This is a genomic window from Pseudomonas sp. BLCC-B112, assembly GCF_028550695.1.
Classification (GTDB): domain Bacteria; phylum Pseudomonadota; class Gammaproteobacteria; order Pseudomonadales; family Pseudomonadaceae; genus Aquipseudomonas; species Aquipseudomonas danubii.
Map to the genome: position 1 here is coordinate 113,187 of NZ_JAQQGK010000003.1, position 111,944 is coordinate 225,130.

104 protein-coding genes and 1 pseudogene (2 of these 105 cut by a window edge) are annotated in these 111,944 nt (G+C 61.8%); 45 read left to right on the forward strand and 60 right to left on the reverse strand.

The annotated features are described in order from the left end of the window. On the forward strand, nt 1-1,161 hold the final stretch of the coding sequence (locus PQT43_RS09465; protein WP_267268605.1) for a fimbria/pilus outer membrane usher protein. 1,197 nt of this gene lie to the left of the window's left edge; 1,161 of the gene's 2,358 nt are visible here — the last part of the coding sequence; its start codon lies off the left edge, out of view; the stop codon is at nt 1,159-1,161. A gap of 32 nt (nt 1,162-1,193) precedes the next feature. Beyond that, nucleotides 1,194-2,183, forward strand: a complete 990-nt coding sequence (locus tag PQT43_RS09470; RefSeq protein WP_267268604.1) for a Csu type fimbrial protein — start codon at nt 1,194-1,196, stop codon at nt 2,181-2,183. A 4-nt stretch (nt 2,184-2,187) separates the two neighbouring features. Here the strand turns inward: PQT43_RS09470 and PQT43_RS09475 are convergent, their stop codons facing one another. Then, complete coding sequence (locus tag PQT43_RS09475) at nt 2,188-2,913, reverse strand: anti-sigma factor family protein (RefSeq protein ID WP_267268603.1); 726 nt, start codon at nt 2,911-2,913, stop codon at nt 2,188-2,190. Further along, on the reverse strand, nt 2,910-3,416 hold the full coding sequence (locus PQT43_RS09480; protein WP_267268602.1) for a sigma-70 family RNA polymerase sigma factor: 507 nt from the start codon (nt 3,414-3,416) through the stop codon (nt 2,910-2,912). Before PQT43_RS09480 ends, PQT43_RS09475 begins: the two co-directional genes overlap by 4 nt. 167 nt (nt 3,417-3,583) lie before the next feature. On the opposite strand from PQT43_RS09480, the gene PQT43_RS09485 reads away from it, so the two are divergent. Both PQT43_RS09485 and PQT43_RS09490 read left to right on the forward strand, forming a co-directional pair. Continuing rightward, complete coding sequence (locus PQT43_RS09485; RefSeq protein ID WP_272753760.1) at nt 3,584-4,669, forward strand: catalase family peroxidase; 1,086 nt, start codon at nt 3,584-3,586, stop codon at nt 4,667-4,669. Next, the gene (locus tag PQT43_RS09490; RefSeq protein WP_102881811.1) at nt 4,666-5,205 is read left to right on the forward strand and encodes a cytochrome b; all 540 of its coding nucleotides are present in this window, start codon (nt 4,666-4,668) and stop codon (nt 5,203-5,205) included. Before PQT43_RS09485 ends, PQT43_RS09490 begins: the two co-directional genes overlap by 4 nt. Before the next feature lie 29 nt (nt 5,206-5,234). Here PQT43_RS09490 and PQT43_RS09495 read toward each other — a convergent pair whose 3' ends face one another. Further along, the gene (locus PQT43_RS09495; protein ID WP_272753761.1) at nt 5,235-6,455 is read right to left on the reverse strand and encodes an MFS transporter; all 1,221 of its coding nucleotides are present in this window, start codon (nt 6,453-6,455) and stop codon (nt 5,235-5,237) included. 103 nt (nt 6,456-6,558) lie between these two features. Between PQT43_RS09495 and PQT43_RS09500 the strand changes: the two genes are divergently transcribed. Beyond that, the gene (locus PQT43_RS09500) at nt 6,559-7,014 is read left to right on the forward strand and encodes a winged helix-turn-helix transcriptional regulator (RefSeq protein WP_102864686.1); all 456 of its coding nucleotides are present in this window, start codon (nt 6,559-6,561) and stop codon (nt 7,012-7,014) included. Between the two features lie 36 nt (nt 7,015-7,050). Here PQT43_RS09500 and PQT43_RS09505 read toward each other — a convergent pair whose 3' ends face one another. Further along, nucleotides 7,051-8,205 (reverse strand): M14 family metallopeptidase, encoded by a 1,155-nt coding sequence (locus PQT43_RS09505; protein ID WP_110596137.1) that lies wholly within the window; start codon nt 8,203-8,205, stop codon nt 7,051-7,053. Nucleotides 8,206-8,678: 473 nt separating this feature from the next. Beyond that, nucleotides 8,679-9,026 (reverse strand): DUF6124 family protein, encoded by a 348-nt coding sequence (locus tag PQT43_RS09510; RefSeq protein WP_102864688.1) that lies wholly within the window; start codon nt 9,024-9,026, stop codon nt 8,679-8,681. Nucleotides 9,027-9,159: 133 nt separating this feature from the next. Between PQT43_RS09510 and PQT43_RS09515 the strand changes: the two genes are divergently transcribed. Further along, a complete protein-coding gene (locus tag PQT43_RS09515; protein ID WP_102881807.1) occupies nt 9,160-9,825 on the forward strand; it encodes a LexA family protein in 666 nt (221 codons plus the stop codon). A gap of 54 nt (nt 9,826-9,879) precedes the next feature. On the opposite strand, the gene PQT43_RS09520 is transcribed toward PQT43_RS09515, so the two are convergent. The 4 genes from PQT43_RS09520 to PQT43_RS09535 form a co-directional block, all read right to left on the reverse strand. Further along, the gene (locus PQT43_RS09520; protein WP_272753763.1) at nt 9,880-11,826 is read right to left on the reverse strand and encodes an acetyl/propionyl/methylcrotonyl-CoA carboxylase subunit alpha; all 1,947 of its coding nucleotides are present in this window, start codon (nt 11,824-11,826) and stop codon (nt 9,880-9,882) included. Continuing rightward, nucleotides 11,826-12,641 carry a gamma-carboxygeranoyl-CoA hydratase gene (locus PQT43_RS09525; protein ID WP_253085166.1) on the reverse strand — a complete coding sequence of 272 codons (816 nt, stop codon included), beginning with the start codon at nt 12,639-12,641 and terminating at the stop codon, nt 11,826-11,828. The genes PQT43_RS09520 and PQT43_RS09525 overlap by 1 nt, the downstream gene beginning before the upstream one ends. A 17-nt stretch (nt 12,642-12,658) precedes the next feature. After that, a complete protein-coding gene (locus PQT43_RS09530) occupies nt 12,659-14,263 on the reverse strand; it encodes a carboxyl transferase domain-containing protein (RefSeq protein ID WP_110596134.1) in 1,605 nt (534 codons plus the stop codon). Between the two features lie 106 nt (nt 14,264-14,369). After that, nucleotides 14,370-15,533, reverse strand: coding sequence for an isovaleryl-CoA dehydrogenase (locus tag PQT43_RS09535; protein ID WP_102864693.1), 1,164 nt, complete (start codon nt 15,531-15,533; stop codon nt 14,370-14,372). 228 nt (nt 15,534-15,761) lie between these two features. On the opposite strand from PQT43_RS09535, the gene PQT43_RS09540 reads away from it, so the two are divergent. Further along, nucleotides 15,762-17,465 carry an AMP-binding protein gene (locus PQT43_RS09540; protein WP_170003891.1) on the forward strand — a complete coding sequence of 568 codons (1,704 nt, stop codon included), beginning with the start codon at nt 15,762-15,764 and terminating at the stop codon, nt 17,463-17,465. A gap of 620 nt (nt 17,466-18,085) precedes the next feature. Here PQT43_RS09540 and PQT43_RS09545 read toward each other — a convergent pair. The 3 genes from PQT43_RS09545 to PQT43_RS09555 form a co-directional block, all read right to left on the reverse strand. Then, the gene (locus PQT43_RS09545; RefSeq protein ID WP_267268599.1) at nt 18,086-18,985 is read right to left on the reverse strand and encodes a hydroxymethylglutaryl-CoA lyase; all 900 of its coding nucleotides are present in this window, start codon (nt 18,983-18,985) and stop codon (nt 18,086-18,088) included. A gap of 62 nt (nt 18,986-19,047) precedes the next feature. After that, a complete protein-coding gene (locus tag PQT43_RS09550) occupies nt 19,048-19,452 on the reverse strand; it encodes a MerR family transcriptional regulator (protein WP_102864696.1) in 405 nt (134 codons plus the stop codon). Between the two features lie 124 nt (nt 19,453-19,576). Next, complete coding sequence (locus PQT43_RS09555; RefSeq protein ID WP_102864697.1) at nt 19,577-20,512, reverse strand: LysR family transcriptional regulator; 936 nt, start codon at nt 20,510-20,512, stop codon at nt 19,577-19,579. A gap of 180 nt (nt 20,513-20,692) precedes the next feature. Here PQT43_RS09555 and PQT43_RS09560 point away from each other — a divergent pair, with 180 nt between their 5' ends. After that, the gene (locus PQT43_RS09560; protein ID WP_102881801.1) at nt 20,693-21,922 is read left to right on the forward strand and encodes an acyl-CoA dehydrogenase; all 1,230 of its coding nucleotides are present in this window, start codon (nt 20,693-20,695) and stop codon (nt 21,920-21,922) included. Between the two features lie 55 nt (nt 21,923-21,977). Here PQT43_RS09560 and PQT43_RS09565 read toward each other — a convergent pair whose 3' ends face one another. After that, complete coding sequence (locus PQT43_RS09565) at nt 21,978-23,360, reverse strand: phosphate ABC transporter substrate-binding/OmpA family protein (protein WP_272753764.1); 1,383 nt, start codon at nt 23,358-23,360, stop codon at nt 21,978-21,980. Between the two features lie 292 nt (nt 23,361-23,652). Between PQT43_RS09565 and PQT43_RS09570 the strand changes: the two genes are divergently transcribed. Then, complete coding sequence (locus tag PQT43_RS09570) at nt 23,653-23,985, forward strand: DUF1508 domain-containing protein (protein ID WP_102881799.1); 333 nt, start codon at nt 23,653-23,655, stop codon at nt 23,983-23,985. Between the two features lie 48 nt (nt 23,986-24,033). Here the strand turns inward: PQT43_RS09570 and xthA are convergent, their stop codons facing one another. Further along, complete coding sequence (gene xthA, locus PQT43_RS09575) at nt 24,034-24,846, reverse strand: exodeoxyribonuclease III (protein WP_102881798.1); 813 nt, start codon at nt 24,844-24,846, stop codon at nt 24,034-24,036. 175 nt (nt 24,847-25,021) lie between these two features. Here xthA and PQT43_RS09580 point away from each other — a divergent pair, with 175 nt between their 5' ends. The 7 genes from PQT43_RS09580 (at nt 25,022) to PQT43_RS09610 (ending at nt 36,098) form a co-directional block, all read left to right on the forward strand. Beyond that, entirely contained in the window at nt 25,022-25,672 is a 651-nt protein-coding gene (locus tag PQT43_RS09580) for a GNAT family N-acetyltransferase (protein WP_213665656.1), read from the forward strand. Nucleotides 25,673-25,737: 65 nt separating this feature from the next. Next, entirely contained in the window at nt 25,738-27,465 is a 1,728-nt protein-coding gene (locus PQT43_RS09585) for an autotransporter assembly complex protein TamA (RefSeq protein ID WP_123394613.1), read from the forward strand. Continuing rightward, nucleotides 27,462-31,139, forward strand: coding sequence for a translocation/assembly module TamB domain-containing protein (locus PQT43_RS09590; RefSeq protein WP_272753765.1), 3,678 nt, complete (start codon nt 27,462-27,464; stop codon nt 31,137-31,139). Before PQT43_RS09585 ends, PQT43_RS09590 begins: the two co-directional genes overlap by 4 nt. Before the next feature lie 206 nt (nt 31,140-31,345). Continuing rightward, on the forward strand, nt 31,346-31,819 hold the full coding sequence (locus PQT43_RS09595; protein WP_102864704.1) for a MarR family winged helix-turn-helix transcriptional regulator: 474 nt from the start codon (nt 31,346-31,348) through the stop codon (nt 31,817-31,819). After that, nucleotides 31,816-33,285, forward strand: coding sequence for an efflux transporter outer membrane subunit (locus PQT43_RS09600; protein ID WP_170003881.1), 1,470 nt, complete (start codon nt 31,816-31,818; stop codon nt 33,283-33,285). Before PQT43_RS09595 ends, PQT43_RS09600 begins: the two co-directional genes overlap by 4 nt. 15 nt (nt 33,286-33,300) lie before the next feature. Beyond that, a complete protein-coding gene (locus PQT43_RS09605; RefSeq protein ID WP_102881794.1) occupies nt 33,301-34,500 on the forward strand; it encodes an HlyD family efflux transporter periplasmic adaptor subunit in 1,200 nt (399 codons plus the stop codon). Between the two features lie 68 nt (nt 34,501-34,568). Further along, complete coding sequence (locus tag PQT43_RS09610; protein WP_102864707.1) at nt 34,569-36,098, forward strand: DHA2 family efflux MFS transporter permease subunit; 1,530 nt, start codon at nt 34,569-34,571, stop codon at nt 36,096-36,098. Nucleotides 36,099-36,333: 235 nt separating this feature from the next. On the opposite strand, the gene lpxH is transcribed toward PQT43_RS09610, so the two are convergent. Together lpxH and PQT43_RS09620 are read right to left on the reverse strand one after the other, a co-directional pair. Further along, complete coding sequence (gene lpxH / locus PQT43_RS09615) at nt 36,334-37,086, reverse strand: UDP-2,3-diacylglucosamine diphosphatase (RefSeq protein ID WP_170003879.1); 753 nt, start codon at nt 37,084-37,086, stop codon at nt 36,334-36,336. After that, nucleotides 37,083-37,586 (reverse strand): peptidylprolyl isomerase, encoded by a 504-nt coding sequence (locus tag PQT43_RS09620; RefSeq protein WP_016965727.1) that lies wholly within the window; start codon nt 37,584-37,586, stop codon nt 37,083-37,085. The genes lpxH and PQT43_RS09620 overlap by 4 nt, the downstream gene beginning before the upstream one ends. Before the next feature lie 270 nt (nt 37,587-37,856). Here PQT43_RS09620 and PQT43_RS09625 point away from each other — a divergent pair, with 270 nt between their 5' ends. Continuing rightward, the gene (locus PQT43_RS09625; protein ID WP_102881793.1) at nt 37,857-39,557 is read left to right on the forward strand and encodes a glutamine--tRNA ligase/YqeY domain fusion protein; all 1,701 of its coding nucleotides are present in this window, start codon (nt 37,857-37,859) and stop codon (nt 39,555-39,557) included. An 18-nt stretch (nt 39,558-39,575) separates the two neighbouring features. Next, nucleotides 39,576-40,958: a cysteine--tRNA ligase gene (gene cysS, locus PQT43_RS09630; RefSeq protein WP_102881792.1), complete on the forward strand. Its 1,383-nt coding sequence runs from the start codon at nt 39,576-39,578 to the stop codon at nt 40,956-40,958. 68 nt (nt 40,959-41,026) lie between these two features. Here the strand turns inward: cysS and PQT43_RS09635 are convergent, their stop codons facing one another. The 24 genes from PQT43_RS09635 to PQT43_RS09750 all read right to left on the reverse strand — a co-directional run bounded on the left by PQT43_RS09635 (nt 41,027) and on the right by PQT43_RS09750 (nt 68,057). Beyond that, entirely contained in the window at nt 41,027-41,341 is a 315-nt protein-coding gene (locus PQT43_RS09635; RefSeq protein WP_253085202.1) for a helix-turn-helix domain-containing protein, read from the reverse strand. Next, the gene (locus PQT43_RS09640) at nt 41,331-41,681 is read right to left on the reverse strand and encodes a type II toxin-antitoxin system RelE/ParE family toxin (protein WP_253085158.1); all 351 of its coding nucleotides are present in this window, start codon (nt 41,679-41,681) and stop codon (nt 41,331-41,333) included. The genes PQT43_RS09635 and PQT43_RS09640 overlap by 11 nt, the downstream gene beginning before the upstream one ends. Before the next feature lie 237 nt (nt 41,682-41,918). Then, a complete protein-coding gene (gene nuoN, locus PQT43_RS09645; protein ID WP_272753766.1) occupies nt 41,919-43,382 on the reverse strand; it encodes an NADH-quinone oxidoreductase subunit NuoN in 1,464 nt (487 codons plus the stop codon). 7 nt (nt 43,383-43,389) lie between these two features. Continuing rightward, nucleotides 43,390-44,922 carry an NADH-quinone oxidoreductase subunit M gene (gene nuoM / locus PQT43_RS09650; protein ID WP_011062195.1) on the reverse strand — a complete coding sequence of 511 codons (1,533 nt, stop codon included), beginning with the start codon at nt 44,920-44,922 and terminating at the stop codon, nt 43,390-43,392. A 39-nt stretch (nt 44,923-44,961) separates the two neighbouring features. Beyond that, nucleotides 44,962-46,815 (reverse strand): NADH-quinone oxidoreductase subunit L, encoded by a 1,854-nt coding sequence (gene nuoL / locus PQT43_RS09655; protein WP_115580499.1) that lies wholly within the window; start codon nt 46,813-46,815, stop codon nt 44,962-44,964. Beyond that, entirely contained in the window at nt 46,812-47,135 is a 324-nt protein-coding gene (gene nuoK / locus PQT43_RS09660; RefSeq protein ID WP_016964784.1) for an NADH-quinone oxidoreductase subunit NuoK, read from the reverse strand. The genes nuoL and nuoK overlap by 4 nt, the downstream gene beginning before the upstream one ends. Nucleotides 47,136-47,139: 4 nt before the next feature. Further along, nucleotides 47,140-47,640, reverse strand: a complete 501-nt coding sequence (nuoJ, locus tag PQT43_RS09665) for an NADH-quinone oxidoreductase subunit J (protein WP_102864715.1) — start codon at nt 47,638-47,640, stop codon at nt 47,140-47,142. A 9-nt stretch (nt 47,641-47,649) separates the two neighbouring features. Continuing rightward, entirely contained in the window at nt 47,650-48,198 is a 549-nt protein-coding gene (gene nuoI, locus PQT43_RS09670; protein ID WP_003223795.1) for an NADH-quinone oxidoreductase subunit NuoI, read from the reverse strand. Nucleotides 48,199-48,209: 11 nt separating this feature from the next. Beyond that, on the reverse strand, nt 48,210-49,217 hold the full coding sequence (gene nuoH, locus PQT43_RS09675; RefSeq protein ID WP_102864716.1) for an NADH-quinone oxidoreductase subunit NuoH: 1,008 nt from the start codon (nt 49,215-49,217) through the stop codon (nt 48,210-48,212). After that, nucleotides 49,214-51,928 carry an NADH-quinone oxidoreductase subunit NuoG gene (gene nuoG / locus PQT43_RS09680; protein WP_272753768.1) on the reverse strand — a complete coding sequence of 905 codons (2,715 nt, stop codon included), beginning with the start codon at nt 51,926-51,928 and terminating at the stop codon, nt 49,214-49,216. The genes nuoH and nuoG overlap by 4 nt, the downstream gene beginning before the upstream one ends. A gap of 137 nt (nt 51,929-52,065) precedes the next feature. Beyond that, nucleotides 52,066-53,421: an NADH-quinone oxidoreductase subunit NuoF gene (gene nuoF / locus PQT43_RS09685; RefSeq protein WP_102864718.1), complete on the reverse strand. Its 1,356-nt coding sequence runs from the start codon at nt 53,419-53,421 to the stop codon at nt 52,066-52,068. Then, complete coding sequence (gene nuoE / locus PQT43_RS09690; RefSeq protein WP_011062188.1) at nt 53,418-53,915, reverse strand: NADH-quinone oxidoreductase subunit NuoE; 498 nt, start codon at nt 53,913-53,915, stop codon at nt 53,418-53,420. The genes nuoF and nuoE overlap by 4 nt, the downstream gene beginning before the upstream one ends. Before the next feature lie 2 nt (nt 53,916-53,917). Beyond that, nucleotides 53,918-55,699 carry an NADH-quinone oxidoreductase subunit C/D gene (nuoC, locus tag PQT43_RS09695; RefSeq protein WP_102864719.1) on the reverse strand — a complete coding sequence of 594 codons (1,782 nt, stop codon included), beginning with the start codon at nt 55,697-55,699 and terminating at the stop codon, nt 53,918-53,920. Between the two features lie 70 nt (nt 55,700-55,769). Then, complete coding sequence (locus tag PQT43_RS09700; protein WP_011062186.1) at nt 55,770-56,444, reverse strand: NuoB/complex I 20 kDa subunit family protein; 675 nt, start codon at nt 56,442-56,444, stop codon at nt 55,770-55,772. A 10-nt stretch (nt 56,445-56,454) separates the two neighbouring features. Further along, on the reverse strand, nt 56,455-56,868 hold the full coding sequence (locus PQT43_RS09705) for an NADH-quinone oxidoreductase subunit A (RefSeq protein ID WP_011062185.1): 414 nt from the start codon (nt 56,866-56,868) through the stop codon (nt 56,455-56,457). A 602-nt stretch (nt 56,869-57,470) separates the two neighbouring features. Next, nucleotides 57,471-58,796 carry an isocitrate lyase gene (gene aceA / locus PQT43_RS09710; protein ID WP_025126589.1) on the reverse strand — a complete coding sequence of 442 codons (1,326 nt, stop codon included), beginning with the start codon at nt 58,794-58,796 and terminating at the stop codon, nt 57,471-57,473. A gap of 514 nt (nt 58,797-59,310) precedes the next feature. Next, nucleotides 59,311-60,066, reverse strand: coding sequence for a secretin N-terminal domain-containing protein (locus PQT43_RS09715; RefSeq protein WP_272753769.1), 756 nt, complete (start codon nt 60,064-60,066; stop codon nt 59,311-59,313). A 176-nt stretch (nt 60,067-60,242) separates the two neighbouring features. Beyond that, a complete protein-coding gene (locus PQT43_RS09720; RefSeq protein ID WP_102864721.1) occupies nt 60,243-60,665 on the reverse strand; it encodes a GNAT family N-acetyltransferase in 423 nt (140 codons plus the stop codon). Next, the gene (locus PQT43_RS09725; RefSeq protein ID WP_102864722.1) at nt 60,658-61,824 is read right to left on the reverse strand and encodes a ribosomal protein uL16 3-hydroxylase; all 1,167 of its coding nucleotides are present in this window, start codon (nt 61,822-61,824) and stop codon (nt 60,658-60,660) included. Before PQT43_RS09725 ends, PQT43_RS09720 begins: the two co-directional genes overlap by 8 nt. 83 nt (nt 61,825-61,907) lie before the next feature. Next, nucleotides 61,908-63,278: an adenylosuccinate lyase gene (gene purB / locus PQT43_RS09730; RefSeq protein WP_102881787.1), complete on the reverse strand. Its 1,371-nt coding sequence runs from the start codon at nt 63,276-63,278 to the stop codon at nt 61,908-61,910. A 119-nt stretch (nt 63,279-63,397) separates the two neighbouring features. Next, nucleotides 63,398-64,021, reverse strand: a complete 624-nt coding sequence (gene hflD / locus PQT43_RS09735) for a high frequency lysogenization protein HflD (RefSeq protein WP_025126594.1) — start codon at nt 64,019-64,021, stop codon at nt 63,398-63,400. Beyond that, the gene (gene mnmA, locus PQT43_RS09740; RefSeq protein ID WP_272753771.1) at nt 64,018-65,151 is read right to left on the reverse strand and encodes a tRNA 2-thiouridine(34) synthase MnmA; all 1,134 of its coding nucleotides are present in this window, start codon (nt 65,149-65,151) and stop codon (nt 64,018-64,020) included. Before mnmA ends, hflD begins: the two co-directional genes overlap by 4 nt. Nucleotides 65,152-65,222: 71 nt before the next feature. Beyond that, nucleotides 65,223-65,669, reverse strand: coding sequence for an NUDIX hydrolase (locus PQT43_RS09745; RefSeq protein ID WP_102881785.1), 447 nt, complete (start codon nt 65,667-65,669; stop codon nt 65,223-65,225). Nucleotides 65,670-65,831: 162 nt separating this feature from the next. Then, complete coding sequence (locus tag PQT43_RS09750; protein WP_123394604.1) at nt 65,832-68,057, reverse strand: NADP-dependent isocitrate dehydrogenase; 2,226 nt, start codon at nt 68,055-68,057, stop codon at nt 65,832-65,834. Nucleotides 68,058-68,562: 505 nt separating this feature from the next. On the opposite strand from PQT43_RS09750, the gene icd reads away from it, so the two are divergent. Continuing rightward, nucleotides 68,563-69,819 carry an NADP-dependent isocitrate dehydrogenase gene (gene icd / locus PQT43_RS09755; RefSeq protein WP_102864727.1) on the forward strand — a complete coding sequence of 419 codons (1,257 nt, stop codon included), beginning with the start codon at nt 68,563-68,565 and terminating at the stop codon, nt 69,817-69,819. 79 nt (nt 69,820-69,898) lie between these two features. Here the strand turns inward: icd and cspD are convergent, their stop codons facing one another. Then, nucleotides 69,899-70,156, reverse strand: coding sequence for a cold shock domain-containing protein CspD (gene cspD, locus PQT43_RS09760; RefSeq protein WP_102864728.1), 258 nt, complete (start codon nt 70,154-70,156; stop codon nt 69,899-69,901). 224 nt (nt 70,157-70,380) lie between these two features. On the opposite strand from cspD, the gene clpS reads away from it, so the two are divergent. Then, complete coding sequence (clpS, locus tag PQT43_RS09765; RefSeq protein ID WP_011062173.1) at nt 70,381-70,743, forward strand: ATP-dependent Clp protease adapter ClpS; 363 nt, start codon at nt 70,381-70,383, stop codon at nt 70,741-70,743. Nucleotides 70,744-70,772: 29 nt separating this feature from the next. After that, entirely contained in the window at nt 70,773-73,043 is a 2,271-nt protein-coding gene (gene clpA, locus PQT43_RS09770; protein ID WP_102864729.1) for an ATP-dependent Clp protease ATP-binding subunit ClpA, read from the forward strand. Between the two features lie 136 nt (nt 73,044-73,179). Here the strand turns inward: clpA and infA are convergent, their stop codons facing one another. From infA to trxB, 4 genes are all read right to left on the reverse strand, one after another. Beyond that, nucleotides 73,180-73,398, reverse strand: coding sequence for a translation initiation factor IF-1 (gene infA, locus PQT43_RS09775; protein WP_002553999.1), 219 nt, complete (start codon nt 73,396-73,398; stop codon nt 73,180-73,182). 100 nt (nt 73,399-73,498) lie between these two features. Next, complete coding sequence (locus PQT43_RS09780; RefSeq protein WP_102864730.1) at nt 73,499-74,206, reverse strand: arginyltransferase; 708 nt, start codon at nt 74,204-74,206, stop codon at nt 73,499-73,501. A 58-nt stretch (nt 74,207-74,264) separates the two neighbouring features. Continuing rightward, nucleotides 74,265-74,945 (reverse strand): leucyl/phenylalanyl-tRNA--protein transferase, encoded by a 681-nt coding sequence (gene aat, locus PQT43_RS09785; RefSeq protein WP_267268590.1) that lies wholly within the window; start codon nt 74,943-74,945, stop codon nt 74,265-74,267. Between the two features lie 72 nt (nt 74,946-75,017). After that, complete coding sequence (gene trxB, locus PQT43_RS09790) at nt 75,018-75,968, reverse strand: thioredoxin-disulfide reductase (RefSeq protein ID WP_267268589.1); 951 nt, start codon at nt 75,966-75,968, stop codon at nt 75,018-75,020. A gap of 295 nt (nt 75,969-76,263) precedes the next feature. On the opposite strand from trxB, the gene PQT43_RS09795 reads away from it, so the two are divergent. From PQT43_RS09795 to cysG, 6 genes are all read left to right on the forward strand, one after another. Continuing rightward, a complete protein-coding gene (locus PQT43_RS09795; protein ID WP_102881781.1) occupies nt 76,264-78,672 on the forward strand; it encodes a DNA translocase FtsK in 2,409 nt (802 codons plus the stop codon). 68 nt (nt 78,673-78,740) lie between these two features. Next, complete coding sequence (gene lolA / locus PQT43_RS09800; RefSeq protein WP_102881780.1) at nt 78,741-79,364, forward strand: outer membrane lipoprotein chaperone LolA; 624 nt, start codon at nt 78,741-78,743, stop codon at nt 79,362-79,364. Nucleotides 79,365-79,397: 33 nt separating this feature from the next. Beyond that, complete coding sequence (locus PQT43_RS09805) at nt 79,398-80,723, forward strand: replication-associated recombination protein A (protein ID WP_267268587.1); 1,326 nt, start codon at nt 79,398-79,400, stop codon at nt 80,721-80,723. Continuing rightward, nucleotides 80,720-81,094, forward strand: a complete 375-nt coding sequence (crcB, locus tag PQT43_RS09810; protein WP_041119048.1) for a fluoride efflux transporter CrcB — start codon at nt 80,720-80,722, stop codon at nt 81,092-81,094. Before PQT43_RS09805 ends, crcB begins: the two co-directional genes overlap by 4 nt. Before the next feature lie 16 nt (nt 81,095-81,110). Beyond that, nucleotides 81,111-82,391: a serine--tRNA ligase gene (gene serS, locus PQT43_RS09815; protein ID WP_102881778.1), complete on the forward strand. Its 1,281-nt coding sequence runs from the start codon at nt 81,111-81,113 to the stop codon at nt 82,389-82,391. Next, on the forward strand, nt 82,392-83,786 hold the full coding sequence (gene cysG / locus PQT43_RS09820; RefSeq protein ID WP_253164785.1) for a siroheme synthase CysG: 1,395 nt from the start codon (nt 82,392-82,394) through the stop codon (nt 83,784-83,786). A gap of 67 nt (nt 83,787-83,853) precedes the next feature. On the opposite strand, the gene PQT43_RS09825 is transcribed toward cysG, so the two are convergent. From PQT43_RS09825 to tusD, 6 genes are all read right to left on the reverse strand, one after another. After that, entirely contained in the window at nt 83,854-84,855 is a 1,002-nt protein-coding gene (locus PQT43_RS09825) for a glutathione S-transferase family protein (RefSeq protein ID WP_267268586.1), read from the reverse strand. A gap of 88 nt (nt 84,856-84,943) precedes the next feature. Beyond that, on the reverse strand, nt 84,944-85,945 hold the full coding sequence (locus PQT43_RS09830) for a glycosyl transferase family protein (RefSeq protein ID WP_272753772.1): 1,002 nt from the start codon (nt 85,943-85,945) through the stop codon (nt 84,944-84,946). Beyond that, a complete protein-coding gene (locus PQT43_RS09835; protein WP_016966956.1) occupies nt 85,942-86,277 on the reverse strand; it encodes a TusE/DsrC/DsvC family sulfur relay protein in 336 nt (111 codons plus the stop codon). Before PQT43_RS09835 ends, PQT43_RS09830 begins: the two co-directional genes overlap by 4 nt. Beyond that, on the reverse strand, nt 86,274-86,570 hold the full coding sequence (gene tusB / locus PQT43_RS09840) for a sulfurtransferase complex subunit TusB (protein ID WP_115580489.1): 297 nt from the start codon (nt 86,568-86,570) through the stop codon (nt 86,274-86,276). The genes PQT43_RS09835 and tusB overlap by 4 nt, the downstream gene beginning before the upstream one ends. Beyond that, the gene (gene tusC, locus PQT43_RS09845; protein WP_267268584.1) at nt 86,570-86,932 is read right to left on the reverse strand and encodes a sulfurtransferase complex subunit TusC; all 363 of its coding nucleotides are present in this window, start codon (nt 86,930-86,932) and stop codon (nt 86,570-86,572) included. The genes tusB and tusC overlap by 1 nt, the downstream gene beginning before the upstream one ends. A gap of 1 nt (nt 86,933) precedes the next feature. Continuing rightward, on the reverse strand, nt 86,934-87,326 hold the full coding sequence (gene tusD, locus PQT43_RS09850) for a sulfurtransferase complex subunit TusD (protein WP_272753938.1): 393 nt from the start codon (nt 87,324-87,326) through the stop codon (nt 86,934-86,936). 186 nt (nt 87,327-87,512) lie between these two features. Here tusD and PQT43_RS09855 point away from each other — a divergent pair, with 186 nt between their 5' ends. After that, nucleotides 87,513-88,262 carry an SDR family oxidoreductase gene (locus PQT43_RS09855; RefSeq protein ID WP_213665642.1) on the forward strand — a complete coding sequence of 250 codons (750 nt, stop codon included), beginning with the start codon at nt 87,513-87,515 and terminating at the stop codon, nt 88,260-88,262. A gap of 12 nt (nt 88,263-88,274) precedes the next feature. Here the strand turns inward: PQT43_RS09855 and PQT43_RS09860 are convergent, their stop codons facing one another. From PQT43_RS09860 to PQT43_RS09875, 4 genes are all read right to left on the reverse strand, one after another. Continuing rightward, complete coding sequence (locus PQT43_RS09860) at nt 88,275-88,979, reverse strand: YoaK family protein (RefSeq protein ID WP_272753774.1); 705 nt, start codon at nt 88,977-88,979, stop codon at nt 88,275-88,277. Nucleotides 88,980-89,021: 42 nt separating this feature from the next. Then, a complete protein-coding gene (locus PQT43_RS09865) occupies nt 89,022-89,357 on the reverse strand; it encodes a DUF6388 family protein (protein WP_110596116.1) in 336 nt (111 codons plus the stop codon). A gap of 36 nt (nt 89,358-89,393) precedes the next feature. Then, nucleotides 89,394-89,894, reverse strand: a complete 501-nt coding sequence (locus tag PQT43_RS09870) for an RDD family protein (RefSeq protein ID WP_102881768.1) — start codon at nt 89,892-89,894, stop codon at nt 89,394-89,396. A gap of 102 nt (nt 89,895-89,996) precedes the next feature. Continuing rightward, on the reverse strand, nt 89,997-90,905 hold the full coding sequence (locus PQT43_RS09875) for a LysR family transcriptional regulator (RefSeq protein ID WP_272753775.1): 909 nt from the start codon (nt 90,903-90,905) through the stop codon (nt 89,997-89,999). 125 nt (nt 90,906-91,030) lie between these two features. On the opposite strand from PQT43_RS09875, the gene PQT43_RS09880 reads away from it, so the two are divergent. From PQT43_RS09880 to PQT43_RS09925, 10 genes are all read left to right on the forward strand, one after another. Next, nucleotides 91,031-92,179 carry a muconate cycloisomerase family protein gene (locus PQT43_RS09880; RefSeq protein ID WP_170004545.1) on the forward strand — a complete coding sequence of 383 codons (1,149 nt, stop codon included), beginning with the start codon at nt 91,031-91,033 and terminating at the stop codon, nt 92,177-92,179. A gap of 10 nt (nt 92,180-92,189) precedes the next feature. Further along, nucleotides 92,190-92,480, forward strand: coding sequence for a muconolactone Delta-isomerase (catC, locus tag PQT43_RS09885; protein WP_016966965.1), 291 nt, complete (start codon nt 92,190-92,192; stop codon nt 92,478-92,480). Nucleotides 92,481-92,531: 51 nt separating this feature from the next. Continuing rightward, nucleotides 92,532-93,461 (forward strand): catechol 1,2-dioxygenase, encoded by a 930-nt coding sequence (gene catA / locus PQT43_RS09890; RefSeq protein WP_102881766.1) that lies wholly within the window; start codon nt 92,532-92,534, stop codon nt 93,459-93,461. Nucleotides 93,462-93,614: 153 nt separating this feature from the next. Beyond that, the gene (locus tag PQT43_RS09895; RefSeq protein WP_272753776.1) at nt 93,615-94,571 is read left to right on the forward strand and encodes an AraC family transcriptional regulator; all 957 of its coding nucleotides are present in this window, start codon (nt 93,615-93,617) and stop codon (nt 94,569-94,571) included. A gap of 371 nt (nt 94,572-94,942) precedes the next feature. Beyond that, a complete protein-coding gene (gene benA, locus PQT43_RS09900; RefSeq protein ID WP_272753777.1) occupies nt 94,943-96,307 on the forward strand; it encodes a benzoate 1,2-dioxygenase large subunit in 1,365 nt (454 codons plus the stop codon). Next, complete coding sequence (gene benB / locus PQT43_RS09905) at nt 96,304-96,792, forward strand: benzoate 1,2-dioxygenase small subunit (protein WP_267268578.1); 489 nt, start codon at nt 96,304-96,306, stop codon at nt 96,790-96,792. Before benA ends, benB begins: the two co-directional genes overlap by 4 nt. A gap of 10 nt (nt 96,793-96,802) precedes the next feature. Next, entirely contained in the window at nt 96,803-97,816 is a 1,014-nt protein-coding gene (gene benC / locus PQT43_RS09910; protein ID WP_272753778.1) for a benzoate 1,2-dioxygenase electron transfer component BenC, read from the forward strand. Between the two features lie 142 nt (nt 97,817-97,958). After that, nucleotides 97,959-98,732, forward strand: coding sequence for a 1,6-dihydroxycyclohexa-2,4-diene-1-carboxylate dehydrogenase (locus PQT43_RS09915; protein WP_272753779.1), 774 nt, complete (start codon nt 97,959-97,961; stop codon nt 98,730-98,732). A 289-nt stretch (nt 98,733-99,021) separates the two neighbouring features. Then, nucleotides 99,022-99,753 carry an alanyl-tRNA editing protein gene (locus PQT43_RS09920; RefSeq protein WP_272753780.1) on the forward strand — a complete coding sequence of 244 codons (732 nt, stop codon included), beginning with the start codon at nt 99,022-99,024 and terminating at the stop codon, nt 99,751-99,753. Then, nucleotides 99,754-100,689 (forward strand): hypothetical protein, encoded by a 936-nt coding sequence (locus PQT43_RS09925; RefSeq protein ID WP_110652816.1) that lies wholly within the window; start codon nt 99,754-99,756, stop codon nt 100,687-100,689. A gap of 66 nt (nt 100,690-100,755) precedes the next feature. Here PQT43_RS09925 and PQT43_RS09930 read toward each other — a convergent pair whose 3' ends face one another. The 3 genes from PQT43_RS09930 to PQT43_RS09940 form a co-directional block, all read right to left on the reverse strand. Beyond that, nucleotides 100,756-101,301: a hypothetical protein gene (locus PQT43_RS09930; RefSeq protein ID WP_253085140.1), complete on the reverse strand. Its 546-nt coding sequence runs from the start codon at nt 101,299-101,301 to the stop codon at nt 100,756-100,758. A 184-nt stretch (nt 101,302-101,485) separates the two neighbouring features. After that, a complete protein-coding gene (locus PQT43_RS09935) occupies nt 101,486-102,868 on the reverse strand; it encodes an ATP-binding protein (RefSeq protein ID WP_123394591.1) in 1,383 nt (460 codons plus the stop codon). Then, on the reverse strand, nt 102,865-103,527 hold the full coding sequence (locus PQT43_RS09940) for a response regulator (RefSeq protein ID WP_019092959.1): 663 nt from the start codon (nt 103,525-103,527) through the stop codon (nt 102,865-102,867). Before PQT43_RS09940 ends, PQT43_RS09935 begins: the two co-directional genes overlap by 4 nt. A gap of 172 nt (nt 103,528-103,699) precedes the next feature. Here PQT43_RS09940 and PQT43_RS09945 point away from each other — a divergent pair, with 172 nt between their 5' ends. The 6 genes from PQT43_RS09945 (at nt 103,700) to PQT43_RS09970 (ending at nt 109,751) form a co-directional block, all read left to right on the forward strand. Then, nucleotides 103,700-103,966 (forward strand): PepSY domain-containing protein, encoded by a 267-nt coding sequence (locus PQT43_RS09945; protein ID WP_110596106.1) that lies wholly within the window; start codon nt 103,700-103,702, stop codon nt 103,964-103,966. After that, nucleotides 103,966-104,511: a cytochrome b/b6 domain-containing protein gene (locus PQT43_RS09950; RefSeq protein ID WP_267268574.1), complete on the forward strand. Its 546-nt coding sequence runs from the start codon at nt 103,966-103,968 to the stop codon at nt 104,509-104,511. The genes PQT43_RS09945 and PQT43_RS09950 overlap by 1 nt, the downstream gene beginning before the upstream one ends. A 46-nt stretch (nt 104,512-104,557) precedes the next feature. After that, entirely contained in the window at nt 104,558-105,853 is a 1,296-nt protein-coding gene (locus PQT43_RS09955) for a sialidase family protein (RefSeq protein WP_272753782.1), read from the forward strand. Continuing rightward, a complete protein-coding gene (locus PQT43_RS09960; protein WP_272753783.1) occupies nt 105,853-106,464 on the forward strand; it encodes a hypothetical protein in 612 nt (203 codons plus the stop codon). The genes PQT43_RS09955 and PQT43_RS09960 overlap by 1 nt, the downstream gene beginning before the upstream one ends. 49 nt (nt 106,465-106,513) lie before the next feature. After that, nucleotides 106,514-108,547 carry an LTA synthase family protein gene (locus tag PQT43_RS09965; protein WP_272753784.1) on the forward strand — a complete coding sequence of 678 codons (2,034 nt, stop codon included), beginning with the start codon at nt 106,514-106,516 and terminating at the stop codon, nt 108,545-108,547. Between the two features lie 184 nt (nt 108,548-108,731). Then, nucleotides 108,732-109,751 carry a DUF4238 domain-containing protein gene (locus PQT43_RS09970; protein WP_272753785.1) on the forward strand — a complete coding sequence of 340 codons (1,020 nt, stop codon included), beginning with the start codon at nt 108,732-108,734 and terminating at the stop codon, nt 109,749-109,751. Nucleotides 109,752-109,871: 120 nt separating this feature from the next. On the opposite strand, the gene PQT43_RS09975 is transcribed toward PQT43_RS09970, so the two are convergent. Both PQT43_RS09975 and PQT43_RS09980 read right to left on the reverse strand, forming a co-directional pair. Further along, the gene (locus tag PQT43_RS09975; RefSeq protein ID WP_272753786.1) at nt 109,872-110,201 is read right to left on the reverse strand and encodes an HNH endonuclease; all 330 of its coding nucleotides are present in this window, start codon (nt 110,199-110,201) and stop codon (nt 109,872-109,874) included. Nucleotides 110,202-110,375: 174 nt separating this feature from the next. Next, on the reverse strand, nt 110,376-111,137 hold the full coding sequence (locus PQT43_RS09980; protein WP_272753787.1) for an SDR family NAD(P)-dependent oxidoreductase: 762 nt from the start codon (nt 111,135-111,137) through the stop codon (nt 110,376-110,378). Between the two features lie 409 nt (nt 111,138-111,546). Here PQT43_RS09980 and PQT43_RS09985 point away from each other — a divergent pair. Continuing rightward, nucleotides 111,547-111,944: pseudogene (locus PQT43_RS09985) on the forward strand (sulfatase); its annotated part runs 365 nt beyond the window's last position; the annotation flags it as partial.

The window sequence follows — 111,944 nt, forward strand, 5'->3', positions numbered from 1 at the left end:
GCGCTCAGCCAGAGCCGTTTTGACGGCAGCGGCGGTCAGCAGTTCAGCTTCGGCTACCAGTACAACAACCAGCGTTTCAGCCTGGCGTACCAGCGCATGCAACGTCGTGACCAGTATGCCGACCTGACGGTGGTCGACAGCCCCTACATCAGCCTCAGCCAGCGCAGCGAGCAACTGACCCTGAGCCTCAACCTGGATCGCTACGGCAGCCTGGGGGCCGGCTACTTCGATGTGCGGGCCGCCGACTCGAGCCGCACCCGGTTGTTGAACCTGACCTGGAGCAAGCCGCTGTGGCACAACAGCAGCTTCTACCTGTCGGCCAACCGGGAGATCGGCGACAGCCAGTGGGCGATGCAGGCGCAGCTGGTGATTCCCTTCGACTTGCACGGCAGCCTGAGCCTGAGCAACGAACGCAGCAAGACGGGGGAAAACCGCCAGCGGGTCAATTTCAGTCGTTCGGTGCCCCTGGAGGGCGGGGTTGGCTACAACCTGGGTTATGCCACGGGCAGCAGCGCCGACTATCGCCAGGCGGATGTCACCTGGCGCCTGCAGTCGGTGCGCCTGCAGGCGGGGGTCTATGGCACCCGCGATGCCGAGACCCGCTGGGCCGATGCCAGTGGCTCGCTGGTGTGGATGGACCGCCAGGTGTTCGCCGCCAACCAGATCGACGATGCCTTCGTGGTGGTCAGCACCGATGGTTACCAGGACATCCCGGTGCGCTATGAAAACCAGTTGGTGGGGCAGACCGACAAGAACGGACACTTGCTGGTGCCCTGGAGCAGTGCCTATTACCGGGGCAAGTACGAGATCGATCCGTTGAACCTGCCGGCCAACGTCCAGACGCCGAATGTGGAGCAGCGAGTGGCGGTGCGTCGTGGCAGCGGCTATTTGCTGGAGTTTCCACTGACCCGGATCATCGCCGCCAGCGTGGTGCTGGTGGACGCCCAGCAACGGGAACTGCCCCTGGGCAGCACCGTGACCCATGAGCAGAGTGGGGCTCGGGCGGTGGTCGGCTGGGATGGGCTGGTGTATCTGGAGAATCTTTCGCAACACAACAGCCTGCAAGTCAGCCTGGCTGATGGCCAGAGCTGCCGTGCGCAGTTCGACATGGATCTGCAACAGCAGCAGGTGCCGTTGATCGGCCCGCTGGTCTGCCAGTAGTTGTGGCGTCACGAGGCAAGGGAGTGCTGAGGGTGGACAGGTTCAAGGGATGGCGACAGGCAATAGTGGGGCTGCTGGCGAGTCTGCTGACGCTGCAGGCCCAGGCGCTGTGCAACACCGTCAGCACCGCACCGGCGGGGTTCGGCAGCGTCAGCTCGATCCTGGTGCGTACCACTTCGCAGCCGGCTTCCACCACCAATGCGGGCTTGAGCTGCACTGGCTCGCTGTTGAGCCTGCTGGCCAGCAACGACCACTTCTACGCCACCATCACTTCCAGCACCAGCGGTATGGTCGGCCCCACGGGCGATGTCATCGGCTACACCCTGTACGCCAACAACAGCACCAGCTATCCGATCACTCGGGGCGTGCAGTTCGACTTCGCGCGCAACTCGATCATCGACCTCCTGGGCTTGCTGGGCAGCGCCACCGTGGCCAAGACCGTGCCCATCTACATGGGGACCATCACCGGCAGCAATGTAGCGGCAGGGGTCTACACCGAGAACCTGAGCATCTTCTGGAGCTGGAACTATTGCGCCGGGATCGGCGCGCTGGGGATCTGTCTGGGACGGGACATCGGCAGCGGCACCCAGGCCCTTACGGTGAACATGACGGTGTCCAACGATTGCGTGATCACCGCGCCGAACATCAGTTTCGGCAGCGCGCCGGTGGTCAGTGCGTTCGCCACGGTCACCGGGCAGACCATCAACCTGTCCTGCACCAAGGGCAGTGCCTATACCGTGGGCTTGAGCGACGGCCAGCAACCCGTGAGCGCAGGAGGGCGACGGCGGATGATTTCCGGCAGCAACTACCTGGCCTACGACATTTTCAAAAGTGCCGGCAACACCCGTTGGGGCAGCGTTGGCAGTGCCCGACGTTCCAGCACCGATGCCGAAGTGAACCCGGGCAATGGCCTGGGTACCGGCAGCCAGATCTTCAACTACAACGCCAGGATCTACACCGACCAGAATACGCCCCCAGCCGGCACCTACATCGACAACGTGGTGCTGGACGTGGGGTTCTGAAGGCCTACAGGGGAATTTCCGCTGGGCCGACCATGGCGTAGTTGTAGCCCCCGCCGGACCAGTACTGTGCCTGCAACGGGCCGTCACGGCGGCTGCCACGGGGTAGCAGGGTGTTTTGCGGTCCTGGCGGGCGGATGTAGAAGCTGACTTTGCGCCCCTCGCGATCCTGGTACAGAACCATTGCCGCCGGCCCTTGTTCGGTACTGAGCAGGCGCCCGCTGACCGCTTTGAAGCCAGCGTCGTGCAGGTCCGGCAGCGGGCTGGCCTGGGTGAAGTAGCGATCCAGCCAGGCTTGCATGGCGCCGTTGTCCTGGACCTTGAAGTCCGCCGGCAGGATGCCTTGCTCGGCGAACAGGCGATACGCCTGGAGGGCATCGGTCATCGGCAGCACGCCGTTGCCAGCCAGGGTCAGCTCCCGGGCCTGCCAGCCGCTCAGACCGCCAACCCCGACCGCCACGAGCAGCGCCGCGGCACTGGCCAGGCGCCGCAAGCCCCGCTGCTGGTGGCGCGCACGGATCAGCGTCGGCTCCAGCGCCGGGTTGGGCGCTTGCAGCAGGGCGCCACCGAGGGCGGCCCGCAGGTGCTGGGCATCCTGCTGCCAGGCCTGGACCTGGGCCGCCGTCTGCGGATGGTTGGCCAGGTAACTGTCCAGCACCCGGCGGTCCGCTTCGCTGAGTTGGTGATCGACGTAGGCGTGCAGGTCGCTGTCGCTGGGGGGCAGGCTGATCATTTGAGTATCCGTAGAGAGGGGCTGCTGATTTCGCCGTCGCTGAGTTGGCGCAGCGCCTGGCGGGCCCTGGACAGGCGCGACATCACGGTGCCGACGGGGACCAGGAGGATCTCTGCCACTTCCTTGTAGCTCAAGCCCTCCACCGAGACCCAGAGCAGCAGGGCGCGTTGCTCGGCGTTCAGGCGCTCGAAGGCTGCCAGGGTCGACTGGGCGACTACGGTGCGCTCCACCGAAGGCTGGGCGTCGTCACGGCCGGTAAAGAATTCGAGCATGCGTGCGTAACGCCGGGAGCGTCGGTGGGCATCAAGAAACTGCCGGTAGAGGATGGAAAACAGCCAGGCTCGCAAATCGCCTTCGGGGCGTTTATGGGCCCGACTCGACAAGGCGCGCTCCAGGCAGGACTGCACCAGATCGTCGGCGCTGCTGGGCTGGCGCGTCAGGGACAGGGCAAAGCGCCTGAGGCGGGGGAGCAGCAGGCGTAGCTGTTCGTCGAAATCGTTCATGAAGTCCTGCAGGTGCTGGGCCAGTCACTAGGCTTGGGACTAGGAAGACGCGCCGTGCTGCAGGTTATTCCAGTCGCGGAAAAATAAATATCGGCGTCTGGAATAACCGGTACCGGGTTGCGTCTGACAGGTCCTTGCCCCTGTGGCCCCGCGTACTGGAGATGTCCATGGCTGCCCCATCCTCGCCACCCGATCGTCCGCCCTTGAGTGCTGTCAGCCTGACCTTGCGCCTGGGGGCCATTGCCTGGGTGGTGGCCGCCGCTGCCGCGGCGCTGGCCTACGTGCACGGCAATTTCGACCCGCAACGCCTGACCCCCAAGGCCCTGGTGGATGTGCTGGAGACCAATAACGGCGTGCATCCGGGGTTTCGCCGCAACCACGCCAAGGGCGTGTGTGTCATCGGTTACTTCCAGAGCAGTGGCGAGGCCCGGGCCTACTCCACGGCACAGGTGTTCAGTGAGGCGCAAACGCCGGTGGTGGGGCGTTTTGCCCTGCCCAGCGGCAACCCCTATGCGCCGGACAGCAGCGTACCGATCCGCAGCCTGGCGTTGCGTTTCCTCCAGGCCAACGGCCAGCAGTGGCGCACGGGAATGAACAGCATGCCGGTGTTTCCGGTGGGCACTCCCGAGGCGTTCTATCAACTGCAGCAGGCCAGCTCCCCTGATCCGGCCACGGGCAAGCCGGACCCGACCAGGGTGCCGGCGTTCTTTGCCGCTCACCCCGAGGCTGGGCCCTTCTTGCAATGGGTCAAGAGCGCCAAGCCTTCAGCCAGCTACGCCAGTGAAAGCTACAACGGGATCAATGCCTTCTACCTGGTCAATGCCAATGGCCAGCGCCAGGCGGTGCGTTGGGGCGTGGTCCCCGAGACCGGTGAGGCGCCAGCCCAGGGCAGCGCTCCGCAAGGCGCGGACTACCTGGAACAGGACCTGACGCAGCGCCTGGCTCAAGGGCCGTTGCGCTGGCGTTTGCAGATCACCCTGGCGGCGCCCGATGACCCCACCAATGACGCCAGCAAGGCCTGGCCCGCAGAGCGTCCGGTGATCAATGCCGGGACCCTGGTGCTGCAAGGCACCCAGCCGCAGAACAGTGGCCAGTGCCGGGACATCAATTACGACCCGCTGGTCCTGCCCAATGGCATCCAGGCCTCCGATGATCCCCTGCTGGCGGCACGCTCTGCCGCCTACGCCAGTTCCTACCTGCGTCGCACCAGTGAAGTCAGTCAATTGCCCTCCGCCCAGGAACCGCGTCCATGAATAGCCAACCTCAACACTTCGCCCCGCTGGCGCGTCTGCTGCACTGGCTGATGGCGCTGATGATCATTGCCATGCTGTTTATCGGTGCCGGCATGGTGACCTCGGTGTCCGCCCGTCATGAGTGGCTGATCCACCTGCACAAGCCGTTGGGCATCGCCATTCTGCTGTTGGCGGCGGTGCGCCTGTTTGTGCGTTTTTCCACTCGGCAACCGCCGCTGCCGGCAGACTTGCCGGGCTGGCAGGTGTTGGCGGCCAAAGCCTCCCATGTGCTGCTGTACGCCCTGATGCTGGGCTTGCCGGTACTGGGCTGGGCCATGATTTCGGCGGCCGGGGACCCGGTGATGCTGAGCGGTTCGTTGCAGTTGCCGGCGATCCTGCCGGCCAATGCCCAGGTGTTCGCTCTCTTGCGCAAGGCCCATGGCTACCTGGCTTATCTGCTGTTCCTGACGGTGTTGCTGCATCTGGCGGCGGCACTGTTCCATGGCTGGGTCCGCCGAGACGGGGTATTGCAGAGCATGCTGCGGGGGCGTGGTTAAGTCCCCCTTGAGCAAGCCTGCTGTGTCGTTCAAATGGCACAGCGAGCCTCGGTCCGGGCTTTCCCGGGGTTCAGGCTCCACAGCCAATAGACCAGTGCCAGGCTGTTGATAGCGGCTCCCAGCAGGCAGACACCGATCCAGCCAGCCCAGGCGTAGGTGGCGGTGGCGGCAATCGAGCCGCCGGCGCTGCCCAGGGAGTAGAACAGCATGTAACCGGCGGCCAAGCGGCTCTGGGCTTGTGGGCGCACGCTGTAGATCAGGCTCTGGCTGGTGACGTGGACGGCCTGCAAGCCCAGGTCGAAGGTGATGACTCCCAGTAGCAGTGCCCACAGGGACGATTGGGTAAAGGCGATGGGCAGCCAGGACAGCAACATCAACGCCAGAGCCAGGCCGCTGGTCCACTGCGCCAGGCCGCGATCCGCCCAGTGCCCGGCCCTTGCTGCGCCCAGGGCGCCGGCGGCCCCGGCCAGGCCAAACAGGCCGATTTCGGTGTGAGACAGCGACAGCGGCGGGGCGCTCAGAGGCAGCACCAAAGGGGTCCACAAGACGGTGCCTGCGGCGAAGATCAACATCGCCAGCACTGCACGGTCGCGCAGCACTTTTTCTTCCCTGAACAGTTGCAACAGTGAGCCGAGCAATTGCCCGTAGCGTTGCGCCGCGGGTGGCTGTTCAACTCTGGGCAGCACTCTCCACAGGGTCAGGGCCACCAGCAGGGTCAAGCCGGCCGACAACAGATAGACCGAACGCCAGCCGGCCAGATCGGCCATGGTTCCGGCCACGGTGCGGGCCAGCAGAATGCCCACCACGATGCCGCTGGTCACCATGCCGACCACCTGTCCACGCTGGGCTGTGGGTGCCAGGTTCGCGGCATAGGCCACCAGAGTTTGGGTCACCACCGCCAGCAGGCCGGTGCTGGCCATGCCCAACAGCAGCCAGGCGCTGCTGGGGGCCAGGGCCACCATTAGCAAGGCCAGCACTGACAGCAGAGTCTGGGTGACGATCAGTCGCCGGCGGTTGAGCAGGTCGCCCAAAGGCACCAGCAACAGCAGCCCCAGGCCGTAGCCCACCTGGGTCAGGGTGATGATGATGCCCACCGTGGCCGGCGGCAGGTCGAAGGTTCGGGCCATGGCGTCCAGAAGCGGCTGGGCGTAGTAGACGTTGCCCACCGCCAGGCCACAGGCGATGGCGAACAGCAGCACCACCCGTGGTGAAAGAGTCGAGGGGGCAGGAGGGGAAGGATCGCGTGACATGTCGGGCTCCGTATCTGGTTTCGTTATAAAACCAGTTGTACGGTAGAGATCGTGGTTTTATATTGCAACCACTTTTCTGTGGCCCGAACGGAGACTGCCCAGCATGGTTAAACGCACCAGCTTGCAAGATGCCGAGTGCCCGGTGGCCCGCTCACTGGACGCCATCGGTGATTGGTGGTCGTTGCTGATTGTGCGGGATGCCTTTGACGGCATCCGTCGCTTTGGCGAGTTCCAGCGCAACCTCGGCATGGCCAAGAACATTCTTGCCGCACGTTTGCGCACCCTGGTGGAACACGGGGTTTTTGAAGTGGTGCCGGCCTCGGATGGCAGTGCCTACCAGGAGTACGTGCTGACGCCAAAGGGCAAGGGGCTGTTTCCCCTGATCATCGGCTTGCGCCAATGGGGCGAGGCGTTTTTCTACGAGGAGGGCGAGGCGCATTCGCGAATGGTCGACCGGGAAACCGGGCAACCGTTACGTGCGCTGGAACTGCGTGCGGCGGATGGGCGCTTGCTGGGGCCGGAGGATTGCCGACGGGTGCCGGCTGGCGCCGATGAGTGACGACTGCGCACAGGCTCGCGCAGCCGTCATTCGGGTTCAGCGCAGGTGATCCACTAGGTCGGCGAGGGTGCTCATGACATCCTTGCCCAGCTGCATGGAGCGCTTGCCGGACCAGCCGGTGACGGGGTTGGGGTTATCGTCGTGGTCCTTGAAAGGCATCTCCAGGGTCAGCGCCAGGCAGTCGTATTTCTCCCCGACGGCATTGCAGGCCAGGGTCATGTTGGCCTCTCCGGGATTGTCCCGGGCGTAGCCGTGGGTAGTCTGGAAGTCTCGGGTCTGGCGCTTCAAGTGGCTGCGAAAATGCTCTTCGAGTCCCGCCAGGCGTGGCGTGTAGCCCGGGTTGCCCTCGCAGCCGGCGGTGAAGACGTGAGGAATTTCTTCATCGCCGTGCACATCAAGAAACAGGTCGACGCCGTACTTTTCCATCTGCTGCTGGACGAACAGCACCTCCGGGCTCAGTTCCTGGCTGGCGTTCTGCCAGGCGCGATTCAGGTCCTGGCCCTTGGCGTTGGTGCGCAGGTGGCCGTGGAACGCGCCGTCCGGGTTCATGTTGGGCACCAGGTACAGATCGGCCTTGGCCAGCAGCGAGTTGAGCTCCGGGTCATCCCGGTGTTGCAGGCGCTCGATCACACCTTCCATGAACCATTCGGCCATGTGCTCGCCGGGATGCTGTTGGGCAATGATCCAGATCTTGCGCTGCCCTTCCTTGCCGCTGCCCTTGCGCAGAAGCTGGATATCCCGGCCTTCGACGCTTTTGCCCACTGCCAACAGTTCGGTGTCGGCCTTGCTCAGGGCTTGATCGATCAGCCAGTCGTGGCGCCCGCGACTGTAGGGCTCGAAGTAGGCGAACCAGGCGTGAGTCTGGGTGGCCTCCAGATTGAAACGCAGGGCGTCACCTTCGAAGATCGTCGGTACGCGAAACCAGTTCACATGGTCATAGGAAGCGACGGCCTGGTAGCCGGTCCAGGCTTTGTTGTAGGAGGACTGGCTGGCGTTGGTCAGGCGGAACCAATGTTCCTGGCCGACATGCAGGCCGCTGACCTTGAAGTGAAACCATTGGAAGTGCGGACTCTGGGTATCCGGGCGGATGGCCAGCAGTGCCTGCAGCGGATTGCTGATGTCCAGCACGTTGATATTGCCGCTGTCGAAGTCGGCAGTAATTTGAAACGAAGTGTGATTACCCACGGTCATGGTCGGTCCCTGTATAGGATTGTTATGACCGCTACTCTACACACTGAGGGGGGTAATAGAAGGGGGGGCGTCGTCCTTGACGCAGAAGCAGCTTAGTGGCTATGCGATTGATTCTCAAGCGCTACTTTTGTCTTTCCTGGCCATTTAGCACGGCTGCTATCTTGCAAAAGGACATTCTTTTGCTATCATCGCCGCCATTATTTTAGCTGCATCCACGTCTTCATTAGCCTGAAGCCAAGCCAGAAAACTGGCAAAAAAAAGACCCGGCAAAAAGCCGGGTCAAAAACCGTGATTAGCCTGATGAGGAGATAATCCAAAGGTCCGACCTAAGGTCCTTTGGGCTATCGACTGATCTCGCGACCAGTTGCTTGCAATAATAATCATTATCATTTGCAAGTCAAATGTTTTTCCCTGCCCTTCGGAAAATATTTTTCCATTTCTCCTGTTTCCGCTGTTTATTCCTTGCCGGCGCCTCAGCTGGACTCAAAGCGCTGACTTTCCAGGGACTTGTCCACCAGGGCTTTGGCCAGGTCGATCATGTGCACCACGGAAAAAGCCAGGTCACGCTTGGCCCCCCGCAGATTGTCGGCCGCGTCATAGGCGGTGGCTGCTGCACAGCGCAGCAGATCGGATGCATGGATCATGGCTTCCTCGCTGCTGAGGTTGCGCCTGACCTCGAAAAACTTCTCTTCCTTGTCCGATCCGGTCAGCGCGGGCTTCAAGTAGTAGTCCATCGCCCGTCGTGCTGCGTGGCTGCCCTTGAGTGAATTCAATGTGGTCTCTGTATCGAGCTCTGGCACGTCCTTGCTGCTTGCGTTCATAAAGTGTTCCGTCCTGTTTGAGAAAAGGAAAGAGGGGTATGAACTAGATTAATACGTATTGTAATTGTGACGAGATTTCAAATACTACAAGTTGTGTGTTGAGGCCGGAAATACACAACGTATTGTTCAGTCCATGGACAAATGGATCGAGTTGGTCAAAGCCAACATGAAAGGCCGCAAGGTCACACAGGAAAAACTCGCCGAGCGTCTGGGCATGTCTCAAGGTGGTATCGGTCATTGGTTGAGCAAACGCCGTCAGCCAAAGATCGAAGACATGAATCGGGTGCTTGAAGAGATCGGCATGGGCTTTCTGGAAGTTGCCCTGGTGGTCCGCGAGAAACCCATGCTCGGTGACGATGGCGAACCCCTGGTGAACGAGCCTTCACTGTTGCACAAGTACAATCCGTATTTCCGTTATCCGGTGAGCGATTGGCGAGCTGCTGGGGAAGTTCGTGAAGATGGCAAGTCAGCCTATGTACCGGAGCGCTATGAGCTTTCCGATTATCAGGCTCAAGGCGCGGCGTTCTGGCTGGTGGTAGTCGGTGACGCAATGATTGCGCCCAGCGGCTTGAGCATCAGTCAGGACATGCTGATTCTGGTGGACCCGGCTATTACCGCCGAGCCTGGGAAGTTGGTGGTCGTACAGTGTCCCGGTAATGCCGAGGCGATCTTTCGTAAGTGGGTGAAAGAGGGCAGTCAGCATTATCTGGTTCCCCTCAATCCCACCTATCCGAAGATGCTCTACAGCGACGAGTGCCGGGTTATTGGTGTAGTCGTACAAGCTACTGCGAAGTTTTAACTTGCTTGAAAGGCCCCTTCCTACAGCTAGGAAGGGGCTTTCTTATTAGTGGGTTTACTCCAACTCTACCAACGCACTGCCTTCACTAACCATTTCGCCTTCCTGGCAATACAGTGCCTTGATGACGCCTGCCTGGGGCGCGCGGATGCTGTGTTCCATCTTCATCGCCTCCAGCACCACCAGTTGCGCACCGGCTTCGACGCTTTGCCCGGCGCTGACCAGCACCCGCACGATGCTGCCGTTCATGGGCGCAGTAAGTCCGCCCTGGTGGCTGTGACTGGCATCGGCTGCAGCAATCGGATCGTAAGCCGTGACGCTGTGCATCTCGCCCTGCCAGTGCAGGTACAGAGTGTCACCACGGCGAATGGCGCGATGTTCACGACGCAGCCCCTGTTGCTCTACCCATAGGTGTTCACCTTGCAACTGGAAGGCTGGCGAGCGAGCGCCCAGGCTGATGGCCTGATCCTGTCCGGCACAGCTCAGGTGCAGGCTGGTCTGGGCCGGTAACGCGCTGCGCCAGCCATTGACTGCCGACCATGGGGACTGCAGGTCGTCGCTACGCACCCGTTCCGGCTGGCTTTGTGTAAACGCCTGTGCGGCCGCTTGCCAGAAGTCCGCGCCGAGTTCGCTGGGCGCTGGCAGTAATTGTTCCTGATAGCGTGGGATAAATCCGGTATCCAGTTGCGCCTCGGCGAACGCTGGATGGGCAATGATGCGCCGCAGGAACGCCAGGTTGGTTTTCAGGCCACCGATGGCGAACTCGTCCAGCATGCTTAGCAGGCGCAGACGAGCCTGCTCGCGGTTTTCGCCCCAGGCGATCAGCTTGCCCAGCATCGGATCGTAGAAGGGCGACACGCTATCGCCTTCCTCGACCCCGCTGTCGACCCGACGGCCCGGGCCAGCGGCGGATTCGCGATACAACTCCAGGCGCCCGGTCGCGGGAAGGAAGTCGTTGCCCGGATCTTCGGCATACAAGCGCACTTCAATGGCGTGCCCCAGCAGCGGGACCTGTTCCTGGCTGATGGGCAGGGCTTCACCCTGGGCCACGCGTATTTGCCAGGCCACCAGATCGAGGCCGGTAATGGCTTCGGTAACCGGGTGTTCCACCTGCAGCCTTGTATTCATCTCCATGAAGAAGAATTCGCCGCGAGCATCGAGGAGAAACTCCACGGTGCCGGCGCCGACGTAGCCGATGGCCTGGGCCGCGCGCACGGCGGCTTCGCCCATGGCCTTGCGCAACTCGGGGCTGAGGCCGGGAGCGGGGGCTTCTTCGACCACTTTCTGGTGACGCCGCTGGATCGAGCAGTCGCGCTCGTTGAGGTACAGGCAGTTGCCGTGTTGGTCGGCGAACACCTGGATCTCCACGTGGCGTGGCTTGAGCAGGTACTTTTCCACCAGCATCCGCGAATCGCCAAAGGATGATTGGGCTTCACGTTGGGCCGAGGCCAGGGCTTCGGCCAACTGGCTGACGTCCTCGACCACTTTCATGCCCTTGCCGCCGCCGCCAGCGGTGGCCTTGAGCAGTACCGGGTAGCCGATGCGCTCGGCGGCACTGCGGAAGGTTTCCAGGTCCTGGGCTTCGCCGTGATAACCCGGCACCAGAGGTACGCCGGTGGTTTCCATCAGTGCCTTGGCCGCCGATTTGCTGCCCATGGCGTCAATGGCCGAGGCGGGCGGGCCGAGAAAGATCAGGCCCGCCGCTTCGATGGCTCGGGCAAAACCGGCGTTTTCCGAGAGAAAACCGTAGCCGGGGTGAATGGCCTGGGCGCCGCTGGCCTTGGCCGCAGCGATCAGCTTGTCGATCTGCAAGTAACTGTCGGCGGCCTTGCTGCCCCCCAGGTCGACGCGGATATCTGCCTCGCGGCTGTGCCGGGCATCGCGGTCGGTGGCGCTGTGCACGGCCACGGTGGTCAGGCCCAAGGCCTTGGCGGTGCGCATCACGCGGCAGGCGATCTCGCCACGGTTGGCCACCAGTAAAGTGTCTAGAACAGGGGCGCTCATCAGCGGGACTCCTTGGTCGTGGTCTCGGACTGCCAACTGGGCGGGCGTTTTTCCAGGAAGGCCCGCAGGCCTTCCTGGCCTTCGGTGCTGACCCGAATCCGCGCGATGGCATTTTCGCAGTAGCGACGCAGGGCTGTGGTGAGGGCGCCATTGCCCACTTCTCGCAGCAGGTCCTTGCTGGCACGCATGGCTTGGGGGCTGTTGAGCAGCAGATTGTCGATCCATTGGGTGACTTGCTGTTCCAGCTCGGCAGCCGGGTAACTCTCCGCCAGCAAGCCGATTTCTCGTGCCCGTTGGCCGCCAAAGCGCTCGGCGGTGAGGGCATAACGTCGGGCGGCGCGCTCGCCAATGGCCTGGACCACAAAGGGACTGATGACCGCTGGTGCCAGGCCAATGCGGACTTCCGACAAGCAGAACTGCGCATCGTCGGTACCGATTGCCATGTCGCAGCAACTGATCAGGCCCAGGGCGCCACCAAATGCTGCGCCTTGCACCACGGCCAGGGTCGGGATCTTCAGCTTGGCCAGGTTGTACATCAACTCCGCCAGTTCCCGGGCATCGTCGAGGTTGGTTTGGTAGTCGAGTTCGGCGGACTGCTGCATCCAGGCCAGGTCGGCGCCGGCACTGAAGTGCTTGCCGCGTCCGCGCAGCAGCAAGAAGCGCAGGCTCGGGTCGCCCTGCACCTGATCCAGGGCCAGGATCAGCTCGCGGATCATCTCGGCGTTGAAGGCGTTGTTCTTGGTTTCGCGGCTGAGCCACAGGGTGGCGAAGCCACGAGGGTCACGCAGCAGTTCCAGGGTATTGAAGTCGCTCATGTTCTTCTCGCGCAGGATTACATGCGGAACACGCCGAAGCGGCTCTGTTCGATGGGGGCATTAAGGGCCGCAGACAGGGCCAGGGCCAGGACGTCACGGGTCTGTGCCGGGTCGATGACGCCGTCGTCCCACAGCCGGGCGCTGGAGTAGTAAGGGTGCCCCTGGTGCTCGTATTGATCGAGGATCGGCTGTTTGATCTCGGCTTCCTGGGCGGCGTCGAAAGGGTGTCCGCCGCGTTCCGCCTGCTCGCGCTTGACCTGGACCAGCACCCCGGCCGCCTGTTCGGCACCCATCACGCCAATTCGCGCGTTGGGCCACATCCACAGAAAGCGTGGATCGTAGGCGCGACCGCACATGCCGTAGTTACCGGCCCCGAAGCTGCCACCGATGATCACGGTAAATTTCGGCACCTTGGCGCAGGCCACCGCAGTGACCAGCTTGGCGCCGTGCTTGGCGATGCCGCCAGCCTCGTATTTCTGGCCCACCATGAAGCCGGTGATGTTCTGCAGGAACAGCAGGGGAATCCCACGCTGGCAGGCCAGTTCGATGAAGTGCGCGCCTTTTTGCGCGGCTTCGGCGAAGAGGATGCCGTTGTTGGCGAGGATGGCGATAGGGTAGCCATGCAGGTGAGCGAAACCGCAGACCAGGGTGGTGCCGAACAGGGCCTTGAACTCATCGAACAACGAGCCGTCCACCAGCCTGCTGATGACTTCGCGTACATCGAAGGGCTGCTTGGGATCGGCCGGCACCACGCCGTACAGCTCTTCACGGGCATACAGCGGAGCAATTGGCGTGCGTTGCTGCAACTGGCCCTGCTTGTGCCAGTTGAGGTTGGCCACGCTGCGCCGGGCCAGGGCCAGGGCGTGTTCATCGCTGTCGGCGTAGTGGTCGGCAACCCCGGAAATCTTGCAGTGCACGTCGGCGCCGCCCAACTCTTCGGCACTCACCACCTCGCCGGTGGCGGCTTTTACCAGGGGCGGGCCGGCGAGGAAGATGGTGGCCTGTTCACGAACCATGATGGCTTCGTCGGCCATGGCCGGCACGTAGGCGCCGCCGGCGGTGCAGGAACCCATGACCACGGCGATCTGCGGGATGCCCTGGGCGCTCATGTTGGCCTGGTTGAAGAAGATCCGGCCGAAGTGCTCGCGGTCCGGGAATACTTCGTCCTGGCGCGGCAGGTTGGCGCCGCCGGAGTCCACCAGGTAGATGCAGGGCAGGCGGTTCTGTTGGGCGATGGTCTGGGCCCGCAGGTGTTTTTTTACCGTCAGCGGGTAGTAGGAGCCACCTTTCACCGTGGCGTCGTTGGCCACGATCATGCATTCGATGCCTTCTACCCGACCGATGCCGGCAATCACGCCGGCGGCGGGCACGTCTTCGCCATAGACCTCGTAGGCGGCCAGGGGGCTGACTTCAAGAAACGGCGAGCCAGGGTCGAGCAGGCGGTTGATACGCTCGCGCGGCAGCAGTTTGCCCCGGGAAGTGTGGCGCTCCTGGGCCTTGGCACCACCGCCTTGCTGGACCTGGGCGAGCAGGGTATGCAGGGCGTCGACTTGGGCCAGCATGCTGGCCGCGTTCTGCGCGAACTCGGGGGATTTCGGGTTGAGCTGAGACTTCAGAATCATGGGAGGGCCTACGGCAGCTTCAAGCGACACGCTTCAAGCTGCAAAAGTAAGTCGGTATTACGGCAGCTTTGGCTTGCCGCTCGTAGCTCGCAACTTGCGGCTGCTCTTACTTGGTTTCGTTGAACAGTTCGCGACCGATCAGCATGCGGCGGATTTCGCTGGTGCCGGCGCCGATTTCGTAGAGCTTGGCGTCACGCAGCAGGCGGCCCGCGGGGAATTCGTTGATGTAGCCGTTGCCGCCAAGGATCTGGATCGCATCCAGGGCCATCTGGGTGGCACGTTCGGCGCTGTAGAGAATCACCCCGGCGGCGTCCTTGCGGGTGGTTTCGCCACGCTCACAGGCCTGGGCCACGGCGTACAGGTAGGCGCGGCTGGCGTTGAGCTGGGTGTACATGTCGGCGATCTTGCCCTGGATCAACTGGAACTCGCCGATGCTCTGACCGAACTGCTTGCGGTCGTGGATGTAGGGCACCACCAGGTCCATGCAGGCTTGCATGATCCCGGTCGGGCCGCCGGAGAGCACCACGCGCTCGTAGTCCAGGCCGCTCATCAGCACTTTGACCCCGCCGTTGAGCACGCCGAGGATGTTTTCCTCCGGCACTTCCACGTCATCGAAGAACAGCTCGCAAGTGTTGGAGCCGCGCATGCCCAGCTTGTCGAACTTGTTGCTGCGGCTGAAGCCTTTCCAGTCACGCTCGACGATGAAGGCAGTGATGCCGTGGGGGCCCTTTTCCAGGTCGGTCTTGGCGTAGATCACGTAGGTGTTGGCGTCGGGGCCGTTGGTGATCCAGGTCTTGCTGCCGTTGAGGACGAAGTGGTCACCGCGCTTGTCGGCGCGCAGCTTCATCGACACCACGTCGGAGCCGGCGTTGGGTTCGCTCATGGCCAGGGCGCCAATGTGTTCGCCGCTGATCAGCTTGGGCAGGTATTTGCTCTTTTGCTCATGGTTGCCGTTGCGGTTGATCTGGTTCACGCAGAGGTTGGAGTGGGCACCATAGGACAGTGCCACCGAGGCGGAGCCGCGGCTGATCTCTTCCATGGCCACCACGTGGGCCAGGTAACCCAGCCCGGCGCCGCCGTATTCTTCCGCTACGGTAATGCCCAAGAGACCCATGTCGCCGAACTTGCGCCACATGTCGGCGGGGAACAGGTTGTCGACATCGATCTGTGCCGCCCGAGGAGCCAGTTCCGCCTTGACGAAGGCCTGGACCTGTTGGCGCAGCATGTCAATGGTTTCACCGAGGGCGAAGTTCAGGGTCGGGTAACTCATGGCGGGGCACCTTCAAACTTGTTTTTATTGAGGGAATGGGCTGCAGAGAGCGGCGCTGTCTAGCTCTCACCTTTACGTTAACGTAAACCTGCGACCGAAGGCTGTCAATCGCCCTTTACGTAAACGTCAACTTGCGCCAGAGTAGCAGGGCTTTCGATTGGAGCCAGGCTTTTTCGCACCATCGGCCAGGCTCCTGAACACCCACTAATAAAGACAATAGGGGTCGTCATGGAACACTCGGGTTTCCAGCCGGATCGCAGTTACACCCGTGGTACGCAAGACAAGCCATTGCTGGCGCTGACCATCGGTCAGGCCTTCGACAACACCGTCGCTGCCTATCCCCAGGGGGAAGCCCTGGTGGTGCGTCATCAGCAGTTGCGCTACAGCTGGCAGCAACTGCGCGAGGCAGTCGACCTGCATGCCAGGGCGCTGCTGGCCTTGGGGCTGAAGACGGGGGATCGACTGGGGATCTGGGCCCCCAACTGCGCCCAGTGGTGCATCGCCCAATTTGCCAGTGCCAAGATCGGCGCGATCCTGGTGAACATCAACCCGGCCTATCGCAGTTCCGAGCTGGAATATGTGCTCAAGCAGTCCGGCTGCCAGTGGCTGATCTGCGCCGGAGCCTTCAAGACCTCTGACTACCACGGCATGCTGCAGGGGCTGATCCCCGAGTTGGCGGAGCAATCCATCGGTCAATTGCACTGTGAGTGCCTGCCGGAGTTGCGTGGAGTGATCAGCCTGGATGTCCAGCCGCCCTCCGGCTTTCTGCCCTGGTCGCAACTGACGGCCCTTGCCGCTGGAGCCACCGCCGAGCAATTGCAGGCGCGCCAGGACAGCCTGGATTTCGATCAGCCGGTGAATATCCAGTACACCTCCGGCACCACCGGTTTCCCCAAGGGTGCGACCCTGAGTCATTACAACATCCTCAATAACGGTTACATGGTGGGAGAGAGCCTGGGCCTGACCGCGGCAGATCGGCTGGTGATCCCGGTGCCGCTGTATCACTGCTTCGGCATGGTCATGGGCAACCTGGGCTGTATCACCCACGGCACCACCATGATCTACCCCAACGATGCCTTCGACCCGTTGCTGACCCTCAGTACCGTGGCCGAGGAGCGGGCTACCGGCTTGTATGGGGTGCCCACGATGTTCATCGCCATGCTCGACCAGCCCAGGCGTGGTGAGTTCGACCTGTCGAGCCTGCGTACCGGGATCATGGCCGGTGCCACTTGTCCGATCGAGGTGATGCGCCGGGTCATCAGCGAGATGCACATGAGCGAGGTGCAGATCGCCTACGGCATGACGGAGACCAGTCCGGTGTCGTTGCAGACGGGTCCTGCCGATGATCTGGAGTTGCGGGTCACCACCGTGGGCCGTACCCAGCCGCACCTGGAGAGCAAGATCATCGACGAGGCCGGCAATCTGGTGCCCCGGGGCACCATCGGTGAACTCTGCACCCGGGGTTACAGCGTCATGCTCGGTTACTGGAACAATCCCCAGGGCACCAGTGAATCCATTGATCAGGCGGGCTGGATGCACACCGGCGACCTGGCCACCATGAACGAGCAGGGTTATGTGTGCATTGCCGGGCGCAACAAGGACATGATCATCCGCGGTGGCGAGAATATTTACCCGCGGGAGCTGGAAGAGTTTTTCTTCACCCATCCTGCCGTGGCCGATGTACAGGTGATCGGCATTCCCTGCGCCAGGTACGGAGAGGAAATCGTCGCCTGGATCAAGTTTCATCCCGGGCATTGCGCCAATGAAGTCGAGCTGCAGGCCTGGTGCAAGGAGCGCATCGCCCACTTCAAGACGCCGCGTTACTTCAAGTTCGTCGAGGAGTTTCCGATGACGGTAACCGGCAAGATCCAGAAATTCCGCATGCGCGAAATCAGCATCGAGGAGTTGCGCGAGCAGGTGAGCAGGGTGTGAGCATTGCTGGAGCGTGCATCTGGACGGGTGCACGCTTTATGGGCGAGAAGGGCAGGCAAAAGCTAAATCGCAGAAAGCACAAAGGGGAGCCGAAGCTCCCCTTTAATTTGTCGTTGCGTGCTCTTTTTTATTATTGAGGGGCGGTCTATTGTTGTTTTTGGCAACCGTGGCCCTTTACCGCTGTTTTTGGCGATCCCCATCCGGGATCAAGAGCAAACGTATTTTTTTGAGCGCTGATCTAACGTGTCGCCAGGGCGATCCAACCAGTTCGGGAGCTACCTCAGGGTAGTTTTATTGTTCTCTGACCGGTTGCGGGTGGCTCTTGCAAGCCCTCCTGCACATCACATCCTCTCCAAAAAAATCTGTTAGCTGCGTCTCTGCCGTGTTGTTTTTGTTATGTCAGAGTCGTTACGTCTTATTTTTATTAGGTTTGCTGCTTTTTATTCTTGTTATGCCATAGAGATAGCAGAAGCCGTGCCAACTTTTTAAAGTCCTTTAAAATCAACAGCTTGATGTTTTTGTAGGACAATCTGCGTCGCAATAAAATCGACAAACTGTTTCCGTGTTACTCGTTCCCGCCACCGTTTAGAGCGGCCGGTAACACCCGGCCGCACATTGGCTCACCCGGCGCTACGTGCCTTGGCCACACGAGAACCGCTGGGGCGGCCCAGCACCGTGCAGATCTGCCGGCCAGCATCGATCAGGCGATCCATGTCGATACCGCTGTGTATGCCCAGGCCGTTGAGCAGGTACAGCACATCCTCGGTAGCAACGTTACCGCTAGCGCCCTTGGCATAGGGGCAGCCGCCGAGGCCGGCGATCGAACTGTCGAACACCGCGATGCCCTCCAGCAGACTGGCGTAGACGTTGGCCAGCGCTTGGCCATAAGTGTCGTGGAAGTGGCCGGCGAGCTTCTCCCGTGGCACCTGGGCGCCCACCACTTCGAACATTCTGCGGGTGGCGCCGGCGGTACCGGTGCCGATGGTGTCGCCCAAGGACACTTCGTAGCAGCCCATGGCGTACAGCTCACGGGCCACCAGGGCCACTTGCTCCGGGGCTACCTCACCTTCGTAAGGGCAGCCCAGCACACAGGACACATACCCGCGCACGCTGACGTCATGCTGCTTGGCGGCCTCCATGATCGGCACGAAGCGCTGCAGGCTTTCGCTGATGGAGCAGTTGATGTTGCGCTGGGAGAAGGACTCCGATGCGGCGGCGAACACCGCGACTTCCTTGACCCCCGCCGCCAGGGCGTCTTCGAAGCCCCGCAGGTTCGGCGCCAGCGCGCCGTAGACCACCCCCGGCTTGCGCTGGATGCGGGCGAAGACCTCGGCCGAACCGGCCATCTGCGGTACCCACTTGGGCGAGACGAAACTGCCGACTTCTATATAGCCCAGGCCTGCCGCCGTCAGGGCATCGACCAATTGCACCTTGTCCTCGACGCTGATGGGCTGGGCTTCGTTCTGCAGACCGTCGCGGGGGCCCACTTCGATCAGGCGTACATGGCTGGGGAGTGACATTCAGGTTCACCTTCTATGAGTGAGGGCGGATGCCGGCGCGAGCGGCGCAGGTGTCCCAAGGATTATTGTGCGGTGCTTTTCTGGTTCTGGATGGTTTGTTCCAGCGCCTGGGTACAGCGCTCTTCGGCGGTGTCCAGTTCCAGCTTCATCTGTTCGATGTCGAGCAACTGCTGTTCGAGCTGCTCACGGCGCTCGCCGATTTTCGCCAGCATGCTGTGCAACTGCTTCAGGTTGCCGCTGCTGGGGTCGTAGAGCTCGATGAGTTCACGGCATTCGGCCAGGGAAAAGCCGATGCGCTTGCCCCGCAGGATCAGCTTCAGGCTGACTTTGTCCCGAGGGGAGTAGATGCGTTCCTGACCGCGACGCTCAGGGGCCAGCAGGCCCTGCTCTTCATAGAAGCGTATGGCCCGGGTGGTGATGTCGAGCTCGCGGGCGAGGTCGGAGATGCTGTAGGTCTGGCTGCTCATGGAGGCGCTCAAGGTGGGACTTGGCGCTAAGCTAAAGGCAGGTTTACGTATACGTCAAGCAATCCGCGTCGATCCCGTTCGCCGGCAAGCCGGCTCCTCCAGTGAGGGCTTGCCGGCGAAGGGGTCAGGCTGTCTGCTGGTCGAGTTTCTTTTCGTGGGCGGTCACCTGTTGGCACAACTCGATCATCTGTTCGCGCATCCAACGGTTAGCCGGGTCCTGGTCGGTGCTTTCGTGCCAATAGAGGTGGGTTTCCACCGGTGGTACATCATTGACCGGCAGATTGAAGGCCTGCAGGTCATGGCGTCGGGCAAAACGTTCCGGGACGGTCATGACCATGTCGGTTTGTTGCAACACTTGTGAAGCCATCAGGTAGTGCTGGGAGCGCAGGGTGATCTTGCGCTGGATACCCATCTTGCCCAGCGCCAGGTCGACATGGCCCAGGCCGCTGCGACGGCTGGAAATATGGATGTGGGTCAGGGACAGGTAGTCGTCCAGGGTGAACTTTTCCTTGCCGGCCAGGGGGTGCCCCTTGCGCATGGCGCACACGTAACGGTCTTCCATGAGCTTGACGTGGCGCACCTGGGGGTCGGTGTTGAGGGGGGCGTCCACGGCAAAGTCCAGGCGCCCGGCTGCCAGTTCCTTGGTGGTCTCCCGGCGCTTGGAGAGGAAACTCTCGATGATCACCGCCGGTGCCAGGCGGCGCAGGCGTTGGAACAGGGGGGGCAGGATCACTGCCTCGGTCAGGTCGGTCATGCTGATGCGGTAGGTCTTGACCGCTTGCAGAGGGTTGAAAATCCGACTTTCCTGGACTGAAACCCGCAGCAGTGACAATGCATTGCGCACCGGGCCGATGATGTTCTGTGCCATGGGGGTGGGCACCATGCCCTGGGCGGTCCTGACGAACAGCGGATCATTGAAGGTCTCGCGCAGACGCGCCAGCGCGTTGGACACCGCCGGTTGGGTGATGCCGACGATCTGCCCGGCGCGGGTCAGGTTGGCTTCGGTGTAGATCGCGTCGAAAACGATGAAGAGGTTGAGGTCGACCTTGCTCAGATTCATGGCGCTGCACTCTTATTGTTAGGGCCTGTGAGGGAGGCTCGGAGGCCTTTCGGATCAGCCGATCATATATCGGTGATGAATGTTAATACACGCCGAGAATAGGCTAGGTAAATTTTCGTAGCTGATCTAGCATCGATTTCAGTCCCCCAACACCCGTTCTTCACAAAGGTAGAACTGCCCATGGAATTCGCCTATTCCCCCAAGGTTCAAGAGCTGCGTGAGCGCGTCACCGCGTTCATGGATGCCTATGTTTATCCGGCTGAAGCGGTCTTCGAGCGTCAGGTTGCCGAAGGTGATCGTTGGCAGCCGACCGCCATCATGGAAGAGCTCAAACTCAAGGCCAAGGCTGAAGGTCTGTGGAATTTGTTTCTGCCTGAGTCGGAACTGGGGGCCGGCCTGACCAACCTTGAATATGCGCCACTGGCGGAGATCATGGGCCGATCGCTGCTGGGCCCCGAGCCGTTCAACTGCTCGGCGCCGGATACCGGCAACATGGAAGTACTGGTGCGTTATGCCAGCGAAGAACAGAAGCAGCGCTGGCTGGAGCCGCTGCTGCGTGGCGAGATCCGCTCCGCGTTCGCCATGACCGAGCCGGATGTGGCTTCCTCCGACGCCACCAACATGGCGGCCCGCGCGGTGCGTGACGGCGATCAGTGGGTCATCAACGGCAAGAAGTGGTGGACCTCGGGCGCCTGTGATCCGCGTTGCAAGATTCTGATCTTCATGGGCCTGAGCAATCCGGATGCGCCGCGTCATCAGCAGCACTCGATGATCCTGGTGCCGGTGGATACCCCCGGGGTGAAGATCGTCCGTCCACTGCCGGTGTTTGGCTACGACGATGCGCCGCATGGTCACGCCGAAGTGTTGTTCGACAACGTCCGCGTACCTTATGAGAACGTGCTGCTGGGAGAGGGGCGTGGTTTCGAGATTGCCCAGGGCCGCCTCGGTCCGGGCCGCATTCACCACTGCATGCGTTCCATTGGCATGGCCGAGCGGGCGCTGGAATTGATGTGCAAGCGTGCGGTGAATCGCACCGCGTTCGGCAAACCGCTGGCTCGCCTGGGGGGCAATATCGACAAGATCGCCGACTCGCGGATGGAGATCGACATGGCTCGGCTGCTGACCCTCAAGGCGGCCTACATGATGGACACCGTGGGTAACAAAGTGGCCAAGAGCGAGATTGCCCAGATCAAGGTGGTGGCGCCGAATGTGGCCCTGCGGGTGATCGACCGGGCGATCCAGATTCACGGTGGGGCCGGGGTATCCAATGACTTCCCATTGGCCTACATGTACGCCATGCAGCGCACCTTGCGCCTGGCCGATGGCCCGGATGAAGTACACCGCGCGGCCATTGGCAAGTACGAAATCGGCAAGTATGTGCCGAAGGAAATGCTGCGCAGCAGCCATTGATGATCATGCAGCCGGCCTGCCGGGCGACGCCTGTGGCAGGCCGGTTGCTGTGTATTCAGTACACCCAGACTTCTACGCGCCGGTTCTTGATCCGGCCCTCGTCGGCGTTGTTGGCCGCCACTGGCAGCTCAGCGCCGAAACCGCGGATCTCGCGAAACACCACGCCGCTTTTTACCAGTTCCCTGCGCACTGTCATGGCCCGCAGCTTGGACAGCAGTGCAGCGCGTGCCGGGTCGCTCTTGGCATCCCCGAATCCGGCCAGAGTGACGTGCCGGTTCATCTTGCCGTGCTGGCGCAGGTAATCCAGGACGCGATTCAGGTCCTGGCGTGCCTTGTTGTCCAGATTGGCGCTGCCCTCCTCGAAGCGAAAGTTCACGCTCAGGCGTTGCGCGTCCTGGCTCAGTTGCTGGTAGGCCTTGGGCATCTGTGGGCTGGGCGTTACCCGCATGGCTTGCACGGTCTGGGCGACAAAGCCGTTGGCGGCGACGATGGCCTGGCCTTTGGCGCTCTGGGCAAAACTCACCAGGGCGTCCGCCCAGGGGTTCTGCCCATTGGGCGGCAAGTACAGGTACAGACGCCGCGACAGTGGGTAGTCCTCAGTGGCGATCAGACTGTTGAGGGGCGGCATGGGTTGGGAGTCACCGTCGATAATCGCCACGGCCTTGGCCTGGCGTACGTAGGGCAGGCCGATGAAGCCGATGCCTTGAGGGTCCCGGCTCACCGCGTCAGACAGCTGTTCGCTGGATTCGAAACGCTTGGCCGCCGGGTTCAACGCCTTGCCGCGACGGCTGAGGACCAGCTCCTTGAAGGTGTCGTAGGTACCGGACTGATCATCCCGGGCATACAGGTGGACCGGCCCGCCCGTGCTCCCCAGCTCTTCCCAGGTCTTGATCTCGCCACTGAACAGGCGGGCCAGTTGCTCGGTGCTTAGCTGGCTCAGCGGATTGCGCGGATGAAGGATGATTGCCAGCCCGTCGATGGCGATGACCTGTTCGGCGCCAGGGCTTTTCAGGTCTCCCAGGCTTTCCAGCTCCACCAGTTCGCTGTCCTTGATCGGTCGTGAGGCGGCCGCAATATCGGCCTGGGCGTTTTTCAGTGCGCTAAAGCCGGTACTCGAACCGTGGGCGGCAACGTCCACTCTGACTGTCCGACCTTGGGCGCTCTGTCCTAGAACGCGTTTCTCATTGTCCTTGCCACCGCCCTCGATCCTGACGTTGTGCAGACCCTGTTGTTCAAGCAAGCCCTTGACCAGCGCCGGGCCAAGCTGGGCGCCGATGGTGTTGGAGCCCTGGATACGCAGCACGGCGGCATTGTCGGGCGCCAGGGGCAAGGCGGCGAACACCGACCAAGGCAGGGCATAGCAAACAAAGCCGATCAGAAACAGGCTGATGGTCCGGCACCAGATATCTCGTTCACTGACGGTGGAAGCGCGGGGCATGGCGGCACTGGCCTTCTATTGAGAAAGAGGAGAGTGCTGGCGAGATTAAGTCAGGGAGGTGACAGGTATGTGACGGGCGGCACTTTCTGGCGATAAATGGCGAAAGTCCTACATCGTAAATAGCTGTTTTCTCTAGATTTTTTGAGACTTGTCCTAAAGACCAGTCTTCGGAGGCTGCGTAGAGTTGGCAACTTTGTCTGGCGGGGATTGGGGCGACTGCCAACGCGTCATCCCCCCGCAGATGCCTCGGCAGTGTTGTGCTGCTATTTCGTAGTAAGCAAAGGAGTTACAAATGAGTGCCTGGTTCGAGCTGAAGCAGTATGGCAGTGGTGCATGCAGATTCTTGCTGAAGACAAAGGAGGCGCAGACCATGCTTCAAAGCGACCGATTCCCTTGCCGGGACAGTGCCGAGGCGGCTCTCGGCCTGTTCCGCGCACACTGCGCTTCTCCTGAGCGCTACGTCAAGAAAATTTCATCGGGCGGTAAACCTTATTTCAAGCTCAAGGCCGGCAAGGAAGTGATTCTGGTCAGCCATTTGTACGATTCGGAGCCCACTCTCGAGAGCGCCATCAACGCCATCGCAGCAGCCGGCACCACTGAACGGGTTGAAGTGGTCCACATGTAAGCGGTAGTAAAAAGCCCATCTTGCGATGGGCTTTTTTGTGCCTGTGAATCAGCTCAACTCGAGCCAGATCGGCGCATGGTCAGAGGGCTTTTCCATGCCCCGCAGTTCATAGTCGACGCCGGCGTCCTTGACCCGGGGCAGCAGCCCCTGGGATGCCATGATCAGATCGATGCGCAGGCCACGCTTGGGTTCGTCCTCGAAGCCGCGACTGCGGTAGTCGAACCAGCTGAAGCGATCGTTCACCTCGGGGTTCAGGTGACGGAAGCTGTCTACTAGACCCCAGTTCTTCAAGCGTGCCATCCACTCGCGCTCTTCCGGCAGGAAGCTGCATTTGCCGGTCTTGAGCCAGCGCTTGGCATTTTCGGCGCCGATGCCGATGTCGCAGTCTTCCGGGGAAATATTCACGTCACCCATGACCACCAGGGGCTGGTCGTTGCTAAAGCGATTTTCCAGCAGGTGCTGCAGGTCGCTGTAGAAGCGTTCCTTGGCCGGGAACTTGGTGGGATGGTCGCGGCTTTCACCTTGGGGGAAGTAGCCGTTCATGATGGTCACCGGCGTGCCGTTGGCATCGGCGAAAGTACCCCAGATAAAACGCCGCTGGGCGTCTTCGTCATCGCCCTCGAAACCTTTATGCACGGCCAGTGGTGCCTGGCGCGAGAGCAGGGCGACACCGTAATGGCCCTTCTGGCCGTGGTAGTGCACGTGGTAGCCCAGGGCCTGGACGTCGGCGAGGGGAAACTGCTCGTCGGCGACCTTGGTTTCCTGCAGGCCGATCACGTCCGGCTGGTGTTTGTCGATCAGCGCCGCCAACTGATGGGGGCGGGCGCGCAGCCCGTTGATATTGAACGAGACGATCTTCATGGTCGGCGGTCCTGGCAAAACAGCGATGCTAGCTGACTACGCCCGGGTCGACCAGCATGGCAGCCCCGCGAATGCGCTGCTAATGTCCTTGAGCGTGGGAACGATCAGCGCCGCGCCAGGTTCGTAATAACAAGAGTGCGGCCATTCGAGCCGGGCCCAGGGGAGAGTGACCGACATGCCTGATACCGCCAACGCCATCGCCGATATCCATATGCTCGACAGCGGCTATTCCCGTGAAGCGCGGTCGCTGCTGTACCAGGCCTATCGCCATGAGCCGACCTTCGGTTTCATTTTCGAATCCGAGCGTGCCGGTTATGAACAGCGGGTGCGGGCCACGGTCCGCGAGCTGGTGAAACAGCATTTTCTGCAAGACCTTCCGGCCATCGGCCTGCTCGTCAACGACCGCTTGATCGGCATTGCCCTGATCGCCCCACCGCAACGCCGCCTGGGCATTACCGAAAGCTGGGCCTGGCGGCTGCGCATGGTGCTGAGTACCGGGTTTCGTTGCACGCGGCGCTATCTGGAGTACCACGAGTCGGTGCAGGCCTGCCTGCCCGGCGATGCGGTCCATGTGTTGCCGTTGCTAGGCGTGCACCCGCAATTCCAGGGGCAGCATTTCGGCGAACAGTTGCTGGAGGCGGTGCACAATTGGTGTGCTGTGGATGAGCATTCCCAGGGCGTGGTGCTGGATACGGGTAATCCGCGCTATCTGGAGTTCTATAAACGTCAGGGTTATGAAGAGATCGGAGAGATCGCGGTAGGGCCGGTCCGCGAGCACGTATTCTTTCATCCGAACCCGCAACTCTTACAAAGAGCAACAGCCTGATATAGAACTTTCCCAGCACTTGAGCGCTCTATCGCCCCCCCAAGCTCGTGATAGCATCCGCGCCTATGAAGTTTCCAGGAAGATTTACCAGCGGCTTTTTGCTGTTGTTCACAAGCTGTGCGGCGCTGGCGCAGAGCGAATTGGATGTCAGGGTAAAGCCCGCCAATGACGAGCTGAAAGCCAATGTGGAAGGTTACATTGGCGGTGTCGGTGATCGCGATGAAGAAGCCCTGCTGCGATTCAGCCGGGGCGCCGAGGAGCAGGCGAAGAAAGCCGCCCAGGCATTGGGCTACTACCAGCCGCGTATCGAAAGCGAAGTGCGCGGCGGCGAGAAACCCCGCCTGTTGTTGCGTATCGACCCCGGTGAACCGGTGCATCTGCGCAACGTGACGATCCGGGTCGAAGGCCCGGCAGCGTCCCTCAAGTCCTTCCGCACCCCTGACAGTGACCAGCTCAAGCCTGGCGCTGTGCTCAATCATGGCCGTTACGAAGATGCCAAGCGCCTGATCCAGAACCAGGCCTCGCGCTACGGTTTTTTCAGCGGGCGTTTTACCCGCCAGCAATTGTCGGTAGACCCTCTGGCCGGGGTGGCGGACATCGAACTGGTGTATGACAGCGGTCCGCGTTATGCCCTGGGCAAGGTCAGCTTCACCGGGGATTCTTTGTTCGACGAAGACCTGTTGCGGCGCATGGTGCCCTTCAAGAACGGTGCTCCCTACGACTCGGAGCTGATTGCCGAACTCAACCAGGCGCTACAGTCCAGCGGCTATTTCGAGGGCGTGCGGGTCGATGCCGCGCCCACGGCTGCCGAGCACGAGGTGATTCCAGTGGCGGTCCGGCTGGAAACCCGCAAGCCCCGGACCATGGGGCTTGGCCTGGGCTACTCCACCGACGTCGGCCCCCGGGTCAAGGCCAACTGGACCCGGCACTGGGTCAATCCACAGGGTCACAGTTATGGCTGGGAGGCCGAAGTCTCGGCGCCCCGGCAGAACGTCGGCCTGTGGTATGACATTCCCCTGGACCCGCCCCTGACCGACAAGCTGCGCTTCGCCGGTGGTTATCAGAATGAAGAAATCTCCGGCACCGATACCCTGAGTAAGTTGCTCACAGTGGGCCCCGAGTGGCACAGCAAGTTGCCCAGCGGCTGGCAGCGCGTGGTCTCGCTGAAGTATCAACGTGAGGAGTATCGCCTTGGGGACGACTCGGGCCTGAGTAATCTGCTGATGCCTGGCCTGACCTATTCCTACCTGCGCAGCGACAATCGTATCGATCCGCACAACGGTTATCGCATTCAATTCGATACCAAGCTGGCCAAGGAAGGCGTGGGCTCCGACACCAACCTGTTGTACGGAACGGTCCTGCTCAAAGGCCTGACCACGGCCTGGGACAATCACCGCTTTCTGGGGCGTGTGCAGTTTGGAGGCAGCGCCACCAACGGTTACAAGTCCATTCCGCCGTCCTTGCGCTTCTTCGCCGGTGGCGACCAGAGCGTGCGTGGTTACGACTACCAGACCCTGTCCCCGAAGAACTCCGAAGGGGATCGCATCGGCGGGCGTTACATGGTGGCTGGCAGTGTCGAGTATCAGTACTCCATTGCCGAGAAATGGCGGATCGCGACCTTTGTCGATCAGGGCAACTCGTTCAACAAACTGGAGCTACCGAACCTCAAGACCGGGGTCGGTGTGGGGCTGCGCTGGGTGTCGCCGGTAGGTCCGATCCGGGTCGACCTGGCCCACGCGATGAATGACGACGGTGGGATTCGCTTGCACTTTTCCATGGGGCCAGAGCTTTGAAGCGCACCTTGAAGACAACGCTGCTGGCGATTCTTGCGCTGGTGATCCTGACCCTTCTGGCCTTGACCACGGTGCTGGGGACCCAGGCCGGCAGCCGCTGGGCCCTGGGCCTGGTGCCGGGGCTGACCCTGGACAATTTCCAGGGCCATCTGGGTGGCCAATGGAGCACAGACCATCTGCTCTGGCAGCAGGACGGCAGTCGGGTCGAGCTCGATTCGGTGAAATTTGCCTGGTCTCCTGCCTGCCTGTTGCGCATGACCCTGTGCATTGAGCAGTTGGAGGCCGATCAGGTCAGCCTGCAGTTCGCTCCCAGCAACGATACCGAAGAAAGCACAGGGCCCATCAGCCTGCCGGAACTGCGTCTGCCCGTGGCCATCGAGCTGGGACAGGTACGGGTCGGCCGCTTATTGTTCAACGGCAGTGAAGAGCTCAAGGGGCTGCAACTGGCGGCGCACTGGACCGCTCAAGGCTTGCAGATCGACTCGGTGCACCTGCAGCGCGATGACCTGAGCCTCGACCTGTCCGGCCTGTTGCAACCCAGTGGCGACTGGCCCCTGACGGCTCAGGGCACCCTCGGCTTGCCCGCTCCTGGCGGTGCTCCTTGGGCCCTGGCTATGCAGGTCGAAGGCGATCTGCTCAAGACCCTGAAACTCAAGGCCGACAGCAGTGGCTATCTGCAAGGGCAGTTGAGCGGTGAGCTGCAACCCCTGGTGGAGAACCTGCCGGCGCAGGTGCGGATCATTGCCGATGGCTTCAAGGCTAGCGCCGACCTGCCGGACACCCTGCAACTGGATCAGTTGGAACTGACCGGCAAGGGGGACTTGAAAAACGGCTATCAGCTCGACGGCAAGGCCAGTCTGCCGGCGGAGCAAGGGCCGGTGGCTCTGCTGTTGCAAGGCAAGGTCGACGCCAACGGCGCGCAGATCGCCACGCTGGACCTGCGAGCCAACGACAAGCAGAGCCTCAATCTCAGCGGTCAGCTTGATTGGAGCCAAGGCTTTTCGGCCGAGGCCAAGCTTGCCTGGCTGGATTTTCCCTGGCATCGCCTTTACCCATTGATCGAAGAACCGGCCGTGGCGCTGCGCAGCTTCAATGCAGAAGTGGCCTACCGGGATGGCAACTACCTGGGCAATTTCAAGGGTGACCTGGATGGCCCGGCAGGCGCCTTCAGCTTGAGCAGTCCCTTCAGCGGCGACCTGAGCAAGATCTTCCTGCCGCAATTCCAGCTCACGGCCGGACAAGGCAAGGCCCAGGGGCACCTGAACCTGCAATTTGCCGACGGTGTGGCCTGGGATACGGCGCTGGAACTGTCGGCCATCAACCCGGCCTATTGGCTGGCCGAGTTGCCCGGTACCCTGGCCGGCCCCTTGCGCAGCCAGGGGGAAATGAAGAACGAACAGCTCAAGGTCACAGCCGACCTCGACCTCAAGGGGCGCCTGCGGGGGCAGCCGGCCGTGCTGCTGGCCAAGGCCGACGGAGCAGGGGAGCAGTGGAACCTGAGTGCCCTGGATATCCGCCTGGGGGACAACCGCATCAATGGCTCCGGTAGCCTGCAGCAGAAAATCGCCGGCCAGCTGGACATCAAGCTGCCGCGTCTGGGCCAGCTATGGCCGCAGTTGCGCGGGCAACTCAATGGCCGGGTAGATCTGGCAGGCACGCTCAAGGCGCCACAGGGCAAGGTGGACCTCTCGGGGCAGCAACTGGCCTTTGCCGACAACCGCCTGCAAAGCCTCAAGCTGGGGGCGACTCTCGACGGCGCACAACAGGCCCAGGTGGATCTCAAGGGCAGTGGAATTCAGGCCGGAGACACCCAGCTTGGCACCCTGACCCTGGCCGGCCAGGGCGATATCAAGAAACAGAAACTGCAACTGGACCTGCAAGGCCCACTGTTGAAACTGGCCCTGGGGCTGGATGGCGTGCTGGATCAGGGCAACTGGCGGGGGCGCCTGGCCAGTGGCGATGTACAGACCGGCGGCCAGGACTGGAAACTGCAGAACCCGGCGAAGCTGGAGCGTTTGGCCAATGGCACCCTCAACTTTGGCGCCCATTGCTGGACCAGCGGCGATGCCAGTCTGTGTGGCGAAGACCAGCGATTGATGCCCGATCCGAAGCTGCGTTATCACCTCAAGCGTTTCCCCATCGACAGCCTGGCTCAATGGCTGCCCAAGGATTTCGCCTGGAAGGGCATGCTCAATGCCGAGGTACAGTTGGACCTGCCGGCCAGCGGTCCCAAAGGCCAGATCCTGCTGGATGCCAGTGGTGGCACCCTGCGTGTCAAGGACAAGGGCCAATGGCTGGACTTCCCCTATCAGGCGTTGAAGCTCGATACCCGCCTCAACCCGCGACGCATCGATACCCAGCTGCAGTTCGACGGCGGCAAGTTGGGCGAACTGATGGTCCAGGCACAGATCAATCCGTTGCCCAAAAGCAAACCGTTGTCCGGGGAGTTCCGCCTCAGTGGTCTGGATCTGTCCGTGGCACGGCCGTTTGTGCCCATGGTGGAGAAACTCAGTGGCAACCTGAACGGCAGTGGGCGCTTGTCTGGCGGGCTGTTGGCGCCCCAGGTCAACGGCAATCTGCAACTCAGTGGCGGTGAGGTCTCCGGTTCCGAGCTGCCCATCAGCCTTGAAGACTTGCAATTGAGCGCGCAGATCATGGGCGAGAGCGTGCAACTCAACGGCGGCTGGAAAAGCGGCAAGGCCGGGCAGGGCAACCTCAATGGCAATATCGCCTGGGGGCGTGCCTTGGCGGTGGACCTGAGCCTCAAGGGCACGCAGTTGCCCGTCACTGTCGAGCCCTATGCCGCGCTGGAAATGGCTCCGGACCTGAAGATCTCACTGCAAGACGACAAGCTGGCAATCGACGGCAAGGTGCTGATCCCCAAGGGGCAGATCACCGTACGCGAATTGCCGCCCTCGACGGTCAAGGTTTCCGATGACACGGTCATCGTCGGCCAGCAGACCGACGAGGGTAAGAAGCCCATGGCCATGGCGATGAACATCGATGTGGAGGTGGGCCAGGACAAGCTCAGCTTTGCCGGGTTCGGCCTTACCGCCAACCTGCGGGGGCATGTGCACATTGGCGACAACATGGATACCCGCGGCGAGCTGTGGCTCAACGACGGTCGTTACCGGGCCTATGGCCAGCGCCTGTCGGTGCGTCGTGCACGGTTGCTGTTTGCCGGCCCCATCGACCAGCCGTACCTGGATATCGAGGCGGTGCGCCAGACCGACGACGTGATTGCCGGCATCCGCCTCAGTGGCAGCGCCGAGCAACCGGCGACGCAGATATTCTCCGAACCGGCCATGAGTCAGGAACAGGCCTTGTCCTACCTGGTACTGGGGCGGCCGCTGAGCTCCACCGGTGAAGACAACAACATGCTGGCCCAGGCGGCCCTGGGCCTGGGGTTGATGGGCAGTGCCGAGCTTACCGGCGGCATTGCCAAGAACCTGGGCATCCAGGACTTTCAGCTGGACACCCAGGGCAGTGGCAACAGCACCAGCGTGGTGGCCAGCGGCAATATCTCCGAGAAGCTCAGCCTGCGTTATGGCGTCGGGGTGTTCGAACCTGCCAGCACCATTGCCTTGCGCTACAAACTGAGCAAGAAGGTCTACCTGGAAGCGGCCAGCGGCTTTGCCAGCTCCCTGGACATCTTCTACAAGCGCGACTTCTAAGGCTCGTCGCCAAAGGGGGCATGGCCCCCTTCTTGTCCACACCACCTCTCCCTGATCGAACAAGGCGCCCGCTGGTTTTCAAACCGGCGGCGCTGCGCCGTTGATCAATCAAATAAACAGCAAGCTAATCACTGCGTTGACATTGGCTGCCTAGGCAGTAATATCTCGACACACACTCTCTGCCTAGGCAGCTAACTGGTGGTCAGATGAAGCATTTCAAACCCGACGACTTTCACAATTGCCATCTCGGCCTGCTGCTGGGGCGTGCCGCCCTGCTCAAGGACCGGATCATTGACACCCACATGGAGCCCCACGGCATCACAGCCGCGCAGTTCAAGGTGCTGATCATCATGGCCCAGTTCGGCGTCGATACCCCGGCCGAGCTGTGCCGCCACCTGTCCCTGGACAGCGGTTCGATGACCCGCATGCTCGACCGCCTGCAGCAGAAGGACTTCCTGGCGCGTCAACGCTCGGAGGACGACCGGCGCCAGGTGCGCCTGGTGCTGACCGAGGAAGGTCGCAAGCTTGCTGATCGGCTGCCTTACATCGGTGCCAATGCAATGAACCAGTTGGCGGGTGCCATCTCTCCTGAGGAGTTGCGCACCCTTGAGCAGATTCTCAAGAAAATTTTGCTGGCTGCCGGTGACCCGATCACCATCCTGCGTTTAGGTGAAAAATGAGCAGTAAAACCTCGCGTACCCGCCTCAGCCTGGTGCTGTTGGCCATGAGTCTGGCCGGCTGTGCCAATTACAGCGGCCTGGATACCTCCGGCGTAAGCCTTGAGGCGAAAAGCCTAGCAGCGGGACAGTCTCTCAACGGTGTGACTTTGTCGCCGGCAGCCTGGCCACAAAGTGACTGGTGGAAAAGCCTGGGCGATACCCAGCTTGACGGGCTGATCCAGGAAGCCCTGCGGGACAGCCCGGACATGCAGATCGCCAGTGCCCGTGCCCATCAGGCCAATGCTGCGGCCTATGCCGCGGATGCCGAGCGGATGCCGACCCTGGATGCCAGTGCCGGTATCAGCCGCTCGCGCCTGGCCCGTGACCAGGACCCGCTGGGGCAGGGCGGGGCCTATTCCACGGTGCGCAACATTGGCGCCAGCTTCAATTACAACTTCGATCTCTGGGGGGGCCAGCGCGCGGCCTGGGAAGCAGCGCTGGGGCAGGCCCGAGCCGCTGAAGTCGACCGCCAGGCAGCGAGTCTGACCCTGGCCGCCGATGTAGCGCGTGCCTACAGCGACCTGGGGCGTGCGCATATCGTGTACGACCTGGCGAACGAGGACCTCAAGCGTACCCGGCAGATGCTCGACCTGAGTCGCCGTCGCCTGGACTCCGGGATCGACAGTCAGTACCAGTACCAGCAGACCGAAAGTCTGGAGGCCAGCTCCCAGGCCAGCCTGATCGACGCCGAGAAGCAATTGCAGAGCGCGAAGATCGCCTTGGCCGTGTTGCTCGGCAAGGGTCCGGATCGGGCCGATGACATCTCCCGACCCAAGGTCCTGCAAGCCAGCGCCGTAGCCCTGCCTTCGACGCTGCCTGCTGAACTGCTGGGGCGCCGGCCGGATCTGGTGGCGGCTCGCTGGCGGGTGGAAGCGGCGAGCAAGAACATCGATGCCAGCAAGACCCGTTTCTACCCCAACCTCAACCTCAGTGCGCGAGCGGGCACCGAGGCGTTGCTGGGGGATGCGCTGTTCGGTTCCGCCAGTCGCTTCTTCAGTATCGCGCCGACTGTCTCGCTGCCGATTTTCGACGGCGGGCGGCTGCGGGCTGACCTGGACGCCCGGGATGCCGACTACGACCTGGCAGTCGCGCAATACAACAAGACCCTGGTGGCTGCCCTGGGGGATGTCAGCGACAGCATCTCCCAGCTGCGGGAAATCGGACGGCAGATCGTCGCCCAGCAGCACGCCACCGACATCGCTCAGGACTCTTACAACACCGTGGTCCAGCGTTTCGGCTCCGGGATCGGCAACTACCTGGACGTGCTGAGCATTGAGCAGCAACTGCTGCAGGCCCAGCGCCAGCTGGCCACGCTGAATGCTCAGCAGATCGATCTGTCGATTCAATTGATGCAGGCGTTGGGGGGCGGCTTCGGTGCCCAGAACCTGGCTTCGGCCGACCCAGCCCCAGCTCCTCAGACTAAATAATTCGAGGTATTTGTCATGGCCACTGCCGACACTCAAGCAACCGAAAACACCCCGGACGCCGGTAACTCCCGCAAGCGCAAAGTCATGCTCCTGGGGCTGACGGCCATCGTCATTCTCGGCGGTCTGGGCGTGTTCGCCTGGCACGAACTTTATGGGCGCTGGAATGAAAGCACCGACGATGCCTATGTCAACGGCAACGTCGTGGAGATCACCCCGCTGGTCACCGGCACGGTGGTCAGCATCGGCGCCGACGATGGTGATCTGGTGCATGAGGGCCAGGTGCTGATCAACTTCGACCCCAACGATGCCCAGGTCGGCCTGCAGAGTGCCGAGGCCAATCTGGCCCGCACCGTACGCCAGGTGCGCGGCTTGTACAGCAACGTCGATGGCATGCGGGCCCAAGTGGCGGCGCAGAAGGCCGAAGTGCAGAAAGCCCAGGACAACTTCAATCGCCGCAAGAACCTCGCGGCCAGCGGAGCGATTTCCCAGGAGGAACTGTCCCACGCTCGTGATGACCTGACCTCGGCGCAAAATGCCCTGGCCAACGCCCAGCAGCAGCTCAACACCACCAATGCCCTGGTGGACGACACCGTAGTCTCCAATCACCCAGATGTGCAGGCCGCGGCCGCACAGTTGCGCCAGGCCTACCTGAACAACGCCCGCAGCACGCTGATTGCGCCAGTGACCGGTTATGTGGCTAAACGCACCGTGCAACTGGGCCAGCGGGTCCAGCCGGGCACTGCACTGATGGCGGTGATTCCCCTGGACCAGCTGTGGATCGACGCCAACTTCAAGGAAACCCAGCTGCGTGACATGCGCATTGGCCAGCCGGTAGACATCGAGGCCGACATCTATGGCAGCGATGTGAAGTACAGCGGCACCATCGATAGCCTCGGCGCCGGCACCGGTAGCGCCTTTGCCCTGTTGCCGGCGCAGAACGCCACCGGTAACTGGATCAAGATCGTGCAGCGTGTACCGGTGCGTATCCACATCAATGCCGATGAGCTGGCCAAGCACCCGCTGCGGGTCGGCCTGTCGACCCTGGTGAACGTCAACCTGCGGGATCAGAGCGGCCCGGTACTGGCCCAGCAACCACCGCAAAAGGCTTCCTTCAGCACCAACGTCTATGACCGTCAGTTGGGCGAGGCCGATGCCCTGATCGCCCGTCTGATCCACGACAACAGCGCGACCATCGGCAAGACGGCCCAGCGCTGATTCGCCAATCCGTCAACCCTGGTGTCGTCTAGAGACCAGGGTGCCAGCCCAGTTCCTAAGGATTCGCGATGAGCAATAACGCGTCTTTCACGCCTCCCAGCCTGCTGCTGAGCACCATCGGCCTGTCACTGGCGACCTTCATGCAGGTGCTCGATACCACCATCGCCAACGTGGCGTTGCCGACCATCTCTGGCAACCTCGGGGTGAGTTCGGAGCAGGGCACCTGGGTCATTACCTCGTTCGCCGTGAGCAACGCCATTGCCTTGCCACTGACCGGCTGGCTGAGCCGGCGTTTCGGTGAAGTGAAGCTGTTTATCTGGGCCACCCTGCTGTTTGTGCTGGCCTCGTTTCTCTGCGGTATTTCCACCTCGATGCCCGAGCTCGTTGGCTTTCGGGTGTTGCAAGGGGTGGTAGCAGGTCCCCTGTATCCCATGACCCAGACCCTGCTGATTGCCGTCTACCCGCCCGCGAAGAGGGGGATGGCCCTGGCGCTGCTGGCCATGGTCACGGTGGTGGCGCCGATTGCCGGGCCGATACTCGGTGGCTGGATCACCGACAGCTACAGCTGGCCGTGGATCTTCTTTATCAATGTGCCGATCGGCCTGTTTGCTGCCTGGGTGGTTCAGCAGCAATTGAAGGCGCGACCGGTGGTGACCAGTCGCCAGCCGATGGACTATATCGGCCTGCTGAGCCTGATCGTCGGGGTCGGTGCCTTGCAGATCGTTCTCGACAAGGGCAACGACCTGGACTGGTTCGAGTCCAACTTCATCATCGCCGGCACGCTGATCTCGGTGATTGCCCTGGCGGTGTTCGTGATCTGGGAAATGACCGATCGGCATCCGGTGGTCAACTTGCGGTTGTTCGCCCATCGCAACTTCCGCATCGGCACCATCGTGCTGGTGGGCGGTTACGCCGGGTTCTTCGGGATCAACCTGATCCTGCCGCAATGGTTGCAGACCCAGATGGGCTACACCGCCACTTGGGCCGGTCTGGCCGTGGCACCGATTGGCATTTTGCCGGTGCTGATGTCGCCCTTTGTCGGCAAGTACGCCCACAAGTTCGACCTGCGCCTGCTGGCTGGCCTGGCGTTCCTGGCCATTGGCCTGAGCTGCTTCATGCGTGCCGGATTCACCAATGAAGTGGACTTCCAGCACATCGCCCTGGTGCAGCTGTTCATGGGGATTGGTGTGGCGCTGTTCTTCATGCCGACCCTGAGCATCCTGATGTCCGACCTGCCGCCGCACCAGATCGCCGACGGCGCCGGCCTGGCGACCTTCCTGCGGACGCTGGGGGGGAGCTTTGCGGCGTCGCTGACGACCTGGATCTGGATTCGTCGGGCGGATCAGCACCATGCCTACATGAGCGAAAGCATGAGCATCTTCGATCCGGTCACCCGGGATGCGTTGAACAACCTCGGCGGTGCCAGCACCCAAGCCTACGCGCAGTTGGACCAAGTGCTCACCAGCCAGGCGTACATGCTCTCGACCGTGGACTATTTCACCTTGCTGGGCTGGGGCTTCATGGGCCTGATTCTGTTGGTGTGGCTGGCCAAGCCACCGTTTGCCGCCAAGGCCGGCCCGGCGTCGGCTGGGCATTGATGCCCATTGTCGTATGAGCTGGCTTGCCAGCGAAGGCGTTCGTAAGGGCGATGCCGGGCCTGCTGGCCTTTTCGCCGGCAGCCGGCTCCTACAGTGGGGCATTTGTTGTAGGAGCTGGCTTGCCAGCGAAGGCGTCCGTAAGGGCGATGCAAGGCTTGCTGGCCACTTCGCCGGCAAGCCGGTTCCTACGGTGTTGCATTTGTTGTAGGGGCTACTTGCCAGCGAAGGCGTCTGTTCAGGACGAACCGGGCAACGCCAGCTGCGTGGGTACGAAATCGAACGCAGCCAGTTGGAAACCCTGCTCGTCCACCTGCAATGCCCAGCCCTGTCGATCCCAATCCCCCAGCACGATGCGTTTGGCGGCCTGTTGGCCAATCTGCAACTTGTGAATCGCCGGGCGGTGGGTATGGCCATGAACCAGGGTGCCCACTCCATGTTCGCGCATGACCCGCGGTATTTCGTCTGGGGTCACATCGACAATGTCGTTGGCTTTCATGCGCGTCTGGGCGCGGCTTTCGTTGCGCAGCTTGCGCGCCAGCTTGCGCCGGGTGCGCAAGGGCAGATGCCGCAGAATCCACAGGCTCAACGGGTTGCGCAGGTAACGACGCATGCGCATGTAGGCTTCGTCGCGGGTGCACAGGCTGTCGCCGTGCATCAGCAGTACCGGCTCACCGTAGAAGTCGACGACGCTGGGGTCCTTGAGCAGGGTGGCGCCGGCTGCCTTGCAAAAGGCCTGGCCGAGCATGAAGTCGCGATTGCCATGCATCAGGAAGATCTGCGTGCCGCTGTCGCTGAGTTCGCGCAGTGCCTGGCAAATGGAAAGCTGGTAGGGGGTCATGGCATCGTCGCCGATCCATACCTCGAAGAAGTCCCCGAGGATGTACAGCGCCTCGGCGGCGCGGGCGCGCCCACCGAGTAAATCCAGAAACGCCCGGGTAATGTCCGGGCGTTCCTCTTCCAGATGCAAATCTGAAATCAGCAGTATCACTCAATGATCTCGGCTTTCTCGATGATCACGTCTTCTGCGGGTACGTCCTGGTGGCCGGATTTCATGGTGGTGGCCACGCCTTTGATCTTGTCGACCACTTCAGTGCCGGCGATCACTTTGCCGAATACTGCGTAGCCCCAGCCTTGAACGGTCTTGCCGCTGTGGTTGAGGAAGCTGTTGTCGGCGACGTTGATGAAGAACTGCGCGGAGGCCGAATGCGGCTCCATGGTACGGGCCATGGCGACGGTGTACTTGTCGTTGGAAAGGCCGTTGTCCGCTTCGTTCTGGATGCTTGGACGCTTGTCTTTCTTTTCTTTCATGCCAGGTTCGAAGCCGCCGCCCTGGATCATGAAGTTACCGATGACGCGGTGAAACACGGTGTTCTCGTAGTGCCCGGCTTTCACGTATTCGACGAAGTTGGCCACGGTCAACGGGGCTTTCTCGGCGTTCAATTCCAGCACGATCTCGCCGTGGTTGGTGGTCAGTTTGACTTGGGTCATGGTCGGTACTCTTTATAAGGAGAAGCGTTTTCAAGAAAATCCTGGGTAGCGGGGCACGCATGCGGTCCGCACCGATTTGGCCATCCTGCAGCCAAGGAGCGCAGTTTAGCGTGACCGCCATGAATTTCGAGGCTGTTTTTTCACTTGCACGCTATTAATAGCCGCAGTTTTAAAGCTGCGCTCTGTCAGGCACTTGACAGCATCGGCTATGATACTCGTTTTGATTTATCAGGCCGCACCCGGCCGCGCACTTGTACGTTCAAGGATCCTATGAGCAAGCCCACTGTCGACCCTACCTCGAATTCCAAGACTGGACCGGCCGTACCGGTCAACTTCCTGCGCCCGATCATCCAGGCGGACCTGGACTCGGGTAAGCACACACAGATCGTGACCCGCTTCCCTCCGGAGCCCAACGGTTACCTGCACATCGGTCACGCCAAGTCGATCTGCGTGAATTTCGGCCTGGCTCAGGAGTTCGGTGGTGTCACCCACCTGCGCTTTGACGACACCAACCCGGCCAAGGAAGACCAGGAGTACATCGACGCCATCGAAAGCGACGTCAAGTGGCTGGGTTTTGAGTGGTCCGGTGAAGTGCGCTATGCCTCGCAATATTTCGACCAATTGCACGACTGGGCCGTGGAACTGATCAAGGCAGGCAAGGCCTACGTCTGCGACCTGACTCCCGAGCAAGCCAGGGAGTACCGCGGTAGCCTCACCGAAGCGGGCAAGAACAGCCCGTTCCGCGAGCGTTCGGTTGAAGAGAACCTGGACTGGTTCGCCCGCATGCGTGCCGGCGAATTCCCAGACGGTGCACGTGTGCTGCGGGCCAAGATCGACATGGCCTCGCCGAACATGAACCTGCGCGACCCGATCATGTATCGCATCCGCCATGCCCATCACCACCAGACCGGTGACAAGTGGTGCATCTACCCCAACTACGACTTCACCCACGGTCAGTCGGACGCCATCGAAGGCATCACCCATTCGATCTGCACCCTGGAATTCGAAAGCCACCGTCCGCTGTACGAATGGTTCCTCGAGCACTTGCCGGTGCCGGCGCACCCGCGTCAGTACGAATTCAGCCGCCTGAACCTGAACTACACCATCACCAGCAAGCGCAAGCTCAAGCAACTGGTGGACGAGCAGCACGTGAATGGTTGGGACGACCCGCGCATGTCGACCCTGTCGGGCTTCCGCCGCCGCGGCTACACCCCGGCGTCGATCCGCAACTTCTGCGAGATGGTTGGCACCAACCGCTCCGACGGCGTGGTCGACTACGGCATGCTGGAATTCAGCATCCGCCAGGACCTCGACGCGAATGCCCCGCGCGCCATGTGCGTGCTGCGTCCGTTGAAAGTCGTGATCACCAACTACCCGGAAGACCAGATCGAGAACCTCGAACTGCCGCGTCATCCGCAGAAAGAAGAACTGGGCGTGCGCAAGCTGCCGTTCGCCCGTGAAATCTACATCGACCGTGATGACTTCATGGAAGAGCCGCCGAAGGGCTACAAGCGCCTGGAGCCCAACGGTGAAGTGCGGCTGCGCGGCAGCTACGTGATCCGTGCTGACGAAGCGATCAAGGATGCCGAGGGCAATATCGTCGAGCTGCGTTGCTCCTACGATCCGGACACCCTGGGCAAGAACCCTGAAGGCCGTAAGGTCAAGGGCGTGATCCACTGGGTGCCGGCTGCCGCCAGCGTCGAGTGCGAAGTGCGCCTGTACGATCGTCTGTTCCGTTCTCCGAACCCGGAGAAGGCCGAGGACAGCGCGAGTTTCCTGGACAACATCAACCCTGACTCCCTGCAAGTGCTCACTGGTTGTCGTGCCGAACCCTCGCTGGGCAACGCACAGCCGGAAGACCGTTTCCAGTTCGAGCGCGAAGGCTACTTCTGCGCGGATATCAAGGACTCGAAACCCGGTGCTCCGGTATTCAACCGTACCGTGACCCTGCGCGACTCCTGGGGTCAGTGATTCAGTCAAGGAACTAACGTGCTAACGATCTACAACACGCTCACCAAGAGCAAAGAAGTCTTCAAGCCTTTGGATGGCAACAAGGTGCGCATGTACGTGTGCGGCATGACCGTGTACGACTACTGCCACTTGGGGCACGGCCGCAGCATGGTGGCCTTCGACCTGATTACCCGCTGGCTGCGTTTCAGCGGTTATGACCTGACGTACGTGCGCAACATCACCGATATCGATGACAAGATCATCAATCGTGCCAATGAGAACGGTGAGTCCTTCGAGGCCTTGACCGAGCGTATGATCGCGGCGATGCACGAGGACGAGGCGCGGCTGAATATCCGCAAGCCGGACATGGAGCCGCGGGCCACCGACCATATCCCTGGCATGCACGCGATGATCCAGACCCTGATCGACAAGGGTTATGCCTACGCTCCGGGCAATGGCGACGTGTACTACCGCGTCGGTAAGTTCATGGGCTATGGCAAGCTGTCGCGCAAGAAGATCGAAGACCTGCGCATCGGTGCGCGGATCGAAGTGGATGAGTCGAAGCAGGACCCGCTGGACTTCGTGCTGTGGAAAGCCGCCAAGCCGGGCGAGCCGAGCTGGGAGTCGCCGTGGGGGGCTGGTCGTCCGGGCTGGCATATCGAGTGCTCGGTGATGTCCACCTGCTGCCTGGGTGAGACCTTCGACATTCATGGCGGTGGCAGCGATCTGGAGTTCCCGCACCACGAGAACGAGATTGCCCAGAGCGAGGCGGCGACCGGCAAGACCTACGCCAATGCCTGGATGCACTGCGGCATGATCCGCATCAATGGCGAGAAGATGTCCAAGTCCTTGAACAACTTCTTCACCATTCGCGACGTGCTCGACAAGTACCATCCGGAAGTGGTGCGTTACCTGCTGGTGGCCAGCCACTACCGCAGCGCCATCAACTACTCGGAAGACAACCTCAAGGACGCCAAGGGCGCGCTGGAGCGTTTCTATCACGCGCTCAAGGGCCTGCCAAAGGTCGCTCCGGCCGGTGGCGAAGCCTTCGTCGAACGTTTCACCCAGGTGATGAACGACGACTTCGGTACTCCGGAAGCCTGTGCCGTACTGTTCGAGATGGTGCGTGAGATCAACCGCCTGCGTGAGAGCGATATCGATGCGGCGGCGGGTCTGGCAGCGCGTCTGAAAGAGCTGGCCAGCGTGCTGGGCGTGCTGCAACTGGAAGCCGATGACTTCCTGCAGGCCGGTGCCGAAGGTCGGGTCGATGGGGCACAGGTCGAGGCGCTGATCCAGGCCCGTCTGGCAGCCCGTGCCAACAAGGATTGGGCTGAGTCCGACCGTATTCGCGATCAGATCACCGCCATGGGCGTGATTCTGGAAGACGGCAAGGGCGGTACGACCTGGCGCCTGGCTGACTAAGCTGGCGTTTGCTGCAACAAGAAACCCGCCTGGTGCGGGTTTTTTGTTGCCCTTCGAACAGTGCCGGATCAGGCCAGCGAGGCGAGGCGCTCCACTGTGTCCGGGTAGCGCTCCACCAGGCGCATCAAGGTCGTGGCCTGGGCGTTGGGTGTGGCGCGGCCTTGTTCCCAGTTTTCCAGGGTACGGGTGTTGGTGCGCAGGTACATGGCGAATACTGAACGCGAGAGGTTGAGTTGCTGGCGGATGTTCATCACCTCGGTAGCAGTGATGGGGGGCAGTTTGTCCAGCTTCACTTTATGGCTGCGCAGGGTGATCTTGCCCTGGCGCTCCTGGGTGAGGGCGTCGATGCCTTCTACCAGTTCGGAAAAGATGTCACGTTTGATCATGTCTTCTGGCCTCGATTTCACGTTCCAGCAGTTGTTTGAGCTGTTGTCGGTGCTGCGGTAGCAGGTCGTCCATCTGCTCCTTGTCGAACAGGGTGAAGAGCCAGAACTGCGCCCCTCCGGACCACCAGTAATAAATCACTCTCAGCCCGCCACGCCTGCCCTTGTTGCGTCGCTCATCGACGAAACGCATCTTGCGCAAGCCGCCAGTGCCCTGAATCAGAACCCCCGCGTGCGGGTGGCGCAGCAACTCGATCTGCAGTTCGCAGAACAACTCGTCGTCAAGGAAGTCCTTTCGGTATCGTGCAAATGCCGGTAGTTCAATAAACAGAGCATTCATTTCATACGCTTACTGCGTATAGACTGGATGACGCTGCAGCTTTGGTCAAGGCCCGCTGAGCGCCGCGTTTGATCTGGCAACAGTCTATGCCTGCGGCATTGGGCTGAATGTCGGACCGGGCCGACGTGACAGGAAGGGCGATTCCGAGTTTCGCTGGGAAGAGGGGAGGGCAGGGCCCTGAAATGCAAAACGGCACCCGAAGGTGCCGTTCTGTTTGTTGCGTTGAAACCTAAGCGATCAACCCGCCAGGCCGGAGTGCTGGACCAGGGTCAGCAGCGGCTGTGGGTATACGCCGAGGAAGAACGCCAGGACCGCGATGGCCAGCAGCATGACGCCACCGGCTTTCTGTTCCCAGTGCAGTTGGGCATCTACGCGGCGCAGGTTCGGCTCGATCAGGTACAGGGTGACCATCACTCGCAGGTAGTAGAAGACGCCGATGGCGCTGCCCATGACCAGGGAACCGACCAGCCACCATTGGTGCGCTTCGACACCGGTAGCGATGATGTAGAACTTGCCGATGAAGCCCGCGGTCAGCGGGATACCGGCCAGGGACAGCATCATCACGGTGAGGACGGCGGTCAGGTACGGACGGCGCCAGAACAGGCCGCGGTACTCGTACAGGGCGTCGGCATCACGGCCTTTGTACGGCGAGGACATCAGGGTGATCACGCCGAAGGCGCCAAGGCTGGTGATCACGTAGGTGACCAGGTACACGCCGATGGCTTCCATGGCCAGACCCTTGCTGGCCACCAGGGCGATCAGCAGGTAGCCGAAGTGGACGATGGACGAGTAACCCAGCAGACGCTTGAGGTTGCTCTGGGTCAGCGCCAACAGGTTGCCCACCAGGATCGAGGCAATGGCGATCACGGTCAGCACGTTGCTCAGGACACCGCTGCTGGCCACTGGCGAGAGCTGGAACAGACGCACCAGTACCGCGAACACCGCCACCTTGCTGGCGGTGGCCAGGAAGGCCGCCACCGGAGCTGGAGCGCCTTCGTAGACGTCCGGGGTCCACAGGTGGAACGGTACCAACGACAGCTTGAAAGCCAGGCCGATCAGCATCATGCCCAGGCCCAGTTGCGCCAGCGGGCTTGGCAACCCGGTGGCGGCCAGGGCTTGACCGATGCCGCTGAAGCTCAGGCTGCCGGCTTCTGCGTAGAGCAAGGCCATGCCGAACAACAGGAAGCCCGAACCGGCGGCGGACAGCACCATGTACTTGATGCCGGCTTCCAGGGAGCGCTTGTTGAAGAAGGCATAGGCCACCAGGCCGTAGACCGGTACCGAGAGCAGCTCCAGGCCGATGAACAGGCCGGCCAGGTTCTGCGCGCTGACCAGCACCAGGCCACCGGCGGCGGCCAGCAGGATCAGCAGGTACAGCTCTTCACGGTTGCCCGGGTAGCCGCTGCTGCCGTCGCCCAGGTAGGCGTGGGCCAGGGTGACGCAGGCCAAGGTGGCCACCAGGATCAGGGCCATGTAGAGGCAGGCGAACTGGTCGATCTGCAACAGCGGGGTGACCGCCAGGGGTGCCACTTTCAGCACCGGGAAGATCGACAGCAATGCCAGGTTCAGACCGGCCACCGACAGCAGGAAGGTCTGGGCGTGGTTGCGCCGCCAGGCGATCGCCAACATCACCACCACAAGGGTGGCGCTGGTGATCAGCAGCGGCGCCAGGGCTATAAAGTGTTGAATCGTAAAGTCCATAGCGCTCTTACCGGGCCGAAGCGAGTTGAGTGAAGGCGGTGCTGAGCCATTGCTGCACGCCATGCATGGTGGCGGCAGAGGTATCGAGGAACGGTTGCGGGTACACGCCGATGTAGATCAGCAGGACCGCCAGTCCCAGCACCATGATCAGTTCGCGAGCATCCATGCCGTGCAGCACCGCGTCCGATTTGGACGGGCCGAAGTAGGCACGGTGGATCATGATCAGCGAGTAGACCGAGCCGAACACCAGGCCGGACGTCGCGATCGCGGTGATCCATGGCGCACTGACGAAGGTGCCGATCAGGATCAGGAACTCGCCGACAAAGTTACCGGTGCCCGGCAGGCCCAGAGAAGCGGCTGCAAAGAACAGGCTGATGGCCGGCAGGTAGGCGATACGCGACCACAGGCCGCCCATTTCACGCATGTCGCGGGTATGGGTGCGTTCGTACAGCTGGCCGCTGAGGATAAACAGCGCGGCTGCCGAAACACCGTGGGCCAGCATCTGGATCACCGCGCCCTGCAGGGCCTGCTGGCTGCCGGAGTAGATACCGATCAGCACGAAGCCCATGTGGGAAACGCTGGAGAAGGCGATCAGACGCTTGATGTCGGTCTGGGCGAAGGCCAGGAAGGCGCCGTAGAAGATGCCGATCAGACCCAGGGTCATGGCGATCGGTGCGAACTCTGCCGAGGCGTTGGGGAACAGCGGCAGGGCGAAACGCAGCAGGCCGTAGGCCGCCGTCTTCAACAGGATGCCCGCCAGGTCCACGGAACCGGCGGTCGGTGCCTGGGCGTGAGCGTCAGGCAGCCAGGAGTGGAACGGCACCACCGGCAGCTTCACCGCGAAGGCGATGAAGAAGCCGAGCATCAGGATGTACTCGGTGGCGGTGGACATCTTGGTCTTCAGCAATTGGGCGTAATCGAAGGTGATCACCCCGGTGTTGTTGAAGTTGACCAGCACCAGACCCAGGATCGCCACCAGCATGATCAGGCCGGAAGCCTGAGTGAAGATGAAGAACTTGGTTGCTGCGTAAATCCGGGTTTTCTTGCCGTCTGCCGAGCTGTGACCCCAGAGCGCGATGAGGAAGTACATCGGCACCAGCATCATTTCCCAGAAGAAGAAGAACATGAACAGGTCCAGCGCCAGGAACACGCCGACCACACCGCCCAGGATCCACATCAGGTTCAGGTGGAAGAAGCCCACGTGACGCTGAATCTCTTTCCAGGAGCAGAGTACCGAGAGGATACCCAGCAGGCCGGTCAGCAGGATCATCAACAGCGACAGGCCGTCCAGCGCCAGGTGCACGTTGATGCCGAAGCGCTCGATCCACACATGCTTGAACTCGATGGCCCAAGTTGGATCGGCGCCAGGCGCCGGAGCAAATGAATAGTTACCGTGGGCCCACAGCCAGAGGCCGAGAGCGAGTTCCAGGGTCATGGTCAACAGCGCAATCCAGCGGGGGAGGGTGGCGCCGAAGCGCTCACCCAGCCAGCACAGCAGGCCGCCGATGAAGGGGATCAGGATTAGCCAAGGCAGAATCATGACGGGCTCAATTCCTTTCGCAAGTTCGCAAGGTTCATATCAGACCGCTACCAGCACAATGGCGCCGATGACCAGCACGGCACCGGCTGCCATCGAGGCGGCGTACCAACGCAGTTGACCGGTCTCGGTACGGCTCAGGGAGTTGTGACCCCCTTTGGCCATACGCGGGATCAAACCGATGGTCTGATCGAGCGGGTCCTTGCGCAGTACATGGCTGATGGCCAGGTATGGCTTGACGAACAGTTTGTCGTAGATCCAGTCGAAGCCCCAGGCGGCGAACCACCAGGCCGAGAGCAGACGCCCGATGCCGCTGTTGGCGATGGCGGTCACAACGCGACGCTTGCCAAGGAACAACAGGGCGGCCAGCAGGATACCGGCCAGGGCGATGGCGCCCGAGGCGATTTCCAGGCTGTGCTTGGCTTCGCCACCGGCATGACCGACGCTCAGCGGCAGTACACCATGCAGGGGCGGAGTGATCATCGCGCCGATCCCGGTGGACAGCACGATCAGCACCACCAGCGGCAGCCAGTGGGAAATCCCGTGGCCGGCGTGGGCTTCGGTCTTGGCTTCACCGTGGAAGGTGATGAAGATCAGGCGGAAGGTGTACAGCGAGGTCATGAACGCACCCACCAGACCGGCGTACAGCAGGCCATGGTTGCCACTGGCGAAGGCTTCCCAGAGGATCTCGTCCTTGGAGTAGAAGCCCGCGGTCACCAAAGGCAGGGCCGCCAGGGCGGCGCCACCGACGATGAAGCTGGCGTAGGCCAGAGGCAGTTTCTTCCACAGGCCGCCCATCTTGAAGATGTTCTGCTCGTGGTGGCAGGCAACGATCACCGCACCGGAAGCAAGGAACAGCAGGGCCTTGAAGAAGGCGTGGGTCATCAGGTGGAAGATCGCGCCGTCCCAGGCGCCAACGCCCAGGGCCAGGAACATGTAGCCGATCTGGCTCATGGTGGAGTAGGCGAGGATCCGCTTGATGTCGGTCTGCACCAGCGCGGCGAAGCCGGCCAGTACCAGGGTCACGCCGCCCACCAGGCCTACCAGGTGCAGGACTTCCGGCGCCAGGGTGAACAGACCGTGGGTACGGGCGATCAGGTAGACGCCGGCGGTCACCATGGTCGCGGCGTGGATCAGTGCCGAAACCGGGGTCGGGCCGGCCATCGCGTCCGCCAGCCAGGTCTGCAGCGGCAGTTGCGCGGATTTACCCACGGCGCCGCCCAGCAGCATCAGGGTCGCCAGGGTGATCCAGAAGTCGCCGGCCTGGAATTTCTGCGGTGCCAGCACCAGCAGTTCCTGGACGTTCAGCGTGCCCACCTGTTGGAACAGAATGAACAGGCCGATGGCCATGAACACGTCGCCGATACGGGTGACGATAAAGGCCTTGAGTGCGGCGTTACCGTTGTTGCGGTTGCTGTAGTAGAAACCGATCAACAGATAGCTGCACAGGCCCACGCCTTCCCAGCCGAAGTACAGGAACAACAGGTTATCGCCCAGCACCAGGAACAGCATGCTGGCGATAAACAGGTTGGTGTAGGCGAAGAAGCGCGAGTAGCCGGCTTCACCGCGCATGTACCAGGACGCGAACAGGTGGATCAAAAAGCCCACGCCCACCACCACACCCAGCATGGTCACGGACAGACCATCCAGGTACAGGGCGAAGTTCGGCGCGAAACCGTCCACCGACATCCACTGCCACAGCACCTGGGTGTAGTGACCACCCTCGGGCGGCGCGACGTTGAATTGCCAGATCACGTAGGCGGCCACGATGGCCGAAAGGCCAATGGAGCCGACGCCGATCAGGGCCGAGAGGTTTTCCGAGAGGCGTCCCCGGGAGAACGACAGCAACAGGAAACCGATCAGGGGGAATACGAAAGTCAGAAAGAGAAGGTTCATCCGCGCATCTCGCTGGCTGCATCGATATCGAGAGTGTGGAAGCGGCGGTACAGCTGCAGCAGGATCGCCAGGCCAATACTGGCCTCGGCGGCTGCCAGGCTGATCACCAGGATGAACATCACTTGTCCATCCGGTTGCGCCCAGCGGGCGCCCGCAACGATGAAGGCCAATGCCGAGGCGTTCATCATCACTTCCAGGCTCATCAATACGAAGAGGATGTTACGGCGGACCATCAGGCCGACAAGACCGAGGCAGAACAGGATGCCGGCAACTGCCAGGCCATGTTCCATCGGGATAGTACCGAGAGGGATAGTAGGCATCGTGTTACTCCTTCGCCTCGTTGCGGCCCAAGTGGAACGCCGTGACGGCTGCGGCGAGCAGCAGCATCGAGGCGAGTTCGACCACCAGCAGGTAAGGGCCGAACAGGCTGATGCCCACGGCCTTGGCGTCGACGGTGGTTTGACCGATACCGGCACCGCTCTGGTGGCTGAACAATACGTACAGCAGTTCAGCCAGCAGCAGGGCGGCGAGAATCACCGGGCCGATCCAGATGCCGGGCGTGAGCCAGATGCGCTCCTGCTGGGCCGCGGCCGGGCCGAGGTTGAGCATCATCACCACGAACACGAACAGCACCATGATGGCGCCGGCGTAGGCGATCACTTCCAGGGCACCGGCGAACGGTGCGCCGAGGCTGAAGAAGGTCATGGCCACGGCGATCAACGAAATGATCAGGTAGAGCAGGGCGTGCACAGGGTTGGTGTTGGTGACCACGCGCAGCGTGGAAACAACGGCAACACCTGATGCGAAATAGAAAGCGAATTCCATCGTTCTTCCTTAAGGCAGCAAGCTCTTCACGTTGATCGGCTCGGCTTCATTCTGCGCGGAGCCTTTTGGCTTACCGGCAATGGCCATACCTGCAACACGATAGAAGTTGTAGTCAGGGTTCTTTCCGGGACCGGAGATCAAGAGATCCTCTTTCTCGTAAACCAGGTCCTGACGTTTGAACTCGGCCATCTCGAAATCCGGTGTCAGCTGGATTGCGGTGGTCGGACAGGCTTCCTCGCAGAGACCGCAGAAAATGCAGCGCGAGAAGTTGATGCGGAAGAAGTCCGGGTACCAGCGACCGTCTTCGGTTTCAGCTTTCTGCAGCGAGATGCAACCCACAGGGCAGGCCACGGCGCACAGGTTGCAGGCTACGCAACGCTCTTCGCCATCGGGGTCGCGAGTCAGGACGATACGGCCACGGTAGCGTGGCGGCAGGTACACCGGCTCTTCGGGGTATTGCAGGGTGTCGCGTTTGCGAAAGCCGTGACCGAACACCATCACCAGGCTGCGCAACTGGGTACCAGTACCCTTAACGATGTCGCCAATATATTTGAACATGGGTCAAATCCTCACTGAACCGCGCCCGCAGGCGTGTTCAACAACACAAGCGCAGCGGTCACCAGCAAATTGATCAGGGTCAGCGGCAGGCAGAATTTCCAGCTGAAGTCCATCACCTGGTCATAACGCGGGCGCGGGATAGAGGCGCGCAGCAGGATGAACAGCATGATGAAGAACGCGGTCTTCAAGGCGAACCAGACGAAGGACAGTTGCGGCAGGATGCCGAACGGACCGTGCCAGCCACCGAAGAACAGGGTGACCAACAGTGCCGAGATCAAGATGATGCCGATGTACTCACCAACGAAGAACATGCCCCATTTCATGCCGGCGTATTCAATGTGGTAACCGTCGGCCAGTTCCTGCTCCGCTTCCGGCTGGTCGAAGGGGTGACGGTGAGTCACGGCCACGCCAGCGATGAAGAAGGTACAGAAGCCGAAGAACTGCGGAATGATGAACCACAGGTTCTGCGCCTGGTACTCGACGATGTCGCGCATGTTGAAGGAACCGACCTGAGCCACGATGCCCATCAGCGCCAGGCCCATGAACACTTCGTAGGACACGGTCTGGGCCGAAGCCCGCAAGCTGCCCAGCAGGGCGAACTTGTTGTTACTCGACCAGCCGGCGAACAGCACCGCGTAGACCGACAGGCCCGCCATGGCGAAGAAGAACAGCAGGCCGATGTTCAGGTCCGCGACGCCCCAGGTCGGGGTGATCGGGATGATCGCGAAGGCGATCAGCAGGGCGGACATGGCGACCACCGGTGCCAGGGTGAAGATCACCTTGTCGGCAAACGGCGGGGTCCAGTCTTCCTTGAAGAACATCTTCAGCATGTCGGCGGCGATCTGGAACATGCCGAACGGGCCAACGCGGTTCGGACCGTAACGGTCCTGCCACCAGCCCAGCAGGCGACGTTCGACGAAGCTCAGCAGCGCACCGGCGATTACCACCGCCAGCAGGATCACGACGGCCTTGACGACCGTCAGGATCACGTCGATCACTTCAGGGGTAAACCAACTCATTGCGCCGCCTCCTGCAGACCGTCAACGGATTTGCCAAAGAACGCCGGAGGAATCCCCGCCAGACCGGCAGGCAGCCCCACCAGGCCAGCACCCAGCTCTTCGTTGATGCGCAGTGGCAGACGCAGGGTCTGGCCGGCTACGTTCACTGCGAGCAGGGCACCGTCGTTGACACCCAGGCGATCGGCTTCGGACTTGGCCAGGGCCACGTAGGCCGCCGGAATGCGTTCCTGTACCGGAGCGGCTTTCGAAGAGTTCTCTTCGCTGCCGAACAGGTGATAGAACGGCACCGCTTGCCAGGTGCCCTGAGCCGGAGAGAAGGCCCGCGGTACGCTGGAGAACCAGTTGAGACGGTCGCCCTGGCTTTCGATCAGGCGAGTACCCGGATCACCGGCACGCAGATGGCCGCCGACTTCGTCCTGGAACTTGTTCCAGGCTTGCGGCGAGTTCCAGCCCGGCGACCAGGCGAACGGCACTTGCGAGCGCGGTTCGGCGGAGCCCGAGTAACCTTCCATGGAGTAGGCGAAGGCGGTATCCGGGTCTTGCGGGGTGCGCGGTTCATGCACGCTCTGGTTGGCGCGCATGGCGGTACGGCCGCTGTAGCGCAGCGGTTCGCGGGCCAGTTTCAGGCCTTTGATACGGAACGCTGCGGAAGGTGCTGCGTCGATGATGGAAGCCAGTTGCGGGGTGCTCGCGGCGCAGGCAGCGGTCACGTGGTCCAGCTGGGTCCAGTCCACCGGCTTGTTCAGCAGAGTGCTGCGCAGGGCATGCAGCCAGCGCCAGCCTTCGTGGACCATGATGCTGGCGTCCAGGTAGGTCGGATCGAAGACCTGGAAGAAGCGCTGGGCGCGACCTTCCTGGCTGACCAGGGTGCCATCGCCTTCGGCGAAGCTGGCCGCCGACAGCACCAGGTGCGCGCGCTCAACGGTGGCGGTCTGTTGATGATCGGCAACGATCACCACCTTCGCCGCGTTCAGTGCGGCATCCACTTTGGCTGCGTCGGTGCGGGTATACAGGTCGTTTTCCAGCACCACGATGGCGTCGGCCTTACCGTCGATCACCGTCTGCAGGGCCGCGTCCACGGATTCGCCACCGAGCATGGCCAGGCCGAGGCTGTTGGCCTCTGGCACGATCAGGCTGATGGAGCCGGCTTTCTCGCGCAGCTTCAAGGCTTTGGCGATGTTCGCCGCAGCTTCGATCAGTGCCTTGGAGCCCAGGGAGGTACCGGAAATGATCAGTGGACGCTTGGCCGCCAGCAGAGCGTCGGCAATGCGCTTGGCCAGTTCCAGGGCTTCACTGTCCAGGCCTTCCACGGCAGGGGCGCTGGCGTCGATGGCGTGGGCCACGGCGAAACCGATGCGCGCCAGGTCGTCTGGAGCGGCGTGTACACACTCCTCGGCCACGTCGTCGAGCTTGGTTTCAGCCAGGCTGGCAATGAACAGCGGGTTCAGCGCGTGCTGGCCGATGTTCTTCACGGCGGCGTCGAGCCAAGGCTGGACGCGCATGGCGTCGGCCATTTCCTCGGCCTTGCCCTTGACCGACTGGCGCAGGGCCAGGGCCATGCGTGCGGCGGTTTGGGTCAGGTCTTCGCCAAGGACGAAGATGGCATCGTGGTCTTCGATCTCGCGCATGTTCGGAACCGGCAGCGGACTGTCGTTCAGAACCTGCAGAACCAGGCGGATGCGCTCCAGTTCAGAAGCTTCGATACCACTGTAGAAGTGCTCGGCACCGACCAGCTCACGCAGCGCGTAGTTGCTTTCCAGGCTGGCGCGAGGCGAGCCGATACCGACGATGTTGCGACCGCGTAGCAGGTCGGCCGCCTGGTCCAGCGCCTGGTCCAGAGTCAGCTGGGTGCCATCGGCCAGGCGTGGCTGGCGCGGACGGTCCTTGCGGTTGACGTAGCCGTAGCCAAAACGGCCGCGGTCGCAGAGGAAATACTGGTTCACCGAACCGTTGTAGCGGTTCTCGATGCGCCGCAGCTCGCCGTAGCGCTCGCCCGGGGAGATGTTGCAACCGCTGGAGCAGCCATGGCAGATGCTCGGCGAGAACTGCATGTCCCACTTGCGGTTGTAGCGCTCGGAGTGAGTCTTGTCGGTGAACACACCGGTCGGGCAGACCTCGGTGAGGTTGCCGGAGAACTCGCTTTCCAGGGTGCCGTCTTCAACGCGACCGAAGTACACGTTGTCGTGGGCGCCGTAGACGCCCAGGTCGGTGCCGCCGGCGTAGTCCTTGTAGAAGCGCACGCAGCGATAGCAGGCGATGCAGCGGTTCATTTCGTGGGAAATGAACGGGCCGAGGTCCTGGTTCTGGTGGGTGCGCTTGGTGAAGCGATAACGGCGCTCGTTGTGGCCGGTCATCACCGTCATGTCTTGCAGGTGGCAGTGACCGCCTTCTTCACAGACCGGGCAGTCGTGGGGGTGGTTGGTCATCAGCCACTCGACAACACTGGCGCGGAAGGCCTTCGATTCTTCATCGTCGATGGAGATCCAGGTGTTGTCAGTGGCTGGGGTCATGCAGGACATGACGATACGACCACGGGTGTCGTTCTCGTCGGTGTACTGCTTGACCGCGCACTGGCGACAGGCACCGACGCTACCGAGAGCGGGGTGCCAGCAGAAATAAGGGATGTCGAGGCCTAGTGACAGACAAGCCTGTAACAGGTTGTCCGCCCCATCGACTTCGAGCGCTTTGCCGTCTACGTGGATAGTGGCCATGGTTCAAAGTTCTTCGTTGGCCCGGTGTCAGCGGGCGTGGCTAATGGAATCTTGTTATGCGTGCGAATCAACACAGCCGTTCACGGCGTCATCGCACGTCGAGCGCAGGGCACGGACCCTGCGCCCTCATCTAAGCGTTACGCGCCGACTACGATCGGTCGGGCCAGAGGCGGGACGGCGGCGCTGGTGGGCGCGATGCCGGCTTCGAACTCTGGACGGAAATACTTGATGGCACTGCCCAACGGCTCCACGGCACCCGGTGCGTGAGCACAGAAGGTCTTGCCTGGGCCGAGGAACCCCACCAGACCCAGCAGGGTCTCGATGTCGCCTTGCTGGCCCTGGCCGTTCTCCAGAGCCATCAGCAGTTTGACGCTCCATGGCAGGCCATCACGGCAAGGGGTGCAGAAGCCGCAGGATTCACGGGCGAAGAATTGCTCCATGTTGCGCAACAGCGACACCATGTTGATGCTGTCGTCCACCGCCATGGCCAGGCCGGTACCCATGCGGGTGCCCACTTTGGCGATGCCGCCGGCATACATTTGCGCATCCAGGTGTTCTGGCAGCAGGAAGCCGGTACCGGCGCCGCCTGGCTGCCAGCACTTGAGCTTGAAGCCGTCACGCATGCCGCCGGCGTAGTCTTCGAACAGCTCGCGTGCGGTCACGCCGAAGGGCAGCTCCCACAGGCCAGGGTTCTTCACTTTGCCGGAGAAGCCCATCAGCTTGGTGCCGTGGTCTTCGCTGCCTTCGCGGGCCAGGGATTTGTACCACTCCACGCCGTCGCCGATGATCGCCGGCACGTTGCACAGGGTCTCGACGTTGTTCACGCACGTCGGCTTGCCCCACACGCCTACGGCAGCAGGGAAGGGCGGCTTGGAGCGTGGGTTGGCGCGACGGCCTTCCAGGGAGTTGATCAGTGCGGTTTCTTCACCGCAGATGTAACGCCCGGCGCCGGTGTGGACGAACAGCTCGAAATCGAAACCGCTGCCCAGGATGTTCTTGCCCAACAGGCCTGCGGCCTTGGCTTCTTCCACGGCACGCCGCAGGTGCTTGGCGGCGGTGGTGTATTCGCCGCGCAGGAAGATGTAGCCGCGGTAGGTCTTCAGTGCACGGGCACTGATCAGCATGCCTTCGATCAGCAGATGGGGAAGTTGCTCCATCAGCATGCGGTCCTTCCAGGTGTTGGGTTCCATTTCGTCCGCGTTGCACAGCAGGTAGCGGATGTTCATGGACTCGTCTTTGGGCATCAGGCCCCACTTCACGCCGGTGGGGAAGCCCGCACCGCCGCGCCCCTTGAGGCCGGCATCCTTGACGGTCTGGACGATATCGTCCTGGGACAGGTCAGCGAAAGCCTTGCGGGCCGCCGCGTAGCCGTTCTTGGCCTGGTACTCGTCGAACCATACAGGCTCGCCGTCGTCACGCAGACGCCAGGTCAGGGGGTGGGTTTCTGCGGTACGCGCAATGCGGTTCGCAGGGCCGAAAGAGGTCAGGGTCATACGTAGCCCTCCAACAGTTTGGCCACGCCAGCAGGCTGTACGTCGCCGAAAGTGTCGTCGTCGATCATCAGCGCCGGGGCCTTGTCGCAGTTGCCCAGGCAGCACACCGGCAGCAGGGTGAAGCGGCCGTCGGCGGTGGTCTGGCCGAGGCCGATGCCCAGCTCGCTCTGAATCTGGCTGACCACGGACTCGTGGCCGCCGATGTAGCAGACCATGCTGTCGCAGACGCGAATGATGTGGCGGCCCACTGGCTGACGGAAGATCTGGCTGTAGAACGTCGCCACGCCTTCAACGTCGCTGGCGGGGATGCCAAGGATCTCGCCGATGGCGTAGACGGCGCCGTCCGGCACCCAGCCACGTTCCTTCTGGACGATCTTCAGTGCTTCGATCGACGCCGCGCGCGGGTCTTCGTAGTGATGCATCTCGTGCTCGATGGCCGAGCGCTCGGTTTCGCTCAGGGCGAAACGGTCTGTCTGGATAAGCGTGCTGTTCATGCTTAGCGGTCCACGTCGGCCATAACGAAGTCGATACTACCCAGGTACGCGATCAAGTCCGCGACCATGCTGCCGCGGATCACCGAAGGGATCTGCTGCAGGTGGGCGAAGCTTGGGGTGCGAATCCGGGTGCGGTAGCTCATGGTGCCGCCATCGCTCGTCAGGTAATAACTGTTGATGCCCTTGGTCGCTTCGATCATCTGGAAGGATTCGTTGGCCGGCATCACCGGGCCCCACGAAACCTGCAGGAAGTGCGTGATCAAGGTTTCGATGTGCTGCAGGGTGCGCTCTTTCGGCGGCGGCGTGGTCAGCGGGTGATCCGCCTTGTACGGGCCTTCCGGCATGTTGCGCAGGCACTGGTCGATGATCTTGATGCTCTGGCGCATCTCCTCGACGCGAACCATGCAGCGGTCGTAGGCGTCACCGTTGGCCGCCAGTGGAACTTCGAACTCGAAGTTCTCGTAGCCGGAGTACGGACGAGCCTTGCGCAGGTCGAAATCGCAGCCGGTTGAGCGCAGGCCGGCACCGGTGACGCCCCATTCCAGGGCTTCCTTGGTGTTGTAGGCGGCAACGCCGATGGTCCGACCCTTGAGGATGCTGTTCTGCAGGGCGGCCTTGGTGTATTCGTCGAGGCGCTTGGGCAGCCATTCAACGAAGTCCTTGACCAGCTTTTCCCAGCCGCGGGGCAGGTCGTGGGCGACGCCGCCGATGCGGTACCAGGCCGGGTGCAGGCGGAAGCCGGTGATGGCTTCGATCACGGTGTAGGCACGCTGGCGGTCGGTGAAGGTGAAGAACACCGGGGTCATGGCACCGACGTCCTGGATGTAGGTACCCAGGAACAGCAGGTGGCTGGTGATGCGGAAGAACTCGGCCATCATGATGCGGATGACGTCGACCTTCTCCGGTACCTTGATGCCGGCCAGCTTCTCGACCGAGAGCACGTACGGCAGGTTGTTCATCACCCCGCCGAGGTAGTCGATACGGTCGGTGTAAGGGATGAAGCTGTGCCAGGACTGGCGCTCGGCCATCTTCTCGGCACCACGGTGGTGGTAGCCGATGTCCGGAACGCAGTCGACGATCTCTTCACCGTCCAACTGCAGGATGATGCGGAAGGCACCGTGGGCCGAGGGGTGGTTCGGGCCCAGGTTGAGGAACATGTAGTCCTCGTTGGCACCGGAACGCTTCATGCCCCAGTCTTCCGGACGGAAGCGCGCGGCTTCTTCTTCCAGCTGCTGTTTGGCCAGGGTCAGGCTGAACGGGTCGAACTCGGTGGCGCGGGCCGGGAAGTCCTTGCGCAGCGGGTGACCTTCCCAGGTGGGAGGCATCATGATCCGCGAAAGGTGAGGGTGACCGGCAAAGTCGATGCCGAACATGTCCCAGACTTCACGCTCGTACCAGTTGGCATTGGGCCAGATACCGGTGACGGTCGGCAGGCTGAGATCGCCTTCGGACAGGGCCACCTTGATCATCACGTCACTGTTACGTTCGATCGACAGCAAGTGGTAGAACACGCTGAAATCGGCACTCGGCAGGCCTTGACGCTTGGTGCGCAGGCGCTCGTCCACGCCATGCAGGTCATAGAGCATGACGTACGGCTTGGGCAGGTTGCGCAGGAAGGTCAGGATTTCAACGAGTTTGGAGCGGGTAACCCACAGCACCGGCATGCCGGTGCGGGTGGCCTGGGCGGTGAACGCCTCAGGGCCAAAACGGTTATTGAGTTCGACGACCACATCCTGGTCGTCAGCCTTATAAGGCGGGATGTACAGAGCACTGCCTGTAGTCATGGTTTTTTATCGCTTTCGGTCAACGTAAAGAGTGAAGCCAGTGTCGTTTCTTTGTCAGAACAGATCTGGATCAGACTTCGTCAGGGCTGCGCAGGTTGGTGACCTGAATACGCTGTTCGCGGCGCTGCTCCTTTTGCGACGGCATTTCGGCGCGGTACACGCCTTGATCACCGACGACCCAGGAAAGTGGGCGACGCTCCTGGCCAATGGATTCTTGCAAGAGCATCAAGCCTTGCAGGAATGCTTCAGGGCGGGGCGGGCAGCCAGGTACGTAGACGTCCACGGGCAGGAACTTGTCCACCCCCTGAACTACGGAGTAGATGTCGTACATGCCACCGGAGTTGGCGCACGAGCCCATGGAGATAACCCATTTAGGCTCGAGCATTTGCTCATAGAGACGCTGGATGATCGGCGCCATCTTGATGAAGCAGGTGCCGGCAATAACCATGAAATCCGCCTGACGCGGCGATGCCCGGATAACCTCGGCGCCAAAGCGCGCGATGTCGTGGGGCGCCGTGAAGGCAGTGGTCATTTCCACGTAGCAGCAGGACAGACCGAAGTTGTACGGCCACAGGGAGTTCTTACGCCCCCAGTTGACCGCGCCGCTCAGCACGTCTTCCAGCTTGCCCATGAAGATGTTTTTGTGGACCTGATCCTCTAACGGATCGGAAACGGTTTCCCGTTCGCCGATCGGGTACTGATCGTTAGGAGCATCGGGGTCGATCCTGGTGAGATTGTATTGCATCGCCAAAGCCTCATTGTTTTAGCTTCGCCTGCCGCTTACGACGACCTTCCGGAGCCCAGTCAAGAGCCCCCACTCGCCAAAGGTAGACAAGACCTGCCAACAGAATTGCTATGAAAACGAGAGCTTCGACGAATCCGGTCCAGCCGCTTTCGCGGACGGACACAGACCAGGCAAAGAGAAAGAGGGCTTCGATATCGAAGATCACGAAGAGCATCGCGACCAGATAGAATTTGGCTGAGAGCCGCAAGCGGGCGCCACCGGTAGGTAGCATGCCGGACTCGAACGGTTCGTTTTTGCTGCGGCCCCAGGCTTTTGACCCGAGGAGGCTGGAGACGCCGAGCATGAAGGCGCAAAGGCCGACAACACCCAGAAGGAAAATGGCAAAGCCCCAGTTGTGGGCCATGAGTCCTGTCGCTTCGGGCATGCTGGTAATCCTTAACAGAGAGCAAGAGTCTCTGAGCTTGATAAAGAAATAAAGCAGTGACGATATGTCGCAGCGCAATCAATCGCGCTGATTTTATGGCTAAACACCGGGCAAGTAAAATTTCTAAAGCGAAATTGTTTATCGTAATAAGGACATAGCTCCCCCCTGTAGCCCCGTAAGCCGCGGCCTGTGGGCATTAGGGGAGGTTTTGTTAATTATGTTTTGTTGCAGCTGCAACGAAAGTTATAGCGGCTAAATGATAATCAATATTGTTTAGGTGTTGTTTTAATCTGCTTTCCTTCGGGGAGTGGGAAAGTTGCTTGTTATATCCCTGTTACTGCAAGTAGCAGGGGCGCACCTTTTAACCTGTTTCGCTCTGGGTAACACCGCTCTGGATCAATGTTTGGCGAGCTTTTTTGCAGGGGCCGGGCGCCTCGAGGTTTTTGAGGGGGCTGCAGGGGAGCGGTTCGCCGGCAAGCTGGCTGCTGCAGGTTTGGCGGGCAAAAAAACGCCCCGAACCAGTCGGGGCGTCAGTTGTACAGCAATGCAGTTGTTTTTACCGGGCCTGCATTGGCCGCTCGATCAAGGCGCGAGGCCTGGAATCAGTGGAACTGCTCTTCTTCGGTGGAACCGGTCAGAGCGGTTACCGAGGACGAACCACCCTGGATCACAGTAGTCATGTCGTCGAAGTAGCCGGTGCCCACTTCCTGCTGGTGAGCCACGAAGGTGTAGCCTTTGGCGGCGTCAGCGAACTCCTGCTCTTGCAGCTTCACGTAGGCAGTCATGTCGTTGCGGGCGTAGTCGTGCGCCAGGTTGAACATGCTGTGCCACATGTTGTGGATGCCGGCCAGGGTGATGAACTGGTGCTTGTAACCCATGGCGGACAGTTCGCGCTGGAACTTGGCGATAGTCGCGTCGTCCAGGTTTTTCTTCCAGTTGAAGGAAGGCGAGCAGTTGTACGACAGGATTTGGTCCGGGTATTCCTTCTTGATTGCTTCGGCGAAGCGACGAGCTTCGTCCAGGTCCGGCTTGGCGGTTTCGCACCAGATCAGGTCGGCGTACGGAGCGTAAGCCAGGCCGCGGGCGATCGCTTGATCCAGACCGGCTTTTACTTTGTAGAAGCCTTCCTGGGTGCGAGTGCCAGTCACGAACGGTTGGTCGTACGGGTCGCAGTCCGAAGTCAGCAGGTCAGCAGCGTTGGCGTCGGTACGGGCCAGGATGATGGTCGGTACACCGGCAACGTCTGCCGCCAGGCGGGCAGCGGTCAGCTTCTGTACGGCTTCCTGGGTTGGAACCAGCACCTTGCCGCCCATGTGGCCGCACTTCTTCACGGAAGCCAGCTGGTCTTCGAAGTGAACGCCGGCGGCGCCCGCTTCGATCATGCTCTTCATCAGCTCGTAGGCGTTCAGTACGCCGCCGAAACCGGCTTCAGCGTCAGCTACGATAGGTGCGAAGTAGTCGATGTAGCCGTCGTCGCCCGGATTCTTGCCGGCTTTCCACTGGATCTGGTCGGCACGACGGAACGAGTTGTTGATGCGCTTGACCACGGTCGGAACCGAATCCACCGGGTACAGCGACTGGTCGGGGTACATGGATTCGGCGGAGTTGTTGTCCGCAGCCACTTGCCAGCCGGACAGATAGATTGCCTGGATGCCGGCTTTGACCTGTTGAACAGCCTGGCCGCCGGTCAGGGCGCCCATGCAGTTGACGAAATCTTTCTCAGGACGGAAGGACGGCTTGGCACCTTGGGTGACCAGGTTCCAGAGCTTCTCGGCGCCCATGCGTGCCAGGGTGTGCTCGGGTTGGACCGAACCACGCAGACGGACCACGTCGGCAGCGGAATAAGTGCGAGTCACGCCTTTCCAGCGCGGGTTTTCAGCCCAGTCTTTTTCAAGGGCTGCAATTTGCTGTTCGCGTGTCAGTGCCATGGAGATAAACCTCGTCGCGTCTTGTGTAAAAAGTCGTTCTTGGTTGGAGAATTCCGGCTCCGCCGATCACGCGTCATAACGCTGCGTGGAAGGCTGCTCGCTGACCAGGAAGCTTAGGCGGTCAAGTCGGGTCTGGCGGGGATGGCGACGGGTGAACGATGGGCTCGAGGGGAAAGTGAGCAGGTGAAGGCGAGCTGCGGTGCGCATGCGGGCGTCGTGGGCCTTGGTGCGTTCCATCAGTGTGTTGCCGATCGACCTAAATACGCTTCCGTCCCTCGGGACAACTTCGTTCCAGTCGCAATCTCGTCAAACACACCTTGTGGGCAGTACAGACACGAATCGGCTCAGGTGGGTAGGTTAGAGCGGCGATCCGAAGGCCCTTGCCAGGGCCCCTGATTAGCGGGAGCGAGGCCATCATGCCCGCGGTTTTTTGGCTCGTCAAATGTTTTGTAGTGCTTTTTTTATGGCACTACATCTTTGGTCTAATACGACTAATCAGTCAGTTTTTGGTGCTTTAGTCCAAGGCGTCGACCTTGACGCGCAAGGTCATGTCATCCCGTCCTTGAGTCGAGTAGCTGCGGCCCAGGGCCTGCTTGTCGGCCTGGGTCTGGCGATTGACCCCGGCCAGGGTGATCCACTCGCCGAGGCGCCCACTGACAGTTGTGTCGGTACTTTGCACGTTCACTACATCAGGGCGTTCCTGGCTCATGCGGTCGCGGTTGGTGCTGATACTCAGGTGCACGGTCTCGCCGGTGACGCTGGCTGTCACGTAGAAGCCCTGGGTGACGTTGCGGTATTGAGTCTGGTTTTGCAGGCGACCGTAGGGATCGGTCTGGGTGGTGGTCAGGGGCACGCTCTGGCCAACCTGGATCAGCGCCGGCAAGCCTTCGCTGGCCTGGACCTGTTGGATGCCGCCATCGCGGCTCTCGGTGCTGCGATTGATGATGCGCGTTTGCGGTGCACCATTGACCGAATAACCCTGGTTGTCCTGGAAGTTGTTCTCGTTGGTGTCGACGGTGATCAGCAGGCGCTTGGCCGCGGTATCCAGTTGCGCAATGAAGGCCCGCAGTTCGGCGATCTTGCCCGGCTCGGCGTTGACGATCAGTTGGTTGCCATAGGCGCTGACCTTGCCGTCCTTGCCCAGAAAATTCTGCGCCACCGGCAGCAGGTCGGCGCTGGTGCGGTTGTTGAGGGGCACGATCTCGGTGGCGGCCATGACCGAGCAGCTGAAGGTCAGCAGCAGCGTCGTGAGCAAGGTGCGTAGGGACATATCCGTTATCTCCGCGAGTAGCTGGCGTAAAGCCTTGAGTTTGACACTTTGTCGGCTTTGGGTGGGGCAAGTTGAATCCTAGACGGCAAAACGCCCCGGCATCCTGGTCTTGCGCCTGGTGGGCGCAAGGGGATGGCGGGGCGTTCGCTCTGGCCATTGCCGCTGGGGCTTGTCGGTCAGGCGCCGCGAACCATGTCGACGTGGGGGATTCCCGCTTCGAGGAATTCCTCGCTGACAATCGAGAAGCCCAGGCGCTCGTAGAACGGCGTGGCCTGGACCTGGGCGCTGAGCATCTGTTGCTTCAGGCCGCGCTTCTCGGCTTCGTCGATCACTGCACGCATCAGCGCATCGCCGACCTTGAGGCCGCGCCAGTCCTTGAGTACCGAGACCCGGCCGACATGGCCGTCCGGCAGCAGGCGCGCGGTACCGATAGGGAAATCACCCTCGCAGGCCAGAAAGTGCACCGCACTGTCGTCGTCGGCGTCCCACTCCAGTTCGGGCGGAACCGATTGCTCGGCAATGAACACTGCTTCACGAATGCGCCGGATCTCGGCGTTATCCTTTTGCCAGTCTGCGACACGTACGTGAATCTTATTCATCGGCAAACCCCAGGCTCCCTTGCTTGACCAGTTCACACAGCAGGCCGCGCCCATCTTCATCCGCCAGCCAAGGGCCGAGGTTGTCGATATGCAGGGCGTCGGCGGCGCAAATCATTTTCAGCAGCTCGCGCAGTTTACCGGGAAGCAGGCGACTTTGGCCGCTGGCGAACAGCAACAGGTCTTCATCGACCTCCGACCAGGCCAGGCGCGCGCTTGGGTTGCGGATCAGGATAGCGCCCTGTTCCAGGCTGCCCAGCAGGTCGTCCTCTTCCAGTTCCGGGCCGACCACCAGTTCCGGGTAGCGTGGCTCGGTCATGAACTGGCCGAACCAGGTCAGCAGCAGGCGTTCGTCGCTCATGTGCTCGGCCAGCAGGCCCTTGAGGCGATCAAGGGCATCCTGCTGGATCTGGTGCGGGTCGCTGGCCGGCTGCACGTCGGCGTCGGTGTAGCGCTCTTCGTCCGGCAGGAACTGGCCGAGGAAGTCGGTGAAGTGAGTCAGCACTTCAGCGGCGCTCGGGGCGCGGAAGCCCACCGAGTAGGTCATGCAGTCGTTCAGCGCGACACCGTAGTGGGCCAGGCGTGGGGGCAGGTAGAGCATATCGCCCGGCTCCAGGACCCAGCTTTCGGTCTCTTCGAATTCGGCGAGGATGCGCAGGTCCGCGTGCTGCAGCAGCGGGCTCTCGGAGTCGCACATCTGGCCGATCTTCCAGTTGCGCTTGCCGTGGCCTTGCAGCAGGAACACATCGTAGTTGTCGAAGTGCGGGCCGACGTTACCGCCCGGTGCGGCGAAGCTGATCATCACGTCATCGATGCGCCAGCTCGGCAGGAAGCGGAAGTGCTCCAGCAACTCGGCGACTTCCGGGACGAACTGGTCCACGGCCTGGACCAGCAGGGTCCAGTCGCGCTCCGGCAGCTTGCTGAACTCGTCTTCGGCGAACGGGCCGCGGCGCAGCTCCCAGGGGCGTTCGCCTTTCTCGATCACCAGGCGCGATTCGACTTCTTCTTCCAGGGCCAGGCCGGCCAGTTCGTCAGGTTCGATCGGGCTTTCGAAGTCAGGCAGGGCCTGACGGATCAGCAGGGGCTTCTTCTGCCAGTAGTCACGCAGAAATTCCCGTGCAGTGATGCCGCCCAGAAGTTGAAGTGGAATGTCAGGATTCATTTGTAACCTATTGAAAAAGTTTACTTTTCTAGCAGGAATAAAAACGCCCGGCGCGGCCGGGCGTCAAAAGGTCGAGCAGTCGGTCAGATGCGCTTGGCCTGGGCCACGGCATTGCCGATGTAACTGGCCGGGGTGAGCTGCTTCAGCTCGGCCTTGGCCGCGGCCGGCATGTCCAGCCCGTCGATGAAAGTCTGCAGCGCTTCAGGGCTGATGCCCTTGCCGCGGGTCAGTTCCTTGAGCTTTTCGTACGGATTTTCGATGTTGTAGCGACGCATCACGGTCTGAATCGGCTCGGCCAGGACTTCCCAGCAAGCGTCCAGGTCTTCAGCGATCTTCTGGGCGTTGAGCTCCAGTTTGCTGATGCCTTTGAGGCTGGCTTCGTAGGCGATCACGCTGTGAGCGAAGCCCACGCCCAGGTTGCGCAAGACGGTGGAGTCGGTCAGGTCGCGCTGCCAGCGGGAGATCGGCAGCTTGCTCGCCAGGTGCTGGAACAGGGCGTTGGCGATCCCGAGGTTGCCTTCGGAGTTTTCGAAGTCGATCGGGTTGACCTTGTGCGGCATGGTCGAGGAACCGATTTCGCCGGCAATGGTGCGCTGCTTGAAGTAGCCCAGGGAGATGTAGCCCCAGATATCGCGATCGAAGTCGATCAGGATGGTGTTGAAGCGGGCGATGGCGTCGAACAGCTCGGCGATGTAGTCGTGCGGCTCGATCTGCGTGGTGTAGGGGTTGAAGGCCAGGCCCAGTTCGTCTTCGATGAAGGCGCGGGCGTTGGCTTCCCAGTCGATGTCCGGGTAGGCCGACAGGTGGGCGTTGTAGTTGCCCACGGCGCCGTTGATCTTGCCCAGCAGCGGCACGGCAGCGACCTGAGCGATCTGACGCTCCAGGCGGTACACGACGTTGGCCAGTTCTTTGCCCAGGGTGGTCGGCGAGGCCGGCTGACCGTGGGTACGCGACAGCATCGGCACTTCGGCGAAACGGATCGCCAGTTCGCGGATGGCGTTGGCGGTCTGGCGCATCAGCGGCAGCATCACTTCATCACGGCCTTCGCGCAGCATCAGGGCGTGGGACAGGTTGTTGATGTCCTCGCTGGTGCAGGCGAAGTGGATGAATTCACTGACGTTGGCCAGCTCAGGCAGCTTGGCGGCTTGTTCCTTGAGCAGGTACTCGATGGCCTTGACGTCGTGGTTGGTGGTGCGTTCGATCTCTTTGACACGCTCGGCGTGCTCCAGGGAGAAGTTCTCTGCCAGGGCATTGAGGACGGCGTTGGCTTCGGCGGAGAACGCCGGCACTTCGCTGATGGCGCTGTGGGCGGCCAGGCGCTGGAGCCAGCGCACTTCAACGAGGACGCGAGCACGGATCAGGCCGTATTCGCTGAAAATGGGGCGCAGGGCCTGGGTTTTGCCGGCGTAGCGGCCGTCAACAGGGGAAACCGCAGTGAGCGAAGAGAGCTGCATGGGGTGTTCTCGGACAGTCGGGCAACGAAATGGGGCGCGTATCATACATGAAAATATCCGCAGGTCCGTTGCCAACTGACCAGCGTCTTACGCGCAGCTCTTGAAAAATCAGGCGCAGCTCAGCTGCTGCGCATCAATGGATAAAGCTCTTTGAGCAATTTGCGCCGGCTGATCACCAGTTGCCAGCGATGGCCGCCCAACTGGCGCCACAGGCGTGCGGAACGAATGCCGGCCAGCAGCAGGGCGCGAATTTTAGAGGCATTGCTCGGTTGCTGCAGGTTGCGCATGTCGCCATGTACCTGAATGCGCTGGCGCAGGGTGCTCAGGGTGTCCTGATACAGCCCGCCGCACGCGGCAATGACGTTTTCGTGGGCCGGGCCGAAGTGTTCGACCTGGGACTGGATCTGCGGCAGGCGCTTGCCGATGGTTTCCAGCAGGTCTTCGCGCTTGGCCAGCTGACGTTCCAGGCCGAGCATCGACAGGGCGTAGCGCAGCGGCTCGCGTTGCAGAGTGCTGGGGTCGCGCTCCAGGGCGCCGATCAGGGCGCGATAGCCCTCGCGCAGGTTGATGTCGTCGCCGCCATAGACTTCCAGGGTGTCCTTCGGATCACGGATCAGCAGGCTGCCGAGCATGCAGCTCAAGGCCGCTTCGCTGACCTGGCCGGTCTTGGCGATGCGGTCCACCAGCACAGCTGCGAGGAATACCCCACCCAGCGCCGTCAGTTGCTCCTGAATCGGGCTCATGGACGGACGTCCTTGCTGCTCCAGGGTTCGGCGACTTCGATGACGCCGCCGCCGAGGCAGATTTCACCGTCGTAGAACACCACGGACTGGCCGGGGGTTACGGCGCGCTGCGGGTCGTCGAAGGTGGCGCGGTAGCCGTTGGCGGTCTTTTCCAGGGTGCAGGGCTGGTCGCTCTGGCGGTAGCGCACCTTGGCGGTCAGGCGCCGTGGCTGGCTCAGGTCGATGGGGTTGACCCAATAGATGTCGGAGGCCAGCAGGGCGCGGGAGAACAGCCAGGGGTGATCGTTGCCCTGGCCAACGATCAACTCGTTGTGCTCCAGGTCCTTGATCAGCACGTACCACGGCTCTTCGCCGGCGTCTTTCAGGCCGCCGATGCCCAGGCCCTGGCGTTGGCCGATGGTGTGGTACATCAGGCCGTGATGGCGGCCGATGACTTCACCTTCGGTGGTCTTGATCTCGCCGGGCTGGGCCGGCAGGTATTGCTTGAGGAAGTCGCTGAAGCGCCGCTCACCGATAAAGCAGATACCGGTGGAGTCTTTCTTCTTTGCCGTGGCCAGGTCGTGTTTTTCGGCGATGGCGCGTACTTCGGGTTTTTCCAGCTCGCCCACCGGGAACAGGGTCTTGGCGATCTGCTCGCCGCCAACGGCATGCAGGAAATAGCTCTGGTCCTTGTTCGGGTCCAGGCCCTTGAGCAGTTCAGTGCGGCCGTCGATGTCGCGACGGCGCACATAGTGGCCGGTGGCGATCAGGTCGGCGCCGAGCATCATGGCGTAGTCGAGGAACGCCTTGAACTTGATTTCGCGGTTGCACAGGATGTCCGGGTTCGGCGTGCGACCGGCTTTGTATTCGGCCAGGAAGTGCTCGAACACGTTGTCCCAATACTCAGCGGCGAAGTTGGCGGTGTGCAGCTTGATGCCAAGCTTGTCGCACACGGCCTGGGCATCCGCCAGGTCATCCATGGCGGTGCAGTACTCGGTTCCGTCGTCTTCCTCCCAGTTCTTCATGAACAGGCCTTCCACCAGGTATCCCTGCTCCATCAGCAGGAGGGCGGAAACGGAAGAATCCACGCCGCCGGACATGCCGACAATGACGCGCTTCTTTTGGGTGTCAGAAGGGGCTGGATCACGCATAGGAATTCAATGGGTGTCTTGAAAAAGGACGCGATTCTAACAGGCTGAGGCCTGCAAGGCTAAAACTGCGGTTAAAGCATTGGTCGGATCAGCGCCAGGCTGTGCAGTTGGCCGTCCAGGTAATCGTCCAGGCACTGCAGGATCAGCTCACTGCGCCAGTTGGCCCGTTGCTCCAGCAGTTGCTCGCGGCTCAGCCAGCGTGGGCCGATGATGCCGTCGTCCAGTTGATAGTCCGGATGATGGCGCAGCGGCTTGGCGGCAAAGCACACGCGCTGGTAGGTCACGCCGTTGCTGGGGGCAGTGTACAGGTAGATGCCGACCACGCCGGTCAACTCCACGTCCCAGCCGGTTTCCTCCAGGGTTTCGCGGATGGCCGCCTGGAGCAGGCTTTCATTGGCATCCAGGTGCCCGGCGGGCTGATTGAGCACGGCCTGTTCGCCCGAGTACTCCTCGACGAACAGGAAGCGGCCCTGGTCCTCGACGATGGTGGCGACAGTGATATGCGGTTGCCATTCCATAAAGGCACTCCTTTATAAAGGGTGAGCATTGTAGGAGCCGGCTTGCCGGCGAAGCGAGCGCCGCCTGTTTGGCGTGGGTGCATTTCGCCGGCAAGCCGGCTCCTACGCAATCCATAAGCACAAACCCCGGCGCGAGGCCGGGGTTTGTGTGTTCGCTCGTGCTTACACCAGCGCAGCGATGGCTGCGTTGAGGGTGGCGCTCGGGCGCATGGCCTGGCTCACCAGCTCGGGGTTGGCGCTGTAGTAGCCACCGATGTCCACGGGCTTGCCCTGTACGGCGTTGAGCTCGGCGACGATGGTCGCTTCGTTCTCGGTCAGGGTCTTGGCCAGGGTGCTGAACTGCGCTTGCAGGGCAGCGTCCTCGGTCTGGGCGGCCAGGGCTTGTGCCCAGTACAGCGCCAGGTAGAAGTGGCTGCCGCGGTTGTCGATGTTGCCGACTTTGCGCGATGGCGACTTGTTGTTGTCGAGGAACTGACCGGTAGCCTGGTCCAGGGTCTTGGCCAGTACCAGGGCTTTCGGGTTGTTGTAGGTGTTGCCCAGGTGCTCCAGGGAAGCGGCCAGGGCCAGGAACTCACCCAGGGAATCCCAGCGCAGGAAGTTCTCTTCCAGCAGCTGTTGCACGTGCTTCGGAGCCGAACCGCCGGCGCCGGTTTCGAACAGGCCGCCACCGTTCATCAGTGGCACGATCGACAGCATCTTGGCGCTGGTGCCCAGTTCCATGATCGGGAACAGGTCGGTCAGGTAGTCGCGCAGTACGTTGCCGGTCACCGAGATGGTGTCCTTGCCGTCGCGGGTGCGGGCCAGGGTGAACTTCATGGCTTCAACCGGGGACATGATGCGGATGTCCAGGTCGCTGGTGTCGTGATCTTTCAGGTAGGCCTGAACTTTTTCGATCATCACGCCGTCGTGGGCGCGCATCGGGTCCAGCCAGAAGATCGCTGGGGTGCTGCTGGCGCGAGCACGGTTGACTGCCAGCTTGACCCAGTCCTGAATCGGCGCGTCTTTGGTCTGGCACATGCGGAAGATGTCGCCGGCTTCGACTTTCTGCTCCAGCAGCAGGCTGCCTTTGCTGTCGGTCACGCGAACCACGCCGTCAGCCTTGATTTCGAAGGTCTTGTCGTGGGAGCCGTACTCTTCGGCTTTTTTCGCCATCAGGCCAACGTTCGGTACGCTGCCCATGGTGGTCGGATCGAACGCGCCGTTGGCTTTGCAGTCTTCGATCACGGCCTGGTAGATGGTGGCGTAGCAACGGTCTGGGATCACCGCCTTGGTGTCGTGCAGCTGGCCGTCGGTGCCCCACATCTTGCCGGAGTCACGGATCATGGCCGGCATCGAGGCGTCGACGATCACGTCGCTCGGCACGTGCAGGTTGGTGATGCCTTTGTCAGAGTTGACCATCGCCAGGGCAGGGCGGGCTGCGTAGACCGCCTGGATGTCGGCTTCGATTGCAGCTTGCTGGTCGGCCGGCAGGGCCTTGATGCGGGCGTACAGGTCGCCGATACCGTTGTTCAGGTTGAAGCCGATTTCTTGCAGGACGGCGGCGTGCTTGCTCAGGGCGTCCTGATAGAACTCGGCAACGATCTGGCCGAACATGATCGGGTCGGAGACTTTCATCATGGTGGCTTTGAGGTGCACCGACAGCAGTACGCCTTGCTTCTTGGCGTCTTCGATTTCAGCGGCGATGAAGGCGCGCAGGGCCTTTTTGCTCATCACGGCGCAGTCGAGGATTTCACCGGCTTGCACGGTGGTTTTTTCTTTCAGGACGGTGGCTGTGCCGTCTTGGGCGATCAGTTCGATCTTGACGCTGTCTGCGGCTTCGATCAGGGCGGCTTTTTCGCTGCCGTAGAAGTCGCCGTTGCTCATGTGGGCAACGTGGGACTTGGAGTCCTTGGCCCAGGCGCCCATCTTGTGCGGGTGCTTGCGCGCGTAGTTCTTCACCGACAGCGGAGCGCGGCGGTCGGAGTTGCCTTCACGCAGAACCGGGTTCACGGCGCTGCCCTTGACCTTGTCGTAACGCGCCTTGGCGTCTTTGTCGGCGTCGCAGGTCACGGTTTCTGGGTAGTCCGGCAGGGCGTAGCCCTGGGCCTGCAGTTCCTTGATCGCGGCTTGCAGTTGCGGTACCGAGGCGCTGATGTTCGGCAGCTTGATGATGTTGGCTTCCGGGGTAACGGCCAGTTCGCCCAGTTCGGCGAGGTGGTCCGGTACCGCTTTGGCACCCAACTGCTCAGGGAAGCTGGCGAGGATGCGGCCGGCCAGGGAGATGTCGCGGGTTTCCACGGCGATATCAGCCGAAGCGGTGAAGGCTTCTACGATAGGCAGCAGGGAATAGGTGGCGAGGGCCGGGGCTTCGTCGGTGAAGGTGTAGATGATCTTCGAGCGGGTGGGCATATTCGGATTAACTCTCTTCTTTGCTAAAGCGTGCGCAGAAACTCGAGGTGCGCCGGGTAAGCGCTTTCGTTCAAAGGTCATCCATGAGCCGAATGTCGAGGTTTCTTCGCGGTGATGTTGGGTGCATCAGTCGAGCGTCAAGCGGGTGGGCTGCGGTAACAACCCGGCTTTGGGCGGCCATTCTCGGCTTGTTTTTTTCGGTAGCAGAGCGTTCGGCCGTCGTGACTCTGTGGTCAGCGGCGGCATTATACATAGGTAGCTAGCAAAACGCCGATGCTTCATAGGAGCCCGTTCTCGTCCATTGGTCTAAAGGTCGCAGGCGGGGGGTAGGCGTAGAGTCGCTCGAGGTGCTCGATTTTGGCACTTTTCCCTTTGCTTTCAGGCTTGTAGGCCGCGAACTGTGCAGCTTTCACGGCATATGGGTGGAACATGAGGTTCCCGTCCAGATTCAACTGGGTTACGCTCGAACGCAGCCAGATGTTCAATCCACACAACGGAGTTCAGCATGGGATACAAGAAGATTCAGGTTCCAGCAGTCGGCGACAAAATCACCGTCAACGCAGACCATTCTCTCAATGTTCCTAACAACCCGATTATTCCTTTCATCGAAGGCGACGGTATTGGTGTTGATATCAGCCCGGTCATGATCAAGGTTGTCGATGCTGCGGTTAAGAAGGCTTACGGCGGCGAACGCAAGATTTCCTGGATGGAAGTGTATGCCGGGGAAAAAGCGACTCAAGTGTACGACCAGGATACCTGGCTGCCTCAGGAAACCCTGGACGCGGTAAAGGACTACGTGGTTTCCATCAAGGGGCCGCTGACCACTCCGGTCGGTGGTGGCATCCGTTCCCTGAACGTGGCCCTGCGTCAACAGTTGGACCTGTATGTATGCCTGCGCCCGGTGCGCTGGTTCGAAGGCGTGCCCAGCCCGGTGAAAAAGCCTGGCGATGTGGACATGACCATCTTCCGTGAAAACTCCGAAGACATTTACGCCGGTATCGAATGGAAGGCCGGTACGGCAGAAGCCACCAAGGTCATCAAGTTCCTTAAAGAAGAAATGGGCGTCACCAAGATCCGTTTCGACGAAAACTGCGGTATCGGCGTCAAGCCGGTTTCCCTGCAGGGCACCAAGCGTCTGGCGCGCAAGGCGCTGCAGTATGTAGTGGATAACGACCGCGACTCGCTGACCATCGTCCACAAAGGCAACATCATGAAGTTCACCGAAGGTGCCTTCAAAGAGTGGGCCTATGAAGTGGCGGCTGAAGAGTTCGGCGCAACCCTGCTGGACGGCGGTCCTTGGATGCAGTTCAAGAATCCGAAAACCGGCAAGAACGTCATCGTCAAGGATGCTATCGCTGACGCCATGCTCCAGCAGATCCTGCTGCGCCCGGCCGAATACGATGTGATCGCCACCCTCAACCTCAACGGTGACTACCTGTCCGACGCCCTGGCGGCGGAAGTGGGTGGTATCGGTATCGCTCCGGGTGCCAACCTTTCTGACACCGTGGCCATGTTCGAAGCGACCCACGGTACCGCGCCCAAGTATGCCGGCAAGGACCAGGTCAATCCGGGTTCGCTGATTCTCTCCGCGGAGATGATGCTGCGCCACATGGGCTGGACCGAAGCGGCCGACCTGATCATCAAGGGCACCAACGGCGCCATCTCGGCCAAGACCGTGACTTATGACTTCGAGCGTCTGATGGAGGGAGCGACCCTGCTGTCTTCGTCGGCATTCGGTGATGCACTGATCTCGCATATGTAAGCGAATTTGGGCTGAAAGCAAACCGGCCGACTCAATCCCTTGAGTCGGCCGGTTTTTTTATGACTGGATGTTGGATGAATCAGCTCAGGGCGCTTTCGGTCTGGACCTCGGCGGTGACGATTTCGCCGGGTACCTTCAAGGCGCTGATTTTGATTGCATGCAGCCCCTTGGGGCCTTGGATGATCTCGAAGCTCACTGCCTGCCCGGCTTTCAAGGTCTTGTAGCCATCCATATCGATGGCCGAGTAATGGGCAAACAGATCGTCAGTCTTGCCCTCCTCATTAATAAAGCCATAGCCCTTGGCATTGTTGAACCACTTGACCTTACCGCTAGCCATACTCATATCCCTCTGCAACAGACTCCATCACTGGAGTATCATCCAGTTCATCCGCCGCCAAACTTGGTAAAAAGGTTGACGCCGCGGACGTTTATTACCCAATGTGGGCCCTATTGGTTGTAACACCGTTTTGCCGATAGTCAAGGTGACCCGGCGGTCGGAGTTGAATTCCGTCCAGGGCGCCCCCACCACTGTATTTGCACAACTGACGAACCTTTCTTTCCATGCATGCAATCAGCCAGATTCGACTAACATTCAATCAGGATCGCCCGGACTTGCACGACGACGATTCCGCTGGCTTGGCTGTACAGGAAGCTAAGCCTGCGTTACAGGCGCCGCCGATGTACAAGGTGGTTTTGTTCAACGATGACTACACCCCGATGGATTTCGTCGTCGAAGTGCTCGAGATGTTTTTTAACCTGAATCGCGAGCTGGCGACCAAGGTCATGCTGGCCGTCCATACCGAAGGGCGGGCAGTGTGTGGATTGTTTACCCGCGACATCGCCGAGACCAAGGCCATGCAGGTCAACCAGTACGCCCGGGAAAGCCAGCATCCGCTACTCTGTGAAATCGAGAAGGACGGTTAACGCCGACCACTTGGGTATGAGGTGAAGCTATGTTAAACCGCGAGCTCGAAGTCACCCTCAATCTCGCCTTCAAGGAGGCCCGTTCGAAGCGTCATGAATTCATGACCGTCGAGCACCTTCTGTTGGCTCTTTTGGATAATGAGGCCGCCGCCACCGTTTTACGTGCCTGCGGAGCAAACCTCGACAAACTCAAGCACGACCTGCAGGAGTTCATCGACTCCACCACGCCGCTGATTCCTGTGCACGACGAGGATCGCGAGACTCAGCCAACCCTGGGTTTCCAGCGTGTGCTGCAACGTGCTGTCTTTCATGTACAGAGCTCGGGCAAGCGTGAAGTCACCGGCGCCAATGTGCTGGTGGCAATCTTCAGTGAGCAAGAGAGTCAGGCCGTGTTCCTGCTGAAGCAGCAGAGCGTTGCCCGTATCGATGTGGTCAATTACATCGCCCATGGCATTTCCAAGGTGCCTGGGCATGGTGATCATTCTGAAGGTGAACAGGATATGCAGGACGAAGAGGGTGGTGAGTCGTCTTCTTCGGGCAATCCTCTGGATGCCTATGCCAGCAACCTCAACGAATTGGCCCGTCAAGGGCGGATTGATCCGTTGGTGGGTCGCGAGCAGGAGGTCGAGCGCGTTGCGCAGATCCTCGCTCGTCGACGCAAGAACAATCCGTTGTTGGTGGGTGAGGCGGGTGTGGGCAAGACCGCCATTGCCGAAGGCTTGGCCAAGCGCATTGTCGACAATCAGGTTCCAGACCTGTTGGCCAACAGCGTTGTCTACTCCCTGGATCTCGGGGCGTTGCTGGCGGGTACCAAATACCGTGGCGATTTCGAGAAGCGCTTCAAGGCGTTGCTGGGCGAATTGAAGAAGCGTCCTCAGGCGATTCTGTTCATTGACGAGATTCATACCATCATCGGTGCCGGTGCGGCCTCCGGTGGGGTAATGGATGCCTCGAATCTGCTCAAGCCGCTGCTGTCCTCAGGTGATATCCGTTGCATCGGTTCGACCACCTTCCAGGAATTCCGTGGGATCTTCGAGAAGGACCGGGCCCTGGCTCGGCGCTTCCAGAAGGTCGATGTGTCCGAGCCTTCGGTCGAGGACACCATTGGTATCCTGCGCGGTCTCAAAGGTCGCTTCGAGCAGCATCACAGCATCGAATACAGTGATGAAGCCCTGCGTGCCGCGGCTGAACTGGCTTCGCGCTACATCAATGACCGGCATATGCCGGACAAGGCCATCGACGTCATCGACGAGGCGGGCGCCTACCAGCGTCTGCAGCCGGCCGAGAAGCGCGTGAAGCGCATCGAGGTGGCTCAGGTCGAGGATATCGTGGCGAAAATTGCCCGTATTCCGCCAAAACATGTCACCAGTTCCGATAAAGAGCTGCTGCGCAACCTTGAGCGCGATCTCAAGTTGACGGTGTTTGGCCAGGATGCGGCGATTGATTCGCTGTCTACCGCCATCAAGTTGTCCCGTGCGGGCCTGAAGTCTCCGGACAAGCCGGTGGGTTCGTTCCTGTTCGCCGGTCCTACCGGTGTCGGCAAGACCGAAGCGGCTCGGCAGTTGGCCAAGGCCATGGGTATCGAACTGGTGCGCTTCGACATGTCCGAGTACATGGAGCGGCACACCGTATCGCGCTTGATTGGTGCGCCTCCCGGCTATGTCGGTTTCGACCAGGGTGGCTTGCTGACCGAAGCGATCACCAAGCAGCCGCATTGCGTATTGCTGCTCGATGAAATCGAGAAGGCGCATCCGGAAGTCTTCAACCTGCTGCTGCAGGTGATGGATCACGGCACCCTGACCGACAACAACGGGCGCAAGGCGGATTTCCGCAATGTGATCGTCATCATGACCACCAATGCCGGTGCTGAAACCGCGGCGCGAGCCTCTATCGGCTTCACTCATCAGGATCACTCTTCCGATGCCATGGAAGTGATCAAGAAGAGCTTTACGCCAGAGTTCCGCAACCGTCTGGACACCATTATCCAGTTCGGTCGCCTGAGTCACGAAGTGATCAAGAGCGTGGTGGACAAGTTCCTTACCGAGCTTCAAGCGCAGTTGGAAGACAAGCGCGTACAGCTGGAAGTGACCGATGCTGCTCGCAGCTGGCTGGCCGCCGGTGGTTACGACGTGGCCATGGGTGCACGCCCGATGGCGCGTTTGATCCAGGACAAGATCAAACGTCCCCTGGCCGAGGAGATCCTGTTTGGCGAATTGTCCGATCATGGCGGTGTGGTACACATCGACATCAAGGATGGCGAGTTGACCTTCGATTTCGAGACCACGGCGGAAATGGCTTGATGGCCGCGTAACGCAGCAGTACCGCCAAAGGCACCGGAGGGTGCCTTTGTGCTATCTGGGATTTGATGGGGTTTGAACAGTTTTTTGCAGGCGAACAAAAACGCCCGGCATAACCGGGCGTCTTGTATTGACTTGCTTAGCGAGCGCGGTAAGTGATGCGCCCTTTGCTCAAGTCATAGGGCGTCAGCTCGACGCGCACTTTGTCACCGGTAAGAATACGAATGTAGTTCTTGCGCATCTTGCCGGAAATATGCGCGGTTACGACGTGCCCATTTTCCAACTCCACACGAAACATGGTGTTGGGCAGGGTGTCGACGACAGTGCCTTCCATTTCGAAGCTGTCTTCTTTCGACATGCAGTAAAGCCCTCGGTGTCCAATGAATGGCCCGGTGCAACTGCGCCAGGCAAAAGCGGCGTGCATTGTGCCCGAAAAGTGGGGTTTAAGCCAAGACCTTCTAGTTGAGGATCACCCATCTCTGGTTAACCAGCAGCTCTATGGGGCGATATTGGGTCTTGTAGTTCATCTTTTTGCAGTTTTTGATCCAGTAGCCGAGGTACACCGCGTCCAGCCCCAGGCGCAGGGTTTCGCCGATTTGCCAGAGGATCGCGTAGCGCCCCAGGCTGCGGCGCTCTTCATCGGGTTCATAGAAGGTGTAGACCGCCGAAAGCCCGTTGGGCAATAGGTCGGTAACGGCCACCGCCAGCAGGCGCCCCTCCAGGCGGAACTCGTAGAAGCGGGAAAACGGCAGGTCACGCACCAGGAAGGTCGAGAACTGGTCGCGGCTGGGGGGGAACATGTCGCCGTCGGCGTGGCGTTGCTCGATGTAGCGTTGGTAAAGGTCGAAGTACTCTTCGCTGAAGCCAGGTTTGGCCGCTTGTACGCTCAGGTCGCTGTTGCGTTTGAGAATGCGTTTTTGCTGACGATTGGGTAGGAACTGCGCCACTGGAATGCGCGCCGGGACGCAAGCGTTGCAGTTTTGGCAGTGGGGGCGGTACAGGTGATCGCCGCTGCGACGAAACCCCATTTCCGACAGATCTGCGTAGACATGCACGTCCATGGGCTGGCTGGGATCGAGGAACAAGGTGGTGGCCTGTTCGTCGGGCAGGTAGCTGCAAGAATGGGGTTGAGTGGCATAAAACTTCAGGCGCGCCAACTCGGTCATGAGTCAACCCTCGGAATAAGCTTTGAAATTAAGTGTAAGCCACAGCCGTCAAACCCGCCTAGGAAACCCATATGGCGCGGCTCGGCTGATCCAGGTGACGCGCGAGGTAGTCGGCGAACTCGGGTCGGGAAATGGAGCGCGCACCCAGGCTGTGCAGATGCTCGGTAGGCATCTGGCAGTCGATCAATACAAATCCCCACTCCTTCAGATGCTGTACCAGAGTGGCGAATCCGAATTTCGAGGCGTTGTCGGCACGGCTGAACATCGATTCGCCAAAAAACAGTTGGCCCATGGCCAGGCCGTATAGCCCTCCCACCAACATGCCTTGATCCCAGACTTCCACCGAATGGGCATAGCCGCGCTGATGCAATTGCAAATAGGCCTGTTGCATCGCCTCGCTGATCCAGGTGCCGTCGGCATAAGACCGAGGTGCTGCGCAGGCGCTGATGACCGCAGCGAAGTCCTGGTCGAACGTCACTTGATAGCGCTGTTTGCGCAACAGCTTGCCCAGGCTGCGGGAGACATGCAGCTCGTCCGGCAGTAGCACGGTGCGTGGGTCAGGGGACCACCAGAGGATCGGCTGACCCTCGGAAAACCAAGGGAAGCAGCCGTGACGATAGGCCTGAATCAGGCGATCGGCGGACAGATCACCGCCCGCAGCCAGCAGCCCGTTGGGCTCGCGCATGGCCTTTTCCAATGGGGGGAAATCAAGCTTGTTGCGTTGTAACCAGGTCAGCATGGCATCCAGACTTACGGCAGGGGAGGGCGGTGGCAGGCCGATGATGGCCCGCCACAAGCGTAGGGCGAGGGCTTAGTTGTCGTCGAGGAATTTTTCTGCATCCAGAGCTGCCATGCAGCCGGCACCGGCGGACGTAATGGCCTGGCGGTAGACGTGATCGGCCACATCGCCGGCGGCGAATACTCCCGGGATGCCGGTGGCGGTGGCATTGCCTTCGCTGCCACCCTTGATCAGCAGGTAGCCGTCGCGCATCTCCAGTTGTCCCTGGAACAGCTCTGTATTGGGCTTGTGGCCGATGGCGATAAACACCCCGGCCAGTGTCAGATCCTTGGTTTCTCCGCTGTGGCTGTCCTTGAGGCGGGCGCCGGTCACGCCGCTGGCATCACCCAGCACCTCGTCCAGATGCTGGTTCCAATGCAGGCGGATATTGCCGTTGGTGGCCTTGTCGAACAGTTTGTCCTGGAGGATTTTCTCTGCGCGGAGCTTGTCGCGGCGGTGCACCAGGTGCACTTCCTTGGCGATGTTGGACAGGTACAGGGCCTCTTCCACGGCGGTATTGCCACCACCCACCACGGCCACCACCTGATTGCGATAGAAAAAGCCGTCGCAGGTGGCGCAGGCGGAAACCCCTTTGCCGGCAAACGCTTCTTCCGATGGCAGACCCAAGTACTGCGCCGACGCGCCGGTGGCGATGATCAGCGCGTCGCAACTGTAGGTGCCGCTGTCGCCGATGAGGATAAACGGCCGTTGCTGCAACTGAGCGGTGTGGATGTGGTCATAGACGATCTGGGTGTCGAAGCGCTCCGCGTGTTTCTGCATGCGCTCCATCAGCACCGGGCCGGTCAGGCCTTCGACGTCACCAGGCCAGTTGTCGACGTCGGTGGTGGTGGTCAGTTGGCCACCGGCTTGCAAGCCGGTGATCACTGTCGGTTTGAGGTTGGCACGCGCGGCATAAACGGCGGCGCTGTAACCGGCAGGGCCAGAGCCCAGAATGATCAGGCGTGAATGCTTCGCTTGGTTCATAAAAACACCTCATAAGCCTTTGTCACAAAAGAGAATGCATGCTCCAATTGAACAGTGCGTATTACGCAATTGGCTATGCTTAACAGACTGTTCTGACGTGGCATGGTGTGAACAAACCCGTACAATACGACGATGTACCAGGCTTATTCAGAATTGCACCGTTTCAGAAGCAAGGGGCAGAGTGTTAAAAGTAGCCCCAGTTACGCCGGTCAACTTTATTTACCTGCTCGGATTGAGCAGTATCTTGTAGTCAATCACCCGTTGGACGCGCTTATGGCGCAGGAAAAGACGCGTTTTGAAGAAATCCACCGCAGCACCTAAACCTGTTGTTCCGCTCTGGCGTCAGCAATTGCACTACCGGCTCAAGGAAGGTGCATTGATCGCCATTGGAGCCCTGTGCCTGTTCTTGATGATGGCACTTCTGACCTACGGTAAAGATGATCCGGGTTGGAGTCATAACAGCAAGATCGAAGATGTGCAGAACTTCGGCGGTCCCGCAGGCTCTTACAGCGCCGATATCCTGTTTATGGTGTTGGGTTACTTCGCCTATATCTTCCCGTTGTTGTTGGCGATCAAGACTTACCAGATCTTCCGCCAGCGCCATGAACCCTGGCAGTGGAGCGGCTGGCTGTTTTCCTGGCGGCTGATTGGCCTGGTGTTCCTGGTGCTGTCCGGCGCTGCCTTGGCACATATTCACTTCCATGCTGCCACGGGCCTGCCGGCCGGTGCCGGTGGTGCTCTGGGCGAGAGCCTGGGCGACCTGGCCAAGAATGCACTGAACGTGCAGGGCAGTACCCTGATGTTCATTGCCCTGTTCCTGTTCGGCCTGACGGTGTTCACCGACCTGTCGTGGTTCAAGGTGATGGACGTCACAGGCAAGATCACACTTGACCTGTTCGAACTGTTCCAGAGCGCTGCCAATCGTTGGTGGGATGCTCGCGTCGAGCGCAAGCAACTGGTGGCGCAATTGCGCGAAGTGGATGCCCGGGTCGATGAGGTGGTGTCCCCGAGCATTGCCGACAAGCGCGAGCAGGCCAAGGTCAAGGAGCGTCTTATCGAGCGCGAACAGGCCTTGAGCAAGCACATGTCCGAGCGCGAGAAGCAGGTGCCACCGGTGATCACTCCGGTGGTCACCAAGGCGCCGGAGCCGAGCAAGCGGGTGCAGAAAGAGAAGCAAGCGCCGCTGTTCGTCGACAGCGCGGTGGAAGGCACCTTGCCGCCGATCTCGATCCTCGATCCGGCGGAAAAGAAACAGCTCAATTACTCCCCCGAATCCCTGGCGGCCGTCGGCCATCTGCTGGAAATCAAGCTCAAGGAGTTCGGCGTCGAAGTTGCGGTGGATTCCATCCATCCCGGTCCAGTGATTACCCGTTACGAAATCCAGCCGGCGGCCGGGGTGAAAGTCAGCCGTATCGCCAACCTGGCCAAGGACCTGGCGCGTTCCCTGGCGGTGACCAGTGTGCGCGTGGTGGAAGTGATTCCCGGCAAGACCACCGTGGGCATCGAGATCCCCAACGAAGATCGGCAGATCGTGCGCTTCTCCGAAGTGCTCTCGACCCCGGAATACGACAACTTCAAATCCCCGGTCACCCTGGCCCTGGGTCACGACATCGGCGGCAAGCCGATCATCACCGACCTGGCGAAAATGCCTCACCTGCTGGTGGCCGGTACCACCGGTTCCGGTAAGTCGGTGGGGGTCAACGCGATGATCCTGTCGATCCTGTTCAAGTCCGGCCCGGAAGACGCCAAGCTGATCATGATCGACCCGAAGATGCTCGAACTGTCGATCTACGAAGGCATTCCGCACCTGCTGTGCCCGGTGGTCACCGACATGAAGGACGCGGCCAACGCCCTGCGCTGGAGCGTGGCGGAGATGGAGCGCCGCTACAAGCTCATGGCCAAGATGGGCGTGCGCAACCTTTCGGGCTTCAACGCCAAGGTCAAGGAAGCCATCGAAGCCGGCACGCCGCTGGCGGACCCGCTGTACAACCGCGAAAGCATCCACGACGAAGCGCCGCTGCTGACCAAGCTGCCGACCATCGTGGTGGTGGTGGACGAATTTGCCGACATGATGATGATCGTCGGCAAGAAGGTCGAAGAACTGATCGCCCGTATCGCCCAGAAGGCCCGAGCCGCCGGTATCCACTTGATTCTCGCGACCCAGCGGCCGTCGGTGGACGTGATCACTGGCCTGATCAAGGCCAACATCCCGACGCGCATGGCGTTCCAGGTGTCGAGCAAGATCGACTCGCGGACCATCATCGACCAGGGCGGCGCCGAACAGCTGCTGGGCCACGGTGACATGCTCTACATGCCACCGGGCACCAGTCTGCCGATTCGCGTCCACGGCGCCTTCGTCTCCGACGATGAAGTGCACCGCGTGGTGGAGGCCTGGAAGCTGCGGGGCGCGCCGGAATACAACGACGACATCCTCAACGGTGTCGAAGAGGCGGGCAGCGGTTTCGAAGGCAGTAGCGGCGGTGGCGACGGTGATGATCCGGAAGCTGACGCGCTCTACGACGAAGCCGTGCAGTTCGTCCTGGAAAGCCGCCGGGCCTCGATCTCGGCGGTACAGCGCAAGCTGAAGATTGGCTACAACCGCGCTGCCCGGATGATCGAAGCCATGGAAATGGCCGGGGTGGTGACGGCGATGAACACCAACGGCTCCCGCGAAGTGCTGGCGCCGGGCCCGATGCGCGACTGATCCCTGTTTCGTTTTCAGCGGCGTGAGGCCACGCCGCTCGCATACCCATCCAATTTATGAGGAATTCCATGCGCCTGATTCGCATGTTGCTGCTGCCGGTACTGGCTGTGACCTCCCTGTCGGCCCACGCCGACCCCAAAGATGTGGCCCGCCTGACCCAGTTGCTGGAAAAGTCCCAGACCCTGACCGCGCGTTTCTCCCAGCTGACCCTGGACGGCAGCGGCACCCAGTTGCAGGAAACCGCCGGTGAGATGTCCCTGCAGCGCCCAGGCCTGTTCTACTGGCACACCGATGCGCCACAAGAACAGCTGATGGTTTCCGACGGCCAGAAAGTTTCCCTGTGGGACCCGGACCTGGAGCAGGTGACCATCAAGAAGCTCGACCAGCGCCTGACCCAGACCCCAGCCTTGCTACTGTCCGGTGACGTGTCGAAGATCAGCGAAAGCTTCGACATCACCTCCAAGGAGGCCGGTGGTGTGATGGACTTCACCCTCAAGCCGAAAACCCGCGACACCCTGTTCGACAGCCTGCGTCTGTCGTTTCGCAACGGCATGATCAACGACATGCAGTTGATCGACAGCGTCGGCCAGCGCACCAATATCCTGTTCACCGGGGTCAAGGCCAACGAAGCGATCCCGGCGTCCAAGTTCAAGTTCGACATCCCCAAGGGTGCCGATGTGATCCAAGAGTAAGCAGCCGCAACCGCAAGGTTTCGAAGGTAGTCCATGGACCTGTTTCGTAGTGCCCCGATCGCCCAGCCACTGGCCGCACGCTTGCGTGCGACCAACCTGGACGAGTACGTCGGTCAGCAGCACCTGCTGGCTCGGGGCAAGCCGCTGCGTGAGGCCTTGGAGCAGGGTGCCCTGCATTCGATGATCTTCTGGGGCCCTCCGGGAGTGGGTAAGACCACCCTGGCGCGGCTGCTGGCGGAAGTCTCGGATGCTCACTTCGAAACCGTCTCGGCTGTGCTGGCCGGGGTCAAGGAGATCCGCCAGGCGGTGGAAATCGCCAAGCAGCAGGCCGGGCAATACGGGCGGCGGACCATCCTTTTCGTCGATGAAGTGCACCGTTTCAACAAGTCCCAGCAGGATGCCTTCCTGCCCTACGTGGAAGACGGCACGCTGATTTTTATCGGCGCCACCACGGAAAACCCGTCCTTCGAACTCAACAACGCCTTGCTCTCCCGGGCCCGGGTCTATGTGCTCAAGAGCCTGGATGAAGCGGCCCTGGGCACCCTGGTACAGCGCGCCCTGACCGAGGAGCGCGGTCTGGGCAAGCGCCAGTTGAGCCTGAGCGACGAGGGCTTCCAGATGCTGCTGGCGGCGGCCGATGGCGATGGCCGGCGCATGCTCAATCTGCTGGAGAACGCCTCGGACCTGGCCGAAGACGGCGGCGAGATCAGTGTCGATCTGTTGCAAAGCCTGTTAGGGGATACCCGCCGCCGTTTCGACAAGGGCGGCGAGGCGTTCTATGACCAGATTTCCGCGTTGCACAAATCAGTGCGCGGCTCCAACCCCGACGGCGCCCTGTATTGGTTTGCACGCATGCTTGATGGCGGTTGCGACCCGCTGTATCTGGCCCGGCGCGTGGTGCGCATGGCCAGCGAAGACATCGGCAACGCCGACCCGCGGGCGCTGAGCCTGTGCCTGGCGGCCTGGGATGTGCAGGAGCGCCTGGGCAGCCCCGAAGGCGAGCTGGCGGTGGCCCAGGCCATTACCTACCTGGCCTGTGCGCCGAAAAGCAACGCCGTGTACATGGGCTTCAAGGCCGCCATGCGCGCCGCTGCCGAGCACGGTTCCCTGGAAGTGCCGATCCATCTGCGCAACGCCCCGACCAAGCTGATGAAGCAGTTGGGTTACGGCGACGAGTACCGCTACGCCCACGACGAGCCGGATGCCTACGCCGCCGGTGAAGATTACTTTCCCGAAGAACTCGAACCCTTGCCGCTCTACCAGCCGGTGCCCCGTGGCCTGGAACTGAAGATCGGCGAGAAGCTCAAGCACCTGGCCGCCCTGGACCGGGCCAGCCCCCTGCAGCGGAGAAAACCTTGATCCCCCTGATCCTCGCAGTTTCCGCCGGCGGCGTGGCCGGTACCCTGTTGCGCTTCACCACGGGCAACTGGATCAACGCCAATTGGCCGCGGCACTTCTATACCGCGACGCTGGCCGTTAATATCGTGGGCTGCTTGCTGATCGGCGTGTTGTACGGACTGTTCCTGGTCCGTCCGGAAGTGCCGATCGAAGTGCGTGCCGGTTTGATAGTGGGCTTCCTCGGTGGCCTGACGACTTTTTCATCCTTTTCACTGGATACCGTGCGTCTGCTGGAAAGCGGACAAGTGGCGCTGGCCCTGGGCTATGCGGCACTGAGCGTATTCGGCGGGCTGCTTGCTACCTGGGCCGGCCTGTCCTTGACCAAACTTTGATAAACGAGAGAACGACATGCTCGATTCCAAACTGTTACGTAGCAACCTCCAGGACGTAGCGGATCGTCTGGCATCCCGCGGCTTTGCCCTGGATGTGGCACGCATCGAAGCGCTGGAAGAACAGCGCAAGACCGTGCAGACCCGCACCGAGCAACTGCAGGCTGAACGTAACGCGCGCTCCAAGTCCATCGGCCAGGCCAAGCAACGCGGCGAAGACATCGCCCCGCTGATGGCCGACGTTGAGCGCATGGGGAACGAGCTGAGCACCGGCAAGGTGGAGCTGGAAAACATCCAGAGCGAACTGGATTCGATCCTGTTCGGCATTCCCAACCTGCCTCACGAATCGGTGCCGGTCGGCGAAGACGAAGACGGCAACGTTGAAGTGCGCCGCTGGGGCACCCCGACCACCTTCGACTTCCCGATCAAGGACCACGTGGCCCTGGGCGAAACCCACGGCTGGCTGGATTTTGAAACCGCGGCCAAGCTGTCCGGCGCGCGCTTCGCCCTGTTGCGCGGCCCTATCGCCCGTCTGCACCGCGCCCTGGCGCAGTTCATGATCAACCTGCACACCGGCGAGCACGGCTACGAAGAGGCCTACACTCCGTATCTGGTGCAGGCTCCGGCCCTGGTGGGCACCAGCCAGCTGCCGAAGTTCGAGGAAGACCTGTTCAAGATCACTCGCGAAGGCGAAGCCGATCTGTACCTGATCCCGACCGCCGAAGTGTCCCTGACCAACATCGTTGCTGGCGAGATCCTCGATCCGAAGCAACTGCCGCTGAAGTTCGTCGCCCACACCCCGTGCTTTCGCAGTGAAGCCGGTGCTTCGGGCCGCGACACCCGCGGCATGATCCGCCAGCACCAGTTCGACAAGGTCGAGATGGTCCAGGTGGTCGAGCCGTCGACTTCGATGGAAGCCCTGGAAGGCCTGACCGCCAACGCCGAAAAGGTCCTGCAACTGCTGCAACTGCCGTACCGCGTACTGGCCCTGTGCACCGGCGACATGGGCTTCAGCGCGGTCAAGACCTACGACCTGGAAGTCTGGGTGCCGAGCCAGGACAAGTACCGCGAGATCTCCTCGTGCTCCAACTGCGGCGACTTCCAGGCCCGTCGCATGCAGGCACGCTTCCGCAACCCGGAAACCGGCAAGCCGGAGCTGGTGCACACCCTCAACGGTTCCGGCCTGGCCGTGGGCCGCACCCTGGTGGCGGTGCTGGAGAACTACCAGCAGGCCGACGGCTCGATCCGTGTGCCGGACGTGCTGAAGCCTTACATGGGCGGCCTTGAGGTCATCGGCTAAATGGAATATCTGCCGCTGTTTCACAACCTTCGCGGCAGTCGTGTGTTGGTGGTCGGTGGAGGGGAGATTGCCTTGCGCAAATCCCGTCTGCTGGCCGATGCCGGTGCGCAGCTGCGAGTGGTCGCACCTGAAATAGAAGCGCAATTGCAGGAACTGATCGTCGCCAGCGGCGGTGAGTCCCTGCTGCGCGGGTATGTCGAGGCCGACCTCGACGGCTGCACCCTGATCATCGCCGCCACCGACGACGAATCCCTCAATGCCCAGGTTTCCGCCGATGCCCATCGGCGTTGCGTCCCGGTCAATGTGGTGGACGCGCCGGCCCTGTGCAGCGTGATCTTTCCCGCTATCGTCGACCGTTCGCCGCTGGTCATCGCGGTCTCCAGCGGCGGCGATGCACCGGTGCTGGCGCGGTTGATCCGGGCCAAGCTGGAAACCTGGATTCCCTCCACTTATGGCCAGTTGGCCGGGTTGGCGGCGCGTTTTCGGGCACAGGTCAAAGGCCTGTTTCCGGATGTGCAGCAGCGCCGGGCGTTTTGGGAAGACGTGTTCCAGGGCCCCATCGCCGATCGCCAACTGGCGGGGCAGGGTGCGGAAGCCGAGCGTCTGTTGCAGGCCAAGATTGCCGGCAAGGCGCCTCAAGCGACGGGCGAGGTGTATCTGGTGGGCGCGGGCCCGGGTGATCCGGACCTGCTGACCTTTCGCGCCCTGCGCCTGATGCAACAGGCCGACGTGGTGCTCTACGACCGTCTGGTGGCACCGGCGATTCTCGACCTGTGCCGCCGCGATGCCGAGCGCATCTACGTTGGCAAGCGCCGCGCCAATCATGCCGTGCCTCAGGAGCAGATCAACCAGCAACTGGTGAACCTGGCCCGGCAAGGCAAGCGCGTGGTGCGGCTCAAGGGTGGCGATCCGTTCATCTTTGGCCGTGGCGGCGAAGAGATCGAAGAACTGGCGGCCCACGGCATTCCATTCCAGGTGGTGCCGGGGATTACCGCAGCCAGTGGTTGCTCGGCCTATGCCGGGATTCCCCTGACTCACCGCGACTACGCGCAGTCGGTGCGCTTCGTCACCGGTCACCTCAAGGACGGCACCAGCAACCTGCCTTGGAGCGACCTGGTGGCACCGGCCCAGACCCTGGTGTTCTACATGGGCCTGGTGGGTTTGCCGACCATCTGCGAGCAACTGATCAAGCACGGTCGCAGCGCCGACACGCCGGCGGCCCTGGTTCAGCAGGGCACCACCAGCAACCAGCGAGTCTTCACCGGCACCCTGGCCAACCTGCCGACGCTGGTGGCGGAACACGAAGTACATGCCCCGACCCTGGTGATCGTTGGCGAAGTGGTCCAGCTACGCGAGAAGCTGGCCTGGTTCGAAGGCGCTCAGTCCGAGGTCTGAAAAGCTTCGCCGGCAAGCCGACTCCTACAGGATCGATGTAGGAGCTGGCTTGCCAGCGAAAGCGCCCTCAACCCCTGCACCAAACCCCTTGTCCGCTCAACCGTTGCCGATCATGGGCGCGGCTGAAGTCCTGCTGCGGCCCCTTTGGCACAATCCCGGTCGGATTGATGGTGCTATGGCTGGCGTAGTAGTGCCCCTTGATATGGGCAAAATCCACCGTCTCGGCTATCCCCGGCCACTGGTACAACTCCCGCAGCCAGTTCGACAGGTTGGGATAATCGGCAATCCGCCGCAGGTTGCACTTGAAGTGGCTGTAGTACACCGCATCGAAACGAATCAGTGTGGTGAACAGCCGTACATCGGCTTCAGTCAGATACTCGCCAACCAAGTAGCGCTGTTTACCCAGCAACGCTTCCAAAGCGTCCAGCTCGGCAAAGACATCATCGAACGCCGACTCATAGGCCTTTTGTGACGTGGCAAACCCGGCGCGGTACACGCCATTGTTCAGCGCGGGGTAGATGCGTGCGTTGAGTTCATCGATGCGTGCGCGCAATGGCTGCGGATAAAAATCCAGGTCATTGCCGGTCAGGCCGTCAAAGGCGCTGTTGAACATGCGGATGATCTCCGCCGACTCGTTGCTGACGATGCGCTGTTGCTGCTTGTCCCACAGCACCGGCACGGTGACGCGGCCGGTGTAGTCGGCGCTGTCGGCGGTATAACGCTGGTGCATGAAATCAAAGTGATCCAGCGCATCACCGCTGGAGCCGAAGGCGCTGTCGAAGGTCCAGCCGTGCTCGCGCATCAGCCAACTGACCACCGAGACGTCGATCAGCTGTTCCAGGCCCTTGAGCTTGCGCAGGATCAGCGTGCGGTGGGCCCAGGGGCAGGCCAGGGAGACATACAGGTGATAGCGCCCGGCCTCGGCGGCAAAGCCGCCTTCGCCGCTGGGTCCCGGACTGCCATCGGCGGTGACCCAGTGGCGGCGTTGCGCCTGTTCCCGTTGGAAGGCGCCGTCCTTGCCGCTTTCGTACCACTGGTCATGCCAGCGCCCTTCAATCAGCAGACCCATGAAATGCTCCTCAGCGATTTTGCGTTGGAGTGCAGTCTATTGCGCTGGGTTCGAACAAAAAGCGCAAAACTTGGGCAATCAGGATCGATTAGATCGATCTGTCCCGGGCGTCCCAGTATTGTTGGGCGCGCTCGAAGGCCTGCTCCCGCGGCGTGCCCAAACCGCGCAAGGCCAGGGCCATGGTCGCCAGCAGGGCCAGTTGCGGGTAGCTGTCCTCAACATCACCGCGCCACAGCGCCAGGAGGTGCTCGGGTTCCAGGCTGGCCGGCTTCACATGGCGTTGTGCCGACAATGCCGGCCACTCTTCGTCCCAGCTGACGCCACCGGTGCTGCCGTACAGATGGCTGGTGGTGTCCGGGTTGATCTCGATCTCGCCGCCGTCGCCCTTGATCACGATGACGTTGTCCCCCAGCAGGCCGCTGGCATCGCGGTGCACTGCCTGGTAGCCGGGGTGGAAGATGCTCTGCAGGCCGCAACGGGCGCCCAGGGGATTGAGAATGCGCGCCAGGGAATGGATCGGTGAGCGCAGGCCGAGGATGTTGCGCAAGTCGATCATCCGTTGCAGCTGGGGCGCCCAGTCGCCTAGCGGCATGAAGGCCAGGTTGCCCTGGTCCAGTGCCTGGCTGACCGATGGCCAGTCACGGCACAGGGGGATCCCCAGGGGCTCCAGCAACTGTTCGGTGTACAGGCGCCCGGTGGTATGGGCGCCGCCGCCGTGCAGCAGGATGCGCACGCCGTTCTGCGCCAGGCACTTGGCCGCCAGCAGGTACCAGGGCAGGTGGCGCTTTTTGCCGGCGTAGGTCGGCCAGTCGAGGTCCAGGGCGATCGCCGGGGCGTTGAGGCGTTCGCGCAAGGCCTCGGTGAAGCCCGCCAGCTCTTCCGGGCCTTCTTCCTTGTGCCGCAGCAGCATGAGGAAGGCGCCGAGCTGAGTGTCCTCGACCTTGCCGTCCAGCAGCATGCCCATGGCTTCGCGGGCTTCTTCGCGGGTCAGGTTGCGCGCGCCGCGCTTGCCCTTGCCAAGGATGCGCACGAACTGGGCAAAAGGGTGTTCTTGCGGGGTTTGGGTGAGCAGGGGGGCGAAATCGTTCATAGGCAATTGGTCGGCTTCGGCAGGCCCGCCAGCTTGGCGGCAAGTTTGGCGGGAGTGCCTTTGAACAGACGGTTCAGGTGCAGGCTGTTGCCCTTGTCCGGGCCCAGCTTGAGGGCGGTGTACTTGATCAGTGGGCGGGTGGCCGGGGACAACTGGAACTCCTTGTAGAAGCCCTGCAGCAGTTCGAGGATTTCCCAGTGTTCCGCGCTCAGTTCCAGCTCTTCGTTGGCGGCCAGGGCTTGGGCCACGTCGGCGGACCAGTCGTCGAGGTTGACCAGGTAACCGTCCTTGTCCAGTTCGATGGCGCGAGCGCCCACAGTCAGGGTACTCATAGCCAGGTGTTGACCTTGTCATGCTCAATCGACAGCTCGACGAAGCCCGGGTAATCCACCGCACGGGCCCAGGTCGGCAGCTCCAGGCCCCGGGCTTGCAAGTCCTCTTCCAGCACATACAGCTTCAAGCCGCTGCGGGCGCCCAGTTCGCCGTAAAGAGTGGTGCCCGGCTGCAGGGCATAGGCGGCATCACCGCACAGCAGCAGGCCATCGGCGCTGCCCAGCAGACGCAGGCAACTGCTCAGGCGGGTGTCGGTGAAGGGCGAGTGGGACAACACGTGCAAGGTCGACATCAGAGGGTAATCACCTGGTCAAAACGGTCGATGATCCCGGCCAGTTCCGGGGCGTTGAGCAGCTGTACCGCGTCAAGGCTCAAGGTTGCCGGGTCCAGGCCACGAGTAGCGAGGCTGGCGCTGCAGGCAAACAGTTCGTCGACGCCGAACAGCGACAACGCCTGCAGGTTGGCGCTCAAGTCCTTTTGCCGCAGCAAGGAAGCCTTTTGCCCTGGCGCCAGTTGCAGCACGCCATCGTCGAGAAACAGCAAGCCGATCGGCAGGTCGAAGGCGCCGCCGGCCAGGACGATATCCAGGGCCTCCCGGGCACCAGGGCCGGACCAGGGCGCCTGACGGCTGATCAACAACAGGGATTTGGCCATCTCACGCCCCTCCAAAACAGATCAGGCGGTCGGCGGCCTGTACCGCGTCATGCAATTGCCCGAGCCCCGACAGTTCCCAGGGCGCCTCGACGTTCACCACCGTGCGCTGATAGCGCTGGGCTTCGTCGGCATTCAACACGCCACGGCGCAGGGCGGCGGCGATGCACACCACGCCATCCAACTGATGCTGGCTGACAAAGTCGCGCCATTCCTGGGGCAGGTTCTGCTCATCCTGGGGCGTGACGATGCTGTTGGCGGCGTTGTAGACGCCGTCCTGATAGAAAAACAGCCGGACAATCTCATGCCCGCCTGCCAGCGCCGCCTGGGCGAACAGCAGGGCGCGGCGCGAGGACGGCGCGTGAGCGGCAGAGAACAGGGCGATGGCGAACTTCATGACGGACTCGATGGATAAAACTGCGGCCATGATAAAGCTTTCTCCGTGGATCGGCTAAACCCGATTCGCCGCCGGGGCTCTGGCTCAGGCTGCCCGGGACATATCGGGTAAAGCTTTGCCCGGGCCCTGAAGCCGCAACCAGGGATAGACTCGCGCCTTCAATCAACCTGGGACAAGGAGCAAGGGATGATGGATTTGAATTCGGCGGTGGTGGTGGTCACCGGTGCCGGTCGTGGTCTGGGCGCGGCACTGGCCATCAGTCTGGCGGACCTGGGCTGCAAGCTGATTCTCTGTGGGCGCAATGCCGAGGCCCTGGCGCAGGTGAGTGCGGCCATCGAGACGCGCACCGGCCAGGCTGCCGATTGCGTGGTGGTGGATCTGGCCAGCAGCGACAGCGTCAAGGCGGCCCTGGCGGAGATTCATGTGCGCCAGCCCCAGGTGGACATTCTGATCAATAACGGCGCCATGTGGTTGGAGGCCAGCGAGCAGCCCCACAGCGCGGCCGAGGTCACCGGAGTGATCGATGCGGCCCTGACGGGCACCTTCCTCCTGACCCAGGGCCTGATGCCGGCGCTCAAGGCCTCCACGCGTCCAGACATCGTCACCATCGGTTCCATCAGCGGCTTGCCCAATGCACCCCTGCACAGCGTGTCGCTGCCGTTCTACGCGGCCAAGCACGGACAACTGGCCCTGGCCGACGGTCTGCGCCAGGTGCTCAAGGGCACGCCGGTGCGCTCGCTGTGTGTGCATCCGCCGTATCTGGAGGACATCTCGCCGCTGGACCCGGCCTGGCAGCAGGTTCCGGCACGACAGAAGGGCGAGCAGGGCACCAACCGCGACGTGGTGGAAGCGGTGGTCTTCGCCCTGACCCGACCGCGGCACATCAGCCTGTCATCGATCGTCATCGATACCGACAGCGGCGGTCTGTTCGACTGATGGACGTACAGGTCAGCGGGTCTTGTAGCCCAGTTGCCAGCGTCGCGGGATCTTCAATGACGCGATGCCCAGCAGGGCTGCAAACAACCCGCTGACATACAGCGCCTTGAGCCCCAGGTGCTGTTCCAGCAGGGCACCCAGCACCGCTCCGGCGAACATCCCGCTCCAAGGCACCAGTTGCACTCGCCAGCCGTTGCGCCGATCACCGAGCATCCAACGCCCCAGCCCACGGCCAAAGCGCGACAGGGCCCCGGTGACATAGGTCAGGCCAATGGGCAGGCCGTTCACTTCCTCCACTGCCGCATTGAGCATGCCCATGGCGATAATGGCCGCCAGCAGGGCCGGCAGATGCTGCTCGAAGGGCCAGGCGGCGGAAGCACACAGCAGCGCGCCGATGCTCAGCAGCAAGGGCAGGGCGCGATGCCCGGCCAGGCGGCTGACCACCACGCCCAGGGCGTTGCCGACGATAAAGGTCGCCACCAACAGCAGCAGGCGCAGCACCAGGCCCAGCTCGCCATCGCTGATGGCCACCGCCATGCGCGTGGTGTTGCCGCTCATGAAAGACACGAAATCGCCAGTGGCCATGAAGCCGATGGCGTCGGTCATGCCAGCCAGCACCGAAAGGCAAGCCACCAGCCCGAGGCCGACCCGCCCACGCCATTTCTGCGTGTGCTGCAGGGCGGCGCTGGCCGATTGGGTGGAAGTCGAAGGCAACATCGTCGGTTCTCCTGAACAGGGACTACGGGGGACGCGTGCGGGTCAAGGTTGTGGATCGAGAGGGTGCAGGGCGCAGTATTCATCCCACGGCATGCCGGCCATTTCCGCCACTTCCCTGTGCACTTCAAGGCGCTGGGCGTGGAATTCCTCGGGGCTGGCGGCGGTCAGTTGCAGGCTCAACTCCCAGGCGAACAGCCCCAGGCGCTCGGCTTCGGCTTCAAAGGCTTCATGCAGGCGTTCGTTGCGGTACTGCTCGGGCGTCTCGCCCTTGACCTGGGCCTCCAGCGGATTGAGCTTGTCCAGGGCTTCGCGCAGTTCGGGGCGGGCGGCGAGAAATCTTTCCAAGGCTATTTCGTGGTGCAGGGCATCGGCGGGCATCGGGGCTCCTTGAGGGGAACGGGCAGTCTTCAGGCATCAAGCCCGGGACAGGGGATGTGCTGGCATTTCACTGCGTATCTGCTGCAGATCCTTGTGCGGGATCACGTAGGTGCGGGCGAGCATATCGCCTATTCGCTGGCAGCGGCTTGATTCCGCGCAGGCCATCAGCGGGACAAAGGCGAACGCGGCCTCCAGATGGCGGGTGGCGCTTCTGATCAGTACCTGGATCAGCGTCGGCGGCGTCCCGGCGGCGTTGATCACCACCAGGCCCAGGGCGCACTTGCCGGGCGTGCGGCCCTTGAAGAAATACTCCCAGGCCACGAAGTACAAGGGCCAGACCAGCATGAACAGCATTGAGTGCAGGTAGGGCTCCAGCCCCGTCTGTTGCTCGAGGTCGAGCAAGCGTCTGACCGGCTGCAACGCCAGCACCCCGTGCAGGCTCAGCGACAGGAGCACATACACCGCCAGCGCCAGCACCTGGTCGAGCATGAAGGCGGCGGCGCGGCGCAGGATCAGTTGGGTTCTTGAGACTTCCATGGTCGATTCCAGAGTTTTATCCATCATATCGAGCGCAGTGTAATCCCCGCAGGGCGGGGTGTAGCAGTGGTTTTGACGGGGGCCTACTGCACCCGCACCAAGTCAGCTGACCACGGGCTGTTCGCGACCCATCTCGCTGCGCAACTGGGCAATCAGGTGCAGGCAGTGGGTGAGCCCCGGCGACGGCTCGCCGACCCGGCGGCTGAGGATGATCGGCGAAGTGGCCTCGGGTTCCTGTAGCGGGCAAAAACCGATGTCGTCGCGATGCAGCACCTGCACCGAGGCCGGCGCCAGGGTGATGCCGATGCCGGCGCCCACCAGGCCGATGGCGGTCTGCAATTCGTTGGTCCACTGGGCGATCTTCAGGTTCAGGCCGCGGGCACTGAACAGCGCGATCACATGGTCGGCGTAGCTCGGGCGCGGGTTGGCCGGATACAGCACAAAGGGCTCGTTGGCCAGTTGCTCAAGGCTCACCTCTTGTCCCAGCAAGGGATGGCCGGCGGGCAGGGCGACCACCAGCCGATCCTCGGTCAGCACCCTCTGCACGATGGCCGGGTCGTCGATATGGATCCGCCCGAAGCCGATGTCGATGCGTCCTGCCTTCAAGGCTTCCACCTGTTGCAGGGTGGTCATTTCCGACAATCCCAGTTCCAGCTCCAGGGTTTCGTTGCTGCGCAGGCGGCGGATCAGTTGCGGCAGCACGCCGTACAGGGTCGAGGGGGCAAAACCGATGCCCAGCCAGGTCTTGTGCCCCAGGCCAATGCGCCGGGTGTTGTCGCAGACCTTGCCCAACTGCTCCAGCACCCGGTTGGAATGTTCATAGAAAAACCGCCCGGCGGCGGTCAGGCGCAGCGGTCGGCTGCGTTCCAGCAACAGCACCCCCAACTCGTCCTCCAACTGCTGGATCTGCCGGCTCAAAGGCGGTTGGGCGATGTGCAGGCGTTCGGCGGCGCGGGTGAAATTGAGGGTTTCCCCCAGCACCTGGAAGTAGCGCAGATGACGCAATTCCATGACAGCTCCCCTGTAGAGACATACATACCTTTAAGGTATCAAGCCAGACCAATTCTATATTGGAACCCCGGAAAAAGCCGGGACAGAATCGAGCGCAGAACTTCAAGAACCTCATGGGTATGGACATGCACGCTTTTGCCATTGAATCGATCGAAACGATCATCGTCGATCTGCCGACCATTCGCCCCCACAAGCTGGCCATGCACACCATGCAGAACCAGACCCTGGTGCTGATCCGCCTGCGCTGCGCCGACGGCATCGAAGGCCTGGGGGAATCCACCACCATCGGTGGCCTGGCCTATGGCAACGAAAGCCCGGACAGCATCAAGACCAATATCGACCGCTTCTTCACCCCGCTGCTGATCGGCCAGGACGCCAGCAACATCAACGCCGCCATGCTGCGCCTGGAGCAGAGCATCCGCGGCAACACCTTCGCCAAGTCCGGGATCGAAAGCGCCTTGCTCGACGCCCAGGGCAAGCGCCTCGGCCTGCCGGTCAGCGAACTGCTGGGCGGCCGGGTGCGCGATGCGCTGCCGGTGGCCTGGACCCTGGCCAGCGGCGACACCGCCAAGGACATAGCCGAAGCCGAGAAGATGCTCGACCTGCGCCGCCACCGGATCTTCAAGCTGAAGATCGGCGCCGGTGAAGTGGACCGCGACCTGGCCCACGTGATCGCCATCAAGAAGGCCCTGGGCGATCGCGCCAGCGTACGGGTCGACGTCAACCAGGCCTGGGACGAAGCCGTGGCCCTGCGCGCCTGCCGCATCCTCGGCGGCAACGGCATCGACCTGATCGAGCAACCGATTTCCCGCAACAACCGCGCCGGCATGGTGCGCCTGAATGCCAGCAGCCCGGCGCCGATCATGGCCGACGAATCCATCGAATGCGTGGAAGACGCCTTCAACCTGGCCCGAGAAGGCGCGGCGTCGGTGTTCGCCCTGAAGATCGCCAAGAACGGCGGCCCCCGCGCCACCCTGCGCACCGCGGCGATTGCCGAGGCAGCGGGCATCGGTCTGTACGGCGGCACCATGCTCGAAGGCGGCATCGGCACCCTGGCCTCGGCCCACGCCTTCCTGACCTTGAACAAACTGAGCTGGGACACCGAGCTGTTCGGCCCGCTGCTGCTGACCGAGGACATCCTCGCCGAGGCGCCGGTGTACCGGGATTTCCACCTGCATGTCTCAAGGGCACCGGGCCTTGGCCTGAGCCTGGACGAAGAGCGCCTGGCGTTCTTCCGTCGCGACAAAACCACCCCCGTGCTGCATCACACCTGAGGAGGGCTGCATGCTATTCCACGTGAAAATGACCGTGAACCTGCCGGTCGACATGAACCCCGAGCGCGCCGCGCAACTGAAAGCCGAGGAAAAAGCCCTGGCCCAGCGCCTGCAGGCCGAAGGCAAGTGGCGTCACCTGTGGCGCATCGCCGGGCTGTACGCCAACTACAGCGTGTTCGACGTCGACAGCGTGCAGGAACTGCACGACACCCTGATGCAATTGCCGCTGTACCCGTACATGGCCATCGAAGTTAACGCCCTGTGCAGGCATCCTTCGTCCATTCATGAGGATGACCGCTGAGTTCGCATCAGCCTGTTCACCACTCTAATAAATACAAGATGAGGATTAATCATGAACGTCAGAATTTCCCAGACTGCCAGCGCCCAACGCTTTCTTGAAGAAGCCAGCGGCCAGTTCACCGAAGGCGGCAACCCTCGGGCCAAGGCCATCGTCTACCGCATCCTGCGGGACACCGTGAACATCATCGAAGACCTGAACGTCACCCCGGAAGAATTCTGGAAAGCCGTCAACTACCTCAACGTCCTCGGCGCCCGCCAGGAAGCCGGCCTGCTGGCCGCGGGCCTGGGCCTGGAGCACTACCTGGACCTGCTGATGGACGCCGCCGACGAACAGGCCGGCAAGACCGGCGGCACCCCGCGCACCATCGAAGGCCCGCTGTACGTGGCCGGCGCGCCCCTGAGCCAGGGCGAAGCGCGCCTGGACGACGGCCTCGACCCGGGTGTGGTGCTGTTCATGCAAGGGCAAGTGACCAACACGGCCGGCGAACCCCTGGCTGGCGCCATTGTCGACGTCTGGCACGCCAACACCGGTGGCACCTATTCCTACTTCGACGGCAGTCAGTCGGAGTTCAACCTGCGCCGGCGCATCGTCACCGACGCCGAGGGCCGCTACCGTTTTCGCAGCATCGTGCCGTCCGGCTACGGCTGCCCGCCAGAAGGCCCGACTCAGCAACTGCTGGATCAACTGGGGCGACACGGCCAGCGCCCGGCGCACATCCACTTCTTCATCTCGGCTGATGACCATCGCCACCTGACCACCCAGATCAACCTGGACGGCGACCCGTACCTGCACGACGACTTCGCTTACGCCACCCGCGACGAACTGATCGCCAAGATCACCTTCAGCGAAGACCAGGCCCGGGCCAAGGAACTGGGCGTGAGTGGCCGCTTCGCGGAAATTCACTTCGACTTCACCCTGCAGTCTTCGGCCCAGCCGCAAGAGCAGCAGCGCCACGAACGGGTGCGTGCCCTGGAGGCCTGACCCCAGCACGGCAAGACCGAGCCACGGACGCCTTGTGCGGCCCGTGGCTTTTGTCGTTGTCGGCCTGGGCTTTTTGACCTTGCGTGATTGCCTGCCTGCGCGGCCTGCCACCGCGCGGTGCAGCCCAACAAGAACAATCAGAGTGACCCGATTATGCAAATGCATCTGTTGAGTGAACGCAGCCGCGTGTTTGTTCAAGCCGATCCCCATGCCGTGTCCGGTTACGTCAATCAGCACGTGGGCAGCCACTGCATCCGCCTGCCGCGTGCCGGCCAGCCCCAGGCCAGCCTGCAGCACCGGGCCCTGGCCAGCCTGGATTTGTGCAGCATCAGCTACGGCGGCAGCGTGCGCGTCACCTCGCCGGCCCTGGAAAGCATCTACCACCTGCAAGTGCTGCTGCGGGGTCACTGCCTGTGGCGCGGCCGGGGCCAGGAACACTACTTCACCCCGGGGGAACTGCTGCTGATCAACCCCGACGACCCGGTGGACCTGACCTATTCCGACGACTGCGAAAAATTCATCATCAAGATTCCCACCCGCCTGCTGGAAACTGCCTGCCAGGAACAGCGCTGGCAGTACCCGGGGCAGGGCGTGCGCTTTCTGCGCCAGCGCTATCAACTGCAGGAACTGGAAGGCTTCATCCCCTTGCTCGGCCTGCTATGCCAGGAAGCCGAAGCCCTGGAGACCATGCCCAAGGTCCAGGAGCACTATGCGCACATCCTGGTGGGCAAACTGCTGGGGCTGATGCAGACCAACGTGCAGCGCGGTGCCTTGGGCGCCTCGGCGGCGACCTTCGAACGGATTGCCGACTACATCGAACGCAACCTCAAGCACGACATCGGCTGCGAAGAACTGGCGCAACAGGCGCGCATGAGCCTGCGCTCGCTGTACGCGCTGTTCGAACGCAACGCCCGCACCACGCCGAAGAACTACATCCGCCAGCAGAAACTGCAACGGGTGCACGCCTGCCTCAGCGACCCGCAAAGCCCGGTGCGTAACGTCACCGAACTGGCCCTGGATTTCGGCTTCCTGCACCTTGGGCGTTTTGCCCAAAGCTACCGCCAGCAATACGGCGAACTGCCCTCCGACACCCTCAAGCGTCGCCACTGACCGGCCCGCCCCGCTATGGGCATCCGTTCCGACCTGTGCCTGGCGATCACCCGGCAGACCTTCGGCGTCCTCGGGATCCCCGCGTCTCCTGCGGAGCCGTTCGCAGCCTGCGGCAGCGGCTACACGCCCCTGTAACCGCTGCCGAGCCTGCGAGGCTGCGAAAAGGTCCGCAGGACCTTGCCTGGCGATCGCCAGCCGGACTTCCAGCGGCCTTGAGATCCTTGCGTCCCTTCGGGCCGTTCGCAGCCTGCGGCAGCGGCTACAGAGCAATCTGCAGAAAACGGATACAGGTCTGCACGCATTGGCTATTGCCCGTTCCAAGCCCGCCCTAGCATGGCCCTGCCTGAATAAAAACAATGGAGGCGGCGGCCATGTCCCTGCGACCCGAATACCTGCATTCCCTGCTTGAAGAAGACCCCGACCAGGGCGTCTACCGCTGCAAGCGGGAGATGTTCACCGACCCCCGGCTGTTCGATCTGGAGATGCAGCACATCTTCGAAGGCAACTGGCTGTACCTGGCCCACGACAGCCAGATCCCCAATCCCAACGACTACTACAGCACCACCATGGGCCGGCAATCGATCTTCATTGCCCGCAACAAGAACGGTGAACTCAACGCCTTCATCAACGCCTGCAGCCATCGCGGCGCCATGCTCTGCCGGCACAAGACTGGCAACAAGGCGTCCTTCACCTGCCCGTTCCACGGCTGGACCTTCAACAACACCGGCAAGCTGCTCAAGGTCAAGGACCCGGCCGCCGCCGGCTACCCGGCCAGCTTCAACTGCGAAGGCTCCCACGACCTGACCCGCGTCGCGCGCTTCGAGTCCTATCGCGGCTTTCTGTTCGGCAGCCTCAACCCCGACGTGTTGCCCCTGGTGGAGCACCTGGGGGAGTCGGCGAAGATCATCGACATGATCGTCGACCAGTCCGCCGACGGCCTGGAAGTGCTGCGCGGCTCCTCCAGCTACATCTACGAAGGCAACTGGAAGCTCACCGCCGAGAACGGCGCCGACGGCTACCACGTCAGCTCGGTGCACTGGAACTACGCCGCCACCCAGAACCAGCGCAAGCAGCGCGAAGCCGGGGAAGACATCCGCACCATGAGCGCCGGCACCTGGGCCAAGCAGGGCGGCGGTTTCTACTCCTTCGACAAGGGCCACATGCTGCTCTGGACCCGCTGGTCCAACCCCGAGGACCGGCCGCTGTACGAACGCCGCGACGAGCTGGCCCGGGACTTCGGCCAGGCCCGGGCCGACTGGATGATCGAGAACTCGCGCAACCTGTGCCTGTATCCGAACCTCTACCTGATGGACCAGTTCAGCTCGCAGATCCGCATCGCCCGGCCGATCTCCGTGGACCGCACCGAAATCACCATCTATTGCATCGCGCCCAAGGGCGAGAGCGACGAAGCCCGGGCCCGGCGCATCCGCCAGTACGAGGACTTCTTCAACGTCAGCGGCATGGCCACCCCGGACGACCTGGAGGAATTCCGCTCCTGCCAACTCGGCTACCAGGGCAGCAGCACGGCCTGGAACGACATGTCCCGTGGCGCCGAGCATTGGGTCCAGGGCGCGGACGACGCAGCGAAAGAAATCGACCTGCAGCCGATTCTCAGCGGCGTGCGCACCGAGGACGAAGGCCTGTTCGTGATGCAGCACAAGTACTGGCAGCAGACCCTGCTCGCGGCCCTGGAGCGTGAAGCCTCACGGCAGATCGATGTGGAGGCCGTGCAATGAATATTTCCTACGATGCCGTGCGCGATTTCCTGTACCGCGAAGCCCGCTACCTGGACGACAAGGACTGGGACAGCTGGCTGGAGCTCTACGCCCCGGACGCCACCTTCTGGATGCCCTCCTGGGATGACAGCGACCAGTTGACCGAAGACCCGCAGCGGGAAATCTCGCTGATCTGGTACGGCAACCGCAGCGGCCTGGAAGACCGGGTGTTCCGCATCAAGACCGAGCGCTCCAGCGCCAGCATTCCCGACACCCGCACCTCCCACAACCTAAGCAATATCGAGCTGCTGGAGCAGGGCGACGGCCTGTGCAAGCTGCGCTTCAACTGGCACACCCTGAGCTTTCGCTACAAGACCGTGGACAGCTACTTCGGCTGCAGCTTCTACACCCTGGATGTGCGCGGCGAAAACCCGCTGATCCTGGCCAAGAAAGTCATCCTGAAGAACGACTACGTTCGCCAGGTCGTCGATATCTACCACCTCTGAGGCGACTGCCATGAGTCATCAAATCGCACTCAATTTCGAAGACGGCGTCACCCGTTTCGTCAACGCCAACCCGGGCGAAACCGTGGCCGACGCCGCCTACCGCCAGGGCATCAACATCCCCCTGGACTGCCGCGACGGCGCCTGCGGTACCTGCAAATGTTTTGCCGAGGCGGGGCGCTACGAGCTGGGCGAGGACTACATCGAAGACGCTCTGAGCGCCGACGAGGTCGAGCAGGGTTTTGTCCTCACCTGCCAGATGCGCGCCCTCGGTGATTGCGTGGTGCGGGTGCCGGCTTCGTCCCAGGTCTGCCGCGCCGGGCAGGCCATCTTTCAGGCCAACATCAGCGCGGTGCGCCAGCTGTCCGACAGCACCATTGCCCTGTCGATCAAGGGTGAAGCCCTGAGCCAGCTGGCGTTCCTGCCGGGGCAATACGTCAACCTCGGGGTGCCCGGCAGCGAACAAACCCGGGCCTATTCCTTTAGCTCGCTGCAGCGCGACGGCGAGGTCAGCTTCCTGATCCGCAATGTGCCCGGCGGCCTGATGAGCAGCTTCCTCACCGGTCTCGCCAAAGCCGGTGACAGCATGACCCTGGCCGGGCCCCTGGGCAGCTTCTACCTGCGGGATATTCGCCGGCCCTTGCTGTTGCTGGCCGGCGGCACCGGGCTGGCGCCTTTCACCGCCATGCTGGAGAAGATTGCCGAGCAGGGCAGCGAGCATCCGCTGCACCTGATCTATGGCGTGACCAACGATTTCGACCTGGTGGAACTGGAGCACCTGGAAGATTTTGCCGCGCGCATCCCCCTCTTCAGCTTCAGCGCTTGCGTGGCCAACCCTGAAAGCCACTACCCGCGCAAGGGCTACGTGACCCAACACATCGAACCGGCGCACCTCAACCAGGGCGATGTGGACGTCTACCTGTGCGGACCGCCGCCGATGGTCGAGGCGGTGAGCCAGTTCATCCGCGAGCAGGGCATCGCCCCGGCGAATTTCTACTACGAGAAATTTGCCGCCAGCGCCGCCTGAAGGGCACTTCCCCGCTGTAGGAGCTGGCTTGCCAGCGAAGGCGTCCAACAGGGCGCTGCAAGGCCCAAGGGTCCCTTCGCCGGCAAGCCGGCTCCTACGTCGGGTGGTGTTCTCCCTATCTTTTTGCGTTCACGAGGTTTCCATGAACCGTTTCCACAACCAAGTCGCCCTGGTCACCGGCGCCGCCCAAGGCATCGGCCGTCGCGTTGCCGAGCGCCTGGCCGAAGAGGGCGCCCGCGTGGTGCTGGTGGACCGCTCCGAGCTGGTCTTCGAACTGGCTGCCGAACTCAGCCCCCGCTACCCAATCCTGGCCCTGACCGCCGACCTGGAGCAGTACAGCGAATGCAGCCGGATCATGGCCGCGGCCATTGCCCATTTCGGCCGCCTCGATGTGCTGGTCAACAACGTCGGCGGCACCATCTGGGCCAAGCCCTTCGAACACTACGAGCCCGCGCAGATCGAAGCCGAAGTCCGTCGCTCATTGTTCCCCACCCTGTGGTGCTGCCACGCCGCCTTGCCGCAGATGCTGGAGCAGGGCAGCGGGGCCATCGTCAACGTCTCGTCCATCGCCACCCGCAGCCTCAATCGCGTGCCGTACGGTGCGGCCAAGGGTGGGATCAACGCACTCACCGCCTGCCTGGCCTTCGAAACCGCCGGTCGTGGCGTGCGGGTCAACGCCACCGCCCCGGGCGGCACCGAAGCCCCGCCGCGGCGCATTCCGCGCAACGGCGCTGAACAAAGCCCCGAGGAGCAAGTCTGGTACCAGCAGATCGTCGATCAGACCCTCGACAGCAGCCTGATGAAACGCTACGGCAATGTCGACGAACAAGCCGCAGCCATCCTGTTTCTGGCCTCCGCCGAAGCCTCCTACATCACCGGCACAGTGTTGCCGGTGGGCGGCGGCGACCAGGGCTGAGGAGCAACCTCCTGCTGAATGAGCGACCTGTAGGAGCCGGCTTGCCGACGAATGCGTCCGCGAGATCGCTTTCGCCGGCAAGCCGGCTCTTACGGTAATTGCGTATTGGGTTGGCTTGCGCACGAGAGGTAGGTTGGGGATTGTGTGTGTCGGAAATTAATCCTGGGGATTTATTATTAATCCAAGGGTTGAATATTTGTCGGCAGATGGTTCTTAATGCGCCACACAGGCAACGGCTATTCATGGGAATCCCCGGCCGGCCGTGAATGCTCAAGGACGCGAGGCATACATGAACCCAACCCTTCCTTTGTTTCACCAGCAACCCTACCTGCAAACCGTGCAATGCCAGATCCACCGGCTTGAACGGGACGATTCGGGTGCGCCCTTCGCTCTATTGAGCGAGACGGTGTTCTATCCCCAGGGCGGTGGCCAACTGGGGGATCGGGGGCTGCTGACCCTCAGCGACCCCGGGGCCGGTGATGAGCCGCAGGTGATCGAGATCACCACCACCAAAAGGAAGGACGACGAGATCAGGCATTACCTGAAGCTGGATGACGCCAGGTTCGGGCAGTTGCAATCACTCGTGCCGGGGCAGAGGGTGACGGCGACCCTGGATTGGTCCCTGCGCTATCAGCAGATGCGCATTCATTCGGCCATGCACCTGATGCACTGCCTGCTGGAGCAGACGCTGGGGCGCTCGATTCCACACCCGGTCCGCTCGCCGTTGAATGACCAGGGCGGGGAAAACCACTATGAGTTCATGGGCGAGTTCGATGAGCAGAACCTGGAGTGCGCCACGCAAGGGTTGAATCGCTTTTGCGCGGCCGGTCATGCCGTCGGAACCCAGGCCGATACCGGCAAAGGTCCAGGCTATCGCTGGTGGCAATGCGGCGAATGGTCAATCCCCTGTGGCGACGTGCATGTCGGCAATACGCGAGAGATAGGGGCCGTCACTGCCAGCATGAAAATCAGGAAAAACACCACCCGGGTTGCTGTCTCGTTCGCGGTAGAGGCTGAATAAATGTCGGAGAACCAGCAGGCCTTTGGCGCGTTTCTCACCCAGTTGCGCCTCGAAAGCGGCCACCTGAAGATTTCAACTTTTCTGGAAACCGTGAACATTCCGTTTTCCGCCAACCACTACCGGGACGTCGAGGCAGGGCGCAAGCACCTGAGCCTTGAGTCAGCCGTCGAACTGCATGACCAGCTGGGTATCGTCCCCGCCAGCAAGTCGAGCTTCGATTACTACTGGCATTACTTTCGTGACTTGTTGCCGGCCCCCGTGCACGAAATGCTGTTTGGCAAAGGGGTGGAGGTCAAGGATCTTTCCGCCATGCTCGAGGTGCGCGAGCACGACTCCAAGCTACTGCGCCGCGCCTTGAGCCTGAGCCGCTACGAACGTGAGTTCATCGTCACCGAAGAGATCATTGCAGCCTTCAAGGAACACTTCGAACTGCTGCCGTTGATGACCTATCTGTACATGGTGGACAGCGCCTCGGTGGCCGAAATCCAGGCGGTGTGCCAGCAGCTCGGCCTGGCCTACGACGCGCGCACCGAAGCCTTCCTGAGCCTTGTGGCCAAGGAGCGCAGCACCCCGCAGTCACCCTTCGTGCGCCATGCCCCCACCTTGAGAATGCCCAGAACCGCAGAAGCCCTGGCGCTCAAGGACCGGTTCCTGCGTCACGAGATCGACCGATCGTTGACCAAGCCCGAGCAAAGCGAATATTTCAATGTGTCCGGATCATTCAAGTACAGCGCGATGGTTACGCTCAAAGCGGCGGAAATCGAAGAGATCCAGGACCGTCTTGTCGATCTGTTTTCAGTGATCGAAGTGCACAACAAATCTTCCGGACAGCTGGAAGACCCAGGGGCTGATCCCTACTTCTTCGGGCTGGTGGTGTCGGGCCGCCCGGAATATGACGGGCGCGCGGGGCGATCGAAGAAAAAGAGCCGGGGATGAAGCGGACTAAGGCCGCTGCCACCCATGGCCACAGCCGAGCACTGGGTGGAGACGGCCCAAGCGGCGCTATGACCTGTTCTGGGGAATGGCATAGGGCAGGGTGATGGGCGGCGCGTCCTGCAAAGGCCGCGAAGACTTCGCCATCAGATAACCGATGATCTGCGCCGAGCTGAGCTCGATATGCAACAGGTCTTCATCGTCAAACCACGCGTTGGGCCAGAAGATCAGGTCCGAGGCATTGGCCTCGGGGAAGTTGGTTTCCAGCAGGCCCAGAGCGTAGTCCGTATCAGACTCCGTGCCTTCGCACTGGCAGATGAAATCCGCCACGGCGCACGCTTCGTCGAAGCTCAGGTCGTCAACGTAGCGCTCTTGATGAAAGGCCGTGCGCAAAAAGTTCGCCGCGCTGGTATGGCTGTGCATGTCACGAAATTCGTGGAACTCGAAAGGTCGGCCGGCGTGGCTGTTCCATTGCTGGATCAGCGCACTGATCTCGGGGCTTTCCCGTTCCTGATTGTCCCAGATCCGGTCGAGGATCTGCTTGAGCAAGTCCTTCATCAACGCCCGTATTTTCGGCGTCGCGGGTGTTGGTTTCAGCCGTTCCGGCATGGCCATGGGTATCTCCTTAATTGTCATTTCATACGGCTGGTGGAGGGGCGCGCGAGATCGCCTTCGCCGGCAAGCCGGCTCCTACGGGGGATAGTGCGTGCTTGTGTAGGAGCTGGCTTGCCAGCGAAGACGCCCGCCAGACCACCCCCATTCCCGAGCGGCGCACAGGATAGGCCCTTCGCGCCGCTGACTAAAGCGCTGGCCCCAGCAACAACAACGCACACAACCCGCCCTCAGGCCGATTGCGCAGCTCCAGACGGCCACCGATCTTGCTGACGATCATCTGCACAATCGCCAGCCCCAGCCCGGCGCCATGGGCATTGCCCTGGCTGTAGAAGCGCTCCAGCAAACGCCCGCGTTCCTCCTCGTTGATGCCGGGCCCGGCATCTTCCACGCACAGGTGCATCGCGCCATCGGCCTGGGGCCGCAGGCCGACCCGCACTTCGCTGCCCGCGGGGGCAAAGTTCAGGGCGTTGGTCACCAGGTTCTGCAGGGCAATGGCCAAAGCCACCGGGTCGGTGTCGATCAGGCAGCCTTCGTCGCCTTCCAGCACCAGTTCAACATCCTTCTCCAGGGCCAAAGGCGTCAGCTCCGCCAGCTCTTCGCGCACCAGGGCGCTGAGGTCGATGCGGCTCAGGCGCGGGTTGCTCAACTGCGGCTCGATGCGCGCCATAGTCAGCAGCTGACTGCCGATGCGGGTGGCGCGGTCGACGCCGCTCAGCAAAAAGTCCAGGGCTTCCTGGCGTTGCTCCGGGCTGCCGGCGCTCTGGGCGTTCTGCGCGTGAATCCGCAGGATCGCCAGGGGCGTGCGCAGTTCATGGGCGGCGTCGGCGATAAAGCGCCGCTCGCGCTCCAGCAGGCTGTCGATCTGCGCCAACAACTGGTTGAGGGCGGTCTGCATCGGCTCCAGGTCCTGGGGCAGCGGCTTGAGGCCCAGGGGTTGCAGGGTGTCGCTGCTGCGCCCGCGAATGGCCCGGGCCATGGCCCGCAGTGGCGCCAGGCCCCAGCCGATGGTCAGCCAGATCAGCAGCGCCAGCAGCGGCACGCCGATCAGGGTCGGCCACAGGGTATGGCGCACGATGCGCTGGATCAGGTCCTGGCGGATGTCATCGCGCTCGCCAACCCAGATCAGCAAGCCCTGTTGCGGGTCGGCCAGCAGAAAGGCGCACCAGTCCTTACCGTTTTCCAGAATGTCGTGGGCGCCCAGGGTGGTGGGCGGTGCCTCCAGCAGCGGGGCCTCGGCGGAGCGCATCAGCAACTGGCCGTCGTCGCGCCAGACCTGGAAGGTCAGGCGGGTTTCATAGGGATGGGCCGCGCCGTCCACGCCGACCCGGCTCATGGCCTGGTCGAAGGCCTGGTGCAGGCGCTCCCAGTCCGCCGCGTCCGGCTTTTGAGCCGGGTCGCGCTGGCGCAGCACCCCTTGCAACAGCCGCGCGCTCTGGGCCAGCTGGGCGTCGTAGACCTCTTCGATCTCATGGTGGCTGTCGCGCAGCACCAGCCAGCTGATCAGCAAATCTCCCAGCAACACCAGGACCAGGACCGGCAGCAGAATCCGCGTGCGCACCGAGTTCATGGCTTGAGCGCCAGCACGTAACCGACGCCGCGCACGGTGCGGATCAGCTCGCTGCAGAGCTTCTTGCGCAGGTTGTGGATCAGCACTTCCAGGGTGTTGCTCTCGACCCGGTCCTGCCAGCCGTACAGCGCCCGGGACAGGCGCTCACGGGTCACCACTTTGCCCGGGCGTACCATCAGCTGGTGCAGCAACTGGTATTCCATGGGCGTCAGCACCACTTCGTTGTCTTGGTAGTGCACCTGCTGGTTGGCCGGGTCGAGGCGGATGCCGGCGTGTTCCAGCAGCGGCTGGGCACGGCCCTGGCTGCGGCGCAGCAGGGCGCGGACCCGGGCCTTGAATTCCTCGACGTCGAAGGGCTTGACCAGATAGTCGTCGGCCCCGGCATCCAGCCCGGCGATGCGCTCGGCGGTGCCGTCGCGGGCGGTGAGGATCAGCACCGGCAGGTCCTGCTGGGCGGCGCGCAATTGCTGCAACAATTCCAGGCCGTCGAGCCGCGGCAGGCCCAGGTCCAACAGCAACAGGTCGAAGCTTTCCGTGCGCAGGGCGTGCAGGGCGCTGGCGCCGTCCTGCAGCCAGTCCAGGGTGTAGCCTTCGGCGCTCAGCGCCACGCGGATGCCCTGGCCGAGGGCACGATCATCTTCGACAAGCAGCAGGCGCATGGGGCGGTTCTCGGTAGGGCGAGGGGGCAGGGAAGGGGCGCATGATGACGCCGGCCAGGGTCCGTCGGCAGGGGTTTTTAGCGGGGAAAATGTTACCGCGCGTTGCCAACTAAGCTTTCACTAAGCTTGGTTTTGCACAGTGCAATCTCCCCCATTACCGGAGCGTTTCTCTATGCGCAAAGTCCTGCTGCTGTCCCTGGTTCTCGCCAGCCCCCTGGCCATCGCCGGCCCGCAATGCACCACCGCCGAACGTTCGCAATGGCAAGACCCGCAAGCCTTCCAGGACCAGCTCAAGGCCCAGGGCTATCAGATCAACAAGTTCAAGGTCACTGACGGCAACTGCTACGAGATCTACGGCTTCGACAAGGACCAGCGCAAGGTCGAGATCTACCACGACCCGGTCACCGGCAAGGCGGTGAAGACCGAGATCAAAGGCTGATGCCGCACGCTTCCCTGCGGCTGTGGGACCCGCTGGTGCGACTGTTTCACCTGTCCATCGCCGGGGTCTTTATCGGCAACTACTTCTTCAATGAAGCCGGTGACGACTGGCATGTCTGGCTCGGCTACTACGCCATGGCCTGGCTGCTGCTGCGCACGCTGTGGGGATTTGTCGGGCCGCGCAGTGCGCGCTGGTCCGACTTCTGGCCGACCCGGGCCCGGCTGGCGCGGCATCTACGCTCGCTGCGGGCCGGGCGCCCCGAGCATCGCCTGGGGCATTCACCCCTCGGTGCCTTAGTGATGCTGCTGATGCTGCTGGCCCTGTTGCTGATCGGCATCAGCGGTTTCCTGATGGAAGAGGTCGATGCCCTGTGGGGCGCCGACTGGCCGCTGCAGGTGCACGAAACCAGCGCCGATGTGCTGCTGGGCCTGGTGCTGCTGCATGTGTGCGCGGCGATTTTTGAAAGCTTCCAAGTGCGCGACAACTTGCCGTTGTCGATGCTCACCGGCCGCCGCCGACCCTTGCCGGACAGTGATCGGCACTAATGTTTTTTCCCTTGTACCCCACCCAGAATTTGCCACGGGCTCCTGTATGCGTGCGCTGTCCTTTCGCCTGAGCTTCATCTGCAGCAGCCTGCTCTTGGCCGCCGTCTTTATCGCCGCCTGGCGCAGCCATCCTCCCTATCAGCTGGCGCCGTTTGCCCAGGCCGCGGTCAGCAGCGAGACGGCTACGACCAACAGTACGCCGCAATACAACAGCCGCTTCGTCTCCTCGGACCTGGATGACTTCGTGCATTCGTCCTCGGTGACCGCCTTGCCCGGCGGCGACCTGATGGCCGTGTGGTTCGCCGGCTCCCGGGAAGGCGCCGCCGACGTCCAGGTGCGCAGCGCACGCTTTGACGCCAAGACTGGAGAGTGGGGCGCCGAGCAGGTGCTGGCCACCCGGGAGTCGACCCGTGACGGCACCGGGCGCTATATCCGCAAGCTCGGCAACCCGGTGATCGCCCTGGGCCCGGACCAGCGCCTATGGATGTTCTACGTATCGGTGTCGGTGGGCGGCTGGGCCACCAGCGCCATCAACCTGATGGTTTCCGACGACCTGGGGCGCAGCTGGTCGGCGCCGCGACAGCTGGTGACCTCGCCGTTCTTCAACATCAGCACCCTGGTGCGCGCCGCGCCGGTGTTCCATGCCGACGGCTCGATCGGCCTGCCGGTGTACCACGAGTTCATGGGCAAGTTCGCCGAGTACCTGTACCTGAGCGCCGACGGTGCGGTGATCGACAAATTCCGCATCAGCCGTGGCAAGCACTCCCTGCAACCGACCATCGTGCCCCTGGACGAACGCCGCGCCGTGGCCATGCTGCGCTACGCCGGCGACACCCACCACAAGGTCCTGGCCAGCCGCACCGAAGACGCCGGGCAGACCTGGAGCGAGCCCTATCCGCTGCAACCGTCCAACCCCAATTCCTCCCTGGCGGCAGTGGGCACCGACGACCAGGGCCTGCTGGTGGCCCTCAACGACCTGCAGGACGGGCGCTTCAAGCTCAGCCTGTACGGCACTGACGCCGGCCTCAGCCAATGGCGCCCGCTGGTGGAACTGGACCAGTCCCCCGATCCCCTGGGCCAGCCGTTTTCCCACGAGGCCTACAAGGACATCATCGGTGAAGGCTTCCGCGCCTCCAGCGGCGCCCGACGCCTGCCCCTGGAACAGCGCTTTCTGAGCAACCTCGACTATCGGGTGTGCAAGCCCCAGGGCTGCGACTTCGAGTACGAATACCCCTACTTCAGCCGCGGGGCGGACGGCCTGTACCACCTGGTCTATTCCTGGAACAACACCTTTATCAAGCACGTCAGCTTCAACGCGGCGTGGCTGGCGGAGCGCTTGTGATGATGTCGCTATGGCAAGCCCACCTGAGTTTTATCCTCCTGGGCTTTGTGCTGCTTGGCAGCCTGCGCCTGACCGCACCCTGGCGGCCCTGGCTGCTGCCCGTGCTGGCGCTGGTCAGCTTTATTCCGCTGAACCAGCTGCCGCTGGCGGCCTATGTACGCAGCTTCACCGATGATCTGGCCATCAGCACCCTGGTGCTGCTGGGCTGGGTCAGCCTGCGGCACTTGGGGGTGATTGCGCCCTTGCCAGCCAAACAGCGGGTGCAGGTCCTGCTGCTGTTTATCGGCCTGACCCTGAGCCTGTACCCCGCGACCCTGGGCCTGACCTACCTCGACCCCTACCGCTGGGGCTACAACCCACGGCCGATGATCGTGCTGATGGGCCTGGCGGCGCTGGTGCTGCTGTGGCAGCGCAACCTGCTGGGGGTACTGATGCTGGCAGCCGGGACCCTGGCCTTTGCCCTGCGCCTCAAGCCTTCGGAAAACTACTGGGACTACCTGCTGGACCCGCTGCTGGCGGGCTACTGCCTGATCGCCGGCAGCGGCGCGCTGCTGCTGTGGCTGTGGCGCCGCGTCACCCAGCGCAGCCGCGGGCAGCCCCTTGCCGGGTAAACCAACCGGCCGCGCCGCGGCCTTCGACAACACCACACAGAGGTCAATGATGGGCGGGTTGCAATCACGCCGCCTGCGCTACGGCGTGGGCGCAATCGGGCTGGTATTCGGCTTGCTGGCACTGCTGCGGCTGCTGTTCGCCGTGGGTTTTTCCGGGGTGGACCTGAGCGCCGCCGACCAGCGCGAGGCCATTCTGCAGACCCTCGGCATCGGCCTGCGCTTCGACCTGCGCCTGGCCCTGCTGCTACTGCTGCCCCTGGCCCTGCTGGCCTGGCTGCCGCGCTGGAACCTGCTGCGCCTGCCAACTTTGCGCTGGCTGGCCCGGGTCTACTTGCTGCTGGTGCTGGGCGGGGTAGGGCTGCTGTACATCATCGACTTCGGCCACTACGCCTACCTGGGCGTACGCATCAACGCCACGGTGCTGCGCTACCTGGACGACGCACAGATCTCCCAGCAAATGCTCTGGGAAAGCTACCCGGTGCTGTGGATCGTCCTCGCCTGGGGCAGCGCCCTGAGCCTGTGGTGCTACGCCTTGCTGCGCCTGGAACGCCTGACCCTAGACCGCCCGGCGCAACCCCTGGGCCGCTGGTCCCTGGCCAGCGTCAGCGCCCTGGGCATCGCCGCCGTGTTCCTCGCCCTGCTGGGCCGGGTAGAAAACCTCAACCTGGAAAACCCCGTGCCCCTGCGCTGGAGCGACGCCTACTTCTCCGGCAACAGCCAGATCGCCGCCCTGGGCCTCAACCCCGTGCTGTTCTTCTACGACACCCTCAAGGCCGGCCAAGCCCAGTACGACGAAGCCCAAGTGCGCCAACACTACCCGGCCCTGGCCCGTTACCTCGGCGTCGACCACCCGGACTCGCAGCGCCTGAACTTCACCCGCCAACAAGGCGTGCAGCCGTACCGCATCGACCGCCCCCGGCCGCCTAACGTCATCTTCGTCATGCTCGAATCCCTCGGCACCAGCGCCGTGGGCGCCTACGGCAACCCGCTCAACCCCACCCCCAACCTCGACCGCCTGGCCAGCCAGAGCTGGTTCTTCAAACACTTCTACGTCCCGGTCACCGGCACCGCCAAAACCGTGTGGGCCAGCATCACCGGCGTGCCCGACGTCACCCGCCAAGAGACCGCCACCCGCCAGCCCCTGATCACTCGGCAACACAGCCTGATCAACGCCTTCAGCGACTACCACAAGCTCTACCTGATCGGCGGCAACGCCGGCTGGGCCAACATCAACGGCCTGATCCGCCAGAGCATCGACAACGTGCGCCTGTACGACGAAAGCCACTGGCAATCGCCCCTGGTGGACGTCTGGGGCATCTCCGACCTCGACCTGTTCAAGGAAAGCGACCGCCTGCTGCGCGCCATCCCCCAGGACCAACCGTTCTTCGCCTACCTGCAAACCTCCGGCAATCACCGCCCCTTCACCATCCCCAAGGACAACGACGGCTTTCAAGCCCAGGACCTGCCCCTGGAACAAGTCCAGGCCGCCGGTTCCCGCAGCCTGGAGCAATACAACGCCGTGCGCCTCCTGGACTTCAACATCGGCCGACTGATGGAGATCGCCAAAGCGGGGGGCTACTACGACAACACGATTTTCGTGTTTTTCGGCGACCACAACACCCGCATCAGCCAGATCCCCCACATGGCCCCCGCGTTTGAACAGCTAGGGCTGGAAAGCAACAACGTACCGCTGCTGATCCATGCCCCGGGGATGTTGCAGCCCAGAGTGATCGAAGAAGCCGTCGGCCTCGCCGACCTGCTGCCCACCGTGGCCGGCATGGCCGGGATGCCCTTCACCAATGGCGCCATGGGTCGGGACATTCAGCAGCCTGCACCGGAAGGGGAGCGGGTGGTGCCGCTGGTATTGAGGGAAGGGACCTTTCCAGTGATTGGCGGCGTGACCAAGGACTTTTTGTTGCAGATGCAGCACGACGGCAGTGGCGCGACTTTGCATGATTTGGCCTCACCCACCCCACGCGACGACGTGGCCCAGCAACACCCCGAAGAGTTTCAGCGGTTGCTGGAGTTGACTAGGGGGCTGCACGAAACGGCACGCCTGATGCTGTATAGGAATGTGCGTTAGACCTTTCGACTTCATCGCATTAACTAACGTACTGGCACACATTCCGGTACAGGTGTTGTCGTCTTGATTGACATCGAGTGGTCGCTTTAATAAGTTCGGCGCCCGATTGATGACCTATAGCCAAAACGGCTGAGAACATCGAGCTTTGTTGAAGTCCACAGGCCAGCGTCAGCAAGGAGGCTGCATGTCCCAGCAACACAATGACAATCACTACGTTCCACAGCTGTATCTCAAGCAATGGGCGATTGAGGGCAAAGTACTTGCCTATCGCCTGCTGGTTCAAAACCCCAACGTACCTCAATGGAAAAAGTACACGCCCAAAGGTATTGCTTACTATCGGCACCTTTATGTCTACACCTACGCCAAAGGTGAAACCGACGAGTTCGAGCGATGGCTGGATAGCGAGTTTGAGTCTCCGGCTAAAGCTGCCATTGAGAGGGCGACAACTGGGCAGCGCTTAACTCCGCGAGATTGGGAACTTTTAATACGGTATCTCGCTGCGCAAGATGTTCGGACGCCTGCCCGACTAAGGGAGTTTCTTGTGTATCAGCAGGAGCATCTTCCAAGCCAACTAGACGAGGTGCTCCCGCGTACTCTTAAACAGTTGGAAACCCAAGCCAGCCTCGGTCTGGACATTCAAGTTCCTACTCAGCAGCAACTCGACTCAGCACCAGTAAAAGTGACCTTTGAGCCCCATTCGGATCGACCAGGCGGTACGATTCAGGCAAAGACTCTCATTGGCCGCAAGCTTTGGGTGGATGCCACGCGGTATGTACTGCAAAACGTGATGCCTGAGCTGATGAAGCACAAGTGGACGATTTTCACTGCACCTGGTGATTTCGAATGGTCTACCAGTGACGATCCTGTAATACGCCTGGATACGTTGAGCAAACCGTATAACTTTAAAGGAAGATGGGGCGGCGAAAGTGGCTTTATCCTGCTTCCTCTAAGTCCTAAGCATCTATTGTTCACAAGTTTTGGTCAGCGTATGCCTCCTCGTGGAAAGAAGGTGTCCATTGAGTTTGCTATGCAGATAGAAAAAATCATTGTGGAGCATGCTTATCGTTATGTGTTCTCTACAAAAAAACACGATATGCGTACCCGCCGTCCAAGAATTGAGTGTGCAGAGTCGTTTAAAGAGGAAGAAGCAATCTGGAAAAATTGGCATCGCGATCAAAGTCATGCGGAGCGACAACTGCTTTAAATCAACCAATTTTCAGGTAACAGCTAAGGGGTAGGGCCTGCCCTGGAGCTTGCAAGGGCGCTTAAGCTGTCTTCTTTCTCAGAAGGCGTTAGCTGTCAGCGAAATGGTATTTAACAACCATTAATGGGTATTTGATTTTAGGTTTGTTTGGTAGCGCTCCTTCACTTCAGCCACACTCAGCCACTTGCGTTGCGAATGCACCACCCGATGGCAATTGGCACACAACAACGCCAAATCAGCGAGCTTAGTTTTGTCATCCGGCTGGAGCGTGTGCAGAGGTTTAGTGTGGTGGACGTCAATCACCCCCTCCACATCTGCACCATAGGTTTGGCTGAAGTTAAAACCACACGCCTCACACTGCAGCGCTCCATGTTGCTTCAGCGCCTCTTCCTTTTTGCGCTTAACGATTTTCTTGTCTCTTTCCCGTACCCGATGCACCCGGGTGAGCACTTTGCCTTCCTCTGCTTCGAAGAGGCCCGGGTCATCCGCCGCACTTAAATCGATAGGGTATCCACCCGCCGGTGTCCCCTAGCCCGCTCTGAAAACTATGGTGTCCATCCTTTGGGCGAGTCGGTGAAACAGAGTGACTCGTCTACTCACCTGCTACACCGGAGCACGCTAAACCTAGGTCAGATTCAACCCGCCGTCTGAGAGGAGTATCTCGCCGGTCAAGTAGTCCGACTCGACCAGCATTACAACAGCTTTTGCGATGTCGTCAGGGCTAGCGGCCCTGCGCATAGGGGCGCGAGTTCGCCATAGCTCTTGGGCACCCGTCCACTCTGCGGTCATAGGCGTGTCGACCAAGCCAGGCGCCACAGCGTTTACGCGAATATCTGGCCCCAGTGACAACGCGAGCAAGCGGGTCATGTGATTTAGCACGGCTTTACTCACCGCATAGGGAATCGATGCACCTTTAGGACGAATACCGGCATGGGAACTGATATTTACGACGCAACCTGCTCGACGGTAACGGGCGGCATCGCGCAATGCCGACTCGGCCAATGTGACGAGGTGGAACGGCGCCACGACATTCACCTCGTTAAGTTCGTGCCACACCGTCGAGTTGGCCGAGGCAAGGTCGCCGTGGGGAATCACTTTGCTAATACCGGCGTTATTGACCAATACGTCGAGCTGCCCCCACGCGGCGATCGCCTCGTTAATAAGCCTGACCCTGTCAGCTTCGACAGCAAGATCAGCCTGCACGTAAATCGCCTGCTGCATTTCGGCAGCCATAGCGCGTCCCGTATCCGCAGAGTTTCGCGAATGGATCACCACCGCATAGCCTGCCTGGCTTAGTACACGTGCAATGGCTGCGCCGATACCGGAAGTGGATCCTGTAACCAAGGCGACGCGTAATACGTTATCGATTGTCGGATTGGGGTTCATATGGATTTCTCTAATGGGTTGCTGGAAAGCCAGCACCGGAGCACCAAGCGAGCAACGTCGGCGTCAGGCAGTCACGATGGGCAGGTATCCATCTTCAAATCAGGTTGGCGCTTACCGGGTAAACCGTTGCGGTGAAGGAGATACCGGTTCAGGGCAAGAGCGAGCTCGTCGCGGCTGCAAACAGGGTTGGATTGATTGCGGGTAGGTGCAGGGGGCATGCGGGAGCTATCCGTAGGTTTCCCGATTCGCTGTACGAAACAGCGTAAGAGGCCGTAAGGATATTCTTTTCCCAACTAGTTTGGGAGTTCAGTAGTGAGTAGGAAAGAGAGCGAGCAGGGGAGGGATGGGATGCTCTCACTACGCGGCCACGGGTGTGGCCGATCATTGAGAGTGCTTTAGCAATATCGAGTACCACAAGCTCTACCTGATCGGCGGCAACGCCGGCTGGGCCGCCATCAACGGCCTGATCCGCCGAAGCATCGACGACATCCGCCTGTACGACGAAAGCCATTGGCAATCAACCCTGGTGGACGTCTGGGGCATCTCCGACCTCGGCCTGTTCAAGGAAAGCGACCGCCTGCTGCGCGCCATCCCCCAAAACCAGCCTTTCTTCGCCTACCTGCCAACCAGCGCCCCTTCACCACCCCCAAGGATAACGACGGCTTCCAAGCCCAGGACCTACCCCTGGAACAAGTCCAGGCCGCCGGTTCCCGCAGCCTGGAGCAATACAACGCCGTGCGCCTCTTGGACTTCAACATCGGCCGACTGATAGAGATCGCCAAGGCGGGTGGCTACAGGCATGTTGCA

What these genes read in the sequence shown, in the direction of transcription:
- PQT43_RS09475 (WP_267268603.1), bottom strand. Translation starts at nt 2,913, where the DNA reads ATGATCAGCCTGCCCCCCAGCGACAGCGACCTGCACGCCTACGTCGAT.
- PQT43_RS09480 (WP_267268602.1), bottom strand. Translation starts at nt 3,416, where the DNA reads ATGAACGATTTCGACGAACAGCTACGCCTGCTGCTCCCCCGCCTCAGG.
- PQT43_RS09485 (WP_272753760.1), top strand. Translation starts at nt 3,584, where the DNA reads ATGGCTGCCCCATCCTCGCCACCCGATCGTCCGCCCTTGAGTGCTGTC.
- PQT43_RS09490 (WP_102881811.1), top strand. Translation starts at nt 4,666, where the DNA reads ATGAATAGCCAACCTCAACACTTCGCCCCGCTGGCGCGTCTGCTGCAC.
- PQT43_RS09495 (WP_272753761.1), bottom strand. Translation starts at nt 6,455, where the DNA reads ATGTCACGCGATCCTTCCCCTCCTGCCCCCTCGACTCTTTCACCACGG.
- PQT43_RS09500 (WP_102864686.1), top strand. Translation starts at nt 6,559, where the DNA reads ATGGTTAAACGCACCAGCTTGCAAGATGCCGAGTGCCCGGTGGCCCGC.
- PQT43_RS09505 (WP_110596137.1), bottom strand. Translation starts at nt 8,205, where the DNA reads ATGACCGTGGGTAATCACACTTCGTTTCAAATTACTGCCGACTTCGAC.
- PQT43_RS09510 (WP_102864688.1), bottom strand. Translation starts at nt 9,026, where the DNA reads ATGAACGCAAGCAGCAAGGACGTGCCAGAGCTCGATACAGAGACCACA.
- PQT43_RS09515 (WP_102881807.1), top strand. Translation starts at nt 9,160, where the DNA reads ATGGACAAATGGATCGAGTTGGTCAAAGCCAACATGAAAGGCCGCAAG.
- PQT43_RS09520 (WP_272753763.1), bottom strand. Translation starts at nt 11,826, where the DNA reads ATGAGCGCCCCTGTTCTAGACACTTTACTGGTGGCCAACCGTGGCGAG.
- PQT43_RS09525 (WP_253085166.1), bottom strand. Translation starts at nt 12,641, where the DNA reads ATGAGCGACTTCAATACCCTGGAACTGCTGCGTGACCCTCGTGGCTTC.
- PQT43_RS09530 (WP_110596134.1), bottom strand. Translation starts at nt 14,263, where the DNA reads ATGATTCTGAAGTCTCAGCTCAACCCGAAATCCCCCGAGTTCGCGCAG.
- PQT43_RS09535 (WP_102864693.1), bottom strand. Translation starts at nt 15,533, where the DNA reads ATGAGTTACCCGACCCTGAACTTCGCCCTCGGTGAAACCATTGACATG.
- PQT43_RS09540 (WP_170003891.1), top strand. Translation starts at nt 15,762, where the DNA reads ATGGAACACTCGGGTTTCCAGCCGGATCGCAGTTACACCCGTGGTACG.
- PQT43_RS09545 (WP_267268599.1), bottom strand. Translation starts at nt 18,985, where the DNA reads ATGTCACTCCCCAGCCATGTACGCCTGATCGAAGTGGGCCCCCGCGAC.
- PQT43_RS09550 (WP_102864696.1), bottom strand. Translation starts at nt 19,452, where the DNA reads ATGAGCAGCCAGACCTACAGCATCTCCGACCTCGCCCGCGAGCTCGAC.
- PQT43_RS09555 (WP_102864697.1), bottom strand. Translation starts at nt 20,512, where the DNA reads ATGAATCTGAGCAAGGTCGACCTCAACCTCTTCATCGTTTTCGACGCG.
- PQT43_RS09560 (WP_102881801.1), top strand. Translation starts at nt 20,693, where the DNA reads ATGGAATTCGCCTATTCCCCCAAGGTTCAAGAGCTGCGTGAGCGCGTC.
- PQT43_RS09565 (WP_272753764.1), bottom strand. Translation starts at nt 23,360, where the DNA reads ATGCCCCGCGCTTCCACCGTCAGTGAACGAGATATCTGGTGCCGGACC.
- PQT43_RS09570 (WP_102881799.1), top strand. Translation starts at nt 23,653, where the DNA reads ATGAGTGCCTGGTTCGAGCTGAAGCAGTATGGCAGTGGTGCATGCAGA.
- xthA (WP_102881798.1), bottom strand. Translation starts at nt 24,846, where the DNA reads ATGAAGATCGTCTCGTTCAATATCAACGGGCTGCGCGCCCGCCCCCAT.
- PQT43_RS09580 (WP_213665656.1), top strand. Translation starts at nt 25,022, where the DNA reads ATGCCTGATACCGCCAACGCCATCGCCGATATCCATATGCTCGACAGC.
- PQT43_RS09585 (WP_123394613.1), top strand. Translation starts at nt 25,738, where the DNA reads ATGAAGTTTCCAGGAAGATTTACCAGCGGCTTTTTGCTGTTGTTCACA.
- PQT43_RS09595 (WP_102864704.1), top strand. Translation starts at nt 31,346, where the DNA reads ATGAAGCATTTCAAACCCGACGACTTTCACAATTGCCATCTCGGCCTG.
- PQT43_RS09600 (WP_170003881.1), top strand. Translation starts at nt 31,816, where the DNA reads ATGAGCAGTAAAACCTCGCGTACCCGCCTCAGCCTGGTGCTGTTGGCC.
- PQT43_RS09605 (WP_102881794.1), top strand. Translation starts at nt 33,301, where the DNA reads ATGGCCACTGCCGACACTCAAGCAACCGAAAACACCCCGGACGCCGGT.
- PQT43_RS09610 (WP_102864707.1), top strand. Translation starts at nt 34,569, where the DNA reads ATGAGCAATAACGCGTCTTTCACGCCTCCCAGCCTGCTGCTGAGCACC.
- PQT43_RS09620 (WP_016965727.1), bottom strand. Translation starts at nt 37,586, where the DNA reads ATGACCCAAGTCAAACTGACCACCAACCACGGCGAGATCGTGCTGGAA.
- PQT43_RS09625 (WP_102881793.1), top strand. Translation starts at nt 37,857, where the DNA reads ATGAGCAAGCCCACTGTCGACCCTACCTCGAATTCCAAGACTGGACCG.
- PQT43_RS09640 (WP_253085158.1), bottom strand. Translation starts at nt 41,681, where the DNA reads ATGAATGCTCTGTTTATTGAACTACCGGCATTTGCACGATACCGAAAG.
- nuoN (WP_272753766.1), bottom strand. Translation starts at nt 43,382, where the DNA reads ATGGACTTTACGATTCAACACTTTATAGCCCTGGCGCCGCTGCTGATC.
- nuoM (WP_011062195.1), bottom strand. Translation starts at nt 44,922, where the DNA reads ATGATTCTGCCTTGGCTAATCCTGATCCCCTTCATCGGCGGCCTGCTG.
- nuoL (WP_115580499.1), bottom strand. Translation starts at nt 46,815, where the DNA reads ATGAACCTTCTCTTTCTGACTTTCGTATTCCCCCTGATCGGTTTCCTG.
- nuoK (WP_016964784.1), bottom strand. Translation starts at nt 47,135, where the DNA reads ATGCCTACTATCCCTCTCGGTACTATCCCGATGGAACATGGCCTGGCA.
- nuoJ (WP_102864715.1), bottom strand. Translation starts at nt 47,640, where the DNA reads ATGGAATTCGCTTTCTATTTCGCATCAGGTGTTGCCGTTGTTTCCACG.
- nuoI (WP_003223795.1), bottom strand. Translation starts at nt 48,198, where the DNA reads ATGTTCAAATATATTGGCGACATCGTTAAGGGTACTGGTACCCAGTTG.
- nuoH (WP_102864716.1), bottom strand. Translation starts at nt 49,217, where the DNA reads ATGAGTTGGTTTACCCCTGAAGTGATCGACGTGATCCTGACGGTCGTC.
- nuoG (WP_272753768.1), bottom strand. Translation starts at nt 51,928, where the DNA reads ATGGCCACTATCCACGTAGACGGCAAAGCGCTCGAAGTCGATGGGGCG.
- nuoF (WP_102864718.1), bottom strand. Translation starts at nt 53,421, where the DNA reads ATGACCCTGACCTCTTTCGGCCCTGCGAACCGCATTGCGCGTACCGCA.
- nuoE (WP_011062188.1), bottom strand. Translation starts at nt 53,915, where the DNA reads ATGAACAGCACGCTTATCCAGACAGACCGTTTCGCCCTGAGCGAAACC.
- nuoC (WP_102864719.1), bottom strand. Translation starts at nt 55,699, where the DNA reads ATGACTACAGGCAGTGCTCTGTACATCCCGCCTTATAAGGCTGACGAC.
- PQT43_RS09700 (WP_011062186.1), bottom strand. Translation starts at nt 56,444, where the DNA reads ATGCAATACAATCTCACCAGGATCGACCCCGATGCTCCTAACGATCAG.
- PQT43_RS09705 (WP_011062185.1), bottom strand. Translation starts at nt 56,868, where the DNA reads ATGCCCGAAGCGACAGGACTCATGGCCCACAACTGGGGCTTTGCCATT.
- aceA (WP_025126589.1), bottom strand. Translation starts at nt 58,796, where the DNA reads ATGGCACTGACACGCGAACAGCAAATTGCAGCCCTTGAAAAAGACTGG.
- PQT43_RS09715 (WP_272753769.1), bottom strand. Translation starts at nt 60,066, where the DNA reads ATGTCCCTACGCACCTTGCTCACGACGCTGCTGCTGACCTTCAGCTGC.
- PQT43_RS09720 (WP_102864721.1), bottom strand. Translation starts at nt 60,665, where the DNA reads ATGAATAAGATTCACGTACGTGTCGCAGACTGGCAAAAGGATAACGCC.
- PQT43_RS09725 (WP_102864722.1), bottom strand. Translation starts at nt 61,824, where the DNA reads ATGAATCCTGACATTCCACTTCAACTTCTGGGCGGCATCACTGCACGG.
- purB (WP_102881787.1), bottom strand. Translation starts at nt 63,278, where the DNA reads ATGCAGCTCTCTTCGCTCACTGCGGTTTCCCCTGTTGACGGCCGCTAC.
- hflD (WP_025126594.1), bottom strand. Translation starts at nt 64,021, where the DNA reads ATGAGCCCGATTCAGGAGCAACTGACGGCGCTGGGTGGGGTATTCCTC.
- mnmA (WP_272753771.1), bottom strand. Translation starts at nt 65,151, where the DNA reads ATGCGTGATCCAGCCCCTTCTGACACCCAAAAGAAGCGCGTCATTGTC.
- PQT43_RS09745 (WP_102881785.1), bottom strand. Translation starts at nt 65,669, where the DNA reads ATGGAATGGCAACCGCATATCACTGTCGCCACCATCGTCGAGGACCAG.
- PQT43_RS09750 (WP_123394604.1), bottom strand. Translation starts at nt 68,057, where the DNA reads ATGCCCACCCGCTCGAAGATCATCTACACCTTCACCGACGAAGCCCCG.
- icd (WP_102864727.1), top strand. Translation starts at nt 68,563, where the DNA reads ATGGGATACAAGAAGATTCAGGTTCCAGCAGTCGGCGACAAAATCACC.
- cspD (WP_102864728.1), bottom strand. Translation starts at nt 70,156, where the DNA reads ATGGCTAGCGGTAAGGTCAAGTGGTTCAACAATGCCAAGGGCTATGGC.
- clpS (WP_011062173.1), top strand. Translation starts at nt 70,381, where the DNA reads ATGCATGCAATCAGCCAGATTCGACTAACATTCAATCAGGATCGCCCG.
- clpA (WP_102864729.1), top strand. Translation starts at nt 70,773, where the DNA reads ATGTTAAACCGCGAGCTCGAAGTCACCCTCAATCTCGCCTTCAAGGAG.
- infA (WP_002553999.1), bottom strand. Translation starts at nt 73,398, where the DNA reads ATGTCGAAAGAAGACAGCTTCGAAATGGAAGGCACTGTCGTCGACACC.
- PQT43_RS09780 (WP_102864730.1), bottom strand. Translation starts at nt 74,206, where the DNA reads ATGACCGAGTTGGCGCGCCTGAAGTTTTATGCCACTCAACCCCATTCT.
- aat (WP_267268590.1), bottom strand. Translation starts at nt 74,945, where the DNA reads ATGCTGACCTGGTTACAACGCAACAAGCTTGATTTCCCCCCATTGGAA.
- trxB (WP_267268589.1), bottom strand. Translation starts at nt 75,968, where the DNA reads ATGAACCAAGCGAAGCATTCACGCCTGATCATTCTGGGCTCTGGCCCT.
- lolA (WP_102881780.1), top strand. Translation starts at nt 78,741, where the DNA reads ATGCGCCTGATTCGCATGTTGCTGCTGCCGGTACTGGCTGTGACCTCC.
- PQT43_RS09805 (WP_267268587.1), top strand. Translation starts at nt 79,398, where the DNA reads ATGGACCTGTTTCGTAGTGCCCCGATCGCCCAGCCACTGGCCGCACGC.
- serS (WP_102881778.1), top strand. Translation starts at nt 81,111, where the DNA reads ATGCTCGATTCCAAACTGTTACGTAGCAACCTCCAGGACGTAGCGGAT.
- cysG (WP_253164785.1), top strand. Translation starts at nt 82,392, where the DNA reads ATGGAATATCTGCCGCTGTTTCACAACCTTCGCGGCAGTCGTGTGTTG.
- PQT43_RS09825 (WP_267268586.1), bottom strand. Translation starts at nt 84,855, where the DNA reads ATGGGTCTGCTGATTGAAGGGCGCTGGCATGACCAGTGGTACGAAAGC.
- PQT43_RS09830 (WP_272753772.1), bottom strand. Translation starts at nt 85,945, where the DNA reads ATGAACGATTTCGCCCCCCTGCTCACCCAAACCCCGCAAGAACACCCT.
- PQT43_RS09835 (WP_016966956.1), bottom strand. Translation starts at nt 86,277, where the DNA reads ATGAGTACCCTGACTGTGGGCGCTCGCGCCATCGAACTGGACAAGGAC.
- tusB (WP_115580489.1), bottom strand. Translation starts at nt 86,570, where the DNA reads ATGTCGACCTTGCACGTGTTGTCCCACTCGCCCTTCACCGACACCCGC.
- tusC (WP_267268584.1), bottom strand. Translation starts at nt 86,932, where the DNA reads ATGGCCAAATCCCTGTTGTTGATCAGCCGTCAGGCGCCCTGGTCCGGC.
- tusD (WP_272753938.1), bottom strand. Translation starts at nt 87,326, where the DNA reads ATGAAGTTCGCCATCGCCCTGTTCTCTGCCGCTCACGCGCCGTCCTCG.
- PQT43_RS09855 (WP_213665642.1), top strand. Translation starts at nt 87,513, where the DNA reads ATGATGGATTTGAATTCGGCGGTGGTGGTGGTCACCGGTGCCGGTCGT.
- PQT43_RS09860 (WP_272753774.1), bottom strand. Translation starts at nt 88,979, where the DNA reads ATGTTGCCTTCGACTTCCACCCAATCGGCCAGCGCCGCCCTGCAGCAC.
- PQT43_RS09865 (WP_110596116.1), bottom strand. Translation starts at nt 89,357, where the DNA reads ATGCCCGCCGATGCCCTGCACCACGAAATAGCCTTGGAAAGATTTCTC.
- PQT43_RS09870 (WP_102881768.1), bottom strand. Translation starts at nt 89,894, where the DNA reads ATGGAAGTCTCAAGAACCCAACTGATCCTGCGCCGCGCCGCCGCCTTC.
- PQT43_RS09875 (WP_272753775.1), bottom strand. Translation starts at nt 90,905, where the DNA reads ATGGAATTGCGTCATCTGCGCTACTTCCAGGTGCTGGGGGAAACCCTC.
- PQT43_RS09880 (WP_170004545.1), top strand. Translation starts at nt 91,031, where the DNA reads ATGCACGCTTTTGCCATTGAATCGATCGAAACGATCATCGTCGATCTG.
- catC (WP_016966965.1), top strand. Translation starts at nt 92,190, where the DNA reads ATGCTATTCCACGTGAAAATGACCGTGAACCTGCCGGTCGACATGAAC.
- catA (WP_102881766.1), top strand. Translation starts at nt 92,532, where the DNA reads ATGAACGTCAGAATTTCCCAGACTGCCAGCGCCCAACGCTTTCTTGAA.
- PQT43_RS09895 (WP_272753776.1), top strand. Translation starts at nt 93,615, where the DNA reads ATGCAAATGCATCTGTTGAGTGAACGCAGCCGCGTGTTTGTTCAAGCC.
- benA (WP_272753777.1), top strand. Translation starts at nt 94,943, where the DNA reads ATGTCCCTGCGACCCGAATACCTGCATTCCCTGCTTGAAGAAGACCCC.
- benB (WP_267268578.1), top strand. Translation starts at nt 96,304, where the DNA reads ATGAATATTTCCTACGATGCCGTGCGCGATTTCCTGTACCGCGAAGCC.
- benC (WP_272753778.1), top strand. Translation starts at nt 96,803, where the DNA reads ATGAGTCATCAAATCGCACTCAATTTCGAAGACGGCGTCACCCGTTTC.
- PQT43_RS09915 (WP_272753779.1), top strand. Translation starts at nt 97,959, where the DNA reads ATGAACCGTTTCCACAACCAAGTCGCCCTGGTCACCGGCGCCGCCCAA.
- PQT43_RS09920 (WP_272753780.1), top strand. Translation starts at nt 99,022, where the DNA reads ATGAACCCAACCCTTCCTTTGTTTCACCAGCAACCCTACCTGCAAACC.
- PQT43_RS09925 (WP_110652816.1), top strand. Translation starts at nt 99,754, where the DNA reads ATGTCGGAGAACCAGCAGGCCTTTGGCGCGTTTCTCACCCAGTTGCGC.
- PQT43_RS09930 (WP_253085140.1), bottom strand. Translation starts at nt 101,301, where the DNA reads ATGGCCATGCCGGAACGGCTGAAACCAACACCCGCGACGCCGAAAATA.
- PQT43_RS09935 (WP_123394591.1), bottom strand. Translation starts at nt 102,868, where the DNA reads ATGAACTCGGTGCGCACGCGGATTCTGCTGCCGGTCCTGGTCCTGGTG.
- PQT43_RS09940 (WP_019092959.1), bottom strand. Translation starts at nt 103,527, where the DNA reads ATGCGCCTGCTGCTTGTCGAAGATGATCGTGCCCTCGGCCAGGGCATC.
- PQT43_RS09945 (WP_110596106.1), top strand. Translation starts at nt 103,700, where the DNA reads ATGCGCAAAGTCCTGCTGCTGTCCCTGGTTCTCGCCAGCCCCCTGGCC.
- PQT43_RS09950 (WP_267268574.1), top strand. Translation starts at nt 103,966, where the DNA reads ATGCCGCACGCTTCCCTGCGGCTGTGGGACCCGCTGGTGCGACTGTTT.
- PQT43_RS09955 (WP_272753782.1), top strand. Translation starts at nt 104,558, where the DNA reads ATGCGTGCGCTGTCCTTTCGCCTGAGCTTCATCTGCAGCAGCCTGCTC.
- PQT43_RS09960 (WP_272753783.1), top strand. Translation starts at nt 105,853, where the DNA reads ATGATGTCGCTATGGCAAGCCCACCTGAGTTTTATCCTCCTGGGCTTT.
- PQT43_RS09965 (WP_272753784.1), top strand. Translation starts at nt 106,514, where the DNA reads ATGGGCGGGTTGCAATCACGCCGCCTGCGCTACGGCGTGGGCGCAATC.
- PQT43_RS09970 (WP_272753785.1), top strand. Translation starts at nt 108,732, where the DNA reads ATGTCCCAGCAACACAATGACAATCACTACGTTCCACAGCTGTATCTC.
- PQT43_RS09980 (WP_272753787.1), bottom strand. Translation starts at nt 111,137, where the DNA reads ATGAACCCCAATCCGACAATCGATAACGTATTACGCGTCGCCTTGGTT.